The organism is Ramlibacter aurantiacus (genome assembly GCF_016722895.1).
Classification (GTDB): domain Bacteria; phylum Pseudomonadota; class Gammaproteobacteria; order Burkholderiales; family Burkholderiaceae_C; genus Ramlibacter; species Ramlibacter aurantiacus.
Window position 1 is genome coordinate 110566 of sequence record NZ_JAEQNA010000009.1, and the last position, 97302, is coordinate 207867.

80 protein-coding genes and 1 pseudogene (1 of these 81 only partly in view) are annotated in these 97302 nt (G+C 69.2%); 29 read left to right on the plus strand and 52 right to left on the minus strand.

The annotated features are described in order from the left end of the window. Positions 1-1096, plus strand: partial view of a fumarylacetoacetase gene (gene fahA / locus JI739_RS20510; RefSeq protein WP_201685866.1) — the 3' portion only. 215 nt of this gene lie to the left of the window's left edge; 1096 of the gene's 1311 nt are visible here — the last part of the coding sequence; the start codon falls outside the window, past its left edge; its stop codon occupies positions 1094-1096. A gap of 214 nt (positions 1097-1310) precedes the next feature. Next, positions 1311-2750, plus strand: a complete 1440-nt coding sequence (locus tag JI739_RS20515) for an NAD-dependent succinate-semialdehyde dehydrogenase (protein WP_201685867.1) — start codon at positions 1311-1313, stop codon at positions 2748-2750. Between the two features lie 214 nt (positions 2751-2964). On the opposite strand, the gene JI739_RS20520 is transcribed toward JI739_RS20515, so the two are convergent. Beyond that, positions 2965-3975, minus strand: a complete 1011-nt coding sequence (locus JI739_RS20520) for a sodium-dependent bicarbonate transport family permease (RefSeq protein ID WP_201685868.1) — start codon at positions 3973-3975, stop codon at positions 2965-2967. Positions 3976-4060: 85 nt separating this feature from the next. Between JI739_RS20520 and JI739_RS20525 the strand changes: the two genes are divergently transcribed. After that, on the plus strand, positions 4061-4969 hold the full coding sequence (locus JI739_RS20525) for a LysR family transcriptional regulator (RefSeq protein ID WP_201685869.1): 909 nt from the start codon (positions 4061-4063) through the stop codon (positions 4967-4969). A gap of 228 nt (positions 4970-5197) precedes the next feature. Continuing rightward, on the plus strand, positions 5198-5392 hold the full coding sequence (locus JI739_RS20530) for a hypothetical protein (protein ID WP_201685870.1): 195 nt from the start codon (positions 5198-5200) through the stop codon (positions 5390-5392). A 12-nt stretch (positions 5393-5404) separates the two neighbouring features. Here the strand turns inward: JI739_RS20530 and JI739_RS20535 are convergent, their stop codons facing one another. The 10 genes from JI739_RS20535 to gspG are packed head-to-tail and all read right to left on the minus strand — an operon-like array spanning position 5405 to position 14789. After that, positions 5405-6796 carry a GspE/PulE family protein gene (locus JI739_RS20535; RefSeq protein WP_201685871.1) on the minus strand — a complete coding sequence of 464 codons (1392 nt, stop codon included), beginning with the start codon at positions 6794-6796 and terminating at the stop codon, positions 5405-5407. 9 nt (positions 6797-6805) lie between these two features. Continuing rightward, positions 6806-9277, minus strand: a complete 2472-nt coding sequence (gene gspD / locus JI739_RS20540) for a type II secretion system secretin GspD (RefSeq protein WP_201685872.1) — start codon at positions 9275-9277, stop codon at positions 6806-6808. A gap of 4 nt (positions 9278-9281) precedes the next feature. Next, a complete protein-coding gene (gspN, locus tag JI739_RS20545) occupies positions 9282-10088 on the minus strand; it encodes a type II secretion system protein N (protein WP_201685873.1) in 807 nt (268 codons plus the stop codon). A 17-nt stretch (positions 10089-10105) separates the two neighbouring features. After that, a complete protein-coding gene (locus JI739_RS20550) occupies positions 10106-10612 on the minus strand; it encodes a type II secretion system protein M (protein WP_201685874.1) in 507 nt (168 codons plus the stop codon). After that, the gene (gene gspL, locus JI739_RS20555) at positions 10609-11814 is read right to left on the minus strand and encodes a type II secretion system protein GspL (RefSeq protein ID WP_201685875.1); all 1206 of its coding nucleotides are present in this window, start codon (positions 11812-11814) and stop codon (positions 10609-10611) included. Before gspL ends, JI739_RS20550 begins: the two co-directional genes overlap by 4 nt. Positions 11815-11872: 58 nt before the next feature. Then, positions 11873-12835, minus strand: a complete 963-nt coding sequence (gspK, locus tag JI739_RS20560) for a type II secretion system minor pseudopilin GspK (RefSeq protein ID WP_354003775.1) — start codon at positions 12833-12835, stop codon at positions 11873-11875. Then, on the minus strand, positions 12832-13551 hold the full coding sequence (locus tag JI739_RS20565) for a PulJ/GspJ family protein (RefSeq protein ID WP_201685876.1): 720 nt from the start codon (positions 13549-13551) through the stop codon (positions 12832-12834). Before JI739_RS20565 ends, gspK begins: the two co-directional genes overlap by 4 nt. Further along, complete coding sequence (gene gspI, locus JI739_RS20570) at positions 13551-13907, minus strand: type II secretion system minor pseudopilin GspI (protein ID WP_201685877.1); 357 nt, start codon at positions 13905-13907, stop codon at positions 13551-13553. The genes JI739_RS20565 and gspI overlap by 1 nt, the downstream gene beginning before the upstream one ends. Then, complete coding sequence (locus tag JI739_RS20575; RefSeq protein WP_354003776.1) at positions 13904-14407, minus strand: prepilin-type N-terminal cleavage/methylation domain-containing protein; 504 nt, start codon at positions 14405-14407, stop codon at positions 13904-13906. The genes gspI and JI739_RS20575 overlap by 4 nt, the downstream gene beginning before the upstream one ends. Continuing rightward, positions 14355-14789, minus strand: a complete 435-nt coding sequence (gene gspG, locus JI739_RS20580) for a type II secretion system major pseudopilin GspG (protein ID WP_201685950.1) — start codon at positions 14787-14789, stop codon at positions 14355-14357. Before gspG ends, JI739_RS20575 begins: the two co-directional genes overlap by 53 nt. A gap of 42 nt (positions 14790-14831) precedes the next feature. Here gspG and JI739_RS20585 point away from each other — a divergent pair, with 42 nt between their 5' ends. Beyond that, positions 14832-15302: a general secretion pathway protein C gene (locus JI739_RS20585; protein WP_201685879.1), complete on the plus strand. Its 471-nt coding sequence runs from the start codon at positions 14832-14834 to the stop codon at positions 15300-15302. Positions 15303-15309: 7 nt separating this feature from the next. On the opposite strand, the gene ilvA is transcribed toward JI739_RS20585, so the two are convergent. Next, entirely contained in the window at positions 15310-16854 is a 1545-nt protein-coding gene (gene ilvA, locus JI739_RS20590) for a threonine ammonia-lyase, biosynthetic (RefSeq protein WP_201685880.1), read from the minus strand. Positions 16855-17102: 248 nt separating this feature from the next. Between ilvA and JI739_RS20595 the strand changes: the two genes are divergently transcribed. Beyond that, the gene (locus JI739_RS20595) at positions 17103-17552 is read left to right on the plus strand and encodes an OsmC family protein (RefSeq protein ID WP_201685951.1); all 450 of its coding nucleotides are present in this window, start codon (positions 17103-17105) and stop codon (positions 17550-17552) included. A 3-nt stretch (positions 17553-17555) separates the two neighbouring features. On the opposite strand, the gene coq7 is transcribed toward JI739_RS20595, so the two are convergent. Next, positions 17556-18173 (minus strand): 2-polyprenyl-3-methyl-6-methoxy-1,4-benzoquinone monooxygenase, encoded by a 618-nt coding sequence (gene coq7, locus JI739_RS20600; RefSeq protein ID WP_201685881.1) that lies wholly within the window; start codon positions 18171-18173, stop codon positions 17556-17558. A 244-nt stretch (positions 18174-18417) separates the two neighbouring features. Here coq7 and JI739_RS20605 point away from each other — a divergent pair, with 244 nt between their 5' ends. From JI739_RS20605 to JI739_RS20615, 3 genes are all read left to right on the plus strand, one after another. Next, a complete protein-coding gene (locus JI739_RS20605; RefSeq protein WP_201685882.1) occupies positions 18418-19509 on the plus strand; it encodes a porin in 1092 nt (363 codons plus the stop codon). 123 nt (positions 19510-19632) lie between these two features. Further along, complete coding sequence (locus tag JI739_RS20610) at positions 19633-20412, plus strand: DUF3047 domain-containing protein (RefSeq protein ID WP_201685883.1); 780 nt, start codon at positions 19633-19635, stop codon at positions 20410-20412. Positions 20413-20651: 239 nt separating this feature from the next. Beyond that, complete coding sequence (locus JI739_RS20615) at positions 20652-21887, plus strand: M20 aminoacylase family protein (protein ID WP_201685884.1); 1236 nt, start codon at positions 20652-20654, stop codon at positions 21885-21887. A 36-nt stretch (positions 21888-21923) separates the two neighbouring features. Here the strand turns inward: JI739_RS20615 and JI739_RS20620 are convergent. Together JI739_RS20620 and zwf are read right to left on the minus strand one after the other, a co-directional pair. Beyond that, positions 21924-22148 (minus strand): annotated as a pseudogene (locus tag JI739_RS20620) (MurR/RpiR family transcriptional regulator); the annotation flags it as partial. 21 nt (positions 22149-22169) lie between these two features. Further along, positions 22170-23636, minus strand: a complete 1467-nt coding sequence (gene zwf / locus JI739_RS20625) for a glucose-6-phosphate dehydrogenase (protein ID WP_201685886.1) — start codon at positions 23634-23636, stop codon at positions 22170-22172. 164 nt (positions 23637-23800) lie between these two features. On the opposite strand from zwf, the gene tal reads away from it, so the two are divergent. Genes tal through JI739_RS20640 form a run of 3 tightly spaced genes read left to right on the plus strand, consistent with a single transcriptional unit; the run spans position 23801 to position 26694 of the window. Continuing rightward, on the plus strand, positions 23801-24748 hold the full coding sequence (tal, locus tag JI739_RS20630; RefSeq protein WP_201685887.1) for a transaldolase: 948 nt from the start codon (positions 23801-23803) through the stop codon (positions 24746-24748). Between the two features lies 1 nt (position 24749). Then, complete coding sequence (pgi, locus tag JI739_RS20635) at positions 24750-26339, plus strand: glucose-6-phosphate isomerase (protein ID WP_201685888.1); 1590 nt, start codon at positions 24750-24752, stop codon at positions 26337-26339. Positions 26340-26373: 34 nt separating this feature from the next. Beyond that, a complete protein-coding gene (locus JI739_RS20640; RefSeq protein ID WP_201685889.1) occupies positions 26374-26694 on the plus strand; it encodes a DUF805 domain-containing protein in 321 nt (106 codons plus the stop codon). A gap of 93 nt (positions 26695-26787) precedes the next feature. On the opposite strand, the gene groL is transcribed toward JI739_RS20640, so the two are convergent. Together groL and groES are read right to left on the minus strand one after the other, a co-directional pair. Next, positions 26788-28431 (minus strand): chaperonin GroEL, encoded by a 1644-nt coding sequence (gene groL / locus JI739_RS20645; protein ID WP_201685890.1) that lies wholly within the window; start codon positions 28429-28431, stop codon positions 26788-26790. A gap of 34 nt (positions 28432-28465) precedes the next feature. Then, positions 28466-28756, minus strand: coding sequence for a co-chaperone GroES (groES, locus tag JI739_RS20650; RefSeq protein WP_201685891.1), 291 nt, complete (start codon positions 28754-28756; stop codon positions 28466-28468). Positions 28757-29024: 268 nt separating this feature from the next. Between groES and nrtS the strand changes: the two genes are divergently transcribed. The 5 genes from nrtS to JI739_RS20675 all read left to right on the plus strand — a co-directional run bounded on the left by nrtS (position 29025) and on the right by JI739_RS20675 (position 35372). Beyond that, positions 29025-29303 carry a nitrate/nitrite transporter NrtS gene (nrtS, locus tag JI739_RS20655; protein WP_201685892.1) on the plus strand — a complete coding sequence of 93 codons (279 nt, stop codon included), beginning with the start codon at positions 29025-29027 and terminating at the stop codon, positions 29301-29303. Positions 29304-29307: 4 nt separating this feature from the next. Beyond that, the gene (locus JI739_RS20660) at positions 29308-32532 is read left to right on the plus strand and encodes a 4Fe-4S dicluster domain-containing protein (RefSeq protein ID WP_201685893.1); all 3225 of its coding nucleotides are present in this window, start codon (positions 29308-29310) and stop codon (positions 32530-32532) included. Positions 32533-32604: 72 nt separating this feature from the next. Further along, complete coding sequence (locus JI739_RS20665) at positions 32605-33579, plus strand: Bug family tripartite tricarboxylate transporter substrate binding protein (RefSeq protein ID WP_201685894.1); 975 nt, start codon at positions 32605-32607, stop codon at positions 33577-33579. A 19-nt stretch (positions 33580-33598) separates the two neighbouring features. Then, positions 33599-34513 carry a LysR family transcriptional regulator gene (locus JI739_RS20670; protein ID WP_201685895.1) on the plus strand — a complete coding sequence of 305 codons (915 nt, stop codon included), beginning with the start codon at positions 33599-33601 and terminating at the stop codon, positions 34511-34513. A gap of 46 nt (positions 34514-34559) precedes the next feature. After that, positions 34560-35372: a glutathione S-transferase family protein gene (locus JI739_RS20675; RefSeq protein WP_201685896.1), complete on the plus strand. Its 813-nt coding sequence runs from the start codon at positions 34560-34562 to the stop codon at positions 35370-35372. Here the strand turns inward: JI739_RS20675 and JI739_RS20680 are convergent. The 4 genes from JI739_RS20680 to JI739_RS20695 all read right to left on the minus strand — a co-directional run bounded on the left by JI739_RS20680 (position 35362) and on the right by JI739_RS20695 (position 39659). Next, positions 35362-36258 carry a 5'-nucleotidase gene (locus JI739_RS20680; protein ID WP_201685897.1) on the minus strand — a complete coding sequence of 299 codons (897 nt, stop codon included), beginning with the start codon at positions 36256-36258 and terminating at the stop codon, positions 35362-35364. The genes JI739_RS20675 and JI739_RS20680 overlap by 11 nt on opposite strands. Continuing rightward, complete coding sequence (gspF, locus tag JI739_RS20685) at positions 36258-37481, minus strand: type II secretion system inner membrane protein GspF (protein ID WP_201685898.1); 1224 nt, start codon at positions 37479-37481, stop codon at positions 36258-36260. Before gspF ends, JI739_RS20680 begins: the two co-directional genes overlap by 1 nt. A gap of 65 nt (positions 37482-37546) precedes the next feature. Continuing rightward, positions 37547-39160, minus strand: a complete 1614-nt coding sequence (locus JI739_RS20690) for an AMP-binding protein (protein ID WP_201685899.1) — start codon at positions 39158-39160, stop codon at positions 37547-37549. A gap of 19 nt (positions 39161-39179) precedes the next feature. After that, the gene (locus tag JI739_RS20695) at positions 39180-39659 is read right to left on the minus strand and encodes a MarR family winged helix-turn-helix transcriptional regulator (protein ID WP_201685900.1); all 480 of its coding nucleotides are present in this window, start codon (positions 39657-39659) and stop codon (positions 39180-39182) included. 134 nt (positions 39660-39793) lie between these two features. Between JI739_RS20695 and JI739_RS20700 the strand changes: the two genes are divergently transcribed. Together JI739_RS20700 and JI739_RS20705 are read left to right on the plus strand one after the other, a co-directional pair. Next, positions 39794-41059, plus strand: coding sequence for a class I SAM-dependent methyltransferase (locus JI739_RS20700; RefSeq protein WP_201685901.1), 1266 nt, complete (start codon positions 39794-39796; stop codon positions 41057-41059). A 4-nt stretch (positions 41060-41063) separates the two neighbouring features. Then, positions 41064-41387 (plus strand): DUF1840 domain-containing protein, encoded by a 324-nt coding sequence (locus JI739_RS20705; protein ID WP_201685902.1) that lies wholly within the window; start codon positions 41064-41066, stop codon positions 41385-41387. 72 nt (positions 41388-41459) lie between these two features. On the opposite strand, the gene JI739_RS20710 is transcribed toward JI739_RS20705, so the two are convergent. Both JI739_RS20710 and JI739_RS20715 read right to left on the minus strand, forming a co-directional pair. Further along, the gene (locus tag JI739_RS20710; protein WP_201685903.1) at positions 41460-42446 is read right to left on the minus strand and encodes a tripartite tricarboxylate transporter substrate-binding protein; all 987 of its coding nucleotides are present in this window, start codon (positions 42444-42446) and stop codon (positions 41460-41462) included. Positions 42447-42531: 85 nt separating this feature from the next. After that, positions 42532-43302, minus strand: a complete 771-nt coding sequence (locus JI739_RS20715; protein ID WP_201685904.1) for a hypothetical protein — start codon at positions 43300-43302, stop codon at positions 42532-42534. Positions 43303-43439: 137 nt separating this feature from the next. Between JI739_RS20715 and JI739_RS20720 the strand changes: the two genes are divergently transcribed. Then, the gene (locus tag JI739_RS20720) at positions 43440-44210 is read left to right on the plus strand and encodes a pseudouridine synthase (RefSeq protein WP_201685905.1); all 771 of its coding nucleotides are present in this window, start codon (positions 43440-43442) and stop codon (positions 44208-44210) included. A 19-nt stretch (positions 44211-44229) separates the two neighbouring features. Here the strand turns inward: JI739_RS20720 and JI739_RS20725 are convergent, their stop codons facing one another. Beyond that, positions 44230-44556 (minus strand): hypothetical protein, encoded by a 327-nt coding sequence (locus JI739_RS20725; protein WP_201685906.1) that lies wholly within the window; start codon positions 44554-44556, stop codon positions 44230-44232. A 135-nt stretch (positions 44557-44691) separates the two neighbouring features. Here JI739_RS20725 and htpG point away from each other — a divergent pair, with 135 nt between their 5' ends. Both htpG and JI739_RS20735 read left to right on the plus strand, forming a co-directional pair. Further along, positions 44692-46614, plus strand: a complete 1923-nt coding sequence (gene htpG, locus JI739_RS20730; RefSeq protein ID WP_201685907.1) for a molecular chaperone HtpG — start codon at positions 44692-44694, stop codon at positions 46612-46614. Positions 46615-46684: 70 nt separating this feature from the next. Next, positions 46685-47083: a hypothetical protein gene (locus JI739_RS20735; RefSeq protein ID WP_201685908.1), complete on the plus strand. Its 399-nt coding sequence runs from the start codon at positions 46685-46687 to the stop codon at positions 47081-47083. Between the two features lie 10 nt (positions 47084-47093). Here the strand turns inward: JI739_RS20735 and JI739_RS20740 are convergent, their stop codons facing one another. The 4 genes from JI739_RS20740 to JI739_RS20755 form a co-directional block, all read right to left on the minus strand. Then, positions 47094-48107, minus strand: coding sequence for a serine/threonine protein kinase (locus JI739_RS20740; protein WP_201685909.1), 1014 nt, complete (start codon positions 48105-48107; stop codon positions 47094-47096). A 37-nt stretch (positions 48108-48144) separates the two neighbouring features. Further along, positions 48145-48561 carry an organic hydroperoxide resistance protein gene (locus JI739_RS20745; RefSeq protein ID WP_201685910.1) on the minus strand — a complete coding sequence of 139 codons (417 nt, stop codon included), beginning with the start codon at positions 48559-48561 and terminating at the stop codon, positions 48145-48147. A 91-nt stretch (positions 48562-48652) separates the two neighbouring features. Further along, entirely contained in the window at positions 48653-49456 is an 804-nt protein-coding gene (locus JI739_RS20750) for an ABC transporter permease (RefSeq protein ID WP_201685911.1), read from the minus strand. Positions 49457-49554: 98 nt separating this feature from the next. Beyond that, a complete protein-coding gene (locus JI739_RS20755) occupies positions 49555-50484 on the minus strand; it encodes an ATP-binding cassette domain-containing protein (RefSeq protein WP_201685912.1) in 930 nt (309 codons plus the stop codon). An 86-nt stretch (positions 50485-50570) separates the two neighbouring features. On the opposite strand from JI739_RS20755, the gene asd reads away from it, so the two are divergent. Then, a complete protein-coding gene (gene asd / locus JI739_RS20760; protein ID WP_201685913.1) occupies positions 50571-51419 on the plus strand; it encodes an archaetidylserine decarboxylase in 849 nt (282 codons plus the stop codon). 6 nt (positions 51420-51425) lie between these two features. Here asd and JI739_RS20765 read toward each other — a convergent pair whose 3' ends face one another. Further along, positions 51426-52925: an AMP nucleosidase gene (locus JI739_RS20765; RefSeq protein ID WP_201685914.1), complete on the minus strand. Its 1500-nt coding sequence runs from the start codon at positions 52923-52925 to the stop codon at positions 51426-51428. A 229-nt stretch (positions 52926-53154) separates the two neighbouring features. Here JI739_RS20765 and JI739_RS20770 point away from each other — a divergent pair, with 229 nt between their 5' ends. The 4 genes from JI739_RS20770 (at position 53155) to JI739_RS20785 (ending at position 55981) form a co-directional block, all read left to right on the plus strand. Next, on the plus strand, positions 53155-53370 hold the full coding sequence (locus tag JI739_RS20770; RefSeq protein ID WP_201685915.1) for a hypothetical protein: 216 nt from the start codon (positions 53155-53157) through the stop codon (positions 53368-53370). 148 nt (positions 53371-53518) lie between these two features. Then, entirely contained in the window at positions 53519-54322 is an 804-nt protein-coding gene (locus JI739_RS20775; RefSeq protein WP_201685952.1) for an MlaE family ABC transporter permease, read from the plus strand. Between the two features lie 4 nt (positions 54323-54326). After that, a complete protein-coding gene (locus JI739_RS20780) occupies positions 54327-55304 on the plus strand; it encodes an MlaD family protein (protein ID WP_201685916.1) in 978 nt (325 codons plus the stop codon). Further along, entirely contained in the window at positions 55301-55981 is a 681-nt protein-coding gene (locus JI739_RS20785) for a hypothetical protein (protein WP_201685917.1), read from the plus strand. Before JI739_RS20780 ends, JI739_RS20785 begins: the two co-directional genes overlap by 4 nt. Here the strand turns inward: JI739_RS20785 and JI739_RS20790 are convergent. From JI739_RS20790 to JI739_RS20830, 9 genes are all read right to left on the minus strand, one after another. After that, positions 55956-56570 (minus strand): alpha-ketoglutarate-dependent dioxygenase AlkB, encoded by a 615-nt coding sequence (locus JI739_RS20790; RefSeq protein ID WP_201685918.1) that lies wholly within the window; start codon positions 56568-56570, stop codon positions 55956-55958. The genes JI739_RS20785 and JI739_RS20790 overlap by 26 nt on opposite strands. 122 nt (positions 56571-56692) lie before the next feature. After that, positions 56693-57292 carry a histone H1-like DNA-binding protein gene (locus tag JI739_RS20795; protein ID WP_201685919.1) on the minus strand — a complete coding sequence of 200 codons (600 nt, stop codon included), beginning with the start codon at positions 57290-57292 and terminating at the stop codon, positions 56693-56695. A 265-nt stretch (positions 57293-57557) separates the two neighbouring features. Further along, positions 57558-58781 carry a ribonucleotide-diphosphate reductase subunit beta gene (locus JI739_RS20800; RefSeq protein WP_201685920.1) on the minus strand — a complete coding sequence of 408 codons (1224 nt, stop codon included), beginning with the start codon at positions 58779-58781 and terminating at the stop codon, positions 57558-57560. Positions 58782-59002: 221 nt separating this feature from the next. Beyond that, the gene (locus JI739_RS20805) at positions 59003-61906 is read right to left on the minus strand and encodes a ribonucleoside-diphosphate reductase subunit alpha (RefSeq protein ID WP_201685921.1); all 2904 of its coding nucleotides are present in this window, start codon (positions 61904-61906) and stop codon (positions 59003-59005) included. A 223-nt stretch (positions 61907-62129) separates the two neighbouring features. Beyond that, the gene (gene ampD / locus JI739_RS20810) at positions 62130-62717 is read right to left on the minus strand and encodes a 1,6-anhydro-N-acetylmuramyl-L-alanine amidase AmpD (protein WP_201685922.1); all 588 of its coding nucleotides are present in this window, start codon (positions 62715-62717) and stop codon (positions 62130-62132) included. Next, entirely contained in the window at positions 62701-64125 is a 1425-nt protein-coding gene (locus JI739_RS20815) for a sigma-54-dependent transcriptional regulator (protein WP_201685923.1), read from the minus strand. Before JI739_RS20815 ends, ampD begins: the two co-directional genes overlap by 17 nt. Next, on the minus strand, positions 64125-65849 hold the full coding sequence (locus JI739_RS20820; RefSeq protein ID WP_201685924.1) for a sensor histidine kinase: 1725 nt from the start codon (positions 65847-65849) through the stop codon (positions 64125-64127). The genes JI739_RS20815 and JI739_RS20820 overlap by 1 nt, the downstream gene beginning before the upstream one ends. Before the next feature lies 1 nt (position 65850). Beyond that, a complete protein-coding gene (locus tag JI739_RS20825; protein ID WP_201685925.1) occupies positions 65851-66102 on the minus strand; it encodes a PP0621 family protein in 252 nt (83 codons plus the stop codon). Then, complete coding sequence (locus tag JI739_RS20830; RefSeq protein WP_201685926.1) at positions 66099-66887, minus strand: cytochrome C assembly family protein; 789 nt, start codon at positions 66885-66887, stop codon at positions 66099-66101. The genes JI739_RS20825 and JI739_RS20830 overlap by 4 nt, the downstream gene beginning before the upstream one ends. Positions 66888-66955: 68 nt before the next feature. On the opposite strand from JI739_RS20830, the gene ffh reads away from it, so the two are divergent. Continuing rightward, positions 66956-68317 carry a signal recognition particle protein gene (gene ffh, locus JI739_RS20835; RefSeq protein ID WP_201685927.1) on the plus strand — a complete coding sequence of 454 codons (1362 nt, stop codon included), beginning with the start codon at positions 66956-66958 and terminating at the stop codon, positions 68315-68317. A gap of 51 nt (positions 68318-68368) precedes the next feature. Here ffh and mdoH read toward each other — a convergent pair whose 3' ends face one another. The 11 genes from mdoH to JI739_RS20890 form a co-directional block, all read right to left on the minus strand. Next, entirely contained in the window at positions 68369-70393 is a 2025-nt protein-coding gene (mdoH, locus tag JI739_RS20840) for a glucans biosynthesis glucosyltransferase MdoH (RefSeq protein ID WP_201685928.1), read from the minus strand. Then, entirely contained in the window at positions 70357-71895 is a 1539-nt protein-coding gene (locus tag JI739_RS20845) for a glucan biosynthesis protein G (RefSeq protein WP_201685929.1), read from the minus strand. The genes mdoH and JI739_RS20845 overlap by 37 nt, the downstream gene beginning before the upstream one ends. Positions 71896-72156: 261 nt before the next feature. Further along, the gene (locus tag JI739_RS20850) at positions 72157-73569 is read right to left on the minus strand and encodes a sigma 54-interacting transcriptional regulator (RefSeq protein WP_201685930.1); all 1413 of its coding nucleotides are present in this window, start codon (positions 73567-73569) and stop codon (positions 72157-72159) included. 111 nt (positions 73570-73680) lie between these two features. Next, entirely contained in the window at positions 73681-74385 is a 705-nt protein-coding gene (locus JI739_RS20855) for a hypothetical protein (RefSeq protein ID WP_201685931.1), read from the minus strand. Next, positions 74375-75841: a sensor histidine kinase gene (locus JI739_RS20860; RefSeq protein WP_435531628.1), complete on the minus strand. Its 1467-nt coding sequence runs from the start codon at positions 75839-75841 to the stop codon at positions 74375-74377. The genes JI739_RS20855 and JI739_RS20860 overlap by 11 nt, the downstream gene beginning before the upstream one ends. Then, the gene (gene miaB / locus JI739_RS20865; RefSeq protein WP_201685932.1) at positions 75842-77182 is read right to left on the minus strand and encodes a tRNA (N6-isopentenyl adenosine(37)-C2)-methylthiotransferase MiaB; all 1341 of its coding nucleotides are present in this window, start codon (positions 77180-77182) and stop codon (positions 75842-75844) included. A gap of 13 nt (positions 77183-77195) precedes the next feature. Then, positions 77196-77594, minus strand: coding sequence for a hypothetical protein (locus JI739_RS20870; protein WP_201685933.1), 399 nt, complete (start codon positions 77592-77594; stop codon positions 77196-77198). 91 nt (positions 77595-77685) lie between these two features. Continuing rightward, a complete protein-coding gene (locus JI739_RS20875) occupies positions 77686-85248 on the minus strand; it encodes a VCBS domain-containing protein (protein ID WP_201685934.1) in 7563 nt (2520 codons plus the stop codon). A 151-nt stretch (positions 85249-85399) separates the two neighbouring features. Next, positions 85400-86749 carry an HlyD family type I secretion periplasmic adaptor subunit gene (locus JI739_RS20880; protein WP_201685935.1) on the minus strand — a complete coding sequence of 450 codons (1350 nt, stop codon included), beginning with the start codon at positions 86747-86749 and terminating at the stop codon, positions 85400-85402. Further along, positions 86746-88476, minus strand: a complete 1731-nt coding sequence (locus tag JI739_RS20885) for a type I secretion system permease/ATPase (RefSeq protein ID WP_201685936.1) — start codon at positions 88474-88476, stop codon at positions 86746-86748. The genes JI739_RS20880 and JI739_RS20885 overlap by 4 nt, the downstream gene beginning before the upstream one ends. 176 nt (positions 88477-88652) lie before the next feature. After that, positions 88653-88949 carry a PQ-loop domain-containing transporter gene (locus JI739_RS20890; protein ID WP_201685937.1) on the minus strand — a complete coding sequence of 99 codons (297 nt, stop codon included), beginning with the start codon at positions 88947-88949 and terminating at the stop codon, positions 88653-88655. An 85-nt stretch (positions 88950-89034) separates the two neighbouring features. On the opposite strand from JI739_RS20890, the gene JI739_RS20895 reads away from it, so the two are divergent. Then, entirely contained in the window at positions 89035-90567 is a 1533-nt protein-coding gene (locus JI739_RS20895; protein ID WP_201685938.1) for an ABC transporter permease/substrate-binding protein, read from the plus strand. A gap of 6 nt (positions 90568-90573) precedes the next feature. Here JI739_RS20895 and JI739_RS20900 read toward each other — a convergent pair whose 3' ends face one another. The 3 genes from JI739_RS20900 to JI739_RS20910 form a co-directional block, all read right to left on the minus strand. Continuing rightward, a complete protein-coding gene (locus JI739_RS20900) occupies positions 90574-91914 on the minus strand; it encodes an HlyD family type I secretion periplasmic adaptor subunit (protein WP_236589929.1) in 1341 nt (446 codons plus the stop codon). After that, the gene (locus tag JI739_RS20905; RefSeq protein ID WP_201685939.1) at positions 91911-93632 is read right to left on the minus strand and encodes a type I secretion system permease/ATPase; all 1722 of its coding nucleotides are present in this window, start codon (positions 93630-93632) and stop codon (positions 91911-91913) included. The genes JI739_RS20900 and JI739_RS20905 overlap by 4 nt, the downstream gene beginning before the upstream one ends. A 96-nt stretch (positions 93633-93728) precedes the next feature. Continuing rightward, a partial coding sequence (locus tag JI739_RS20910; RefSeq protein ID WP_201685940.1) for a beta strand repeat-containing protein occupies positions 93729-97302 on the minus strand: 3574 nt, incomplete at its 5' end.

Genomic DNA, 97302 nt, shown 5'->3' on the forward strand with positions numbered 1-97302 from the left:
CGAGGCGATCCGTGCTGCCGCGCAGGACAAGCTCAACGCGCTGATGGCGCTGGGCCCCGACGCGTGGAGCGCGCTGCGGCTGGCGCTGTCGCGTGCGCTGCGCGAAGGCTCTGCCCAGCAGGGCGCGCTGCAGGCCTGCCTGGTGCCCCTGCAGGAGGCCGAATACGACGTGCCGGCGCGCATCGGCGACTACACCGACTTCTACACCTCGGTGCACCACGCCACGAACATCGGCAAACAGTTCCGCCCCGACAACCCGCTGCTGCCCAACTACAAGTGGGTGCCGATCGGCTATCACGGCCGCGCCTCCAGCATCGTCACCTCGGGCCAGGCCTTCCGGCGCCCGATGGGCCAGACCCTGGCGCCCGGTGCCGCGCAGCCCCAGCTGACCCCCAGCAAGCGGCTGGACATCGAGCTGGAGCTGGGTGTGTTCATCGGGCCCGCCAACGCGATCGGGGAGCCCATCGCGATCGAGCAAGCCGAGGCCCACGTGTTCGGCATCGTGCTGCTCAACGACTGGTCGGCCCGCGACATCCAGGCCTGGGAGTACCAGCCGCTCGGCCCTTTCCTGTCCAAGAACTTCGCCAGCACCATCTCGCCCTGGGTGGTGACGCTGGAGGCGCTGGCACCCTACCGCGTGCCCTTCTCGCGCGCCGAAGGCGACCCGCAGCCGCTGCCTTACCTGGACTCGGCGGACAACCGCCAGGCCGGATCGCTGGACATCCAGCTCGAGGTGCTGCTGCAGACCGCGCGCATGCGCGAAACGGGCCAGGCGCCGGCCTCGATCTGCCGCACCAGCTACCGCCACGCGTATTGGACGGTGGCCCAGATGGTGGCCCACCACACGGTGAACGGCTGCAACCTGCAGCCGGGCGACCTGCTGGGCAGCGGCACGCTCTCGGGCCCCACGCTGGACCAGGCCGGAGCGCTGATCGAGCTCACCGAAGGCGGCAAGAAGCCGCTGCAACTGCCCGGCGGCGACAGCCGCGCCTTCCTGGAGGACGGTGACACCGTGATCCTGCGCGGGTGGTGCGAGAAGCCCGGGGCCGCACGCATCGGCTTCGGTGATTGCACGGGCACGGTGTTGGCGAACTAGGTCCCCCCCGAAACGGCCTTCGGCCGCTCCCCCCCCCAGGGGGCGCAACCAGCGGCCCGGCAAAGCCGGTTCCGCGGTAGCCGCTGGGGCGCCCTGCCGCTGCGCGGCGGGTCGACCTGCCGAATGTCCCGCTGGAAAGTCTGACCTGGCAACTGCTTTTGCACATCCCCTACCATCCACTGTTGCTCCCCTTCTTCCCCTACGAGACACGCGCATGACCTATCCCAACACTCAACTCTTCATCAACGGCCAATGGCTGGATGCGGCGGATGGCCGCACGCTGGCCGTCATGAACCCGGCGACCGGCGCCGAGATCGGCCGCGTCGCCCATGCCAGCAAGGTCGACCTCGACCGTGCGCTCGAAGCGGCGCAGAAGGGCTTCGAGACCTGGCGCGACATGACCGCCGCCGAGCGCAGCAAGATCATGCGCAAGGCCGCCGGCTTCATGCGAGAGCGGGCCGAGACGATCGGCCGCATGCTGACCCAGGAGCAGGGCAAGCCGCTGGTCGAGGCCAAGGGTGAGGCCGCCTCGGCGGCGGACATCATCGAGTGGTTCGCCGAGGAAGGCTTCCGCGTCTACGGGCGCATCGTGCCCTCGCGCCACAACCTCTCCATCCGCCAGATGGTGGTCAAGGATCCGGTGGGCGTGGTGGCCGCGTTCACGCCCTGGAACTTCCCGATCAACCAGGTGGTGCGCAAGGTGGCCGCGGCGCTGGCCGCGGGCTGCTCGATGATCGTCAAGGCGCCCGAGGAAACGCCCGCTGGCCCGGCCGCGCTGATCCAGGCCTTCGCCGACGCAGGCCTGCCGCCCGGCGTGCTGGGGCTGGTCTACGGCAACCCGGCCGAGATCTCCAGCTACCTGATCCCGCACCCGATCGTGCGCAAGATCACCTTCACGGGCTCGACCCCCGTGGGCAAGCAGCTGGCCGCGATGGCCGGCCAGCACATGAAGCGCGTGACCATGGAGCTGGGCGGCCACGCCCCGGTCATCGTCTGCGAGGACGCGGACATCGGCCTGGCGATCAAGTCGGCTGCCGCCGCCAAGTTCCGCAACGCGGGCCAGGTCTGCATCTCGCCCACCCGCTTCCTCGTGCACGAGGCCATTCGGGAAGAATTCGCCCAGGCCTTCGCCAAGCACGCGCAGGGCCTGCGGGTCGGCGATGGCCTGGCCGAGGGCACGCAGATGGGCCCCTTGGCCAACCCGCGCCGGCTCACCGCCATGGCCGAGATGACCCAGGATGCGGTCGAGCGCGGCGCCACGGTGCTGGCTGGTGGCGAGCGCCTGGGTAACGAGGGCAACTTCTGGAAACCGACCATCCTGGCCGACGTGCCACTGGATGCCAAGGTGTTCAACGACGAACCCTTCGGCCCGCTGGCCGCGATCCGCAGCTTCAGCAAGCTGGAGGACGCGATCGCCGAGTCGAACCGACTGCCCTATGGCCTGGCCGGCTATGCCTTCACCCGCTCGCTGAAGAACGCCGACCTGCTGGGGCGGCGCGTGGAGGTGGGCATGCTGTACGTGAACATGCCGGCGCTGCCGACGGCCGAGGTGCCTTTTGGTGGCATCAAGGATTCGGGGTATGGGTCTGAAGGCGGACCCGAGGCGGTGGATGCTTACCTGAACGTGCGCGCCGTTTGCGTCATGAACGTTTGATCGACGCTTTGTCGTTGTTTTCGTAGCGGTCGTTGCAGGCCGGGATTTCGTCCCGGCGGGCGAGTCCCTTTCAAGAAAGTTTGCTCACTTTGCTTCGCAAAATGAGCAAACCCCCGCTCACGCGAACCCCGCCGCCCTGCGCTCCTCGGCGCAGCCACAGGGGATCATTTCCACGAGCCATCGCTGCGCTCGGCCTCGTTTTCCCACGCTTCGGCTAGAGCACCGTGCGCGCAGCCCAGGTGTAGAGCGGGATGCCGACCATCAGGTTGAGGGGGAAGGTCACACCCAGCGACAGCCCGAAGTAGAGCGAGGGGTTGGCCTCGGGGATGGCGTTGCGCAGCACCGCCGGCACCACGATGTAGGAGGCGCTGGCCGAGAGGACCATCAGCAGGGCCGCGTCGCCTGCCGGCATGCCCACCAGGGCCGCCAGCAGCAGGGCGAGGCTGGCGTGCACCAGCGGGGCCAGCACGGCGTACGCCAGCAGCACGGGCGAGCTTTGCCGGGCCGAGCCGAAGTGGCGCGCCACCAGCAGGCCCATGTCCAGCAGGAAGAAGGCCAGCATGCCCTTGAACAGGTCGCCCGCGAAGGGCTGCATCACCGCCTTGCCGGCGTCTCCGCTGAAATAGCCGATGGCCATGGCGCCGAGCAGCAGCAGCTGCGCGCCGTCGGTGAAGGACTCGTGCAGGATCTTGCCGATGGGCGTCGACGCGTGGCCGCCGCCCCATCCCGCCAGTGAGGCGGCGCCGGTGCCCGGGAGCACGTGGGCCGTGGCGGCCTGCCGCTGCCGCAGCGAGTTGGCGACCAGCACCGCGAAGATGACCGCGGGCGACTCCATCACCACCATCGCCGCCGCCATGTGCCCGCCGGGCGCCAGGCCCTGCGACTCCAGGGACTGCATGGCGGTCACGAAGGTGACCGCGCTGACCGAACCGTAGGAGGCCGCGATGGCCGCAGCGTCGAAGCGGCCGACGTGTCGGCGCAGGAACGCATAGCCGAGCATGGGCACCAGGGCGGCCATGGTCAGGGCCGCCAGCAGGCTCACGGCCACCGTGGCGCTGAAGCCGGAGCTGGACAGCGCGAAGCCGCCCTTGAGGCCCAGGGCCATCAGCAGGTAGAGGGACAGGAATTTCGCGATCGGCTGCGGGATCTCCAGGTTGGAGCGCAGCGCACCGGCGGTCACGCCCAGGATGAAGAAGAGCAGGGCGGGATCGAGCAGGTTGTTCATCGGTTCTCCAGGTGCGGCCAATGCTAGGCCGCGGCGGCCCGTTCGTAAAATCGATTCTCCAGACGATATCCATAGAGAAAACTTGATGAATATCACTTTCCGGCAGTTGCGGCTGTTCCTGGCGCTGGCCGAAACCGGCAGCGTCGGCGGGGCCGCGCGGACCTTGCACGTGACGCAGCCCACCGCGTCCATGCAGCTGCGCGAGATCACGCAGGCGTTCGGCATGCCCCTGTACGAGGTGGTCTCGCGGCGTGTCCACCTCACCGAGGCGGGGCGCGAGCTGGCCCGGTCGGCGCGCGCGATCGCCGCCGAATGGGATGCCCTGGAGCAGCGCATCGACGGCCTCAAGGGGCTGACCCGCGGCCGCCTGCGCGTGGCGCTGGTGAGCACCGCGAAGTACTTCGTGCCTCGCCTGCTGGGCAGCTTCTGCGCCCGCCATCCGCAGATCGACATTTCGCTCGAGGTGCTCAATCGCGACGGCGTGGTGGCCCGCCTGCGCGAGAACCTGGACGACTTGTACGTGATGTCGCAGCCGCCGCCCGACATCGACCTGGAGGACCAGGTCTTCATGCCCAATCCGCTGCTGCTGATCGCGCCCGCGCGCCACCGGCTGGCCCGGCAACCAGGCATCGGGCTGCGCGACCTCGCGGGCGAGCGCTTCATCCTGCGCGAGCCGGGTTCGGGCACGCGGATGGCGGTCGACGCCTGCTTCGCCCGCGAGCGCTTCTCGCCCGCCTTGCGGCTGGAGCTGGGCAGCAGCGAGGCCATCCTGGAAGCGGTCGCCGGCGGGTTGGGCGTGGCCGTGTTGTCGACCCACGCCGTGCAGGGCCGCACCGGTGCGCGCCAGGTCGCGGTACTGGACGTCAAGGGCTTCCCGCTCGCGTCGCAGTGGCACGTGGTCTATCCGCGTGGCAAGAAGCTGTCGCCGATCGCCGAGGTGTTCCACGCCCACCTGATGCAGGCATCGACCCGCGGATGGCGAGGCCACCGCTGAGTTGCCCCCAGCGCCTGTGCCCCAGGCTGTGGACAACACGTGGACACGCGTCCGGAGGGCCCGTGGCGACGGGGCTCCCGAACCTCATGCGTAAGAAACAGGCAGTGCCGGAGGCGGGGCGGTGCGGGCGGCCTGTCGGCCCCGGCCGACAGGCCGAGGCGGTCGCAGCCGGGCCGCGCAGCCGGCGATGCGAGGGACCATGGGGCTTTCGAACACAGAGCCGCGGCCATGACCGAGTCGACCCGAGCCCAACCGTCGGAGGTGCCCACGCCCGAGCCGGTGCCGCCCACGACGGACCAGCCCATCGTGCCCAACGAACCACCCGCGCCGGACAAGCCGCAGGTGCCCCCCAGCGAGGGAACGAAGCCGCCGCCGCCCATCAAGTTGCCGGGGCAGCCGCACGCGCCGGAGCGCGTGTCGTGACCCGGGGGATGATCAGTCGCGCGTGACGCGCAGCAGCTCTTCGCGCGAGGTGATGCCCTCGCGCACCAGCCGCTCGCCGTCATCGCGCATCAGGCGCATCCCGCCGGCCAGGGCCGCGTCGCGGATCTCGGATTCGGCCGCGCGGTTGTGGATCAGGGCGCGGATGCTCTCGTCGGCCACCATCAGCTCGAAGACGCCGGTGCGGCCCTGGTAGCCGGTCTGGCCGCAGGTGCTGCAGCCGCGGCCGCCGCAGGTGGCGCACAGCTTGCGCACCAGCCGCTGCGCCAGCACGCCGAGCAGGGACGAGCTGAGGAGGAAGGGCTCGACGCCCATGTCGGTCAGGCGGGTGACGGCGCTCACCGCGTCATTGGTGTGCAGCGTGGCCAGCACGAGGTGCCCGGTCAGCGAGGCCTGGATGGCGATCTGCGCGGTTTCGTAGTCGCGGATCTCGCCGATCATGATGACGTCGGGGTCCTGGCGCAGGATGGCCCGCAGTGCCTTGGCGAAGTCGAGGTCGATCTTGGCGTTGACCTGGGTCTGTCCCACCCCGGGCAACTCGTACTCGATGGGGTCTTCCACCGTCATGATGTTGCTGGCCTCGGCGTCGAGCCGCGACAGCGCCGCGTAGAGCGTGGTGGTCTTGCCCGAGCCGGTCGGGCCGGTCACCAGGATGATGCCGTGCGGCTGCGCCACCAGGTTCAGGAAGCGCGAGAGCGTGTCGCCGGTCATGCCCACCGATTCGAGGCTGAGCTTGCTTTCGGTCTTGTCCAGCAGCCGCAGCACCGCGCGTTCGCCGTGCGCGCTGGGCAGCGTGGAGACCCGCACGTCGACCGCGCGGGTGCCGATGCGCAGGCTGATGCGGCCGTCCTGCGGCAGGCGTTTTTCGGCGATGTCCAGCTCGGACATGATCTTCAGGCGGGAGATGAGCGCCGCGTGCAGCGCCCGGTTGGGCTGCACCACCTCGCGCAGCGTGCCGTCGACCCGGAAGCGCACCGAGGAATGGCGCTCGTAGGGCTCGATGTGGATGTCGCTGGCGCCGTCGCGAGCGGCCTGCGTGAGCAGGGCATTGAGCATGCGGATGATGGGCGCGTCGTCGCTGGTCTCCAGCAGGTCCTCGACCGCCGGCAGCTCCTGCATCATGCGCGAGAGGTCGGCGTCGTTCTCGACTTCGCTGACCACGAGCGCGGCGCTGGACTCGCCCTGCGAGTAGGCGGCGCTGATGCGCTGCGCCAGGGCCTGCGGATCGACCTGCTGCAGGGCGCGCACGCGGAACTTGCGCATGACCTCGCTCCAGGCGCTGCCCGAAGGCGGGCCCGCATGCAGGAGCGTGAGCGTGTCACCGTCGTCCTCGATCAGCAGCTGGCTGCCGCGGGCGAAGGCGTAGGGCAGGGGATAGCGGGGCATGGCGTGGCCTTACTGCGCCGCCGGCAAGGGCGTGCCCGGAACCATGGGGACGGTGACCGGTGCGGTGGTCGCGGGCGCGGCGGCAGGAGCTTGACCGCCCATCGCCTCCGGAGTTCCCGCCGCGGGCGGGACCACCGCGGGCCGCATGGCCGAGGCCGGGATGACCACCACGCCCGGCTGGACCGCGCCGGAGCGGGTGTGCACGGCGTCCGGTTGCGACGGGGCCGAGGGCGTGGCCGGGATGAAGGGCCGCGGCGGCGCGCCGGGTGCCTCGATCACGGCGGGTGGCATGACGGGCGATCCGCCGATGGGCAGCACCGGGCTGGGGCTGGGCTGCATGGACTGCTGGTTCATGCGCATCAACTCGTAGCGGTCGAGCGAAATGCTCACCGTGCTGCTGTGGTCGCGCAGGACCACCGGCCGCAGGAACACCATCAGGTTGGTCTTGCGCCGGCTGCGCGATTCGCTCTTGAACAGGCGCCCCAGCACCGGCACGTCGCCCACGCCGGGGATCTTCTCGACGTTGTTGGCGTACTCGTCCTGCAGCAGGCCCCCCAGCACGACGATGCCGCCGTCGTCCACCACCACGTTGGACTCGATGGAGCGCTTGTTGGTGATGAGGCCGGTGGCGGAGTTGATGGAGCCCGGCTGGACGCTGGAGACCTCCTGGTAGATCTGCATCTTCACCGTGCCGTTCTCGCTGATCTGCGGCCGCACCCGCAGGGTCAGGCCGACGTCCTTGCGTTCGATGGTCTGGAACGGGTTGACGGCGCCGCCCGCGCCGGTGCCGGCGTTGGTGAACTGGCCGGTGACGAAGGGCACGTTCTGGCCGATGACGATGCGCGCCTCCTCGTTGTCCAGCGTGAGCAGGTTGGGCGTGGACAGCACGTTGCCCTCGGCATTGGATTCGAGGAAACGGGCGAGCGCGGCCAGCACGTAGCGGCCGTCGATGTTGCGAACCAGCCCGAGGTTGAGGCCCGGCGCGGGCAAGGTGGCGCCGGCGGCCACGCCGGTCTGCAGGCCGATGATGTTGGACCCGCCCACGGTGTAGTTGGTGCCGAGCACGCCGACCAGGCTGTTGCTGATGTTGCCCAGGATGTTCTGCCACTGCACGCCGAACTCGGCCGCCTTGTCGGCATTGACCTCGGCGATCAGGCTTTCCACGTAGACCTGCGCCCGGCGCTGGTCGAGCTGGTCGATCACGGCGCGCAATTGCCGGTAGATCGGCTCGGGCGCGGTGATGATCAACGCATTGCTGGCTGGATCGGCCTGGATCTGACCGCCGGTCACGGGCGGCGCGACCTGCTGCAGGGCGGCCGTGGCCTGGGCGCCGAGTCCGCTGGTGGTTCCGGTGGCGGCAGGCGCGACGCTGGCCTGCTGCAGGGCCGCGGACGCGCCACCCTGGGGGGCGCCGGCGATGGGTGCGCCGCCGGGGCCGGTCTGCAGCCCGGTGGAAGGCATGCCGGCCAGCGCCGCGCGCAGGATCACCGCCAGCCGGGCCGCCTCGGCATTGCGCAGGTAGACGACATGGATGTTGCCCGAGCCGGCGTCGCCGGTGGACTGGTCCAGCCGCTGCACGACGCTGCGCACCAGGTTCATGCGCGCGGGATTGGCGGCCCGCACGATCAGCGAGTTGCTGCGCGGCTCGGCCAGCACCACGGTGCCGGTGCTGGCCGCCGCGCCGGCGGCCACGGGCGGGGCGCCGGGCACGGTGGGGCCGCCGCCGACGCCGGCGTCGAGCAGCCGCTGCACCACCGGCGCCACGTCGCTGGCGGCGGCGTATTGCAGCGGGATGACTTCGACGTCGGTGGAAGCGGGCAGGTCGAGCGCGGCGACGATGCGGCTCAGGCGCTGCAGGTTGTCGGCGTAGTCGGTGATGATCAGGGAGTTGGTCCCCGGGTTCACGTTGATCGTGTTGTTCGGGCTGATCAGGGGCCGCAGCACCGGGACCAGGTTGTTCGCGTTCTCGTAGTTGAGCCGGAAGATCTGCGTGACGATCTGGTTGCCGGCCGGCGGCTGGCCCACGGCCACGGGCGCAGCCTGCAGCTTGGCATCGGCCTCGGGCACCACTTTGAGCAGCCCGGCCGACTCGACGACCGTGAAGCCGGACAGCCGCAAGGCCGCCAGGAATTGGTTGTAGGCCCGCTGCGGGCTCACCGCCTGCTCGGTGGACAGCGAAATGGTGCCGCGCACGCGCGGGTCGACCACGATGTTGCGTCCGAGGATGGCGGCCATGGTGCGAGCCACCGCTTCGATCTCGGCGTTGTTGAAGTTCAGCGTGACCGGCTCGGTGGCCGGTCCCGGCCGCCGGGGCTGGGCCGGCCTGGCCTGTGCGGGCGGCTGCGCCGCTGCGGGCGCAGGGCCGGCCGCGGCGGGCTGCTCGGGGACGGATGGCTGGCCCTGTGCGGCGACCGGCGGGCCGACCGTGGCCAGCAGGGCGAGCACGGCGGCGGAGATGAGGGCGGGGCGCGTTGTGGACATGACTTCAGCCTATGGTGATGACGGAGCGCGATCCCTGGCGCCGACCGATGATGTTGAGGAGGTTGGCCAGGGCGGCTTCGCGTTCGGGTGCGGCGCTGGCTTCGCCGTTGAATCGCAGGCGCGAGCCCACCCAGTTGCCGGTGCCGCTGAGCTGCAGGCTGCTGTCGGGCAGCGTGGACAGTCGCAGCGAGGGTGCGGGGCCGCCGATCAGGCTGAGCTGGTAGCTGCCCATCGGCCGCAGCGTGGTGAGGCGCGAGCCCAGTCGCATGGCGGCCAGGTCGGCCCGGCCGTCCATCTGCACGCGGCCATCGGTCCAGCTCACCGCCAGGTCTTGCGTGCTCAGCCGCAGGTCGCCTTCGAGGTCGAGCGTGTTCCAGGGCGTGCCCAGGCCGACCAGCAGGCTGGCCGGCCACTGGCTGGGGGCGCCATTGGTCACGCGCACGGCGGCGCCGCCCCAGCGGGGGCTGAGCGCCAGGGCGATGGGTTCGGTGGTGCAGCAGGCCGAAGCCACGCGCAGGCCGAAGCCTCCCGGCGCCGGGGTGAGCCGCCACTCCAGCCGGGTGGGCAGAGCCGCGGCGTCGCGGCTGCCGCTGCCCCCGGTGAGGACCATGCGGGCCGAGCCGTTCCAGATCGTGCCGCGGGCGTTCTCCAGCAGCAGCCGGCCGCTGGTGGCGTTGGCCACGGCGGCGGCCGCCCAGCGGGCCGGGGCGAACAGGAGCACGGCCAGCAGCAGCCCCAGGGCGGCGCCGAGCACCGCCCAGGTCCACGGGGGAGCGGCGGTCGGGACGGCGGCGGAGAGTGGGCGGGCCATCGGTGGTGCAAGTCCGGTCAGCTGCGCGGCGGCAGGGTCAGCACCACGGTGCCTTCCCAGGCCCCGGCCGGGTTGCGGTTGAGCCGGGCTTGCGCCGGCAGGGCGCCGGCGTTCAGGCGCGATTGACTGAGCCAGCGCGCGAGCGCTTCGCCGGTGACGCCGGTGAGCGTGACGGTGGCGCGGTCGGCGGCAATGTTCAGGCGGGCGGCGGTGCCCAGCTGGCCCTGGGTGGCGGCTTCGAGTGCGCGCACGGCTTCGTCATGGCCCTTGCGCGGCTGCGACTTCATGGCCTCGGCCTGCGCCTGCAGGGTGCGCATGCGCAGCAGCTGCGCGTCCAGCGCCTGGTGCCGGCCAGGTGCGCTGCCGAGCGTGGCGATGGCCGGCCCCACCGCCAGCCACCAGACCAGCGCCGCCAGCACCACCAGCGCGGCGATCGCCAGCAGCTTCTGCTCGCGGGCCGGCAGGGTGCGCCAGCGCTGGCCCGCCTGGGCCAGGGGATTCCGGGCTTGCGAGGCGGCGTTCATGGACGGGCCTCCGGCGCGATCACCAGCACATCACCGTTCAGCTGCGCCACCAGGCCCTGGCTGCGCAGCGCCGGCTGGGCATCGCGCACCTGGGCTTCGGTGAGCCCCAGGCCGGCCACCCGCAGTTCGGTGCCGGTGTAATCGATCGAGCTGGCGGTGCGCTCCCCGGACAGTCCGGCCAGCACGGTCAGCAGGGTTTCCAGGTCGCGGTCGGAGCTGGCGCCGGTGGCCTGGCGCAGGCTGGCGAGCTCGCGTTCCATCTGGACGGGTGCGTCGACCACCACCCGCACCTGCGGGAATGTCCGGGTGAGGGTGGCGCGCACCTCGTCCTGCTTGGCCTGCAGCAGGGCCCTTTCGCGCCAGGCCCAGGCGTTGACGCCCACCAGGTTGGCGAGAACCAGCAAGGCGGCGCCCCATCGGGCCGGCCGCCACTGACGGGCACGCAAGACCTCGCCAAGCAGGCTGGAGACCTTTTTCATGGCCCGGGTCCGGCCCGAGCTGGCGAGCTCGAACTGGGCCAGGTCCCAGCGGGACTGCGCCGCCTGCAGCCAGCGTTGGGGCGCCGACTGCAGCACCACCGGGCGCTGCAGCAGCTGTTCGGCCTGGGCCGCCAGCGCAGGCTCGGCGAAGCACGGCGCGTCTTCGGGCAAGGCTGGCAGAAGGCTGGTGGCGCCCGGGGACAGGGGCAGCATCAGCACGCCTTCAGGCCCATGCGCGATCAGCTGCGCCTGTTCGGGTTCGCCGATGAGATGCAACCCACCGGGGGTTTCGGGCGCGACTTCGGGAACCACCCGGTTGGCCGGGCGCCCGGCGCTTTCGAGTGCCTGCAGGGCGTTGCGCAGCCAGGTGCGCTGGCACACGGCCACCCAGACCGGCGCGCCGGCGCGAGCGTCGGGCTGCACGGCGAAGTGCACCTGGTCGACGTCGTCGAGCAGCTGGTCCTCCAGCAGGCCCTCCAGCACCGAACGCAAGCGAGCCGACGCGGGCTGCACGCCCCGGGGCAGGTCGGCGCGGTGCCAGGACAGGGCGTGGGCGGGGGCGATGGCGACGACCTCGGCGCCGGCGCCACTGGGCGCAGGCAGCAAGGCCGCCGTGGTGGTGGCCTGGGCGGCGACGCTGCGGCCGTCGGGCGAGAGCACGTAGGCGAACTCGCTGTGGGCCGAGGCGGGCTCCAGCGGGAGCAGGACGTAGAGAGAGCTCATGGGATTCGGGCCATTTTAGGGACGGCTCGGTCGCTGCTGGGGCCAGCCCGGTGCCGCATCAGCGACCCGAGCCGCTGCCGGCGGCGACCACGCTGCGCTCGCGCTGCAGCGCGCGGACGTTCAGCCCGTCGCGCTGGATGAGGGAGCGCTCTTCGACGACGCTGTCGTCCAGCCGCAGTCGGCCGCGGACTTCGAAAAAACGGGTGGCCACGCCGGCCATGCCGCCAGCCAGCCCCTGGTCACGCCCGCCCAGGACCCGCGAGGCGTCCGCGAGGGTGCGGAAAGGGCGGGACTCGCGGGCGGCGACCAGGGCCTGGGCCTGGGACAGGTCGATTCCGCCGACCGCGGCGTAGATGACGCTGGCGCTGGCAGTGTTGAGATTGACCGGCGTGCGTGCCGGCAGCACCGCGACGTGCGGCTGCAGGGCCTCGACCGTCTCCGGCGCCAGGCCCAGCCAGCGGAGCTGGCGCGCGTTGAGCGGCATCAGCGGAGCCGTGGAGGAGCCCCCATCGGTGCCGATCTCGGACGCCTGGCGCAGGTTCTCCGCGAGCAGGGTGAGCTCGGATTCAGGCAGCCCCAGCGTTTCGAACAGCCGGCGGAAGGCGCGCAAGCCGCTTTCGGACACGCGCCCGGCCTCGACCAGGTTGTAGATGTTCAGGCGGGCCTGCAGGTCGACGATTTCGCCGGACAGGAACACGTTGTCGACGTCGGTGCCGGCGGTGCCCACGTCGCGATCAGCCGCCAGGAAGGTGGACAGGCGGGCTTCCTGCAAAGGCACCGCCCACGGTTCGGCCAGGTGGTCGGCGCCGCCTGAGCGGGCGTCCTCGCGCAGGATGAGGCGGGCCCAGTCGAGCGCGCCGGTCAGGATCCAGCTGGCCTGCGTGCGGGCGCGTTCGGCGGTTTCGATCTCGACGCTGCGCCATTGCTGCCACAGGCCGGCCGCGGCCAGGGTCGCCACCAGGGCGACGGTGATCATGGCCATGAGCAGGGCGGCCCCGCCCTGGGTGCGAGCGGGGTTCACGACGGCCGCCCTCCGCTGGCGGACGTGCCGGCCCAGTCGACCGTCAGCACGCCGGCCAAAGGATGCCCGGCGGGTATCGACAGCACCAGCCGCACACCGTCGGGCAGTGCGGCCGTGGCGCGACCCCTGGCAGGCGGCTGGCCGGCGGCCGGTTGTTGCGGCGGCTGCGCGGGCGGGTTGTTGGCCGCGTCGCTCGACTGCGGGTTGGTCCAGGCACCGCCACGATGGAAGAACAGTTGCCACTCGACCAGCGGCAGGACCGCCACCTCGCGCGCGCGCTCGTCCACGCCCGGGCTTTCGGACCACACGTCGGCCCGGCGCCAGGCTTCCTCCACCTCGCCACGGGTGCGCAGTGGTGGTGATTGCCAACGCAGCCAGGTGCCCTGGCCATCGACGACGCGGCGGGCCCAGGCGACGACCAACACCCCTTCGCCACCGCCCAGGGGGTGCCGGCGGGTGAGTCGAAGCACGCGGCCGTTCCAGGTGAGGGCGTCGAGCTGGGGCTGCTGGACGATGGCGTCCAGGTCGGCCTGCCACTGGGCCAGGCCGACCTGCAGCGCCAGCACCTCGTCGGCGCGTTCCTGGGTGATGGTCTGGGTGCGCACCATGCCGTCCAGTCCGCGCCAGCCCAGCAGGGCCACCAGCGACATCACGAACAGCGCCACCAGCAGCTCCACCAGGGTGAAGCCTCGGTCGGCGGGGATCGAACGTCGCATCAGTAGCGCCCCACGACGGTCGAGAGCCGCAACAAGGCTTGCCCGCCCTGTCGCACGTGCGCGTCCACGCGCAGGAAGTTGGGGTTGGGCGTGGTGGCGACCGCCAGCACCACCTCGAAGCGCTGATGCGCCTGTTCGCAGGTGCTGGTGCTTTCGCCGACCCCGGGCATCTGGCGCGCGAGCCGCACCCGGCTGAGCTCGTTTTCCGCGCAGATCTGCGCCAGCAGCATGTCGGACTGGCGCAGGGCGTTGCGGGTCAGCGCCTCGGTGGACTGCAGCCCTGCAACCAGGGCAATGGCGACGATGGCCAAGGCAACCAGCACCTCGACCAGCGTGAAGCCGCGCGGGCGCGTCATGGCGCGCCCTCGGTGACGATGCGGAACGGTCGCACGCCGCCGGTGGCGACGCGGACACTGCGCTCGGGCGCGGTGGTGGACACCAGCACGACCTCTTGCGGGCCGATGATCGGCTCCGGACCGAGCACCAACCGGGGCGAGCCGGCCACCGCCACGGTGTCGCTCAACCAATTCTGGGGCAGCGTGCCGGGCATGGCTCCCTGGAACTCGAAGCCGGTCTCGGTGGGCTGCCACAGCACCGGCCGGCCGGTGGATCGCGACTGGGCCCGGGCCGATTCGAAGAGGGCTGCCAGCCGCAATCCTTCGCGCTCGAGCTGGGTGGCGGCTGAGTCTCGAATCGCGAAGGACACGCCCGCGGTGCCGATGGCGATGATCGCCAGGACCACCAGCAGTTCGATCATGGTGAAGCCGCGCGCCAGCAGGCGGGCGCGACTGCTGAGGGCTGGGCTACTGCCAGCTGCCGATGTCGGCATTGACGCCTTCACCGCCGGGCTGCCCATCGGCGCCCAGCGACATCACGTCGATCTCACCCTTCACGCCGGGGTTGAGGTACTGGTAGGGCCGGCCCCACGGATCGGAGGGCAGCTTTTCCAGGTAGGACTTCCAGTTGGGCGGTACAGGCTGCGTGGTCGGGCGTTGCACCAGCGCCTGCAGGCCCTGGTCGGCCGTGGGGTAGCGCTGGTTGTCCAGGCGGTAGAGCTTGAGCGCCTGCATCAGGTTGTTGACGTCGGTGCGCGCGGCCGTCACGCGGGCGTCGTCGGCCCGGTCGAGGACGTTGGGCACGATGAGCGCGGCGAGGACGCCGATGATCACCAGCACCACCATGAGTTCGATCAGGGTGAAGCCGGCCGCGCGGCGGAGTCGTTTGCCGAGAGACTTCATGTAGGGGAATGAGAACAAGTTGCGGTCAATGATAATCGCGCGATGGCCAGCACCCTCCCGTTTGGCGGACCCCGGCCCCGCTGGGCCGTCCGCATCACCACCCTCCTGGTGTGGGCGCTGGCCTTGTTCAGCGCCGCCTACTGGATCCTGCGCTTCATGGGCACACCGACCGGCGTGGCCAGTGCGCCGCCGGCCCTGCGCAGCCCCCCGCCCGCCAACGCCGATGCCGTCGCGCGCCTGCTAGGCGGTGGACCCGCCAACACCGCGTCCACAGCCGCGGCGCCCGACCTGGCCGGCCGTTTCGTGCTGACCGGCGTGGTGGCCGACCGGCGGGGCGGCGGTGCCGCGCTGATCGCGGTCGACGGGCGGCCGCCCCGGCCGTTCCTGGTGGGGGGGCAGGTGACCGAAGGGCTGATCGTGCAGGCGGTGGAAGGTCGCCGCGTGATGCTCGGCGCCTCGAGGGGCGGGCCACACGACCTGGTGCTGGAACTGCCGGCGCCCGCGTCGCCTTGACGGTTCTTCAGCCGCCGAGGAAAAGGCGGTAGACCGGGTTGTCGGTCTCGTCGACATAGGGATAGCCAAGCGTCTCCAGGAAGTTCTTGAACGCCTGGTGATCGGCCTGCGGCACCTGCATGCCCACCAGGATGCGGCCGTAGTCGGCCCCCTGGTTGCGGTAGTGGAACAAGGTGATGTTCCAGCCAGGCCGCATGTGCGAGAGAAACTTCAGCAGGGCACCGGGCCGTTCGGGGAACACGAAGCGCAGCAGGCGTTCGTCGCGGGCCAGGGTGGAGTGGCCGCCGACCATGTGCCGGACGTGCTCCTTGGCCAGCTCGTCGTGGGTGAGGTCGAGCGCCTTGAAGCCCTGCCGGGTGAAGTTGTTCGCAATCCGGCCGGACTCGCCCTTGCCATGGGTGGTGAGGCCGACAAACACGTGCGCTTCGGCCGTGTCGCTGATGCGGTAGTTGAACTCCGTCACGTTGCGCATGCCACCGGGCAGGCCGCCGATGGTTTCGCAGAAGCGCTTGAAGCTGCCGCGTTCTTCGGGAATCGTCACTGCGAGCAGGGCTTCGCGTTCTTCACCGACCTCGGCCCGCTCGGCGACGAAGCGCAGGCGATCGAAGTTCATGTTGGCGCCGCACAGGATGGCGGCGTAGGTCTGGCCGCGCGTCTTGTGCTCGGACACGTATTGCTTGATGGCGGCCACGGCCATGGCGCCGGCCGGCTCCACGATGCTGCGGGTGTCGACGAAGACGTCCTTGATGGCGGCGCAGACGGCGTCGGTGTCCACGGAGATGTAGCCGTCGACCAGATCGCCGGCGACACGGAATGTCTCTTCGCCCACCAGCTTCACGGCCGTGCCGTCGGAGAACAGCCCGACATCGGAAAGGGTGACGCGCTTCTTCGCGTTGACCGACTGCAGCATGGCGTCGGAGTCGTTCATCTGCACGCCGATCACCTTGATCTCGGGGCGCAGGGCCTTGATGTAGCTGGCCACCCCGGCGATCAGGCCCCCGCCTCCGATGGCCACGAACACGGCATCGAGCGGGCCCTGGTGCTGGCGCAGGATCTCCATGGCGATGGTGCCCTGGCCGGCGATGACGTCGGGGTCGTCGAAAGGATGGACGAAGGTCAATCCCTGCGCCTGCTCGAGCTCCATGGCGTGCGCGTGGGCATCGGAATAGCTGTCGCCATGCAGGACGACCTCGCCGCCCAGGGCCTTGACGGCGTCCACCTTGAGTTGCGGCGTGGTCACCGGCATCACGATCACGGCGCGCGAGCCCAGGCGGTGTGCGGACAGGGCCACACCCTGCGCATGGTTGCCGGCCGAGGCGCAGATCACACCCCGCTCGAGCTGCTCTTGCGTGAGGTGTGCCATCTTGTTGTAGGCGCCACGCAGCTTGAAGCTGAAGACCGGTTGCTGGTCCTCGCGCTTCAGGAGGATCTTGTTGTGCAGCCGACGGGAGAGATTGCGGGCCGGCTCCAGTGCCGACTCGACGGCCACGTCGTACACGCGGGCCGTGAGGATCTTCTTCAAGTAGTCGGCCGGCTGCAGGTGCTTCTTCATGAGGCGGCAATCATATGCGTGCGTCTCCAGCCTCCTGGCGCCACGTCCGGTCCAGAAAAAAGCCCCCGGCCCTTGCGAGCCGGAGGCTAAATCCACCAACGAGAGGTGGAGGAGACAATCGGTGCACAACGCGTCGTTATGCTTGGAGGCGAGTATACGCGACCGACTTGTTGCGACGCAGCAAGCAAGTGTGCATGAAGCAACAGTTTGGCAATGCGGCGCCGGCCGCCGATCGAGGAGTTAACACAATGGAATGCACGGTGAGCTGGACCGGCGCCACGGGCGCACGGTCAGGGATGGGGTTCCTGGCCGAAACGGGCAGCGGGCATGTACTGATGATGGACGGAGCCCCCGATGCCGGCAAGCCGGAGCAAGGTGGCCAGAACCTTGCTCCGCGCCCCATGGAAACGGTATTGGCCGGCACCGGGGGCTGCGCCGCCTATGACGTGGTGCTGATCCTGCGGCGTGGCCGGCACGACGTGCGCGGATGCACGGTCAAGCTCGAGGCCGACCGGGCCGGCTCGGATCCCAAGGTGTTCACCAAGCTTCATATGCACTTCAAGGTTGCCGGCAAGAACATGCCGGCGTCGGCGGTGGAGCGCGCCGTTGCATTGAGTCATGAGAAGTACTGCTCGGCCAGCGCCATGCTGGCCAAGACCGCGGAGATCACCACCAGTTTCGAGGTGGTGGAGGCATGAGGGTCAGATATGGTGGGCCGTGGTGGTCATCACCTTGGCCGCCAGTCGCATCAGCCCTTTGACGGGCGCGGGCAGTTCAGCCGCACCGGCCTTGAAGGCCGCAGCCGCATGCGCGGCTTCATCGACCTTCATTTGCTGCACGACGGCCCGCGACGCCTGGTCTTCGGGCGCTAGCCGCTCCAGGTGGCCGTCGAGGTGCGCTTCGACCTGGCGTTCGGTCTCGACGACGAACCCCAGGCTGATACGGTCGCCGAAGCGGCCAGCGAGCAGCCCGAAGCCGAACGCGCCGGCGTACCAGAGGGGGTTCAGCAAGGAGGGACGGCCGCCAAGCTCATCGATGCGCGTGCGTGTCCAGGCGAGATGGTCGGTCTCCTCGCGTGCCGCTGCCTCGAAGTGCCGGCGCAGCGCCGGGTCGCGGGTTGCCAGGGCTTGCGCGGTGTACAGCGCCTGGGCGCAGACCTCACCCACATGATTGACCCGCATCAGCGCCGCAGCTTCGGATTGCTGCTGCGACGTGAGCCGTCCGTCGCCCAACTCGGCGCCCGGGTAGGTTCGGGTGGCTGGCGACTTGGCGAAGAGCGTGCGCAGCGCGCCGTCGGCGGCGTTCAACAGGCGATCCATGGCGGCAGTGTAGGGCCGCCGATAAGCTTCCGAGGCATCCCAGATGCCCGGCCATGTTCTCGCTTCCTGTTGTCCGACTGCAACGGAACACGCTTCGACGGGCTAAATACTTTGCGCGGCTCAGATCGGTTCTGGTGCAATAGCCCCAGCTTCCGAAAAGGAGGTTGGCCCGGGGTCCGGCATGAGCATCGATGCCTGCAGTTCCGCGAGACCGGCGCCCTTGTTTAACCTTGGAGAAACTTGCATGAAAAAGACTCTCGTCGCGATGGCCGTGATGGCTGCCGCCGGTGCTGCTTCGGCCCAATCTTCCGTCACCATGTTCGGTATCGTCGACGTGACCGTGCAATACGGCACCGGTGACAGCAACCGCCTGAGCATCCAGCCCAACGGTCACTCGGCCAGCCGCCTCGGCATCCGTGGCGTGGAAGACCTCGGTGGTGGCCTGAGCGCCAACTTCTGGCTGGAAGCCGGCATCGAGCCCGACACCGGTGTCGGCCAGCCGAGCAACGTCAACAACCAGGCCAACCCCACCCCCCTGACCGCTGGTCTCCAGGGCATCATGTTCAACCGTCGTTCCACCATCGGCCTGGCCGGTGGCTTCGGTGAAATCCGCCTGGGCCGTGACTACATGGGCCACTTCTGGGCGCACACCGCCTACGACCCGATGGGTGCCAACGGCGTCGGTGCCAGCCTGGCCTTCGTGAACCACATCGCTGCCTGGCCGACCGCCACCCGCGCGTCCAACAGCATCCACTACCTGCTGCCCGCCAACATCGGCGGCTTCTATGGCCAAGTGGGCTATCACCTGGGTGACAACCTGCGCAACGGCGCCGCCACCGAAGACGACGGCAACGGCTACAGCGCCCGCCTCGGCTACGCCGCAGGTCCGTTCGACGTGTCCGCCGCCTTCGGCCGTGCAGACTACGCGTCCACCGCCACCACCGGCGACGTGACCACCTGGAACGTCGGCGGCAGCTGGAACTTCGGCGTGGCCAAGGCCTCCGCCATGTACAGCCGCACCGAGATCGACTCCCTGGCCGCCACGGCGACCCGTGAGCTGAACTCCTGGGTGGCTGGCGTGAACGTGCCGGTCGGCACCGGCGAAATCCGCGCCGCCTACTCGCAGTCCGAGTTCACCCTGGGCACCGGCGCCGAGCCGCGCAGCCGCAAGGTCGCGCTGGGCTACGTCCACAACCTGTCCAAGCGCACCGCCGTGTACACCTCGGTCGCTCACCTGCGCAACAACGGTGGCGCCTCTGCCGCTCTGGGTCGCGCCACCGTCAGCGCCAATGGCAAGTCCAGCGGCGTCGACATCGGCGTTCGCCACGCCTTCTGATCGACAGGCCGGTATCCGCCGGCTTGAAGATGAAGAAACTTGAAAGCCGCCTTCGGGCGGCTTTTTTTCATGTGTAGGGAGCCACGAAGCCACCGCCCCGAGTTGGCTGCATCTTTGAATCTCATGAGCCGTGACTGGAAACTGATCGCCGTGCCTTTGATAGCCGCCTTGGTGGGCGGCTGCGCGACCACTCCACCAGGAGTCGAGATCGGTCGCAGTCCCTGGGCCGAAGAATCTCGTCTGGCGGGCGCTGCCGTCGAGCCGCGCGGTCCTTGGCACCACCAGGCGTTTCCGGGAAAGAAGCGCACGACATTCAGCTACGCGCGCAAGGATGGGCGCCATGCGGTTCGGGCACAGTCCGCTGCCTCCGCGAGTGCGCTGCGCCAGCGGCTTCATGTGCCACCGCACGCGCTTGGCCAATTGCGCTTTTCCTGGTGGGTGCCGGCCTTGATCGAGCAGGCGGACATGCGCCTGCGCGATGCCGATGATTCGCCGGTGCGGGTGGTATTGGTGTTCGAGGGCGATCGTTCACGTTTGTCGCCGCGCAACGCCATGCTGTCGGAGTTGGCGCAGGCCGTCACGGGTGAGCCGCTGCCCTACGCGACCCTGATGTACGTGTGGAGCAACCAGCGGCCAGTCGGCGACGTGATTGTCAATCCGCGCACGGACCGCATCCGCAAGCTGGTCGTGCAGTCCGGAGGGGACAAGCTCAAGCATTGGCTGGACTACGAGCGCGACATCCGCTCCGACTTCGAGCGTGTGTTCGGCGAACCGCCTGGGGCCTTGGTCGGCCTCGGTCTGATGACCGACAGCGACAACACGGGCGCTCACACACAGGCCTGGTACGGCCCCGTGAAGCTCAGCACGTCCCGAGGAACGGAGGCTGAGGGCGGCACTTTCTAAGGGTGGTTCGGCCGCATGTCCGCCGTTCTGGAATGCTGCCTCGCCAGGGCGGACTTGAACGCTTCATCCCCCGTCTCGCGCGTGCTCTGCTAGCATGATTTCGCATTGCTTGAACTGCTCATGCTCGTCTTCATTTCGCGTGGCACGCGGCGAACCAGCCGCTCCCCTCGACCTCTCGGAATCCGGCGGCCGCCGAGCGCCGTAGCGGCCGCGCCAATCCATGGCCAAGGATCGCGTCCATGATGCCAGTCGCCGCCCCTCGCCTGAAGGCGAACGGCCGAGCCTTCGCGCACATCGCCCAGTACCACCCGGAGCTCACGGCCCTGCGGCGTGACCTGCACGCCCATCCGGAGCTGGGTTTCGAAGAGATCTATACCGCCGCGCGTGTGGTCGAAGCCTTGCGGGTGATCGGCGTGGACGAGATCCACACCGGCATTGGAAAGACGGGCGTCGTCGGCGTGATCCACGGCCGTGGCGCGGGGCGCCGGATGATCGGCCTGCGCGCCGACATGGACGCCCTCACCATGTCGGAGAGCAACGACTTTCCCTGGAGGTCCACGCGGCCCGGGATGATGCATGGTTGCGGTCATGACGGGCATACGGCCATGTTGATCGGTGCCGCCCGTTACCTCGCCGAGACACGGCAGTTCGACGGCAGCGCCGTCCTCATCTTCCAGCCAGGTGAAGAGGGACTGGCCGGGGCCCGCGCCATGGTGCAGGACGGGTTGTTCGACCGTTTCCCCGTCGAGGCCGTGTTCGCCATGCACAACTGGCCGGCGCTCAAGCCGGGGATGGTCGGCACGAACCCGGGCGCGATGATGGCGGCGGCAGACCGTGTGACCATCGAGATCACGGGCAAGGGAGGCCACGGCGCCCATCCGTATCTCGCCGTCGATCCCGTGCTGGTGGCGGCCCACATCATTACCGCAGCACAGAGCATCATCTCGCGCAACGTCAGGCCCACGGACGGCGCGGTGGTCAGCCTCTGTGCGATGCAGGCGGGCGATCTGCATGCCATGAGCGTGATCCCGAACCGGGCCACCCTCGTGGGCACCGTGCGCAGCTTTCGACCCAATGTGCAGGACCTGCTGGAGCGTCGCCTGACCGAGCTGTGCAGCGCTGTCGCGCTGGGCTTCGGAGCCACGGCCGTCGTGAACTACGAGCGGATCTACCCGGCGACCGTGAACACCCCGGACCAGGCCCTGTTCGCCTGCGAGGTCGCCGAGGCGGTGGTCGGTCCCGACAACGTGCTGCGCGACCTCGAGCCCAGCCTCGGGTCGGAAGACTTCTCGTTCATGCTGCAGGTCAAGCCGGGTGCGTACCTGCGCCTCGGCCAGGGTGGTGAAGGCAGCTGCATGCTGCACAACAACCGCTATGACTTCAATGACGAGATCCTGCCCCTGGGCGCCGCCCTGCATGCCAGCCTGGTCGAACAAGCCCTGCCGCTGGCGCCGGCCCTGCCGCACGGTGCATGAGCCCGCACCAGATCGTCAGCGCGGCGTCGTCTCGTGTCCGCGTGCCAGCTCGCTGGCCAGCCTCGACTTGAAGTCGGACAGGCCGTCATAGCCGAGGGTCCGGCAAAAGCGCACCACCGTGGGCCGACTCACCCGGGCCCGCGCGGCGAGTTCGCCGACCGGCAGCCGTGCGAAGTCCGCCGGCTCCTGCAGCACCAGCTGGCCGACGCGCCGTTCAGCGGGAGGCAGGGTGGCAAGACTTTTCTGGATCCGATCGAGCACCGTGACGCTCCTTCGCGGCCATCAACATTCCTCGCTCCAGCAGAAGCCGTCACGCGCGATCATCGCGCTCGACGCGCTGGGTCCCCAGGTGCCGGCGGCATAGGGACGCAGCCCGTTGGCATCACGGCTCCAGTGATGCAGGAGCGGTTCCACCCAACGCCAGGCCTCCTCCTGCTCGTCACTGCGTACGAAGAGGTTCAGCCGCCCGTCGATCACGTCCAGCAACAGGCGCTCGTAGGCGCCCACGCGCTCGGAGCCGAACCGCTGCGTGAAGTCGAGGTTCAGGTGTACCGGCGCCAGCACCGGGATCGGACTGCGAGCCGCGTGGCGGCTGTTCTCCGCCTGCGCCAGCAGATGCAGCTCGAGTCCATCGCGTGGTTGCAGGTTGATCACCAGCTTGTTGGCCGCGCCGACGGGCACGGCGTAGATCGGGTGGGGCGTTTGCCGGAAGTTCACCACGATGTGCGCGTCGCGCGCCGCCAGGCGCTTGCCGGTGCGGATGTAGAAGGGCACCCCCGCCCAGCGCCAGTTGGCGATCTCCGCACGCAGGGCGACGAAAGTCTCGGTGCGGCTCTCGGGCGACACCCCGGGTTCTTCGCGGTAGCTGCGAACCGGCTCGCCGCCGATGCGGCCGCCGGCGTACTGCCCACGGATCGCATGTTGGTCCATGGCCGGCGGCGTCCAGCGCTTGAGCGACCGCAGCACCTTGAGCTTCTCGTCACGAATTGCATCGGCATGCGCATCGATCGGCGGCTCCATCGCCAACGCGCACAGCAGCTGCAAGGCATGGTTTTGCACCATGTCGCGCAGCGCGCCGGTGTTGTCGTAGAACGCACCGCGCTTCTCGACCCCGAGGTCCTCGGCAATGGTGATCTGGATATTGGCGATGTGCTCGCGGCGCCAGAGCGGCTCGAACAGCGCATTGCCGAATCGCAGGGCGAACAGGTTCTGAACCGAGGGCTTGCCCAGGTAATGGTCGATGCGAAAGATCTGCCGCTCGTCCAGCGCCGAACGCACGGCCCGGTTGATCGCCCGGTTGGATTCGAGGTCATGCCCCAGCGGCTTCTCCAGCACCAGTCGGATCCGTGGCGTGTTCAGCCCGGCGGCGGCCAGCTGCTCACAGACGGCTGTGAAGAGGTTCGGGGCGGTGGCCAGGTACATCACGACGGTATCGGCCTGCCGCTCGTGCAGCAGCTGTTGCAGCCGCTCGTAATCCTGCGGCCGCGACAGGTCCATTCGCAGGTAGTGCAGCAGCGATGCGAAACGGTCGAACTCCTCGGCACGGGGTCGCTTGGACAACTCGACCTGATCGAACCGGCTGCGAATGAGGTTGCGGTACGCCTCGTCACTCAGGTCATCGCGCGCCACGCCGACGATGCGCCCGTCCGCTGGCAGGTTGCCGTGGCGGAACGCCTGGAACAGGGCTGGCATCAGCTTGCGCCATGCCAGGTCGCCCGTGCCGCCAAAGAGGACGAGATCGAAGCTCATGCGTCGGATGTTAGGGGGAAGTGAAGCCTTGCCTGCACGCACCAGGGCGGTCCGCAGCAGCGAGAGAGGGTAAACGCGGGCGGTCGACGCGCGTGTGGGATGAGGCCTGATTCGGCACAGCCCGGGCGGCCCGGGCCGTGGCGTGCCTTGTGATAATGAACCGCATGAACCAACTCGAGGCCCTCAAGCAGTTCACCACCGTGGTCGCCGACACCGGCGACTTCCGCCAGCTGGCCCAATTCCAGCCGCGCGACGCCACCACCAACCCGTCGCTCATCCTGAAGGCGGTCCAGAAGCCGGACTACGCACCGCTCATGCAGCAGACCGTGGAGCGACACCGCAGCGCCGAGCTCGACGAGATCATGGACCGCCTGCTGGTGCGCTTCGGCACCGAAATCCTGGGGATCATCCCCGGGCGGGTGTCCACCGAAGTCGATGCCCGCCTGAGCTTCGACACCTCCGCGACGATCGCCCGGGCCGAACGCATCATGCGGCTGTACCGGGCCGAAGGTATTTCGCCCGACCGGGTCCTGATCAAGGTCGCCGCCACCTGGGAGGGCATCCAGGCGGCGGCCCGGCTGGAGCAGCAGGGCATTCGCACCAACCTCACGCTGCTCTTCTCCTTTTGCCAGGCCGTGGCGTGCGGGCAGGCGCGGGTGCAGCTGATCTCGCCTTTCGTTGGCCGCATCTACGACTGGTACAAGAAGTCCGCCGGCGGCCAGTGGGACGAGGCGGCCCGCGCAGGTGCCAATGATCCCGGGGTGCGTTCGGTGCGCCAGATCTATCAGCACTACAAGCACTTCGGGATTCCGACCGAGGTGATGGGCGCGAGCTTCCGCAACACCGGCCAGATCCTGGCGCTCGCCGGCTGCGACCTGCTCACCATCAGTCCGGAACTGTTGGCCGAGCTGGCCGCCAGCAACGCGCCGGTGCAGCGCGCACTCGACCCGGCTCACGCCGCCGGCCTGGACTTGCCGGCCGTGAGCTACGACGAGCCGTCCTTCCGCTACGCGTTGAACGAAGATGCGATGGCCACCGACAAGCTGGCCGAGGGCATCCGCGCCTTCGCGGCCGACGCCATCAAGCTCGAGCAACTCCTCAAGGCCGTCTGACATGGCGTTCGACCCCACCCGCTTCACGCGCTGCGACCGCGCCCCGGCCTGGCAGGCACTCCAGGTCCACTACCAGTCCATCGGCCGCGGCTTCGACCTGCGCCAGGCATTCGCAGGCGATCCCCGACGGGTCGAGGCGCTGGCCATCGATGCCCCGCACGTGCTGGGCGACCTGTCCAAGAACCTGATCGATGCGCAAGCGCGCCGCCTGCTGCTCGACCTGGCCCAGCAGTGCGACCTCGCCGGACAGCGCGACGCCCTGTTCGGCGGCGAAGCGATCAACGGCACCGAAGGGCGGCAGGTCATGCACTGGCTGCTGCGCTACCCCGCCCGTGGGGCAGCCTGGCGCCCCGCCGGCATCGAGCGGCTGCAGAGTGAACTCGACGAGGTCCACCACACGCTCGACGCCATGCTCGCCTTCGCCGAGCAGGTGCGCGCCGATGCCGCGATTACCGATATCGTCAACATCGGCATCGGCGGCTCCGACCTCGGCCCGCAGATGGCGGTGCTGGCGCTGGACGCCTACGCGCAGCCGCAGCGGCGGCTGCATTTCGTCTCGAACATCGACGGCCACGAACTCCAGGGCGTCCTGCGCGGCCTGAAGGCCGAAAACACGCTGTTCCTCGTCGCCTCCAAGACCTTCACCACGCTGGAGACCATGACCAACGCCCGCTCCGCGCGTGACTGGTTCGCGGCACAGGGCGGGCAGGATGTGGCCCGGCATTTCGCCGCGCTCACCACCAACGTGGCGGCAGCGCGCGAGTTCGGCATCACCACGACCTTCGGGTTCTGGGACTGGGTGGGCGGGCGCTACTCGCTGTGGTCGGCCATCGGCCTGCCCATTGCCGTTGCCATCGGCGCCGACCGTTTTCGCGAGCTGCTGGCCGGCGCCCACGCGATGGACGCCCACTTCGCCAGCGCACCGCTTGAGCGCAACCTCCCGCTGCAACTGGCCCTGCTGGACGTCTGGTACCGCGACTTCCACGGCTTCGGTTCGCGCAGCATCGCCCCCTACCACAGCGGACTGCGCCGGCTGCCGGCGTACCTGCAGCAGTTGGAGATGGAAAGCAACGGCAAGCGGGTGGACCGGCACGGCGAGCCCGTGCCTTTCGACACCTCGCCCGTGCTCTGGGGCGAACCCGGCACCAACGGCCAGCACGCCTATTTCCAGATGCTGCACCAGGGCACCGAGGTGGTTCCGGTGGAATTCATCGCAGTCCGCGAGGCGGCTCACCAGCTGCCGGGGCACCACACCCAGTTGCTGGCGAACGTGCTGGCGCAGGCGCAGGCGCTGATGCTCGGCAAGTCGGACGCGGGTGGCCACCGCCATTTCCCGGGTAACCGTCCGAGCACCTTCCTGCTGCTGGACCGCCTCGACCCGTCCAGCCTGGGCGCCCTGATCGCGATGCAGGAGCACCGGGTCTTCAGCAGCGGCGCGTTGTGGGGAATCAACAGCTTCGACCAGTGGGGGGTCGAACTGGGCAAAGTCCTGGCCAAGGACCTGGCACCCCGGCTGGAGAGTGGCGATGTCGAGGGGCTCGATGCGTCCACCGCGGGCCTGATCCAGCGGCTTCGGCGCGGCAACGGCTGACTATGATCGTGGCTCCTCCGCGAGCCCCTCTGCCATGAACCTCGTCCAGTCGGTCAAGACCTGCCTCCAGCAATACGCCACCTTCACCGGGCGCGCCGGTCGCCCCGAGTTCTGGTGGTTCATGTTGTTCTGCTTCCTGGTCTCGATCGCGTCATCGGTGCTCGGCGAGAAAGCCAACGTCCTGGCCACGCTCGTCCTGCTCCTGCCCGCGATCGCCGTCACGGCGCGGCGCCTGCACGACATCGACAAGAGCGGCTGGTGGCAACTGGTGAGCCTGGTGCCCTTCGTCGGCTGGCTGATCGTCCTGTACTGGTACGTGCAGCCGACCCAGCCGCAGGCCAATCGCTTCGGCTGACCGGCGCGCGCCCATGAAAAAAGGCCGGATCGCTCCGGCCTTTTTTCATGAGCCACCCGGACCTTGCAAGCGAGGTCCGGGTAAGCGGCGGACTTACATGTCCATGCCGCCCATGCCACCCATGCCGCCCATGCCGGCCGGGGCCGCCGCGGATTCCTTCTTCGGCGCCTCGGCCACCATGGCTTCGGTGGTCAGCATCAGGGACGCCACCGATGCGGCGTTCTGCAGCGCGGTGCGGGTCACCTTGGTCGGATCCAGGATGCCCATCTCGATCATGTCGCCGTAGGTGTCATTGGCGGCGTTGAAGCCGTAGTTGCCCTTGCCACCCAGCACGGCGTTGACCACCACGCTCGGCTCGCCACCGGCGTTGGCGACGATCCGGCGCAGCGGCGACTCGACGGCCTTGAGCACCAGCTTGATGCCGGCGTCCTGGTCGGGGTTGTCACCGCGCAGCTCGCCCAGGCCCTGGCGGGCACGCAGCAGGGCCACGCCGCCACCGGCCACGATGCCTTCTTCAACGGCAGCGCGGGTGGCGTGCAGCGCGTCTTCCACGCGGGCCTTCTTCTCCTTCATCTCGACTTCGGTGGCGGCACCGACCTTGATGACGGCCACGCCGCCGGCCAGCTTGGCCACGCGCTCCTGGAGCTTCTCGCGGTCGTAGTCGGAGGTGGCTTCCTCGATCTGCACGCGGATCTGCTTGACGCGGGCTTCGATGTCGCCCGCGGCACCGGCGCCGTCGATGAGGGTGGTGTTCTCCTTGCCCACTTCGATGCGCTTGGCCTGGCCCAGGTCGGCCAGCGTCACCTTCTCGAGCGTCAGGCCCACTTCCTCGGCGATGACCTTGCCGCCGGTCAGGATGGCGATGTCTTCCAGCATGGCCTTGCGACGGTCGCCGAAGCCCGGAGCCTTGACGGCCACCACTTTCAGGATGCCGCGGATGGTGTTGACCACCAGGGTCGCCAGGGCTTCGCCTTCAACTTCCTCGGCGACGATGAGCAGCGGCCGGCCGGCCTTGGCCACCTGCTCCAGCGTGGGCAGCAGGTCGCGGATGTTGCTGATCTTCTTGTCGAACAGCAGCACGAACGGGTTCTCGAGGATCGCCGACTGCTTCTCGGGGTTGTTGATGAAGTACGGGCTCAGGTAGCCGCGGTCGAACTGCATGCCCTCGACGACGTCCAGCTCGTTGTTCAGGCTCTTGCCGTCTTCAACCGTGATCACGCCTTCCTTGCCGACCTTGTCCATGGCGTCGGCAATGATCTTGCCGATGGACTCGTCGCTGTTGGCAGAGATGGAGCCGACTTGCGCGATCTCCTTGGAGGTGGTGGTGGGCTTGGTCGCGGCCTTGAGCTGCTCGACCAGCGAGGTCACGGCCTTGTCGATGCCGCGCTTGAGGTCCATCGGGTTCATGCCGGCGGCCACGTACTTCATGCCTTCGCGGACGATGGCCTGGGCCAGCACGGTGGCGGTGGTGGTGCCGTCGCCGGCGTTGTCGCTGGTCTTGGAAGCGACTTCCTTGACCATCTGCGCGCCCATGTTCTGCAGCTTGTCCTCGAGCTCGATTTCCTTGGCCACGGACACACCGTCCTTGGTCACGGTGGGGGCGCCGAAGGAGCGCTCGAGCACCACGTTGCGGCCCTTGGGGCCCAGGGTGACACCCACGGCTTCGGCCAGGATGTTCACGCCTTCGATCATGCGGTGACGGGCGTCATCGCCAAAAATCACGTCTTTTGCTGCCATGTTGGACTCCGGAATTCAGTTGAACAGGGTGGGCTTACTTCTCGATGACCGCGAAGAGGTCGTCTTCCTTCATGACGAGCAGTTCCTTGCCATCGACCTTGACGGTCTGCCCGCTGTACTTGCCGAACAGCACGAGGTCGCCCACCTTGACGCCCATGGGGACCAGGTCACCCTTGTCGTTCTTGCGGCCGGGGCCGACGGCCAGCACTTTGCCTTGGTCAGGCTTTTCGGCGGCGTTGTCGGGGATGACGATGCCCGAGGCGGTCTTGGTTTCGTTTTCGAGGCGCTCGACGATCACACGATCGTGCAGGGGACGAAGGCTCATTGGATCTCCTAATCTTCAGGTGAGGAGGTGACATCAAAAAGCGCTAACCTCGGTCAGCGCTTCGTGGCTACCCTGAGGTGGTGTTAGCACTCGACCTCAGTGAGTGCTAATCATAGACGCAATCCGCCGGCTTTCAAGCCCCTGAATTTGGCGCGCCCTTCGGGATCGATCGCCTGGAGCGATCACATGGCGTCCCAGGCGCTTCCGGCATCGGCGCGCCTGCCGTTAACCTCCCGGGCTTCCCGATCGGCACTGAGCAGCAACGCCCATGGAGACCCCCCTTTCTACCCTGCCCGTCCGGCGCCTCTGGAGAGGTGGGCCCGACCGGTCGGCCGCGTTGACGGCGCTCAAGGTCAGTGCGGTCGTGGGCACCGTCCTCAACCTGATCAACCAGGGCGGCCATGTGGTCGCGGGAGGTGCCGTCTCCTGGCCGCACGCTGTCCTGAACTACCTCGTCCCCTTCTGCGTGTCGTTGTACTCCGGGTGGCGCAGCCAGCGCCGCCGGGCCGAGACGCTCCCTGCCGCCACCGCCAGCCGGCCTGATTGAACCCATGCGCATCTTTTCCTACCGTGACCGTCCGGTCCACCTCGGACCGTATCCCCTCGAACGCTTGACCCGGCAGGCGGCCATGCCGTCGCTTGACGGCCTGCCGCCGATGCAGCCGCTGAGTTTCCAGGCCGAAGACCCTGAATCGCTGTCCCATGCCATGGCGCGCTACATGGCCATGTTCGACCTGGTGCGCGACGGCGTGGTCAACCCGCAGCCCGGCGAAGTGCCGGCCGATCGCACCGATCGCGCCAACCACCTCAAGGCCGCGGGCTACTACTACGACGCGACCATGATGGCCGTCGCCGCGCTGCCGCCGCAGGCCATCCTCGCGCAGCCGATCCGCAATCCGCGCACCGTCGAACTCGCGAGCGAACTCGAACGCACGCAGCCCAAGAGCTTCGCCGCCGGCATGGACATGATCCTGGCCGACGTGCTGGAGTCCGCCCGCCTGCAGCCCGGACCGGTCGACCACCACGGCCATGCGATCGTCATCGCCATCGAGTACCCGCGCGATCCGGCGCCTGGCGAACCCGGCACCGACTGGATCGTCGGCACCCAGGCGCAACGCGCGGCGCTGCTGGGCGCGCAGACGGCCGTCCTGCTGTCCACCTATCTGCGCATGCTGGGCTTTTCCGCGCGCGCCCACACCGCCACCTGCAGCGATGTCGACCTGGGCAAGCTCGCCGTCGCCGCCGGCCTGGCCCACGAAGATGGCAGCAACCCCTACCTCGGCAAGCGCTATGGCCTCGCCGCCGTGACCACCAGCCTCGAGATGGAAGCCGACCAGCCGCTCGCGCCCGCATCTGTGCAACGACGCTGGGATTCGCACGGGCCGGCCTGGCTGCTCGGCAAGGGCACGCTCAAGAACGCCTTCAACCGCGAGGCCTACGCCAAGCGCGAGTTCCGGCAGGGCGCCTATCCGTTCGAGACCCTCAAGCGCCGCGAGGAGCCCACCACATTCATCGACCACGAGCGGGTGCCGCGTTTTCCCAAGCGCGCCGACTTCTTCGCCCGCGCGCTGTTCGGCGACCTCGGCAAGGACGTGCAGGAAAACGCGAAGAACGCGTTCTATGTGATGAAGAGCCCCATCGGCGCGTGCGCGCGCCGCGCGCTCGGGGCCCTGCTGCTGCTGCAATTCGGCGAGGCACGCGGGCCGGTCTCGCCCAGCACCGCCGACCCGCAGCGCAACGCCGACAACCTCAAGGCCGCGTCGTACTACCTGGGCATGGACGCCGTCGGCCTGTGCGCGATCCCCGAGTGGGCCTACTACTCGCACGATGCCGGCGGCAACCCCATGCCGGCCTACCACCGCAACGCCGTCAACCTGCTGCTGGACCAGGGCCACGAGACCATGGAAGGCTGCAGCGGCGACGACTGGATTTCCGTCGCGCAGAGCATGCGTGCCTACCTGCGTTTTTCCATGCTGGGCGGCGTGATCGCCGAGCAGGTGCGGCGCCTGGGCTATTCGGCCCGGGTGCATTCGGTGGTGGACGGTGACGTGCTGCAACCACCGCTGCTGCTGCTGTCGGGCCTGGGCGAGGTCAGTCGCATCGGCGAGGTGATCCTCAACCCATTCCTCGGCCCGCGCCTCAAGAGCGGCACCGTGAGCACCGACCTGCCCATGGCCTTCGACAAGCCGATCGACTTCGGGCTGCAGCGCTTTTGCGAAAGCTGCAACAAGTGCGCGCGCGAGTGCCCGTCGGGAGCGATCACGGCGGGTCCCAAGGTCATGTACAACGGCTACGAGATCTGGAAGAGCGACGCCGAGAAGTGCGCGCGCTACCGCATCAACAACAGCGCCGGCGGCATGTGCGGCCGCTGCATGAAGACCTGTCCCTGGAACCTCGAAGGCCTGTTCGCCGAAAGCGGGGTGCGCTGGGTCGCCATGCATTTCCCGGCCAGCGCGGGCCTGCTGGCGCGCCTGGACGACGCACTCGACCGCGGCACCATCAATCCGGTCAAGAAGTGGTGGTGGGACATCGAGCTCGACCGCGCCAGCGGCCGTTACGTGCAGGCGGCCAAGACCAACCACCGCGGCCTGAACAAGCAGCTCAAGCTGCGCCACGAGGACCAGACCCTGGCCGTGTACCCGGCCGACAAGATGCCGCCGCCCTATCCGGTGGTGCATCCGGTCAACCGCGAGGAGGGCATCGAGCGCTACCGGTCGCTGCTCACGCCCGAGGCCTACAGGCAGCGGCTGCGCGAGGGCCGCACCGATGGACTGGCGCCCGCGTTCCGAATGCCCGAGGGCGAGCCGCCGGTGTTCCCGGTGGTGCTCAAGCGGCGCGAGGAAATGGCCGAGGGGCTGGCGCGATACGAGTTCACCGCGCCCGACGGCGCCGAGCTGCCGGCTTTCGAGGCGGGCGCGCACATCGACGTGGTGATCGCCCCCGAGTACCAGCGCGCCTACAGCCTCGCCGGCGATCCGGCCGACCGCAGCCGCTACGTGCTGGGCGTGCTGCGCGAGCCGCCGGACCAGGGCGGCCGCGGCGGGTCGGCGTTGATGCACCGGGCCTTCAAGGAGGGGCGGCGCGTCTTCGTCTCGCGCCCGGCCAACCATTTCCCGCTGCAGGAGGAGGCGAGCGTCTCGCTGCTTTTCGCCGGCGGCATCGGGGTCACGCCCATGCTGGCGATGGCGCACCGGCTGCACGCGCTGGGCAAGCCCTTCGTCTTCCACTACAGCGCGGCCAGCCGCACCACCGCCGGGTTCCTGAAGGACCTGGCCGAGGCGCCCTGGCACGACCGCGTGCACTACCACTTCAAGGACGAGGGCCAGCGCGCCGACCTGATGGCGCTGATCCCGGACTACCCGGCCGGGGCCCACCTCTACACCTGCGGGGCCGCCCGCTACATGGACGGCGTCTTCGAAGCCGCGGCCGCGCACGGCTGGCCCGAGGAGGCCCTGCACCGCGAGTACTTCGCCGTGCCCGAGCAGCCGCCCGCGCCGCGCCTGCCCTTCATGCTGCGGCTCACGCGGTCGGACCGGGTGGTGCCGGTGGCGGCCGATCGCAGCGCCGCCGATGCGCTGATCGAGGTCGGCATCCCGGTGGACATGAAGTGCTCGGACGGCATCTGCGGTGTGTGCGCCGTCGGCTTCGACGCGGCCGCTTCCTGCGAGGTCGACCATCGCGACTTCGTCTTGAGCAACAAGGAGCGCCAGGGCCGCATCGTCCTGTGCTGCTCGCGCGCCAAGGACGCCGACGGGGAGATCGCCATCGCGATGTGAGCGGGCTTTTCCGGAGGGTGGGCGGACAGTCCGTGTGCTCGAATCACAACCCACCAGAACAAGGAGACATCCATGAACCTGAACCGACGCCGGGCGATCGCCGGCATGCTCGCCGCACCCGTGCTGCCCCTGGCGCCGCTCGCCGCACGGGCCCAGGCATACCCCGAGCGGACGATCCGCATCGTCATCCCCTTCCCGGGCGGCTTCACCGACACGCTGGCGCGCATGGTCGGCCAGAAGATGTCCGAGAGCATGGGACAGCCCGTGGTGGTCGAACAAAAGCCCGGCGGCAGTGGCCAGATCGGCGCCGCCGAAGTGCTGCGGGCGCCGGCCGACGGCTACACCGTGTTCATGAACCACATCGGCACCGATGCGGTCAACCCGCACATCTTCCGCAAGCTCAGTTACGACCCGCAGAAGGACTTCATGCCGGTCGCCGAACTGGCCCGCACACCGAACCTGCTGGTGGTCAGTCCCGAGCTGCCGGTGCGTGACGTGGCCGGCCTGATCCAGCTGGCCAAGGCCCGGCCCGAACCGCTGTTCTTCGGCTCGCCCGGCAACGGCACCTCCGGCCACCTGGCCGGCGAGCTGTTCAAGAGCCGCTCGGGCCTTCGCCTGACGCATGTGCCCTACAAGGGCGCCACCGAGGTGGTGCAGGACCTGGCCACCGGCCGCGTGCACATGATGTTCGACACCCTCGCCCAGGGCGGGCAGCTGGCCCGCTCGGGCAAGGTGCGGGCGCTGGCGGTCACCAGCCGCGAACGGCACCCCAGCTTCCCCGACATTCCCACGCTCGCCGACTCCGGCTTCCCTGGCTGGGAGACCGGGCCGTGGTTCGGCATGGTGGTCAAGGCCGGCACCCCCGCCCCCGTGGTCGCCCGGCTGCAGCAGGAGGCCTCCAAGGCCGTGCGCGCCGTCGGCGACCGCTTGTTGTCGATGGGCGTGTTCCCGATCGGCAGCACGCCCGAGCAGTACGCCGCCATGATGCAGGGCGAGTCCCAGCGCTGGGGCAAGCTGGTGCAGGACATCGGCCTGAAGGTCGACTGATCGGCGCGGTTCCGCTGGCGTGACGCTGCAGCAGCTTCGCACCCTCATCGCCATCGTCCGCTTCGGCAGCCTGCGCGGCGCCGCGCGCGAACTGGGGGTGTCGCAGGCCGGGCTCACCACCAGCCTGCAATCGCTGGAGGAAAGCCTGCAGGCCCGGCTGGTCGAGCGCACGCCGCAGGGTGTGTGCCTGACGGAGGTCGGGCGCCAGGTGTACGAGCGCGCCGTGCTGATCGAAAGGCAGGCGGCCCAGCTCGTGCAGGAGGCCGAGCAGGCACGTGACAGCGCCATCGCCACCCTGTCGGTGGGCCTGGGGCCGACACCCACGGCCTTGCTGCTGCACCGGGTCGTCCCCGACTTCCATGCGCGATTCCCGCAGGTGCGCCTGAAGTTGCAGGGCGGCGTCTACGAGGCCATGGAGTCGGCGCTGGAGCAGGGCGCGATCGAGCTGGCGGTGACCGCCATCCCGGCGGAGGGGCTGGGGGCCGGACTGGTCGGCGTGCCGCTCTACCGCAGCGACCTGGTGGTGATCGCGCGCGAGGGCCATCCGCTGCTGGCGGCGCGTTCCATCCAGCAGCTGGTCGGCGCCGAGTGGGTGCTGATGGGCGCCCCCGGCCGGCCCGGCGGCAGCATCGGCCGCTACCACGCCGACCAGGGGCTGGCGGCCCCCCGCATCGCGGCCACCTGCGATTCGCTGACCCAGCTGGCGGCGCTGGTACGAGGCACCGATTGGCTCGCGATGGTGCCCGCCGTGCTGATGCACGGCAGCCTGCTCGGCGCGGGTCTCAAGGTTTTGCGGTTGCGCGAGGCGTCACCGCGCTACGACATCTGCGTCGTGCACCGGCGCGAGCCGCCGCTCTCAGCGATCGCCCAAGCCTTCGCGGCCATGTGCCAGTCGTGCGCGCGGGCCCTCTCGCTGTCCAGCCGCGTGCCCTGAGCACCCTGCACGCGGCGCGGGGGCTGCGGCCTATGATGGAACGGCCATGGACACCACCGCCGAGTTCACCGTCTATCACATCCCGGTCTGCCCCTTCTCGCAGCGCCTCGAGATCCTGCTCGCGCTCAAGGAAGCGCGCTCGAAAGTGCGCTTCGAGGTGGTCGACATCACCCAGCCCCGGCCGCCTGAGCTGCTGGCCAAGTCGCGCGGCAGCACGGCGCTCCCCATCATGGAGCTGCCCGGCGGGCGCATCCTCAAGGAAAGCCTGGTGCTGATGCAGTTCATCGAGGACCTCTGGCCCGACCCTGCGGTGGCCCAGCGCGACCCCTACCGCCGCGCCGTCGAGAACATGCTCGTGCGCCTCGAGGGCGACTTCGCCAACGCCGGCTACGCCTTCGTCATGAACCAGGACCCGCAGCGCCGCGAGCCGTTGCGCCAGCGCATGCTGGAGCAGTTCGCGCGGATCGACGAGTTCCTGGTGGCGCAGGCCCCGCGGACCACCTACCTGTTCGAAAACTTCGGCTGGGCCGAGGCCGTGTTCACGCCCCTGTTCATGCGCTTCTGGTTCCTCGAGTACTACGAGGAGTTCGACCTGCCGGCCGACGCCCGCTTCGACCGCGTGCGCGACTGGCGCGAGGCCTGCCTGCGGCATCCGGCGGCGCAACAGGTCAGCCGCGAGGAAATCATCAAGCTCTACTACGACTACGCCAAGGGCGCGGGCAACGGTGCGTTGCTGCCCGGGCGGGAGCGTTCATCGTTCGTCTTCGAGCCGCACTGGAGCGATCGTCCCTGGCCGCCGCGCGACAAGTGGAGCCGCAGCGCCAGCGACGCCGAACTCGGCCTGTCCCTCAGCGATTGACGATGCCCGCCGCCACGTGGCCCGCGGGCACGTGGCGGGCCGCGTGCATCACATGGCCGGTCTGGTCGTCGAAGAAGAAGTCGGGCTCGAACTCGCGCAGGAACTCGCCCTTGGGCAGGCCGCCCAGGAACATGGCCTCGTCCACCTGGATCCGCCAGTTCATCAGGGTACGGATCGCCCGCTCGTGCGCGGGTGCGCTGCGGGCCGTGACCAGCGCCGTGCGGATCTTCATGGCCGGCGTGCCGGCCAGCTGCAGCCGGTGCAGCGCCACCAGGAGGGGCTTGAACGGGCCTTCCGGCAGGGGCTGCGTCGCCTTGCTCAGTTCGTGCTGCTGGAAGGCGTCGAGCCCCTGCGACTGGAACACCTGCTCGGCCTCGTCCGAGAACAGCACGGCGTCGCCGTCGAAAGCGATGCGGACCTCGTCCGGGTAGTTGTTGCCGGCCAGCACCGATTCGGTGAGCACCCGCGCCGCCGGGAAGCCGGCATTCAGCGCCTCGCGCACGTCCTCGGCATTGGCCGAGAGGAACAGGTGCGCGCCCAGGGGCCGCAGGTAGCGGAAGGGCGGTCGTCCCTGCGTGAACACCCCGCGCTCGAGCTTGATCTGGTTGGCGTGGCCCGAGCGGAAGATGCGCATGCCCGACACCGGGTCGTTGCGTGACAGGATCACCACCGCCACCCGCTGCGCCCCCGCATCGTTGAAGGCCAGCAGCTTCTTGATCAATGAAAACGCGATGCCCGGGCGCGCCGGCAGCTCCAGTCGCTGCAGCTGCAGCGCCATGTAGGCACCGGGGTCGCCGCTCTCGAAGATGCGGTTCTCCTCCTCGAAGTCGAACAGCGCACGCGACGAGATCGCCACCACCAGCTTGTCCTGCAGGCTCGCTCCCATCACCGAACCCACTGGTTCAACTGGATGATGGGCATCAGCACCGCCAGCACGATCAGCATGACCACCAGGCCCATGCCCACGATCAGCAGCGGCTCCAGGATGGTCGCCATCTGCATCGCGCGGCGCTGCACCTCGGTGCCCAGCTGCACGGCAGCGCGCTGCAGCATCACCGGCAGCTGGCCGGTCTGTTCGCCCAGGCGGGCGAACATGGACAACAGACCCGGGAAGCGCTTCTTCTGCGCCAGGGCCGAGGCCAGCGGCGCGCCTTCACGCACCAGCACCAGGGCGTCCATCGCATCGGCCCGCATGGCCCGGTTGTTGAGCGTCTCGCCGGCTGCCTGCAGGGCCTTCAGGATGGGCACGCCCGCGCCGGCCAGCATGGCCAGGGTGCTGGCGAAGCGCGCGGCGTTGTAGCCTCGTGCCAGGCGCCCGACCAGCGGCAGCGTGAGCCAGCTGGCGTCGAAGCGTTCGCGAAAGCCGGGGTTGCGCAGCGCCAGCCGCAGCGCCACTGCAGCGGCCACCAGGATCCCGAGCATCAGCCAGCCATATTCACGCACCCCGGCGCTCACGCTCAGCATGGCCGAGGTGAGGAAGGGCAGCGCGCGCTTGGTGCCGGCGAACACGTTGGCGACCTGCGGCACCACGTAGCTCACCAGGAAGATCACGATCACGATGGCCACCAGCGTGACGATGGCCGGGTACAGCGCCGCGCCGATCAACTTCGCCTTGAGGGCCTGGCGGTTTTCCAGGTCGTCGGCCAGCCGTTCCAGCACCGTGCCGAGCTGGCCGCTCTGCTCGCCGGCGCCGACCACCGCCACGTACACGTCGGAGAACTCGCGCGGAAACTGCGCGAGCGCCTTGCCGAAGGGCGAACCGGCATTGACCTCGGCCCGCAGCGCCGCCACCAGGCCACGCATGCGCTCGTCGTCGGCCTCGTCGGCCAGGGCGGTGAGGGCGCGCTCGATGGTCAGGCCGGAGGACACCAGTCCGGCCAGCTGCCGCGTCCAGACGGTGAGGGTGGTGGCGGTGAACACCGGTCGCGTCATCCAGCGCGCGGCCAGGCCGGCGCGGGGGTCGTTGCCGCCCTGTACCGGCGTCACCTGGATCGGCACCAGCGCCTGCGCCCGCAGCAGGCTGCGCGCGGCCTTCACGGTGTCGGCCTCCATCACGCCTTTGCGGGTCGCGCCCTGGCTGTCGAGGGCTTCGAAGGAATAGGCAGGCATGGGGGAATTATCCAGGGGTCGAGGGTTCGGGGGCTGGGGCTTCTAACCCCCCCCCAACTCAGCCCCTAGACGTCCTGCCGCAGCTTGAACCGTTGCAACTTCCCCGTCTCGGTGCGCGGCAGGCTGGCGACGAAATCGATCTCGCGCGGGTACTTGTACGGGGCGATGCTGGCCTTCACGTGGTCCTGCAGGGCCTTGACCAGGGCCGCGTCACCGACGTGGCCGGCGCGCAGCACGCAGAAGGCCTTGACGACCATGCCGCGCTCGTCGTCGGGCTTGCCGATCACGCCGCATTCGGCCACGGCGGGATGCCGCAGCAGCACGTCCTCGACCTCGGGGCCGGCGATGTTGTAGCCGGCGCTGATGATCATGTCGTCGGCCCGGGCCTGGTAGAAGAAGTAGCCGTCGGCGTCCTGCATGAAGGCATCGCCGGGATAGTTCCAGCCCTGCTTCACGTAGTTGGCCTGGCGGGGATCGTCGAGGTAGCGGCAGCCGGTGGGGCCAATCACCGCCAGCTTGCCGACCTCGCCGCGCGGCAGCTCGCGGCCCTCATCGTCCACCACCTTGGCCTGGTAGCCGGGCACCACCTGTCCGATGGCGCCGCGCCGCACCTGCTCGGGCGCCGAAGAAATGAAGATGTGGAACATCTCGGTGGCGCCGATGCCGTCGGTCATCTCGATGCCGCTGGCCTCCTTCCATAACTGCCGGGTGGCGTCGGGCAGCCCTTCGCCCGCACTGACGCAGATGCGCAGCCGGCCTACGCCGTGCTCGCGCGCGAACGGAGCCATCTGCCGGTAGAAGGTGGGGGCCGTGTAGCAGATGGTGGCCCCCACCTCGCCGATCTGCCGCACCATGTTTTCGGGCGTGTAGGGCCCTTGCGGGAAGTACACCGAGGCGCCGGCCCACATCGGGAAGACCAGCAGCCCACCCAGCCCGAAGGTGAAGGCCAGCGGGGGCGAGCCGATCACGATGTCGTCGGGGGTGGCGCGCAGCACGTGCCGGGGCCAGCATTCGCACGCGGCCAGCACGTCGCGGTGCGAATGCGCCGCGGCTTTCGGCTGGCCGGTGGTGCCGGAGGTGAAGGCCAGCAGGGCGATGTCGTCGGCATCGGTCGGGCAGGCGGTGAAGCCTCCTGGCTTTGCGGCCGCACGCACGGCGAGCGAGCCCGGCTCGGTGGGCGCGTTGAAGGAAACCACCGTCTGCAGCATGGGCCGCGTGCGACGCGCTTCCTCCAGTTCGTCCAGCAGGTGGATGTCGCACAAGGCCGCGCAGGGCTGGGCCTTGTCGATGATGTCTCCAAGCTCGCGTGCACGCAGCAGCGGCATGGTCGCCACGGCCACCAGCCCGGCCTTCACCACGGCCAGCCACGCCAGGGCCATCCCGATCGAGTTGCCGCCGCGCAGCAGCACGCGATTGCCAGGCGCCAGGCCGAGGTCTTCGACCAGCACCCGGGCGATGCGGTCGACACGCTCGCGCACCTCGCCATAGCTCAGCACGATGCGCGGCGAGCGCAGCAGCGGCCGGTCGGCGAAACCCTTGGCCGCGGCCTTGTCCAGCAACTCCTCCACCAGGTTGAGGCGCGGCGGGAAGGCCAGTTCGGGCGCATCGTAGAGACGCTGCGGACACTGCCCGGGCGGCGGCAGGCGGTCGTGGACGAAGCGGTCGGTGTGGGCAGTCATCGGCGGGTCTCCCTATCGGTCAGGCCTGCGGCGCGTCGAGTGCGGCGCGCGCGTCGTCCTTCACTTTGCCAAGCAGGCGGTACAGCGTGGCGATTTCCTTGTCGCTCAAACTGGCAAAAGCCGAGACGATCCAGCTTTCGTGCTCGCGCGCCATCTCGTGGAACAGCTTGCGTCCTCGCGGCGTGAGGCGCACCCGCCAGGCGCGCCGATCGCCGGCCACGTCCACCCGATCCACCAGGCCTTCGGCGGCAAGCTGGTCGGTGATGCCGGTCACGTTGCCTCCGGTGACCATCATGCGGCGCGACAACTCGTTCATCTTCAGGCCCTCGGGGGCACGTTCGAGCTGCGCCATGAGATCGAACCGGGGCAGGGTCGTCGCGAACTGTTCGCGCAAGCGCGAACGCACGTCCTTTTCGACCAGCTGGGTGCAGGTCAGCAGCCGTAGCCACAGGCGCAAGGCCTCGGGATGTTCGCTGTGCGCGCGCGCTTCCATGTCCATGCGCAGTCCTCAAAATGCCTGAATTGTTGAAGTCTAAACAAATTTGACCCGAACAGTCGATCCGTTGCGAATGGGCGGCCGTCCTACAGCCGAGCCATTGACGGTGCACCAGACGCGTGGCAAGAATCGGCTTCATGGAAGCTCTTGCACGCAAGATCGCGCCGCGCCTGGAGGGCGCGCCCGTCCGGGTAGCTCTTCGGCTGCCCGGTGGTGCTCAAGTCGGCCATGCCGACCCGGATGTGAGGCTGACCTTCTCGGACTGGTCGAGCATCGCCACCCTGGGTGCCGGGCAGATCGGCAAGGTGGCCGAGGACATCGTCGAGGGTCGCGTGCAGTTCGAAGGCAGCATGCGCGACCTGATGCTGGCCGCGGCCCATCTGCTCCCGGGCACCCCGGTGGCGAGCGACACCAGCTGGTGGACCCAGGTCTTGCGCCGCACCCGTTCGCTGGTCTCGCACACGCCCCAGCGCGACGCCGCGCAGATCCAGTTCCATTACGACGTCTCCGATGATTTCTATGCGCTGTGGCTGGACCCGCGCCGCGTGTACTCCTGCGCCTATTTCCGCACGCCCGACGCGTCGCTGCCCGAAGCGCAAGAAGCCAAGCTCGACCACATTTGCCGCAAGCTGATGCTGCGCGAGGGCGAGCGTTTCCTCGACATCGGTGCCGGCTGGGGTGGCCTGCTGCTCTGGGCCGCCGAGAACTATGGTGTGCAGGCGCACGGCATCACGCTCTCGCGCAACCAGCACGCGTACGTCAGCCGGCTCATCGAGCAGAAGAAGCTCCAGGGACGCGTGCGCATGGAGCTGCGCGACTACCGCGAGCTCGATGAGTCGCACGGCTACGACAAGATCGCCTCGGTCGGCATGTTCGAGCACGTGGGCCAGGTGAACATGGGCGTGTACTTCGGCAAGATCTTGCGCCTGCTCAAGCCCGGTGGCCTGGTGATGAACCACGGCATCACGGCGGGCGGCATCGAGCCGGGACAGCTGGGCGCCGGCATGGGGGAGTTCATCGAGAAGTACATCTTCCCGGGTGGCGAACTGCTGCACGTGAGCCATGTGTTGCGCGAGCTGTCGCTCTCCAGCCTGGAGATGCTCGACACCGAGAACCTGCGGCCGCATTACGCGCGCACCCTGTGGGCCTGGTCCGATGCGCTCGAAGCGCAGCTGAAGGACGCGGAGCAGGTGCTCAAGGCCAGCAGCGGCGACGAGCAGCGGGGACAGAAGATCCTGCGGGCCTACCGCCTCTACCTGGCCGGCTGTGCCATGACTTTCGAGCGCGGCTGGATCTCCTTGCACCAGATCCTCGCCGCGCGGCCCGACGCCGACTTGAACACCGGATCCCTGCGCGGCGCCCAATCCACGTACCCGTTCAACCGCGAGTACATGTACCGTTGAGGGCATGTTGTACAAATTCAAATCCAAAGCGGCGGGCGACCTGATCATGCTGGAGCCCAACGGCCGGCGCGTGCTCGAAATCATCGGCAAGGATCCGGCACCCACCGGCATCATCCAGCCGCACGAGATGGGGCCGGCGGTGATGGCGATCGAGCGTGCCATCCAGGACGAGGAGGCCCGGCAGAAGGCCGCCATCGAGGAGGCCCGCGCCAGCGGCGAGCCCGAGCCCAAGTTCGAAGCCATCGGCCTGCGGCAGCGCGCCGTGCCCTTCATCGACATGCTGCGCCGCTGCGAAAAAGCCGGCCGCGAGATCGTCTGGGGCGTCTAGCCACGGCGGTGCAACCAAGAAAAAGCCGCCTCGAGGGCGGCTTTTCCATGAGGGTGCGATGCCCGCGCGACGTCAGTCCGCGTAGACCCCGGCCTTTTTGATGATCGGGCTCCACTTGGCGATTTCCTCGGCCACGAAGCGCTTGTGCTCGGCCGGCTCCATGCGCTTGTCGGTGACCACCACGGCGCCCAGGCCTTCCTGCTTTTTGATGAAGTCCGAGTCCTTCAGCGCGCCCTTCAGCGCTTCATTGAGCTTGCGCTGAACGTCGGCCGGCGTTCCCTTGGGCGCGTACAGGCCGTGGAAGATGGTGACCTGGAAGTCCTTCAGGCCGGACTCCTGCATGGTCGGCAGGTCCTTCAGCGCGGGCGGCGACAGGCGCTTGGCGGTGGTGACCGCGAAGGCCTTGACCTTCTTGCCCTCGATCTGCGACGTGGTGTTGGTGGTCTGGTCGCACAGCAGGTCGATCTGGCCGCCGATCAAGTCAGTGATGGCCGGCGCGGTGCCTTTGTAGGGAACCGTGGTCATCTCCACGCCGACGGCTTCCTGGAACAGCAGCCCGCACAGGTGCGATGCCGAGCCCACGCCCGCATTGCCCAGGTTGATCTTGCCTTTGTTCTGCGAAATCCAGGCCTGCAGTTCCTTCATGTTGTTGGCCGGCAGGTTGGGGCGGGCGATCAGGGTCATGGGCACGTCGTTGACCATGCCCAGGTACTCGAAGTCGCTTTCGACCTTGAAGGGGATGTTGCGCACCAGTGACGGCATGGTCGCCATGCCGATGTGGTGCAGCAGGAGCGTGTGGCCGTCGTTGTTGGCCTTGGCGACCTTGTTGGCGCCGATCGAGCCGCCCGCGCCGGCCGCGTTCTCGACCACGACGGTGGTGCCCAGGGTCTTGCGCATGGCTTCAGCCAGGTCGCGAGCCACCCGGTCGGTGGGGCCGCCGGCCACGAACGGCACGACCAGGGTGACGGGGCGGTCCTTGACCGGGAAGTTGGTTTGCGCGCTGGCGCCGAACGCGACCGCAGCCGCAAGGGGGATGAGTGCCGTGATGAACTTTCTCATGGGGTCTCCAGTACTTTGAGGGGCGGAATCCTAGCGGCTGCCATCGTCTTCGTGCATGCCGCTAACACCTATACCTTGACCTAGCTCATGTGTCAGGCGCGTGAGCTGGCGCTTCGCCGGACTCGCCGGGCGCCAGTACCCGGCGAAAGGTCCAGCCGAAGGCGGCGACGGCGCTGCTGGTCAGTGCCAGGCTCCTGGCCCGGCTGGGCGGAGGCGGGCCGCGCATCGCCAGTGCGCCGGTGCACTGGCCCAGCAGTGCAAGCGGCAGCAGGCCGTTGGCACGGCCGATGCCGGTGCGAAAACCGTCCGGGTTGGAGGCGCGCGTCGCCTCGGCGGAGACCGGCGTGGTCCGCGAGGCCTGGGCGACGGCCTCGGTCGCCGCGCCGGCCAGTCCGGTGGCGGCCAGCGACAGCCCCAGCGTCACGGCCGCGCCGGCGGGCGTGGTGGCGGGGAACGCCGGCAGCCTCAGCCCGTGGTAGCCGGCGTTGACCGTGAAGAAGATGAGCGAAGGAACGGCATCGTGAGCCAGCGAGGGCTGCTGGGGCGGGGTGGCGCGCACGCCGCTCCATTCGCGCAGCGCGTGTTCGGTCAATCCGCTCGTGAATCCGGCCATTGGCAGCGCGAATCCGGCGAGCACCTTGGCGTGCGGCGGGCCGGCGGCCCGCAGCCAGTTGGCCAGGGCGAAGCTGCTGCCGAACCAGGTGCCCACCGACAGGGCGCCGATGGCCGCATTGCCGGCGATGCGCGTCCCGGGTCCTTGCGTGCCCGCGCCGCGCACGTCTTTCCTGGGCTGTCGCGTGCCCCCGGAAGTTTTCGACAAGGGCGGCGGCGCTGGTGTGCTTGGGCTGGTGTTCACGGTCGAAGGGCCTGGAAGCCTGGCGTTGTACAGGCGCGCGAATGTAGCGGCCGTTTAAGCGGAAAGACCTAGGGTTTGCCGCATGCGAAAGGTGTGGGCTCGCCGCGTCGATAATCGCCGCCCCACCCGCTGCACCGATGTCCGACACCCACGCTCCCACCACCCGGCTGAACAAGCGCATGGCCGAACTCGGGTTGTGCTCGCGTCGTGAAGCGGACGAGTGGATCGCGCGCGGATGGGTTCGGGTGGACGGACGCGTCGCCGGCATCGGCGTGCAGGTAGCGCCCGGCGCCCGGATCGACATCGATCCGGCAGCGCGCGGGCACCAGCAGGAGCAGGTCACCATCCTGCTGCACAAGCCGGTGGGCTATGTCAGTGGGCAGGCCGAGGACGGCTACCAACCCGCGGCCGCGTTGGTCCAGGCGCGCTCGCACTGGCGCGGTGATGCCTCCCGGCAGCGGTTCTCGCCCGGGCAACTGCGCGGCCTGGCACCCGCGGGCCGGCTGGACATCGACTCCACCGGCCTGCTGGTGCTCACGCAAGACGGCCGGGTGGCCCGTCGCCTGATCGGGGAGGACTCCACCGTCGAGAAGGAGTACCTGGTGCGCGTGGCCTGGGGCGAGGCCACCGTGGGCGTGCAGCCGCTCGTGCCACCGGCCGCGCTGGCGAAGCTGCGCCACGGGCTCAGCCTCGATGGTCGGCCGCTGAAGCCCGCCCGGGTCGATTGGCAGAACCCTGAGCAATTGCGCTTCGTGCTGACCGAAGGCCGCAAGCGCCAGATCCGCCGCATGTGCGAGTTGGTCGGATTGAAGGTCATGGGCCTCAAGCGCGTGCGCATCGGCGCGGTGACGCTGGGCCAGTTGCCGCTGGGGCAATGGCGCTACCTGGGGCCGGACGAGCGGTTCTGAGAAGCACGGCGGCGGAGTTTCAGCTCGGCCCGCACCACAGATCGCCCGCATCGAACAGCACCTCGGATTGAACAGGCACGGTCAGCTCGAACCGGCAACGGAGTCCGCCATCCTCCGATTGCCCGGCGTGCCGGCCCGGCGGCACGCCTTCCAGGTACAGCTCGCCGTGCAGGCCGGTCTCCGCTTGCAGCTCCCGTCCGCTGATCCGCAGCCGAACCCGGGCCCGCGGCATCGCCTGCCCGGACCCCATCAGCCGTGCGGCCAGGGCCCGCACGGGACGGGCTTCGAAGTCGACCACCACGCCTGATCGTTCCGCCAGCGACACGCGCCGCTGCAGCCGGCCCACCGTGTAGCAGGATCAGGTGCGACAGGCGGGCCGCGACCCGTGCCGCAGGCCAGTCGCTGCGCGGCCGTCAGGGAACTTGAAACTTCACCGACCGCCCCACAATTGCCAGCGGTTTCCCGCTACAGACGCCAAGAAATGAGCCAAAAACAGACCATGAACTTCCAGGCCGAGGTGGCCCAGCTGCTTCACCTCGTGACCCACTCGCTTTACTCGAACAAGGAAATCTTCCTGCGCGAGCTGGTTTCCAACGCGTCCGACGCCTGCGACAAGCTGCGCTTCGAGGCGCTGGAGAACGGGGCGTTGTACGAAGACCGGCCCAACCTCGAGGTGCGGGTGGGCTTCGACAAGGATGCGCGCACGTTGACGATTACCGACAACGGCATCGGCATGTCGCGCCAGGAGGCCATCGACCACCTGGGCACCATCGCCAAGAGCGGCACGCGCGACTTCCTCGACAAGCTGTCGGGCGAGCAGAAGTCGTCGGCCACCGAGCAGGGACAGCTGATCGGCCAATTCGGCGTGGGCTTCTATTCGGGCTTCATCGTGGCCGACCGCATCACGGTCGAGTCGCGTCGCGCCGGTCTTGCGCCGGAGCAGGGCGTGCGCTGGATCAGCGACGGCACCGGCAACTTCGAGGTCGAGGACATCACCCGCGCCGAGCGCGGAACCAGCGTCATCCTGCACCTGCGCGAAGACGCGGCCGACTATCTCTCGACCTGGAAGCTCAAGTCCATCATCGCCAAGTACTCCGACCACATCTCGCTGCCCATCCTGATGCGCAAGGAAGAGTGGAAGGAGGGCGAGGACAACCAGGGCGGCGAGATGGTGCTCACCGACGAGTGGGAAACCGTCAACAAGGCCAGCGCGCTCTGGAGCCGGCCCAAGAAGGACGTCACCACCGAGCAGTACCAGGAGTTCTACAAGCAGATCAGCCACGACTGGGAGCCGCCCCTGGCCTGGTCGCACAACCGCGTCGAAGGCGCCAGCGAGTACACCCAGCTGCTCTACATCCCCTCCCACGCGCCGGTCGATTTGTGGAATCGCGAGAAGCGCGGTGGCGTCAAGCTGTACGTCAAGCGCGTCTTCATCATGGACGACGCCGAGGCCCTGATGCCGGTCTACCTGCGCTTCGTCAAGGGCGTCATCGACTCGGCCGACCTGCCGCTGAACGTGAGCCGCGAGCTGCTGCAGGAAAGCCGCGACGTGCGCACCATCCGCGAAGGTTCCACCAAGCGCGTGCTGTCCATGCTGGAAGAACTGGCCCGCCTCGAGAAGGACGAAGCGGCCTCGGACGACGAGCGCGCCAAGTACGCCAGGTTCTGGACCGAATTCGGCGCGGTGCTCAAGGAAGGCCTGGGCGAGGACACCGCCAACCGCGACCGCCTGGCCAAGCTGCTGCGCTTCGCGTCCTCGCAATCCGACCTGCCCACCGTCTCGCTGGCCGACTACAAGGCACGCATGAAGGAAGGCCAGGAGGCCATCTACTACATCACCGCCGACACGCTGGCCGCGGCCCGCAACAGCCCGCAGCTCGAGGTGTTCCGCACCAAGGGTATCGAGGTGCTGCTGATGACCGACCGGGTGGACGAGTGGGCCTTGAACTTCCTCACCGAGTTCGACGGCACGCCGATGCAGTCGGTGGCCAAGGGCGCGTTCGATGCCTCCAAGCTGCAGGACGAGTCCGAGAAGAAGGCGGCCGAGGAAGCGGCCGAGTCGTTCAAGCCGGTGCTGGAGAAGCTCAAGCTGGCGCTGAAGGATCGGGCCGAGGACGTGCGCGTGACCAGCCGCCTGGTCGATTCACCGGCCTGCCTGGTGGCGCACGATGGTGGCATGAGCCTGCAGCTGGCGCGCATGCTCCGGCAGGCGGGCCAGAAGCTGCCCGACACGAAACCGGTGCTCGAAGTGAACCCGGCGCATCCGCTGGTGAAAAAGCTCGACGGATCGGTGCACTTCGACGACTTGGCGCACATCCTGTTCGACCAGGCGCTGCTGGCCGAGGGCGGCCTGCCGGAAGACCCGGCGGCCTACGTCAAGCGGGTGAACGCGTTGCTGGTGTGAGGGCCGCGACGCACCGCATCTCGATTCGCGGTCCCGTCCCACAGCGGGCCGCCGCTAGCATGTGCGGGTGATGTTGCGCTGCGCCACGCTTGTTCGAGCCCGGCCCGTTGCCCGCGTGATCGGCGCGGGTGCCGTGCTGGCGTTGCTGCTGGGTTGTGCCTCCGGCGGCGTCGGCTTCGGGGTGGGGGTGCCGGTCGGCCCCGTCTCCCTCGGCGTGGGGCTGGGTTCTGGAGGGGTGTCCGCCGGCGTGGGCACCGGCGCCGGGCCATTCGGCGTGGGCGTGGGCGTCGATTCGGGAGGACGCGTGGTCGGCGGTGCCGGGGTCGGCGGTTCGGTGCCGATCGGCGGCGGTCCCGCGCGCGCCGGTGTCGGCATCGGCGCCGGCACCGTGCTGCACGAGCCGCAGCCGCGCGCGGCGCAGCCCGTTGTCGAGCCTGCGGTGGTCGCGCCTTCGCCGCCGCGTCGTTAGCGCCTGGCGATCAGGCCACCATCGGGGCTTCCTGCATCGCCTCGAGCTGGTCTTCCAGCATCTGCACCTGACCCTGCCAATAGTCGCTGCTGCCGAACCACGGGAAGGCGGCCGGAAACGCGGGGTCGTCCCATCGGCGCGCCAGCCAGGCGCTGTAGTGGATCAGCCGCAGGGTCCGCAGCGGTTCGATGAGGGCCAGTTCGCGCCGGTCGAATTCGCGCATCTGCTCATAGCCGTCGAGCACCGCGCCCAGTTGTTGCTGCCGCTGCCTGCGCTCGCCGGACAGCAGCATCCAGAGGTCCTGGACCGCCGGCGCGGTGCGGGCGTCGTCCAGGTCGACGAAGTGCGGGCCTGCATCGGGCGTCCAGAGGATGTTGCCGGGGTGGCAGTCGCCGTGCACCCGCAGCTGGGCGATGCCGGTGCCCGGGGCGCCTGCGAGCGCCGGTGCCAGCTCGGCGATGGCCTGCAGCGCCTCGTCGCAGCGCTGTTGCCAGCGGCCTTGCACGTCCAGCGGAACGGCGTCGTGCGACAGCAGCCAGTCGCGCGAGGCGGTGCCGAACCCCTGCAGGTCGAGCGCCGGTCGATCCGAGAAAGGTCGGGTCGCGCCGACGACGTGGATGCGCGCCAGGAAGCGGCCGATCCATTCGAGCACCTCCAGGTCCTCCAGCTCCGGTTGCCGGCCGCCGCGGCGCGGGCTGACGCTGAAGGCAAATCCAGCGTGCTGGTGGCGCATGCGTCCCGCCAGCACCAGCGGCGCGACCACGGGCACCTCGGCAGCCGCCAGTTCGGCGGCGAACGCGTGCTCTTCGTCGATGGCGGCGTCGCTCCAGCGGCCGGGCCGGTAGAACTTGGCGACCACCTGCGCATGGCCTTGCCAGGACTCTTCCAACGGCAGCTGGTAGACCCGGTTTTCGTACGAGCTCAACGCGGTGATGCGGCCGTCGCCGTGCAGGCCGATGGCGGCCAGCGCATCGAGCACCACGTCGGGCGTGAGCTCGTCATAAGGATGGGTGGATGGCGACATGCCCGCATTCTCAGGGCGCCAACCCCCGCCGCCTGAATCAGGCCGGCGTGATGGTCACGTCGACATTGCCGCGGGTGGCGTTGGAGTAGGGGCAGACCTGGTGCGCAGCGTCCAGCAGCTTCTGCGCCGCGTCGCGGTCCACGCCCGGCAGGCTCACCCGCATGCGCACCGCGATGCCGTAGGCATTGGGGATGGTGCCGAGGTCGACTTCGGCGTCGATGGCCGTATCGGCCGGCAGGGTGACGCCAACCTTCGGCGCCACGGCTTTCATGGCACCGAGGAAGCACGCCGAGTAGCCGGCCGCGAAGAGTTGCTCGGGGTTGGTGCCGGCACCGGAACCGCTGGGCGGGGACAGGCGCACGTCGAGCTTGCCGTCGTCCGTGCGCGAGGCGCCGTCGCGGCCGCCGGTGGTGTGGGCCTTGGCGGTGTAGAGGACTTTTTCGAGCTGGGTCATGGGAAGGCTGGTCTTTGGGTTGCAGGAAAGGATCCGGTCGACGATCGGGTCCAGGGGCGCAGTGTGGCCAAAAAACCGGAGGCCGGGTGGCTCAGCTGCGAAAGCGCCGGCGCGTGAGCACCAGCGCCGCGATGAAGCCGGCCACCGTGTAGGCCAGCAGCACCGACAGGTGCCGCACCGGGTGCTCGGGCCAGCGGTCCAGGAACATCGGCCGCACCAGCTCGACCGCGTTCGTCAAGGGCAGCCAGTCGGACGCCACCCGCAGGGGCCCGGGCAACTGATCGCGCGGAAAGAACACGCCCGACAGGAACATCATGGGCGTGAGGAACAGGGTGAAGTAGTAGGTGAAGAAGTCGTAGCCGCGCGCCAGGGCGTTGAAGATCAGCGCGATGCACGAGAAGGTGATGCCCGCGCCCATCAGCACCACCCAGGCCACCAGGAGCTTGGGGCTGTGGCTGATGCCCAGCGCCAGCATGACCAGCAGGATGGCCGAGACGGTGAAGATGGCCTTGTAGGCCGCCCACAGCATCTCGGCCATGACCACGTTGTCCAGCGAGATGGGCGCGTTCATGATGCCGTCCCAGGTGCGCTGCACGTGCATGCGCGAGAAGGCCGAGTACAGCGCCTCGAACGAGGCGGCGTTCATCGCGCTCATGCAGATCGAGCCGCTGGCCAGGAACACGATGTAGGGCACCGGCTGGCCCTCGAACTGCACCTGCCCCACCAAGGCCCCCATGCCGTAGCCGAAGGCCAGCAGCCACATCAGCGGCTCGGCGATGTTGCCCACCAGGCTGGGCAGGGCGAGCTTGCGCCAGACCAGCAGGTTGCGCAGGAACACCGGCCACCAGCGCAGGGACAGGTCGGGGAAGCGCCAGAGACCAAGGGGAAACATCATCGAACTCCGTGTCTGCTCGGGGGCCTCCGCGGAACCGGCGTGGCCGAGCCCCCTGGAGGGGGATTCAGGGGGCTCGGCCTCCGGCCGCTTCGGGGGGGTTATGCATCCTCACGAATCTGGCGGCCGGTCAGCTTGAGGAACAGGTCCTCCAGGTTGGCCGGACGGTGCAGGGTGCGCAGCCCCGGCTGGTCGGCCAGTGCCGCGAGCAGTCGGTGCGCATCCTGGGTGTAGAAGAAGAGGGTTTCGCCGCTGACCTCGACGCGTTGCGCCAAAGACTTCAGCGGCGAGTCGATCAGCCGCAGCGCGCCGTTGCCATAGGCCTCCACCACCTGGGGTTCGAGGTGCTGGGCGATGAGGTCGCGCGGCGCCCCCTCGGCGATTTTGCGGCCGTGGTCCAGCACCAGCAGGCGTGAACACAGCCGCTCGGCCTCGTCCATGAAATGGGTGGTCAGCAGGATCGACTTGCCTTGCTGCAGCAACAGTTGCAGGCGCTCCCACATCAGGTGCCGGGCTTGCGGGTCGAGCCCCGTGGTGGGCTCATCGAGCATCAGCAGGCGCGGGTCGTTGATGAGGGCCCGGGCCAGGCTGAGACGCCGGCGCATGCCGCCGGACAGCTCGACCGGGCGCGCGCTGGCCTTGTGCGAGAGCGCGGCGAATTCGAGCAGGCGCGGAATGCGCTCGCGGATGAGAGCCTCGGGCAGGCGGAAGTAGCGCCCGTAGACCAGCAGGTTTTCCGCGCAGCTGAAGTCCGGGTCCAGTGAATCGAACTGGCTCACCACGCCGAGTTGGCTCTTGATCGCCCGCGCATCGGCCGGCATCGACAGGCCCAGGGCGCTGATCGTTCCCTCGTCGGGCGCGGACAGGCCCAGGCACATGCGGATGGTGGTGGTCTTGCCGGCGCCGTTGGGGCCGATCACGCCCAGGCATTCACCGGGCTGGATCTGGAACGACAGTTCTCGCACCACGGTCGTCGTGCCATAGCGCTTGGTCAGTCGGTGCGCCTCGAAGAGCGGTGCCTGGGCTTGCATGAGCGGGCTATTGTGACGCGGGGGGCGCCCGGTCGCGGGTGCGCTCGCCGCCCCTGCCTCGCGGGCCCGAACGTAGAATCCGCCGCGTGTTCCCGCCCCTGTCGATCCAGCGCCAATACCTCCTGCCCAAGCGCCTGCTGACGCAGTTCGCCGGCACCGTGGCGGGTCTGCATGGCGGCGCCTTCACGCACGCCCTGATCCGCCGATTCGTCGCCACCTATGGCGTGAACATGGCCGAGGCCGCCGACCCGCGCATCGAAAGCTACGCCAGCTTCAACGAGTTCTTCACCCGGCCGCTGCGCGCGGGGGTGCGGCCGATCGCCGAGACCGACTTTGTCTGCCCGGTCGACGCGGCCATCAGCCAGTTCGGCCCGATCGAGCACGACCAGATCTTCCAGGCCAAGGGCCACAGCTATTCCACCACCGCGCTGCTCGCCGGTGACCACGAGCTGGCCGCTCGTTTCGACCACGGGCACTTCGCCACGCTGTACCTCGCGCCCAAGGACTACCACCGCATCCACATGCCCTGCGACGGCCGGCTCGTGAAGATGGCCTACGTGCCAGGCGACCTGTTCTCGGTCAATCCGGTCACCGCGCGCCACGTGCCAGGGCTGTTCGCGCGCAACGAGCGCGTGGTGTGCGTGTTCGACACAGCGCACGGTCCGTTCGTGAATGTGCTGGTCGGCGCCACCATCGTGGGCAGCATGGCCACCACCTGGCACGGCGTGGTCAACCCGCCGCGCACGCGCGAGGTGCGGGTCTGGCGCTACGACGATCAGCAGATCGTCCTGCGCAAGGGCCAGGAGATGGGCCGGTTCCTGCTCGGCTCCACGGTCGTGATGCTGTTCCCCCAGAACGTGATCACCTTCCAGCCCGACTGGGCAGCGAGCCGCCCCGTTCGCCTGGGAGAGCCCATGGGCACGGCCGCTCGCTGAACCGACCTACTGGAACGCCACTTCGTCGAAGCTGCGCAGCTTGCGACTGTGCAGCCGCTGCGAGCCGCCTTCGCGCAGCACCTCGATGGCACGCATCCCGATGCGCAGGTGCTGGTCGACCCGCTCGCGATAGAACTGGTTGGCCATGCCAGGCAGCTTGATCTCGCCGTGCAGCGGCTTGTCGCTCACGCACAGCAAGGTGCCGTAGGGCACGCGGAAGCGGAAGCCATTGGCCGCGATGGTGGCGCTTTCCATGTCCAGCGCGACGGCGCGGCTCTGGCTGAAGCGCCTCTGGGCGCGATTGCCCGCCAGCAGTTCCCAGTTGCGGTTGTCCGTGCTGGCCACGGTGCCGGTGCGCATGATCCGCTTGAGGTCCGCGCCCTTGGCGCCGGTCACGTCCGCCACCGCACGCTCGAGTGCCACCTGGATTTCGGCCAGGGCGGGGATCGGCACCCACAGCGGCAGGTCCTCGTCGAGCACGTGGTCCTCGCGCACATACGCGTGGGCCAGCACGTAGTCGCCGAGTTGCTGGCTGGTGCGAAGGCCCGCGCAGTGGCCCAGCATCATCCAGGCGTGCGGACGCAGCACCGCGATGTGGTCGGTGATGGTCTTGGCATTCGCCGGTCCCACGCCGATGTTGACCATGGTGATGCCGCCATGCCCCGGACGCAGCAGGTGGTAGGCCGGCATCTGCGGCAGCCGCGGCGGCGCCACGCCGGGCAGGGCGGGACCGGTCGTGTCGGGCGGCAGGCCGGCCCGCGTGGTCACCATGTTGCCGGGTTCGACGAAGGCGGTGTATTCGCCCTGCGGGTCCTGCATGGCTTCATGGCCCAGGCGGACGAACTCGTCGATGTAGAACTGGTAGTTGGTGAACAGCACGAAGTTCTGGAACCACTCGGGCGCGGTGCCGGTGTAGTGGCGCAGCCGGTGCAGCGAATAGTCGACGCGCGCCGCGGTGAAGAGGGACAGCGGCCGCGCATCGTCCGGTCCGGGCTCCCAGGTGCCGTTGGCGATGCCGTCGTCCATGGCTTCCAGGTCGGGCAGGTCGAACAGCTCTCGCATCAGGCTGCGGCGCTCGGGCGGCATGGTGCCCTCGATGTAGTCGTTCTCCGCGAACGAGAAGTGCACCGGGATCGGCTGGTTGCTGGTGCCCACCTCCAGTTCGACCCCATGGTTTTGCTGCAGCAATCGGAACTGCTCGAGGTAGTAGCTGGCGTACAGGTCGGGCCGGGTGAGCGTGGTCTCGTAGCAGCCCACGCCATCGACGAAGCCATAGGACAGCCCCAGGTTCTCAAGCACCTGCTGGCGCACGGTGCTTTCCACGTGGACCCGCACGTAGGGATAGCAGGCGCGCACGCGCCCCGGCCATGACTCGCCGGCGATGAAGCGGTGGACGGCATCGCGCAGGTGAGCGATCTGCGCCGAATACACCTCGCGCACCTGGGTCAGGGCAGCCTCGGGATCGCGGTGGCGGGAGGGGGCGACAGGGGGTGGCGTGTGCGGCATGGACCTATTTTGCCCACTCGCGCGCAGTGCGAAATTGGCCTCTCACATGCTGGGGGTGCGTCCTACACGGCGTTACGAATGAGCCTGACGTTACAAACAAGCAGGCATCGGCGACATTCTTTCCACGGTTTTGCAGGCAACTGCAGTCGTGCAGGTCACAACTCAAACGAACTTCAAGGAGTCCCCAAGAATGGAAAACGCTCTCACGGCCAACAATCCCTTTGCCCTGATGACCGATCCCGCCGGTGTGCGGCAGGTGATCGAAAAATCGGAGCAATTGAGCAAACTGAGCCAGCGTCAGTGCCATCCGCTGGACCGGGCCGTGATCCGCAGCGCCAGTGCCGAATTGGCCGCCTTCGATTCGAAGATCGACCGCACCACCATCTACCTGCCGCCCGAAGAAGACAAGCAGATCACCCGCCCTTACCGGCACGCGGTGAACTGATTTCGCGTCGGCGAGGCCGTCCGTCCGTCCACCATTCCAAGAACCGCCGCGACGACCTCGCGGCGGTTTTGTTTTGGGCCGCTCGCGTGTCTGGCGAAGCGCCCCGCACCGAGGCCGCCGGGCCATGGCTCGCCGCTATCATGCGGCGATGCTGAGCGCCGATACCTGGGTCCGCCTCGCCGGTCGAGCCGGACGTGCGCCATTCGGCTGGGTCGCCGGTTGGGGGCGCCTCGTCTGGCTGGGGGCGGTGCTGATCGTGCTGGCCCTGTCGCCTTCGAGCTGGCGGCCGCGGGCGCGCAGCGCGCTCGCCCACCATGTCTATACCGACACCGCCCCTGTCCTGCCCGGCTTCACCGCCTTGAGCGCGCTGCTCACGCTGGTGATCACGCGCATCGTCGTGGTCACCGCCCAGAGCTACGGGCTGTCGCAGTACGCGCTCGAGATGGTGGTGCGCGTGCTGGTGCTGGAACTGATCCCGCTGGGCGCCGCGCTGGTGGTGGCGCTGCGCTGCACCATCCCGAACGGCGCAGCCATGGCCACCATGCGGCAGGCGGGCCACTTCGACCGCCTGCGCGCGCACGGGGTCGAGCCCCTGACGCAGGAAGCCGTGCCCCGGCTGGTGGCGGGCGTGTTCTCCACCATCACGCTGGCTGCGTTGAGCAGCTTCGTGGGAACGGTGCTGGCTTACCTCGCGGTGTATGGGCTGACCGAAGCCGGGCTGCCCGCGTACAGCCGCATGTTCGGCCGGGTGTTCGACGGCACGGTGTCGCTGATCTTCGTGCTCAAGACGCTGGCGTTCAGCCTCGCGGTCTCCGTCATTCCGATCGCCTCGGGCCTGCGTGACAAGGAAGTGAAGGGCTCGCGCGAGAGTGCGGCGCTCCAGGGACTGGTGCGGATGTTCGCCGTGTTGCTGGTGCTCGAGGCGGTGTCGCTGGTCGGCAATTACTACTGAATCCATGGCTTCCCCCGACGACCCCATCGCCCCCGTCGCCGAACCGTCGAACCCGGGCGTGCGGCACCTGGCGATGAAGGCGCGCCTGCTGCTGCTGTTCACGGTGCTGCTGATCGCGGCGTCGACGGCCTATGTGCTGTATGCGCGCGGCGCATTCGAGGCCACGCAGACCCTGGTGCTGACCACCGACGACTCCGAGGGAGTGGTCGCCGGCATGGACATGACCTTCTCCGGCTTTCCGATCGGCCGTGTCCGGCGCGTGGAGCTGGGGCCGAACGCCGAGGTCCGCATCATCATCGACGTGGCCGAGAAGGATGCCCACTGGCTGCGCACCAGCAGCGTGTTCACCCTGGTGCGTGGCCTGGTCGGGGGGACCGCCATCAAGGCCTACACCGGCATGTTGACCGATCCGCCCCTGCCGGATGGTGCCGTTCGCCCGGTCCTGCGGGGCGATGCGACGGCTGAATTGCCACGGGTGCTCTCGAGCGCGCGCGAGGTCGTCGAGAACCTGGCGGCGCTGACGCGACCCGATGCCGAACTGCCCGGGCTGCTGGCCAATGTGCGCGGGACCACCGAGCGCCTGAACCGTCAGGGCGCGCTGCGCGTGTTGTTCGGCAACGAGGCCGAGGCGCGCCAGGTGGTGCAGGCACTGGAACGCACCAATGCCCTGCTGTCGCGCGTGGACCAGCTCGCCGGCAAGGCCGATGCGCAGGTGTTCGGCGACTCGGGCCTGGTGAGCGAGTTGCGCGGCACCGTCGGGCAATTGCAGGGCCTGCTGGTCGATACCCGCGCCAGCCTGCGCAAGGTCGACGCGGTCTTGGGCGAGGTGCAGGGCATCGCCGGCAACGTGCGCGGCGCCACCGGCGACCTGGACCAGCTGCGCGGCGAGGTCGAGGCCAACCTGCGCAAGATCGACGGCCTGGTCAACGACATCAATCGCCGCTGGCCCTTCGCCCGCGACCGGGAGGTGAAGTTGCCATGACGGCCCGTGCCACGAGCGCCCGGCCGCGGCGCCTGCCGGCGGTGCTGCTGGCTGTCCTGGTCGCCAGCTGCGCAAGCGGCAAACCACCCACGGCCGCCTGGCAGATGGACGCGTCGAGCGCGCTGGAGCGTTTCCGGCAGGCCTACCTCACGGGCGCCGACCGATGGGCCGCGGCCGAGTTCCGACAGGCGCGGGAGGCGTTGGCGTCGACCGGCGATGCCACGCAGGTGGCGCGTGCCGAGCTGACCCGCTGTGCACTGCAAGTCGCCGCCTTGCAGTTCGATCCGTGCGCCGGGTTCGAGCCCTTGCGCGCGGATGCCGGTGCGCCCGAGCAGGCCTACGCAACCTACCTGACCGGCGCACCGCTGGGGCCGCAGGCCGGTTTGCTGCCGCCGCAGCATCGTGCCGCGGCCAGCTCGGCCACGCCGGCGATTCAAGACATCCAGGATCCGCTGGCGCGCCTTGTCGCGGCCGGTGTTGCGGTGCGTGGCGGCCGCGCCGGCCCCGAGGTGGTCCGGGCTGCGGTGGACACGGCTTCCGAACGGGGCTGGCGCCGGCCTTTGCTCGCCTGGCTCGGCTTACAGGCCCGACAGGCCGATCTCGCCGGCGACGAGCAGCTGGCGCAGCAGGTGCGCCGGCGCATCGACCTGGTCAGCGGGAGCGCGAAGCCGCGCTAGTGCCCTGCCGCCGTGTGCGGAAGGTGATCGAGTAGCGCAGCTCGGGCGTGGGCATGATCCGGTGCTGCCAGGCCCAGCGTCCCGGTCCGTGCAGCAGGTAGATTGAGCGCGGGGCCAGGCGCAGGCGCAGGTCGGGCGATGGCCTGCCGCCGGCGGGCGGCGGGTATAGCCGCAGGCGCATCGTGGCGGTGCCGAGCAACGAGACGCCGACGATGTCTTCGAATTCGGGCACGTCGCGGTGCCAGCCGAGCGGAGTGCCCGGCGAATACTCGGCCACCAGCGCATCGGCGAATTCGACCGGCGCATGCTGCGCCCATCGGGCGATCCGGTCGCGCAAGGGCAGCAGCCATTCAGGGATGGGCTCGCGCGTGCGCAGCCGGCCGTCGGTGAAATCGTAGGCGCTGCCGAACGAGGCCACGCGGCGCTGTGCCTGCCAGCCCTTGTAATCCATCGCCTGCAGCGGCAAGCGGGACAGGTGCTCCAGCAGCTCTTGCTCGTCGGCAGCGCTCAGGAAAGCGCTCTGGTAACGCATGCCCTCGGGCAGGGGCGTCTCTTCGCCGCCGAAGAGATCGAGTTCCAGGTCCTGCATGCCCGCAGTGTGGCCACTTTCGCCGGCTCGCGGGTATCAGGCGATTTCGCACCTTCCATGAAAAACGCCGCGGTGCACCGCGGCGTTGATGGGACGGGACGCAAAGCGCCCCGCTCCGGTTCTCAGGGCTTGCTGGCCGTCGGGAAGGGCCAGGCGGCCTGCGGGTTCAGCGTCGTCTGCGCAGCAGGCGCAGATGGTGCCGGGCTCGCAGCGGGTGCAGCGGCCGCAGGGGCAGCGGGTGCTTTCGCAGCTTTCTTGGCAGCAGGCTTCTTGGCTGCCTTCTTCGCTGCGGGCTTGGCCGCGGTGGTCTTCTTGGCCGCCGTCGCCTTCTTCGCCGCCGTCGCCTTCTTGGCCGGTGCAGCTTTCTTCGCGGTCGCGGCCTTCTTCGCGGGGGCCTTCTTCGCCGCCGTGGTCTTCTTGGCTGCGGTGGCCTTCTTCGCCGGAGCGGCCTTCTTGGCCGGGGCCGCCTTCTTGGCCGTCATCTTCTTCGCCGGCGCAGCCTTTTTGGCCGGTGCGGCCTTCTTGGCCGGTGCCGTCTTCTTGGCGGTCACTTTCTTGGCGGTTGCGGCCTTCTTGGCCGGCGCAGCCTTCTTCGCGGTTGCAGCCTTCTTCGCCGGTGCGGCCTTCTTGGCTGCGGTGGCCTTCTTCGCCGGTGCTTTCTTGGCGGCCGTCGTCTTCTTGGCCGCGGCCTTCTTGGCGGCCGGTTTCTTTGCAGTTGCCATTTACATTCTCCTGTTCAAGTTGATCAACATCAACGAAAGAAGCGCTTCATGTCCCCCCGGGGAGACGTCGAAGCGATTCATGCGGATGGGCCCGGGCCCATCCGCATGAACACCATGTCCCGCACCGACAGCCGGCTTCTCTGGCCGGCTTTGCAAGGCAGTGACGGACCGGCTGCACGTGGGCGGCAGCTCGGATCGGTCGGTCACGTTCTCAATCGTCGTTGCGGGCGAAACTCACCTCATCTTCTAAAAATCGCAGTTGCCTTCAATCCCAGGAAAGAGCGCCACCCGACTGGTATTCAATGACGCGGGTTTCAAAGAAGTTGCGCTCTTTCTTCAGGTCGATCATTTCACTCATCCAGGGGAAGGGGTTCTCTTCGTTCGGGAAGAGGGCTTCCAGTCCGATCTGCGTGGCGCGCCGGTTGGCGATATAGCGCAGGTAGCCCTTGAACATGGATGCATTGAGGCCCAGCACGCCACGTGGCATGGTGTCCTCGGCATAGCGGTATTCGAGCTCGACCGCCTTCAGGAACAGGGCCTTGATCTCGGCCTTGAATTCGGCGGTCCAGAGGTGAGGGTTCTCAAGCTTCAGCTGGTTGATCAGGTCGATGCCGAAATTGCAGTGCATCGACTCGTCACGCAGGATGTACTGGTACTGCTCGGCGGCACCCGTCATCTTGTTCTGCCGGCCGAGCGCCAGGATCTGGGTGAAGCCGACATAGAAGAACAGGCCTTCCATCAGGCAGGCGAAGACGATCAGGCTCTTGAGCAGGGTCTGGTCGGTCTCGGGCGTGCCGGTGTGGAAGTTGGGATCCATGATCGCGTCGATGAACGGGATCAGGAACTGGTCCTTGTCGCGGATGGACTGAACCTCGTGATACGCGTTGAAGATCTCGCTCTCGTCCAGGCCCAGCGACTCGACGATGTACTGGTACGCGTGGGTGTGGATGGCTTCCTCGAAAGCCTGGCGCAGCAGGAACTGGCGGCACTCGGGCGCGGTGATGTGCCGGTAGGTGCCCAGCACGATGTTGTTGGCGGCCAGCGAATCGGCGGTGACGAAGAAGCCCAGGTTGCGCTTGATGATGCGGCGCTCGTCCTCGGTCAGCCCGTTGGGGTCTTTCCAGGTCGCGATGTCGCGCGTCATGTTCACTTCCTGCGGCATCCAGTGATTGGCGCAGGTGGCGAGGTACTTCTCCCAAGCCCACTTGTACTTGAACGGCACGAGCTGGTTGACGTCGGTCTGGCCGTTGATGATCCGCTTGTCGGCGGCGACCACGCGACGCGTGCTCTGCGACTGCGCCGAGACTGCCGCAGCGGTGGCGATGGGCGCGATCGCGGCCTGTGAAGGCTGCGTGAACGGCGTCGGCTGGATGGCCGGTGCCAGCTGCATGTCGCCAAAAGAAAGAGCCGCCTCGCGGCTGCCGTTTTGCAGGCTGCCAAGGCGGCTGGCTGGCGGTGTGGGCTTGACGTCGTCGTCCCAGGTCAACATATGTTTTCCAATGCTCTCATTATGAGAGCAGCGATGTGAAACTTCCAACACGGTGTTCGCATCGCTGCTCGATTGTGTTGCTCAATTGCGTCGAGGATCTGTCGGAGAACTCCGACAACTCGACGATCCGAATCGAAACACGCGCGCGATCTCGCATCGGATTGATCGCAAGGCAGGTGGCCCGGCTTGCATCGCGCGAGATCGGCGCCGTGATGCCTCGATTACTGGCAGGCCTCGCAGCCCGGGTCGTCGATTGCGCAGAACTTGATGTCGGTGGCCGGAGTGGCGTCCATCTGGGCGCGTGCGGCTGCCGCCGCGGCATCGAGTGCGCTCATGGCCGCGGCTTGCGGCTCACCCGAGGACACCGCGTTCAGGCGGCCCGAGGTCACGGTGGACTTCTCGGTATGCGTCGCGCTGATGGTGCGCAGGTAATAGGTGGTCTTCAGGCCGCGCAGCCAGGCCAGCTTGTAGGTGTCATCGAGCTTCTTGCCCGAGACGCCGGCCATGTAGATGTTCAGCGACTGCGCCTGGTCGATCCACTTCTGGCGGCGCGCGGCGGCCTCCACCAGGTAGCTCGGCTCGATTTCGAAGGCGGTGGCGTACAGCGCCTTCACCTCCTGCGGCACCCGGTCGATCGGCCGCAGCGAGCCGTCGAAATGCTTGAGGTCCATGACCATCACGTCATCCCACAGGCCCAGCCGCTTGAGGTCGCGAACCAGGTAGTGGTTGATCACGGTGAACTCGCCCGACAGGTTGGACTTGACCGACAGGTTGCCGAAGCACGGCTCGATCGATGCGTCCACGCCGACGATGTTGGAGATGGTGGCCGTGGGCGCGATGGCGATGCAATTGGAGTTGCGCATGCCGTCCTGGGCGATCTTGCGGCGCAGCGCATCCCAATCCAGCGAGGCCGAGCGGTCCACCTCGACGTAGCCGCCGCGTGCCTGGGCGAGCAGGTCCAGCGTGTCGGGCGGCAGCACACCCTTGTCCCACAGCGATCCCCGGTAGCTGGAGTAGCGGCCGCGCTCGCGCGCGAGTTCGGTCGAGGCCCAGTAGGCGTGGTAGCAGACGGCTTCCATGGAGCGGTCGGCGAACTCGATGGCCTCGGCCGATGCATACGGGATGCGCAGTTCGTACAGCGCGTCCTGGAAGGCCATGATGCCCAGCCCGACCGGCCGGTGGCGCAGGTTGGAGTCGCGCGCCTTCTTGACCGCGTAGTAGTTGATGTCGATCACGTTGTCGAGCATGCGCATGGCCGTGCCGATGGTGCGCTTGAGCTTGTCGTGGTCGATGGCGCCGTCCTTCAGGTGCTGGCGCAGGTTGATCGAGCCCAGGTTGCAGACGGCGGTTTCGGTGTCGCTGGTGTTGAGCGTGATTTCGGTGCACAGGTTGGACGAGTGCACGACTCCCACGTGCTGCTGGGGCGAGCGCACGTTGCAGGCATCCTTGAAGGTGATCCAGGGATGGCCGGTCTCGAACAGCATCGTGAGCATCTTGCGCCACAGGTCCGCGGCCGGGACGGTCTTGCTGGGCCGGATCTCGCCGCGACGGGCCTTGTCCTCGTAGGCCACGTAGGCCTTCTCGAACTCGGCGCCGAAGAGGTCGTGCAGGTCCGGGACGGACGAGGGCGAGAACAGGGTCCACTCGCCCTTCTCGATCACGCGTCGCATGAACAGGTCGGGGATCCAGTTGGCCGTGTTCATGTCGTGGGTGCGCCGGCGGTCGTCGCCCGTGTTCTTGCGCAGCTCCAGGAACTCCTCGATGTCCAGGTGCCAGGTCTCGAGGTAGGTGCAGACGGCGCCCTTGCGCTTGCCACCCTGGTTGACGGCGACCGCCGTGTCGTTGACCACCTTCAGGAAGGGCACCACGCCCTGCGACTCGCCGTTGGTGCCCTTGATGTGGCTGCCCAGCGCGCGCACCCGCGTCCAGTCATTGCCCAGCCCGCCGGCGAACTTGGACAGCAGGGCGTTTTCCTTGATCGATTCGTAGATGCCGTCGAGGTCGTCCGGCACCGTGGTCAGGTAGCAGGACGACAGCTGCGAGCGCAGCGTGCCGCTGTTGAACAGGGTCGGCGTGGACGACATGAAGTCGAAGCTCGACAGCACTTCGTAGAACTCGATCGCGCGCGCTTCGCGGTCGATCTCGTTGAGCGCCAAGCCCATGGCCACCCGCATGAAGAAGGCCTGCGGCAGCTCGATGCGGCTCTTGCGCACGTGCAGGAAATAGCGGTCGTACAGCGTTTGCAGGCCCAGGTAGTCGAACTGCTGGTCCCGCTCGGCCTTCAGCGCGGCACCCAGGCGCTTGAGGTCGTACTGCAGCAGCTCGGGGTTGAGCAGCTCGTTGTCCACGCCTTTCTTGATGAAGGTGGGAAAGTAGTCGGCGTAGCTGGCGGCCATTTCGGCCGGCGTGATGTCACGGGCGAGCACCTCCTTGAAGATGGTGTGCAGCAGCAGCCGCGCGGTGACGTAGGTGTAGTCGGGATCCTTCTCGATCAGCGTGCGGGCGGCGAGGATGGAGGCCTTGTAGACCTCGTCGATGGGCACGCCGTCGTACAGGTTGCGCAGCGTCTCGGCCACGATGGGTTCGGGCTTGACGTCGGCGCCGAGGTTGGCGCAGGCCGCATGAATCAGCTCTTTCAGCTGGTTCACGTCGAGCGGGATGCGCTCGCCGCCGTCGGTCACGTGCAGCTGCGGCTGGGCCGGCTGCAGCGGCTCGCCCTGGCGGGCCCGCTCCTGGGAGCGGCGTTCGCGATACAGCACGTAGGCACGCGCGATCTCGTGATGGCCGCCGCGCATGAGGCCGAGTTCGACCTGGTCCTGCACGTCCTCGATGTGGAAGGTGCCACCGCCCGGACGCGAGCGCATCAGCGCGCGCACCACGGCCTGGGTCAGGCTTTCCACCGTCTCGCGCACGCTGGCCGAGGCCGCGCCCTGGGTGCCATGCACGGCCAGGAAGGCCTTCATCATGGCAATGGCGATCTTGTTCGGCTCGAAGGGCACCACCGCGCCGTTGCGGCGGATGATCTGGTAGTGGGTCAGGGGATGGCCGGTGCCGGCGGACGCGCTCGGCTGGGCGGCGGACGTGGCGGGCTGGTAGGCGGCGGGGGTGTTCAGGACAGTCTGCATGTTTCCTCTTCTTGGTGACTTCTCACTCACTGCGGGAACCTGGTGAGGGGAGATTGCGGCCGTTCAAGCCGGGGCTCGCCACAGGTGCGGAGCCACTATATCTAGTGCCTATGGATGTGGCAAGACACTAGCAGTGGTGTTTCCGCGATGACGACAAATTACTATCTTGCGCGCTTGGAGAGGCTGTGCCAGGGGCAGGGTCTGGCAAAAAGCGGGGGGATTTTCAGGCCGCGAAGAAGCTGGCCGGCCAGGCCAGGGACTGCCGCAGTCGCGGCCAGTCGAAGCCCGGCCCCGGGTCGCATTTGCGCCCGGGTGCGACGTGCTCGTGGCCGGCCACGTAGCGGATCGGATAGCGCTGGGCCAAGGCGGGCAGGAGGGCTTGCAGGGCTTCGTACTGCGCATCCTCGAACACGTCGCCTTCCAGGCCTTCCAGCTCGATGCCGATCGAATCGTCGTTGCAGTTCGACCGCCCCCGCCAGGCCGAGGCGCCGGCGTGCCAGGCCCGCTGGTCGCAGTCGACGAACTGCCACAGCTCGCCGGTGCGGCGCACGTAGAAGTGGGCCGATACCTGCAGGCCGCGGATGCCCTGGTAGTACGGATGCGCGTCCCAATCGAGCGTGTTGCAGAACAACTGCTGAACGGCATCGGTGCCGTACTGGCCCGGGGGCAGGCTGATGGAATGCAGCAGGACCAAATCCACCTGGGCACCGTCGGGGCGGCAGCCGAAATTGGGCGAGTCGAGGCGGCGGGCGAAGCCGTACCAGCCGCCGCGCCAGAGGGCGGCGGCCCGGGGGTCAGCCGCGTGACTCATGCGGCTGCTCTCCTGGGAGCGTAATCGCCAGCCGGTCGATGCGGTAGCGGATCTGGCGCAGCGTCATGCCCAGCCGCTGCGCGGCGGCGGTGCGGTTATAGCCGCACTCGGCCAGGGTCCGCGCCAGGATCTCGCGTTCGCGATCGTCCAGCCAGGCTTGCAGGTCGTCGGGGATGAACAGCGGTTGCGACGCCAGCGGGGCATCGCTCGACGGTGTCGAGGCATCGCCGGGGGCGAAGTCCACCTGCAGCGCATCGCCGTCGTTCAAGGCGACGGCGCGGTGCAGCAGGTTCTCGAGTTCGCGCACGTTGCCCGGCAGCGGCAGCAACTGCAGCTGTTGCACCACCTCGGCGGAGAGGTGCGGTGCTGGCATGCCGTTTTCCTGGGCGATGCGCGCCAGCAGGGCCTCGCACAGTTGGGGCAGGTCTTCGCGCCGATCGCGCAGCGGCGGCACCGGGATCTCGATGACGTTGAGCCGGTAGAAAAGGTCCTGCCGGAATCGGTTGGCCTGCACCTCGGCCACCAGGTCCTTGTGGGTCGCGCTGACGATGCGCACGTCGACCGGGTCCTCCTGGATCGATCCGATCGGGCGCACCCGCCGCTCCTGGATGGCGCGCAGCAGCTTGGACTGCATGGCCAGCGGCAGGTCGCCGATCTCGTCGAGGAACAGCGTGCCGCCCTGGGCCGCCTGGAAGTAGCCTTCGCGGTCGTGCGTGGAACCGGTGTAGGAGCCTTTGCGGGCGCCGAAGAACTCGGCCTCCAGCAGCGCCTCCGGAATCGCCCCGCAGTTCACGGCGACGAAAGGCCCCGCGGCCCGGTGGCTGCAGTCGTGGATCGCGCGGGCGACCAGTTCCTTGCCGGTGCCGGACTCGCCGCGCACCAGCACCGGCGCCATGCTGCGCGCGACCTTGGTGATGCGTTCCTTCACCTGCTGGATGGGGCGCGAGTCGCCCACCAGCTTCTGCAGCGCCGTGGCCGGCGCTTCGGGGGCGAGCACCAGTCGCGGCGAGTTCCTCGGCGGGCGGCTGCCCGCGTCCTGGACCGCCGAGGCGACCACCGCCCGGAACTGCTTCAGGTCGACCGGCTTGGTGAGGTAGTCGAAGGCGCCCGCCTTCAAGGCATCGACCGCGTTCTCGGCCGATCCGTAGGCGGTCATCACGACGACGCGTTCCGCGCGTTGCTGGGCGGCCAGCGCGTGCAGCAACTCCAGCCCCAGCCCGTCGGGCAGGCGCATGTCGGAGATCACCACGTCGAACCGGTGCGCCGCCAGCAGCTGGCGCGCCTGCCCCAGGTCGGCGGCCGAGTCGATGCGGTAGCCCTCGCGCAGCAGGGTCAGCTCGTAAAGCGTGCGCAGGTCCGGCTCGTCATCGACGACGAGGATCCGGGGGGAGGCGGGCGCGGCGGACATCAGGCGCGGATTCTGGCAGCGGACGGCTCGCCGTCCGCAGGGCTGGTGCCTACGAGGTTGAGATGGATCAGGAAATTGTTGCCCTCGCGTGGCGCGCCGAGTGGTGCGGGCGTACGCCCGTATCCGATGCGGGCGCCATGCCGCTCGCACAGCTGGCGGCAGATGTACAGGCCCAAGCCGCTGGAGCGGCTTTCGGAGGAGAAGAAGGGTTCGAACAGGTGCTGCTGCACCGTGGATTCGAGCGGTGGTCCATCGCTCCAGACCGCCACGTTGAGCTGGTCCCCCGAGACCGACGTGGCCACCTGGATGGAGTCGGGCTGCGTGCCGGCGTAGCGCGCGGCGTTGTCCAGCAGGTTCACCAGGACCCGTCGCAAATGGTCGGGTTCGAAGGCGCACAGCGCGCCGGGCGCCTGCAGGCTGGTTCGCAGGCGGTCGGCGTTGGCGCTCTGGCGCGCCCAGTCCGGACAGATGCCGGCCAGCGCGAGGTCCAGTGGCAAGGCCGCGGCGCGCGGGGTCAGCGGATGCTTGACCCGCGCCACGTCGAGCACGTCGTCGACGATCTGGGCGAGCCGCTGCACGTTCTGCTGCACCAGCGCGCTGAGCTGGCGCTGCGTGGGATCGGTGAGCTCCTCGTCGAGCAGGGCATTGGCCTGCCCGATGGCGGTGAGCGGGTTGCGGATCTCGTGCGCCACGGCCGCCGACATGCGGCCCATGGCCGCGAGCTTTTCGGTGCGCAACCGGGCCTCGAGCTCGCGCAGGTCCTCCAGGAAGATCACGCACAGCTGGGCGCCATCGCCGTCGTCGCCGTCGGCGCCGGCTTCGGCGGTGTCGCCGGCCACGCGCGTGCGGACCATCACCGGGCGCTGGGGTTCGTCGGCGGTGCCGATGGTGACCTCGGCCATCAGGTGCGCCCGTCCTTCGATGGTGCGCCGCGCCAGCTCGAGCAGCGTGAGCCAGCCGCTGCGTTCCGACAGCCGAAAGCCGGCGGTGCCGCTCTCGTGTCCCAGCAGGGCCGCGGCCGTGGGGTTGCACGCGCGCACCAGCCCGTGCTCGTCCACCACCAGGATGCCCGCGGCGAGGGTCTCGATCACCAGTTCGTTCACATGGGCCTGCAGCCGGGCGGCGTCGCGGCTGCGGCGCGCGGATTCTTCCTCGCGTTCGAGGCGGCCCGCCAGGTGCTGGGCGAGCAGGGCCAGCGCGAAATACCCCAGCCCGGTAAGGCCGGCCTGCAGGTAGGTGGGCGTCATCTCGAAGGACAGCACCAGCGTTCGCGCCGACGCTTCGGCCAGCAGCAGCAGCGTCACCCCCGCGGCGGTGCCCAGGGCCAGCCGGCTGGATCCGAGCACCGAGGCCATGAGCACCGGCAGGGCCAGCAGCGGCCCATAGCTGGCGCCGCCCGCCTGCAGCAGGTCGAGCGCGGCGATGACCGCGAGATCGACCCCGATGATGAAGACCCAGCGCGGCCCCACCTGCCGGCGCGCCGGCTGCGGCATCAGCCGCGCGGCCACGGTGGCCAGCAGGTACAGCACGCAGATGCCCAGCACCCAGCGCGAATCCGGGTGCAGTGGTTGCTGCCCCCCCATCAGCATCCCGAGCAGCAGGAGCAGGACTGCAGCCACCACCACCCGGGCGGTGGCGAAGCCGCGCCAGAGCCGCGCGAACGCCGGGTCCTGGGGGACGTGGGGCAGCGCGTCCCAGGGGGCTACCGAAACCGGCCCGGCCATCTCAGGTCGCGTCCTTGCGCAGGTGCTCCGCGCAGCAATAGAAACGGTTGCCCCCCGGAGCCGGCAGCGCCTCGGCGCGCGGCAGGTGCACCGAGCAGACGGCGCAGCGCACCATCTCCTGCGGGGCGGCCACCGCGCGTGGCGCGGCGGCGGGCGGTGGCGCCGATGACGCGCCCGTGCGTTCGTTCCGTCGCTCGTGCCGCCACAGCAGGTACACCAGGAACAGGACCGCGAACAGGACCAGGTACTTCATGTGCGCCCCAGCATCACTTCGAGCACGAAGCGCGAGCCGACATACGCCAGCAGCAGCAGGAGCGAGCCCCCATACAGCATGCGCACGGCGCGCCGGCCGCGCCAGCCGAAGAACCAGCGGCCGGCCAGCAGCACCGCGAACGCGCACCAGGCCAGCACCGAGAACAGCGTCTTGTGGTTCCAGTGCCAGCCCGTGCCGGCGCTGCTGTCACCGAACACGATGCCCGCGAGCAAGGTGGCCGACAGCAGCACGAAGCCGCCGCCGACGAAGCGGAAGGTCAGGCGCTCCAGGGTCAGCAGCGGCACGCCTGCGTGGGGATCGGAGCCCTGCCGGATCTGGTGTTCGGCCCGCATCATGAGCCAGGCGTGCACCACGGCGGCGGCGAACAGCCCGTAGGAGGCGATGCCCAGCGCCCAGTGCAGGGCGAGCCACGGGGAGCTGGAAACATGGAGTTCGGTGCCTGGAAAGAGTGCCGCCAGCACCACCGCCGCCGACCCCAGCCCCGCCAGTGCCCAGCGGGCTTGCAGCTGCGGCAGGAGCTGGCGTTCGACCGCGTAGACGGTCAGCACCAGCCAGGCGGTCATGGACAGGGCCGGTGCGAAGCCGAAGCGCGGAGGATCGCCCAGCAGCGACCAGGCCAGCACCAGCGCGTGCAGCACCCAGGCCGCGATCAGCGCCAGCCTCGAGCCGCGGGCGCTCAGGGGCGCCGCCGCAGGCACCGCGTAGGCGATGGCCGCGGCCAGGGCGAGGGCCGCCCCCAGGGGAGAGGCGCTGGGTAAAATCATGGTCCCGCAGTTTAGTGCCTGCCTTCGCCTCCCCTCGAAGCGCTGCGGCACCTCCTCCACATCCCCCCATGGCCTCCGCACTCTCCGAGAAACTTTCCCGCTTGGTCAAGGAAATGCGTGGCCAGGCCCGCATCACCGAAAGCAACGTCCAGGACATGCTGCGCGAAGTTCGCATGGCACTGCTCGAGGCCGACGTCGCGCTGCCCGTGGTGCGTGACTTCATCGCCCGGGTGAAGGACAAGGCGCTGGGCCAGGAGGTGGTCGGTTCCCTCAATCCGGGCCAGGCAATGGTGGGCATCGTCAACCGCGAATTGGTGGCCACCATGGGCCAGGGGGTCAGCGACCTCGACCTGGCGGTGCAGCCGCCGGCCGTGATCCTGATGGCGGGCCTTCAGGGCGCGGGCAAGACCACCACCACCGCCAAACTGGCCAAGCACCTGATCGACAAGCGCAAGAAGAAGGTGCTCACCGTCTCGGGCGACGTGTACCGGCCGGCCGCCATCGAGCAGCTTCGCACCGTGACCGGCCAGGCCGGTGGCGAATGGTTTCCCAGCTCGCCCGACCAGCAGCCGCTGGACATCGCGCGCAACGCGTTGGATCACGCGAGGCGACACCACTTCGACGTGCTGATCGTCGACACCGCCGGCCGGCTGGCGGTGGACGAAGCCATGATGCGAGAGATCCGCGAGCTGCATGCGGCGGTCAAGCCGGTCGAGACGCTGTTCGTCGTCGACGCCATGCAGGGCCAGGACGCGGTCAACACCGCCAAGGCCTTCAAGGAAGCGCTGCCGCTCACCGGCATCGTGCTGACCAAGATGGACGGCGACTCGCGCGGCGGCGCGGCCCTGTCGGTGCGGCAGATCACCGGCGCGCCGATCAAGTTCGCCGGCGTCTCCGAGAAGATCGACGGCCTGGAGGTGTTCGACGCCGAGCGCCACGCGGGCCGCATCCTCGGCATGGGCGACATCGTGGCCCTGGTCGAACAGGTGCAATCCGGCGTGGACATGCAGGCCGCCCAGAAGCTCGCGGCCAAGGTCAAGAGCGGCGAGGGGTTCGACCTGAACGACTTCCTCATGCAGATCCGCCAGATGAAGAAGATGGGCGGGCTGTCCGAGCTCATGGACAAGCTGCCGGCCCAGATGCAGGCCAAGGCCGGCCAGGTCGACATGGACAAGGCCGAGCGCGACATCCGCCGCAAGGAAGGAATCATCTGCAGCATGACGCCGCTGGAGCGGCGCAAGCCCGACCTGATCAAGGCCACCCGCAAGCGCCGCATCGCGGCCGGCGCCGGCGTTCAGGTGCAGGAGGTCAACCGTCTGCTCAACGAGTTCGACCAGATGCAGACCATGATGAAGAAGATGAAGGGCGGCGGCCTGATGAAGATGATGAAGCGGATGGGGGGAATGAAGGGCCTGGGGCCCAGGGGCTAGGGGCCAGGGGAATACCGGTTCCCCCCCTGACCCCTGCGTCTGGCGCTGCGCTCAGCGCAGCGCCAGACGCAACGCATGGTGCCTCGCGCGGCGCAGCACGAAGGGCGAACGCGACTCCTCCGGGATCAGCAGCCAGCCGGCAGCGCGCATGCGCTCACCCAGGCTCAGGTGGCTGGTCATCACCGTCAACGGCACGGCCAGCAGCAGCGGCAGGCTCACCGGCAACACCGCCACCAGGGCTGCGGGCTCGACCCAGGCGAGCACCGCGGCCAGGCCCAGCAGCACGCTGGTGAAAGGCGCCAGACGGGCGGCGGCGTCATTCCAGGACACACCGGTCGCTTCCCGGGGCGGCGACTTCCAGTCGAGCTTGATGCCGGTCAGCGCCACCGCCACGAAGAGGGAGTGACCCATCATCCGGATCGGCGCCTGCAGCATGGCCAGCGCGGTCTCCAGCAGGGCGCTGCGCACCAGGCCCAGGGCGCCGCCGAAGGCTTGCTGCTCACCCCGGATCAACACCGCTGCCACGCCCAGCACGCGCGGCAGCATCAGCATGCACAACGTCCATGCCCACAGCACCATCAGCTGCGACGGCACCGCATCCCATTCCGGCGCGATGTGCGCCCCGGCCATCCACAGCGCGGTGCCCAGCGTCATGAACGCCAGCCACAGCGGTGCAGACAGGTAGGACATCGCGCCCACCAGGAACATGCCGCGGTGCACGCGGTCGATGCCGGGCTCGGCCATCAGCCGGGCGTTCTGCAGGTTGCCCTGGCACCAGCGGCGGTCGCGCTGCAGCTCGGACAGGAGGTCTGGCGGCTGCTGCTCGTAGCTTCCGGCCAGGTCCGACACCAGCCAGACCTGGTAGCCGGCCCGGCGCATCAGCGCGGCCTCGACGAAGTCGTGCGACATGACCGGGCCGGCCAGGCCGCCCGTGCCGGGAATCGGTGCCAGCGCGCAGTGGGCCATGAACGGAGCGATGCGGATGATCGCGTTGTGGCCCCAGTAGTGCGAGGCGCCCAGCTGCCAGAACTGCATGCCCAGCGTGAACAGCCTGCCGGTCACGCGCGAGGCGAATTGCTGCGCGCGGGCGTGGAGGGTGGCGTGGCCCACGGCCTGCGTGGCCGTCTGGATGATGCCGGCCTGCGGGTGCGCTTCCATCAGCTTGGCCAGGGTCACGATGCAGTCGCCGCTCATCACGCTGTCGGCGTCGAGCACGACCATGTAGCGGTAGTCGCGGCCCCAGCGGCGGCAGAAGTCGGCCACGTTGCCGGCCTTGCGGTGCGTACGGCGCTGGCGGCGGCGGTAGTAGACCTCCACCTGCGGCTGCTCAGGGCGCGCGGACAGCGCCTCGCGCAGTTGCTCCCAGGCGGTGCGCTCGCTGGCAGCCAGCGCGTCATCGGCGGTGTCCGACAGCACGAAGACGTCGAATTGGCGCGCATGCCCGGTCGCCGCCACCGATTCGCAGGTGGCACGCAGGCCGGCGAACACCGTGGCCACGTCCTCGTTGCAGATCGGCATGACGATGGCGGTGCGCGCATCGTCGCCCAGCGTGTGGTGCTGCACCGACCTGGCCGACACCGAGTGCTCGTCACCCCGCAGCGTCACCCAGAACCCCATCAGCGCGGTGACGAAACCGGTCACCACCCAGGTGGACAGCACCGCGAACAGCGCGATCTGTCCGTAGCGCAGCCATTCGTTCGCGTAGTCGGGCTGGGCACCGACGAACAGTGCCGTGGCCACCGTGGCACTCAACACCGTGAACAGCGCGAACACGCCGCGGCGCCGGGCGGCGGCGTCCTCCCAGGCACTGCGGGCCCGGGCCGGTCGAGCCGGCCGCGGCGACAGCAGCTGGTTGGCCAGCGACAGCAGCGAGGTGCCGATGCTGTTCCAGAACCCGCGCCAGGGCCGCTGCGGCATGGAGCCGCGGTGGATGGGGGGGGCGGTCACCGAGTTCGGGTGACGTTCCGCGCGAAACCGGCTGCGGCCGGCGGGGGCCACGCGCAGCTCGGAACCGCCGCTATCGCCTTCGGCCCACTGCTTCAGCGGGCGGCGTCGGGAAGAATGATGTGCGTCCATGTTTCGGTCAGGCTGTCGTTGCCGTGTTGAAGAAAGGCGCGCAGCTCGATGGGCTGCGCGGGGTCGATGGCTCGCACCCGCAGCTGCATGCGCCAGGTGCGGGTGGCGGGGTTGAAATAGGCGTTCTGCTCTTCGATGAGGCCGTTGGCGTCGGCGCTGGCGACGGGGCGGACCGGCGCCTCGGGTCCGAGGGCGGCCAGGCTGGGGCCGGTGAAGTCCACCAGGAACTGGGTCTGGCCGGCCACCGCTGCCGCATCGCGCACGTAGCCGAAGCCCTGGCGCGACTGCACGGCCCAGCCGCTGGGCGGACGCTGCTGGTCGTCGCCCTGCCAGCTCAGCTCGTACGCCAGGTCCAGCGGTTCGCCCGGGGCCGGCAGGCGCTCGGGCACCCAGTAGGCGACCACGTTGTCATGGGTCTCGTCCGGGATGGGCAGTTGCACCAGCTCCACCCGGCCTGGGCCCCAGTCGCCCAGCGGGCGGACCCAGGCCGACGGGCGGCGCTCGTAGCGAGCCTCCACGTCCTCGTAATTGGCGAACTGGCGGTCACGCTGCATCAGCCCGAAGCCGCGCAGGCCGTCGACCTGGAAGGAGTTCACCAGCACCGACTTCGGGTGGACCAGCGGGCGCCAGAGCCATTCGCCGCCCGTGGTGGCGACCATCAGGCCATCCGAGTCGTGCACCTCCGGGCGGAAGTCGCGGGCACGGGGCTGGTTCTCGCCGAAGAGGTACATGCTGGTCAGCGGCGCGATGCCCAGGGTGGCCACCGGCGGCACGCCTTGGCGCAGGAAGACCCGGGCCCGCACCTGCAGGGCGGTGGAGGAGCCCGGCTGGAGCACGAAGCGGTAGGCGCCGGTCGCGCGCGGCGATTCAAGCAGCGCATGGATCACCAGTTCCTTGGCGCCGGGCGCCGGGCGCTCCAGCCAGAACTCGGAGAAGCGCGGAAATTCCTCGCCCGATCCGCCCACGGTGTCCAGCGCCAGCCCGCGTGCCGACAGGCCGTATTGCTGGCCCGCGCCGAGCGCGCGGAAGTAGCTCGCGCCCAGGAAGACGACCAGCTCGTCCTTGTAGGCGTCGTTGTTCAGGGGGTAGTGCACGCGGAAGCCGGCGAAGCCCAGGTCGCCCCAGCTGTCGGGGTCGACCGCGTTGCGGCCGTAGTCGAAATCAGTGCGCAGATAGGGCAGGTGACGCACGGTGCCGTCAGGGGCGACCTCGTTCACCAAAACCGGCTGCGGCGCGTACTTGCCCAGGTGGAAGAACATGGCCTCGAACGGTGATCCGGCATCGCGCCAGAGGGCCCGGGCAGGGCGGAAGCGGATATCGCGCAGCCCGTCGTAGTCGAGCGCTGCGAGGGTGGGGGGAAGCTGGGAGGAGGGCTCGACGTAGGGCGCCGCGGCCCGCTCACGAGCGATGCGGGTGAGCTCGTCGAAGTGGAAGGCCTGGGCGAACGCCGCCGGCACGAACAGCGCCAGGGAAGCCAGGAGGAAGACACGCCAGATCCACATGGCGGGCTTCAGTGCAAACCCTATGCCAGCCGACTTTCTCTTTGCGAATCAATGACTTAGCTTGGTTCCGACGGCCGATGCCGGAATGAGGCCGCTGGCGGGGGCTCAACCCCCCCCCAAAGCGTCGCTGCCCGGCGACAGGCCGCGCTTGAAACGGTTGTGCTGGGTCGGCGCAACGAGGCGCGGCCGTATCGCCGTCGGCCGCTCGGAACGCGCCTGACAGAGGGGCCGTCCGCCTCGGCAGGAGGCGCCCGGGCAGCCTCACTCGTCGTCGTCGCCGCCTTGTCGCTGTTCGGCGACAGGGCCGGCGGGCCCGGCGACACCCTCTACCTTGAACAAGCCCGGCGTGAGCTCGTTCTTCTGCAGCAGCCGGTAGAACTCGGTGCGGTTGCGCCCGGCCAGGCGGGCGGCGTCGGCCACGTTGCCGTCGGTCAGCTTGAGCAGGCCCACCAGGTACTCGCGCTCGAAACGCTCCTTGGCTTCGGCGTAGGTCAGCACTTCCACGCCAGGCACGCGCAGGGCCCGTTGCACCAGTGCCAGGGGCACCAGCGGGGTGGTGGACAAGGCGCACACCTGCTCGACCACGTTGAAGAGTTGCCGCACGTTGCCGGGCCAGGCCGCGGCGGTCAGGGCCTTCATCGCCTCGGGCGCGAAGCCCGACAGGCGCCGGTGGTACTTGGCTGCCAGCTTGTGCAGGAAATGATTGGCCAGCAAGGGAATGTCTTCGCGCCGCTGGGCCAGGGTGGGCAGCGACAGCGTGACCACGTTCAGTCGCCAGTACAGGTCCTCGCGGAACTGGCCGCTGGCCATCGCGGCCTCCAGGTCGCGGTGCGTCGCCGAGACGATGCGCACGTCCACCGAAATCGACTGGCTGGACCCCACCGGCCGCACGGCGCGCTCTTGCAGCACCCGCAGCAGCTTGACCTGCAGGGCCGGCGGCATGTCGCCGATTTCGTCGAGCAGCAGCGTGCCGCCGTCGGCCGCCTGGAACAGGCCCTTGTGGTTGGCCACGGCGTCGGTGAAGGCGCCTTTCACGTGGCCGAACAATTCGGACTCGAGCAGGGCTTCGGGGATGGCGCCGCAGTTCACCGCCACGAAGGGCTTTTTCGCGCGCGGGCTGGCCCGGTGGATGGCGCGGGCCAGCATCTCCTTGCCGGTGCCGCTGTCGCCGCGCAGCAGCACCGACGCATCGGAGCCAGCCACCAGCCGGGCCTCGGCCAGCAACTCGGCCAAGCGGCTGGAGCGGCTGATGATTTCGCTGCGCCAGGCCTCGTCGCTGGGCCCGGCCGCCGGCGCCGGGGCTGCCACGGCCAGGGCCTGCTCCACCTTCTCCAGCAGTTCGCGCGGCTCATAGGGCTTGGTCAGGTACCCGAACACGCCGCGCGCCGTGGCGTTCACCGCGTCGGGAATGGTGCCGTGCGCGGTGAGCAGGATCACGGGCAGCGACGGATGCCGCTGGTGGATCTCGTCGAACAAGGCCATGCCGTCGCGCCCGGGCAGCCGCACATCGCTGAGCACGACCTGCGGCCGCTCCACCGCGAGCTGGCTCAGCGCGGCCTCGGCCGAAGGCACGGCACTGACGTGGTAGCCAGCGGCCGACAGCCGCATGGACAACAGGCGCAGCAGGTCGGGGTCGTCGTCGACCAGCAGGATGCGGGCTTTGGGTGAACTCATCTCAGTTCTTCACGATGCTGCGGCGCGCGCGGGCCACGGCGGAACCGGCTTGGCCGGGCCGCTGGTGGCGCCCCTTGAGGAAAGGCGACCAAGGCGCTTCGGGGTGGACGTTCATCTCACCGGACGGGAGGGCATGCTGCGCTCCAGCGCGCGCAGAGCTTCGAGCCGCTCGCTGAGTTGGTCGGAGCGGCGCTGGCTCTCGCGCAGCTGCTGCGCCTGCCGCTCCAGTTGCTCTTCCAGCCGCTGCTGCTGCGCGTGCTGGACCAGCAGCAGCCGCGCCAGCGCACGCAGGCCACGAGCTTCCACACTGTCGTTGGCCAGCACCGCCTGCAGCAGCGTCTGCACGCGCGGCGAGTCGGCCGGCTGCTGGCCCTGCTTCAGCGCCAGGGCCAGCAGCAGCTGGTTCAAGGGCGTGGCCGGCGTGGCGGCCAGGCGGGTGATCTCGGCCGACAGCTCCGCGGCGCCGATCCCGCGCAGCCGCTCCGCCTGTTCGAGCGCGATGAGCACCGGTGACGGCGGCGCCGCCGCGGGCTGTCCGGGCGCGGGCGGTGCCACGGGGGCGGCGGCGGCCGGCGCGGGCGCCGGGGCCACGTCCCTCACCCGGGCCGGCGTGGGCGGCGTCTCCACGGAGACGTTGGTCGATGGCGCAGGCTCGGGCGCTCGCGAGGGTGAGGGCGCAGGCGAGGGCCGGGTCGGTAGGGCGCAGGCGGCAACCAGCGCGGTCAACACGAGGAGGGCCGGCAGGCGCAGCCGCGAGCGGCCGGGCCGGCCGCCGCTCGCCAGGGGGGAGAGCCGATGGGCTTGCTCAGCTTGCATGGGGAAGTTCGATCCGGAAGTGCGCGCCGGGCATTCCTTCATCGAGAAGGGTGACCTGGCCGCCGTGGGCCGCAATGTACTCCTGCACGATGGACAGGCCGATGCCCGTGCCGCGCACCGCGTCCTGCGGCTGGCGCTCGCCCCGGTAGAAGGGCTCGAAGATGCGTTCCCGGTCTTCGGCGGCGACGCCGGCGCCCTGGTCGCTGATGTCGATGCGCGCGCGTCCTTCATGCGTCGACAGTGCCAGGCGCACGGCGCCGCCTTCGGGCGAGAAGCGGATGGCGTTGGACAGCAGGTTGGCCACGGCGGTGCCCAGCTTGTCGGCGTCGACCTGGGCCCACACGGGCCTGCCTTCCACCTCCACGCGCAGGCCGCCGCCCTGCCACTGCAGCCGCTGCGCCTCCACCTGTTCGTGCAGCAGGGCCAGCAGGTCCACCCGCTGACGGCGCAGCTGGCGGGCCTCGAAGGCCGCGGCATTGAAATTGAGCAGCGCCTCGATCTGCCCCTGCAGCACCATGGTGTTGTGGCGCAGGATGCGCGCGACTTCCTTCTGGTCGGGCGTGAGCTCGCCGGTCACGCCTTCTTCCAGCAGCGACACGCCTTCGCGCAGCGCCGCCAGCGGGGTCTTCAGCTCGTGCGAGATGTGGCGCAGGAAGCGCGCCTTGTCGGCGTCCAGCTCGGTGAGCCGCAGCCGCAGCCACTCGAGCTGCTGGCTCAGGCGCCGCACGTCGGCCGGTCCGCGGATGTCGATGCGGCGATCGAGCCGGTTTTCGCCCAGGTCCACCACGGCCTTCTCCAGCCGCTTGAAGGGCCGCGCCAGCCACACGCCCAGCGCCACCGCCAGCACCGCCGCCAGCACGATGGCCAGCACCACCTGCTGCATCAGGCGTGAGCGGCTGGCGGCCAGGCTCTCGCGCAGCGCCCGGTCCCGCTTTTCGATGTCGTCCTGCACGACGCGCGCGATCCGGCTGTTGACCGAATCCAGGTCGCGGAACTCCAGCGCCACGCGCCGTTCGCGATCCAGGGCGGTGTCGGGCGGTCCCTGCAGCAGCACCGCCACGTCGTGCAGCTGCTTTTGCCAGCGGTCCAGGTGGGGCTGCGCCACCTCGGCGCGGCGCAGGCGCTGCAGGCTGGCCTGTGCCTGCTGCAGCTCCTCGCGGAAACGCGCCATCAGCACCGGGTCGTTGAAGATCAGCCCCTGGCGCGCGGCGCGTTCCATCGCCAGCGAACGGGCGGTGACGTTCTGCGAGCTGGAGGTCAGGTCCAGCGCCCGTGCCGCCTCGTCGCTGCTCTGCGCCATCAGCTGCTCAAGGATCATCACGGCCCGCACCGCCGCCGCGCCCAGCAGCAGCCCGATGGCCAGGAAGGCCACCAGCAGCAACTGGCGGAACGAGGCGAGCTGGGCCCAGCGCAGGCGCGAGCGCCCCCCCCGCCGGCGATCGCGGCGCGTGGCCACTCAGGCGGCCGCGCTCTCGCGCACCAACACCTCGCCGCGCAGCGAGTGCGGCAGGGCCTGGGTGATGGTCACGTCGACCATCTGGCCCACCAGCCGGGTCGATCCCGCGAAGTTCACGATGCGGTTGCACGCCGTGCGCCCCATCAGCTCCTGCGCGTTCTTGCGCGAGGGGCCTTCCACCAGGATGCGCTGCACCGTGCCCACGCGGCTGGCGCTGATGCGCCGCACGTTGGTTTCCAGCAGGGCCTGCAATTGCTGCAGCCGCGCCAGCTTCACGGCCTGCGGCGTGCCATCTTGCAGTTGCGCGGCGGGCGTGCCGGGCCGGGCGCTGAACACGAAGCTGAAGCTCGCGTCGTAGCCCACGTCTTCCACCAGCTTCATCAGCCGGGCGAAGTCGTCCTCGGTCTCGCCGGGAAAGCCCACGATGAAGTCACTCGACAGCGACAGATCGGGCCGGATGGCGCGCAGCTTGCGCACCGTGCTCTTGTATTCCAGCACCGTGTAGCCGCGCTTCATGGCCATCAGGATGCGGTCGCTGCCGTGCTGCACGGGCAGGTGCAGGTGGCTCACCAGCTGGGGCACGCGGGCGTACACGTCGATCAGCCGCTGCGTGAACTCGTTGGGGTGGCTGGTGGTGTAGCGGATGCGCTCGATGCCCGGGATCCCGGCCACGTACTCGATCAGCAGCGCGAAGTCGGCGATCTCGCCGCCGTCTCCCATGGGGCCCCGGTAAGCATTCACGTTCTGCCCCAGCAGCGTCACCTCTTTCACGCCCTGTTCGGCCAGCCCGGCCACTTCGGTCAGCACGTCCTCGAAGGGGCGCGACACCTCTTCGCCGCGGGTGTAGGGCACCACGCAGTAGCTGCAGTACTTGCTGCAGCCTTCCATGATGCTCACGAAGGCGCTGGCGCCGTCCACCCGGGCGGGCGGCAGGTGGTCGAACTTCTCGATCTCGGGAAAGCTGATGTCCACCTGCGGCCGCTGCTGCCGCTCGCGCTGCGCCAGCATCTGCGGCAGCCGGTGCAGGGTCTGCGGGCCGAACACCAGGTCGACATAGGGCGCGCGCTCGATGATGGCGGCGCCCTCCTGGCTGGCCACGCAGCCGCCCACGCCGATCATCACGCCCTTGGCCTTGAGGTGCTTCACGCGCCCCAGGTCGGAGAACACCTTCTCCTGCGCCTTCTCGCGCACCGAGCAGGTGTTGAACAAAATCAGGTCGGCCTGCTCGACGTCTTGCGTGGGCTCGTAGCCCTCGGCCGCCTTCATCACGTCGGCCATCTTGTCCGAGTCGTACTCGTTCATCTGGCAGCCGAAGGTCTTGATGAATACCTTCTTGGTCATGGCGGGCCCCCGGTCAGCGGCGACCGCCGAACACGCGGGCCAGCAGCTCCTGGAACTGCCGTGCCGACTCGGCGTCGGCGGCCGGACCTTTGCCGCCCAGGCGCGCGTACTCGGCCTCGGTCAGCAGCCACACCTCATGCACCAGCCCCATGCCGTCGCGGCGGAACACCACCGGGTGCTCCTGGCCGGCCAGGCTGGCCGACAGCACCAGCAGGTTGCGGGTGTCGCGGATGCGGGCGCCCGGCGACAGCCGCGCCGGCTGGCCGTCGAGCAGGGCATCGGGTGGCAAGGTGATGGCGAGGCGGCCGGGCTGCACGTCGCGCGGCGCCTCGCGGGTGACGGTCTGGGAGAACGCGGCGCCGGCAGCCAGGCTGAGCGTGGTGGCGGCGATGAGAGCGGTCCAGCGGTTCATGGGGTAGATCCAGAGGCTGAAGGAGAAGATGGAAAAGCGAAGGCCCCGCGCGGACGCAGGGCCTTCGACGGCGGGAGGCGTAGTTTAGAGCCTAGACCTCGGGTCCTCCTCCCCCGCCGGTGGTGCCGGTGACCAGGATCGTCAGCGCGTCGATCGTCGTGCCGTCCAGGGTCTGGAGGGTGTCGAACTGATCCTGCAGCGACTCGCCGACGGGCGGAGGGGCGACGTGTTCGTACAGCTGGTAGGTCCAGTTGCCGTCGGTCCAGACGCTCAGGGAGCCGTACACGCCAAGGAGCGGATCTTCGCCCGTGCGCGCAAGCCCGCTTTCCCCCTCGTCGGGATCGGACACGAAGAAGACGCCTTGGACCGTCGGCGGGGGCATGCCTTCGGCGTAGCTCACGGTTCTTACGAAGCGGCCCGTGACCGTGGGCAGGTCGTTGGTGCCGGTGACCGTGACGGTGATGTCCTGCAAACTGCCATCCGCGCCCTGGAGGGTCAGCACGTCCTGCCGCGTCACGCCTTCGCCCAGCAACTGGGCTGCCGCGTTGTCCAGCAGGTAGATCCATTGACCCGTGCTGGCGTCCAGGTGCAGGCTTCCCCATTCGCCACCCGTGCCCAGGTACTCCCAGGCGCCCGCTTCCACCGTGCCCGCCGCCACCCCGGCGCCGTCTTCCACCACCTGGTTGCCACCGGCCAGCAGGATGTTCTCGGCGGTGAGCACGGTACCTGGCGCGAAGCGGGCCAGTACGGTCGGCTGGCTGGTGTCGCCCATCGCGGGCATGTACATCAAGGTGCCGGTTCCGTCGTCCAGCTGGCTGAACTGCAGGTGGGGCCCATCCACGAAGGACACGGCATCCAGGCCGCGAAACGCCGACGCGTGCAGGTGTCCATCCTCTCCGGCCGCGAGGGCGAACGTCGCCGGATCGATCACCACCTTGTCGCTGGCGGCATCGAAGTCGCTCACGACCTGAAGACCGCCATTCGAGCCGAGCCACAGCAGGTCGGTGCCCGCCCCCAGCCGGATGGTGTTCCAGCCGGACCCGCCGTCCACCAGAAAGACCGAGTTCGCATCGCCGCCATGGGTGGACAGCTGGTCGTCACCCGCCCCTCCTGCCAGGATGCCGCCGCCGGTGCCGCCCAGCAATCGGTCGTCGCCACCGCCCCCCGACAGCACGCCGGTTCCGGTCGAGCCGACCAGCGTGTCACGGCCCCCGTTGCCGCGAAGCTGAACCGCCCCCGGCCCGGCCACCAGCGTGTCGGCGCCAGCCGAGCCGTCCAACACCAAGGCTGGGTTTGCTGTTGGCTCCGCAATCACCCATTGGAAGAACTCTGTCGTCGCGCCCGCGTTCCCCCACAGGAAGTCGCTGCCCAGCACGACGGTGCCTTCACTGAGCAGCGGCACCACGGCATCCTCACCGAGAGGCCAGTCCGTCCACTCGTCCAGGTCGTAGCCGGTGGCGGCCACCCCGGCGGGGTCGATGATCACGGTGACCGTATGCGCCGTGCCATCCACGGCAAACACCACGAAAGGCAGCTCGGAGACTTCGGTGGCTGCGCCGGGTTCTTCCGCGGCCGCGGCGTAGGACCAGGCGCCGGTGGCGTCGATGGTGAACGGGCCTTCGGTGATCGGCTGGAAGGCCACCGGCTTGCCGGTGGACCAGTCGATGGCACGAAGCTGTCCATTGACCTGCAGGAGCGCCGGGTTCTCGAAGTCGCTGGCGACCGCACGATCGACGCCGAGGATGGACGTCTGTTCGGCCAGCCGGATGAAGTCCGCGGACACCAGGCTCGTCGAGTCGAAGACCGCCAGGACCGTCGGTATCCGCAGCGGGTCGAACTCCCCGTCAGGCGTCGCTGCCGCTGCCGGTACGTAGCTCAGCTGGGTTTCGCCGTTCTCCAGGGTCGTCAGCTGCAGGTGGGCGAAGGTCGGCGCCTGGTCAGGGTCGGTCACGATCCGCAGAAGGTCGAGCGTCCCATCCGGCCCACGGGGGCCCAGGTCGATCCCGTCGATGTCGATCAGCACGAGGTCCCTGCCGCTGCCGAAGTTGCTCACCCTCTGCAAGCCGTCGAGCGTGCTGATGCGCAGGGTGTCGTTGCCGTCTCCCAACTGGATGGTGTTGGCGCCGGCCCCGCCATCGACGGTGGTGGCAGCCCCCCCTCTGTCGCCGCCCCTGGCCCCCCAGGTGGAGATCCAGTCGTCGCCGGCGCCGCCGTCCAGCAGGCCCCCTCCGCTGCCGCCGAACAGCCGGTCATTGCCGTCGCCGCCAAGGAGGAAAACTGGCCGGCTGGACCCGATCAGCACGTCGTCACCCGCGCCGCCGCGAAACTCGGCATGGGCGGGCCCGGCAATCAGCGTGTCGTTCCCCGCGGAGCCGGCCACCAGCAGGAGCGGTGGGGCGAGCGAGTTGGCGACGACCATCTGTTCGAACTCTCCGCGGGACACGCCCGCCCGCTGAGTCCAGAGCATGTCCGCGCTCAGGACGATGTTGGTGGGACCGCTCGCCTGCAGCGCCTGGTGGTCGACCAAGGGCCAGCCTTGATGTTCGTAGAGCACGTAGCCGCTCCCCCCTGCAGGCTCGGCTTCGATGATCACCGTCACTGTATGCGCGGTACCGTCCGTCGCGAACACGTCGAAGGACAGCGTGGTCACATCGGCATGGTTCGCCGCGCCGTCGCGGAACGACCAGGCGCCGCTGGCGTCGATGGTGAACGGGCCTTCGGTGATCGGCCGGAAAGCCACCGGCTTGCCGGTGGTCCAGTCGATGGCGTGAAGCTGCCCGCTCACCTGCACGACGTCGGGTTCCTTGAACTCGGTGGCCACTGCGATGTCCACGCCGACGATGGACGCGCGCGGCAAGGTCGAGCCGGCGCTCGCGTGCACGGTGACGGTGATCTCCAGCGGGTCCGGGCCGGCGGGGGAGCGCAGGACCAGCCGCTCGGTGATCACCTCGCCGGGTGCCAGGTCGGCCAAGGCCGGCGCATCCGCATCCAGGATGTAGAGCCAGCGGCCGGTGGCGGCATCGAAGTCGAAGTGGCCCACCGCGCCAGCGAACACGGGAAGCTCGCGTTCACCCAAAGGCAAGTCGACGCGCCATTCCCCCGCCGCCACCATCCCGCCGGTGACGGGCGCGCCGTCGCCGAACACGTCGCCTTGCGTGCCGCTCGCGAACCGCACATGGGCCGCGGCCAGGTCCGTGGGCGTGGTGAACTCGACCAGGGCCACCGGAGCGCGGCCGTCGTCGCCGGCCGCGGGCACATAGAACAAGGTGTCGTGGCCGGTGCCGGTGTCCCGGGTGAACAGCAGGTAGGCGGTGTCCGGGGCGGCGGCGGTGCCGATCACCAGCGGCAGCGCGCCAATGGCCTCGGCATCGATCAGGATGAAATCGCGCGCCGGGTCGAAGTCGTGGACGACCTGCTTGCCGTCCAAGGTGCCGACCCACAGCGTGTCCGATCCGCTGCCCAGGCGCAGGACGTTGTCGCCCGCGCCGCCGTCCAGCGCGTACACCGCGCTGCCGGAGCTGTCGCGTGTGGAGATCAGGTCGGAGCCGGCGCCGCCGTCCAGCAGGCCGCGTCCGGAGCCGCCGAACAGGAAGTCATCACCGTCCTCGCCGTGCAGCGAAACCGAGCGGCCGGCACCGGCGCTCAGCAGGTCACTGCCGGCGCCGCCCCAGGCGCTGGTCGCGCCGCGGCCGGCCACCAGCGTGTCGTCACCGGCGCCGCCGCCCAGCCAGTCGACGCTTTCGCCGCCGCGCAGCACGTCGTTGCCGTCACCGCCGTCGAGCAGATTGACTTGCGCGCCGCCGACCAGGGTGTCGTCGCCGGTGCCGCCCCGCGCGCGGAGATCACCGGAGCCTCCTTCGACGTAGTCGTTGTCAGCGTCGCCGGTGAATCGGACGGGGTATGGGCCATGGTCCGCGAGCAGCAGGACGTCCGCGCCGGGGCCACCTTCGTAGGCGTAAGTTTCACCGTCGTACCCGCCGATCAGCCCCGGCACGCCGTCGAGGTCGATGGTGACGGTGATCACATGCTCGGTGCCGTTGACGGTGCGCACCACGAACTGGGCCTGCTCCACACGGCCGGCCTGGAACAGCGCCGCGGGCTGCAAGTACGTCCAGGCTCCGGTCGCGTTGATGCTGAAGCCGTCTTGCTCCGCCGCGACGAAGGCGACGCGCTCGCCGCTGGCGAGATCGACGGCTTCGAGTTGACCCTTGTGTGCGACCTGCGGCTCGATATCGGGGTTGCCGTCCCTGGGCTGCGTGAGATAGCGGTAGTCGTCGCCGAAGACCCGCTCGGTCGTGCCTCGCGGCAGGACGTTCACCGTGACGGTCATCGAGGCGTCGCCGTCGGCGGAGGTGATGGTGAGCGTGTCCTGCCGCGCCTCGGTCGGGTCGGCATCGGGGCGCAGCCGGTAGCTCCAGTCGCCGGTCAGCTGATCGAAGGTGAAGGTGCCGAAGGTGGCCTCGGCCTCCTCGGGCAGGAAGCGCAGCCCACTCGGTTCGGCATCGACGTTCAGGGTCTGCAGGGTGCCGCGCAGCACGTGGGCACTGCCGGCGTTGATCACGTAGTCGGTCTGGCCATCCATGGCCGTGTCCCGGCCATGGATGGTGATGGCTATGCTGATCGGCTCCTGGCCCGCGCGTTGGACGATCAGCCGGTCCACGTAGGACTCCCCGGCGCGCAGCGCATCCACGGCGGGCGATTCGTTGTCCAGCACGTACAGCCACTTGCCGGTCTTCGAGTCGAACTGGAACTCGCCGTACGCCGTGACCAGCGGCGACAGCGCCTGCCAGGATTCCGTTCCCTGCGCCAGCTGGCCCGCGGCGACCGGGGCGTGGTTCTCGTACAGCGTGGCGTGGTCGGTGCCGGACACCAGCACCCGGTCCAGGTTGGGCGCGGCGTCGAAGAGCGCCACGGTGTGAACCGTGCCGTCCCGGTCCACGTAGTTCAAGGTCCAGGAGACGCCATCCGCCCCGTCTCGAGATGCCAGGCTCAGGTGCGGCCCTTCAGGCGCGTCCCCCGTGGTGACCCAGCGGCCGGGGTCCAGGTGGCCGTCGGCGTCCAGCAGGCCGGTGAAGATCGAGGTGTCGACCAGGATGAAGTCTTCGGTCGAATCGAAGCCGCGCACATCGTTCAGCCCGTCGAGGTCGCGCAGCAGGATGGCCTGGCAGTGGTCGCCCAGCTGCAGGACGTCGTGGCCCGGGCCGCCGTCCATGACCGTGAAGCGCGGCCCCTGGTCGCTGGGGAAACCCCCCCGAAACATGCCCCAAGCGGGACTTCCGACGATCAGCTGGTCGTCGCCCCTGCCACCCAGAAGCAGGTCGGTGCCGCGCTCGGAGCTTCTCAGCCGGTCATCTCCGTCACCGCCATGCAGCACGTCGCTGCCCGCGCCGCCAGACAGAAGGTCGTTGCCATCGCCGCCGAAGAGAACGTCCCGGCCCTCGCCGCCCAACAGCGTGTCGTTGCCCCGGCCGCCGAACAGGACGTCCTGGCCGCTGTCGCCGTCGAGCAAGTCGTCATCGTCGCCCCCGAACAGCCGGTCGTCTCCCTCGTCGCCATAAAGAGAGTCGTTTCCCGCGCCGCCGAACAACCGGTCATTGCCTTCTCCGCCGACCAGCCCGTCGGGTCCGCTCTCGCCGTACATCAGGTCGTCACCCGTGCCACCGTCGAGATATTCATGAGTGACGCCGCTGTCGCCGGCATCCAGCCGGTCGTCACCGTCAGCGCCGATGAGCCAGTCTGCGCCGCTCGTCCCCAACAGGTGGTCGTTTCCGGCGCCGCCGTCCAGGGGCGCCCAGCCACTCCCGTCTCCCAGGGCGGCCACGAGAAAGTCGGCGCCGGCCGTGGCCTGGGTGTCGGGCACGCGCCCGACGTCCACTGTCACCACATGGCTGAGTCCGCTGGGCGTGTGAACCGTGAACGAGTCGGTGAAGGTGCGGCCGTCGTCCGGGCGGGTGTAGGTCCAGAAACCATCCTGGTCCACGGTGAACGTGCCGCCTTCCTGGGTATCGACCGGCCGGACGCCAAGAAAGCCGACCCAGTTGCCCTCGGCGTCGTAGGCCTCGAGCTGCCCGCTGCTGACGAACAGGCTGGTCTCGCCCTCGAGCGTGCCGCTGTCGTCGAACAGGCGCGCCCCGTCCAGCGGGTTCGGCGTCTGCAGCAGCGCCACGCCGTGGTCCTTGCCGGTGATGCCATTCCACGCGGGGCGGACCACCGTGATCGACAGCACCTGTTCGTCCTGCTCGCTGCCATCGCTGGCGCGCACCACGTAGTTCAAGAGGATCGCCTGCCCTTCCGCCAGGAAGGAGAACGCGTCGGAGCCGATGGCGCTGAAGGTCCAGTTCACCGGCTGGGGCGTGGGGCTGCCGGTGGTGCCGGTGTAGTTCACCTGCATCAGCGCGGCGAGCTGCTCGCGCTGCTCGCAGGAGAGCGTGGCGCCGATGATCTGATCCAGCTCGACGGAAACGGCGACATTCGCGCTATCGGCATCGAGCAGGCTCAGCTGGCCCTGCGCCACCCAGGGATCGGACGAGCCGAGCCGCACGGTCTGGGAAGGTTCACCGTGAACGACGGACAGCACGGGCGCGTCGTTGGTGGCCAGGATGAACACGGTCACCACCGCAGTGCTTTCGGCGCCGTGACGGTCACGCACGACGTACGAGAACGGGATCGCCACCCTGTTGCCTTCGGCAAGCTGGTCGAGCGCGGTGCCCGGTGTGAAAACCAGGCGATTCCCGACCATGGAGACCGTGCCCCAGCCCTCTGCGGGTTGCGTGACCGAGACCAGTTCCAGCGGGTCACCATCCGGGTCGCGGTCATTGGCCAGCACGTCGATGGTGAGCGGCTGGTTTTCATCTCCAGCGACTCCATCGAGCATGGCCACCGGCGCATCGTTGGTGCCCACCATGCCGACCGTCACCGTTGCGCTGGATTCGGCGCCCTGGCTGTCGCGCACGGTGTAGGTCACCTCGACCTTCGCCTGCCCGCCCAGGGGCAGGTGGTCGAAGTCCGTGCCCGGATCGAACACCAGCTGGTTGTCGACGATGGTGACGGAGCCCTGGCCCGCCGGGCAGCTGGCCTGCACGACCTGCAGCGGGCCGCCTTCCGGATCGAAGTCGTTGGCCAGCACGGCGATGGTGAGGACGTCGTTCTCGTTTCCGGAGGCGTCGTCGTCGTGGGCCACGGGGGGCTGGTTGGTCTGCGGGTCCTGGCCGGTCAGCGTGAAGCTCACCACGTTCCAGTCGTCGGGCTTGCCGTCGGCGTCCCTGCGGGTGGCGTAGGCGAAGGAGATCCTGATCTCCTGCCCGGCCTGCAATTCGGCCACGCTGCTCACGCCCAGGCGTTGCAGCGAAATGGTGAGGTCCAGGTCGACCGTGTGGTCGGCGTTGATGCGGACCATGCCGATGACCAAGCCGTCGGCGCCGAGCAGTTCCTGCCACCGGTCCACCTTGTCGGCCTTGACCAGTTGCGCGGCGGTGGCCGTGTCGGTGGTCATCACCGAGCCGACCGAGTAGAGGTCTGCGGAGCCATCGGTGACCACGTCCAGCGTGACGATGTTGCCCTCGAGCAGGCCGCTTTCGAGCAACGCCGCCTCGTCGAACAGGTAGGCCTGCTGGTCCGGGGTCCCTTTCAGGAAGGTGCTGGTTGACGTGGTCATGTGAGTTCCTCTGGGGCGCCAAGCCCCCAACAGGCAAGCGCGATGGTTGGCGCCGGCCCCGCGGCGCGCGGTGCCGGTGTGGCCGCTTCAACTTCAGTGAAGCGGCCGGTGCTGTTCGTTTTCGTGACTCCCTGGCCTCGACGCGTGCTGCTCAGCGCTCCCGCCCCGCCCGGTCCAGAAGCAGCGTCAGCGGCTCGGCCAGGTACTGCAGGGCGGTGCGCTCGGCTCCCCGCAGCTGCACGTCGGCGGGCATGCCGGCTTGCAGCGTCAAGGAGCCTGCGTCTTTCAGCGAGGCGGCGTCCGCCTCGACGTGCACGATGTAGAAGGGCCGTCCGTCCTGCCGATCGAGCTGGCGGTCGGCCGCGATGTAGACCACGCGGCCTTCCACCAGCGGCGTGGTGAGGGGATGGAAGGCGGTGAACCGGATGTGCGCGAGCTGGCCGGGGCGCACGCGCTCGATGTCGGCCGGGTCGATGCGCGCCTCGACCAGCAGGCGCGGATCGGCCGGCACGATGTCGGCGATGGGCTCGCGCGGCGGAATCACGCCGCCCGGGGTGGTGAAGCGCAGGTTGAGCACCGTGCCGCTGGCCGGGGCGGTGATGACCTGGCGCTGGGCGGCGTCTTCCGACTTGCGCATCTCCTGCTCGATCTCGGCCAGCCGCGCGTTGGCCACCTTGAGCTGGTCGCCGGCCTGCTGGCGGTACTCGCCCTGCAGCGACTGCATGCGCAATTCGGTGTCCACCAGGCGCTGCTCGGCCCGGGCCGACTCGGCCTGCCGTTCCTCCAGCCGCACGCGCTGGTCGGCCAGCGAGGCTTCGAGCTGCGAGATGCGGGTGCCGGAGATGAAGCCCTGGTCCACCAGCGACTGGTTGCGCCGCAGCTCGTCGCTCTGGTGGCGCAAGGATTCGTGCGACTGCACCACCTGGCCGCGCAGGTGCTCCAGCTCCTGGGCGATCTTGGCGCGCTGGGTCTGCAGCAGGTTCACCTGGTTGGTCAGCGTGTCGCGCCGGGCGCCGAAGAGGTCTCGCTCGCGGGCGATTTGCGCGGCCAGCCGCTCGTCATCGCGGCCGGCCGCGATCAGCTCCGGGGAAAACGCCAGGGCGGCCGCGCCGGTCTGTTCGGCTTCGAGCCGGGCGATGCCGGCGCGTTCGATCAGCACGCGCAGCGCGAGCCGGTTGCGGTCGGCATCCACCCGCACGTCGCCCAGGGTCAGCAGCGGGTCGCCAGCCTGCACCCGCTGCCCGTCGCGCACCAGCACCTCGCGCACCGGGCCGCCGTCCAGGTGCTGCACCGGCACGCGGTCCAGGTCCACCTTGACATGCCCGGGCGCCACCACCGCCGAGGCGAGCGGCGCCAGCGCCAGCCATGCCACCAGCGGCACCATCCCCAGCAGCAGGGCCGCCATGCCGCGCCGGGATACGCGCCTGGCCTCCTGCAGGTGCGGCTGCACGAAGGGGTCGACGCCGGCGCCGGCGCCGGGCAGGGAGACAGCCCTGTTCATGAACGCACCTCCATGGCCGGCCGCTCGCCGGTGGCGACCGTCGGCATCGCGACGATGTTGTGGCCCGGGGAGGGGCGGGCCTGCGCCTGCATGGCCTTGAGCACTTCGGCCACCGGGCCGAAGTGCTGCGGCCGGCCGGCTTCGATCACCAGCAGCTTGTCCATGTGCTGCAGCAGGCTGGTACGGTGCGTGACCACCACGGTGGTCACCTGGCCGCGCAGTTCCTTCAGGGCTTCGGCCAGCGCCATCTCGCCGCCGCCATCGAGGTTGGAGTTGGGCTCGTCGAGCAGCAGCAGCCGCGGCCGGCCGTACAGGGCGCGGGCCAGGCCGATGCGCTGGCGCTGTCCGGGGGAGATGAGGGCCGATTGCGGGTCGATGGGGGTGTCGTAGCCCAGCGGCAGCCCCTGGATCATCTCGTGCACGCGCGCCCGTTGCGCGGCGGCGACCACCGCCTGAGGATCCACCGGGCCCAGCCGGGCGATGTTCTCGGCCACGGTGCCGGGGAACAGCTCCACGTCCTGCGGCAGGTAGCCCAGCCAGGGGCCGAGCTGCTCGCGCGGCCATTGGGCCAGGTCGGCGCCATCGAGCCGCACCGTGCCGGCGGTGGGGCGCCACACGCCGGACAGCAGGCGCAGCAGCGTGCTCTTGCCGGCGCCACTGGGGCCGATGATGGCCAGGGCCTCACCGGCTTCCAGGGCCAGCGAGACGCCGGCCAGCAGCAAGCGTTCTTCACTTGGCGCGCGGAACACCAGCTGGTTGGCCAGCAGCTTGCCGCTGGGCTCGGGCAGCGGCATGGGCGTGGGCGTGGTGGCGGATTTGGTCACCAGCTCGGCCAGCCGGGCCAGGGCGGCACGGCCTTCGGCCAGGAGCTTCCAATTGGCCACCACCTGCTCCACCGGCGCGAGCGCGCGTCCGAGCAGGATGGTGCAGGCGATGGTCACGCCGGGCGAAGCCAGGTTGTGGATCACCAGCCAGGCGCCCACGGCCAGCATGCCCACCTGCACCACCTGCCGGAAGGTGCGGGTGAGGGCGGCCATGGTGGTGATGCGGCGCGAGCTGCCGACGTGCAGGCCGCCGGCCTGGCTGGTCTTCTCGCGCCAGCGGGCGATCAGCGAATCGGTCATGCCCAGGGTGTGCACGACGTCGGCATGGGCCAGGGACGTTTCCAGGTAGCGCGTGGCGCCGGCGGTGGCGCGCTGCAGCGCCTCGATGTGGCGCCGCGTGACCAGGTCGTTGGCCACCGCCAACGCCAACATCAGGAGCGCCGCCGCCAGGGCCGTGATGCCGAGCCAGGGGTGGGCCATCCAGATCAGCGCCACGAAGACCACCAGCCAGGGGGCGTCGAAGACCGCCAGCAGCGCCGGCGTGGCGAACAGCTGGCGCAAGCTGTTGACATCGCGCAGCGCCTCGACCGACCCCCTGCCGGACTGCCGCGCTCCCTGCGCCACCATCAGCCGGGTCACCACCGGCGACAGCGACTCCCCGACCACCTGCCCGGCCACCGCCTGCAGGCGCGAGCGCACCTGGTCGAACAGCGCCATCAGCACCAGCGCCACCCCCGCGCCGACCAACAGCATCCACAGCGTGTACCCGCTGCGGCTGACCAGCACCCGGTCGAACACCTGCAGCATGAACAGGGCGGGTACCAGCAGCAGCAGGTTGACGGCGACCGAGAACCCGGCGATGTGCACGAGCGTGGGGCGGAGTAGCTGGAGCAGGTCTCGCATTCGGCACTTACCGGCTAAGGATTAACCAACCTGAATATTTGCTTACGAAATGTCTAGTTTGTACGGCAATAGAAGAGCTGCCACAACAAGCCGTCGCCACTTGGGCGTTGGTGGAAACCCCGACTCGACGGACCGGGCGCGGTCCGGGGGTTCAGGCGCCCGTCGGCGCCGGACCTTCAGCGATGCAACAGCACCCCGGCCACGACCGCCCCGTTGAGGAGGATCCAGCCGATGCACGCGACATAGATGGTCTTGTCCCGCTTGTGCAGGCCGTGCACGAACCAGAGGCAGGCCCCCGCGAGATAGGTACCCCAGGAGAGCAGCGACACGCCCGCGACCTGCTGGTCCACCCAGATGGTCCAGATCTGGGGCAGCGTCATCACCATGGTCGCGATCGACATGAAGGGCAGGATTTTCTCGACCGGGCTGGCGGCGGTGGGCGCAGCCGGCGAGGCGCCGGGACCGTGGTCCATGGGTTGCTCCTTCGGGGGGGGGGTGACGCGGCCGATGATGCGCCGGCCGGTCGCTTCGGCGGATACTGGCCGGCCCTTGCGCCCGATGATCTCCGCCACCTTCATCCTCGCACTCGCTTTGCTGGGCGCCGCCTCGCCTGCGCAGGCGGCCGACCCGGTCGTGGTCGGGTCCAAGCGCTTCACCGAGAGCTATGTGCTCGGCGAGATCGCGCGCCAGGTGCTGACCGACGCTGGCGTGCCCGCGGTGCATCGCCAGGGCCTGGGCAACACCGCCGTGATGGAGCAGGCGCTGGCGAGCGGCGCCATCCAGGTCTACCCCGAGTACACCGGCACCATCGTCCGGGAAATCCTCAAGCAGCCCGGTGCCGAAGCCGCCGCGCCCTCCGTGGCGCAGATCAACCGCTGGCTGGCCCCGCGCGGCTTGAAGGCGGCGGTGCCGCTGGGCTTCAACAACAGCTACGCCCTGGCCATGCGCGAGGACGATGCGCAGCGCCTGGGGATCGCCACGCTGTCCGACCTGGCCAAGTCGGATGCATCCCTGCGTTTCGGCTTGTCGCACGAGTTCCTGGCCCGCGCGGACGGCTGGAACGCCTTGAAGGCCGCGTACGGATTGCCCTTCGCGCCGGGCAGCGGCCTGGACCACGGCCTGGCTTACCAGGCCCTGCAGCGTGGGCAGGTCGACGTGGTCGACGCCTACACCACCGACGCCCAGATCCAGCGCCTGGGGCTGCGCGTGCTGCGCGACGACCGCGGCTTCTTCCCCCGCTATGACGCCCTGCTTCTGATGCGTGCCGAGCTCGACGAACGGCCGCTGGTCGCGGCGCTTGCCGGGCGGATCGACGAACAGGCGATGCGGGCGATGAACGCCGAGGTGGAGATCGACGGCCGGACCTTCGATGCCGTGGCGCGCGACTTCGTCCAACGCATCGGCGGGCGCGCGAGTGCAGCCGGTGCCGCGGCCGCGGCACCGGCTGCACGCAGTGCCGGCTTCATCGACCGCCTGCTGGCCCCGGACCTGGGCCGCTTGCTGCGCGAGCACCTCATCCTGGTCCTGGCATCGGTGGCCATCGCCATGGCCGTCGGCATTCCCATGGGCGTGCTGGCTTACCGGCAGCCGCGCTGGAGCGCCGCGCTCATGGCCCTGGTGGGCATGCTGCAGACCATCCCCTCGCTGGCGCTGCTCACGTTCCTGATCGTGCTGGTGGGCGGCATCGGCTTCTTGCCGGCGCTGCTCGCGCTCTCCATCTATGCCTTGCTGCCCATCGTGCGCAACACCCACACCGGCCTGGCCACGCTGCCGCCGGGCATGCGGCTGGCGGGCTCGGCGCTCGGACTGCGCAGCGCCCAGGTGCTGCGCAGCATCGAGCTGCCGCTGGCGGCGCCCACCATCTTCGCGGGCATCAAGACCGCCGCGGTGCTGAACGTGGGCGTGGCCACGGTGGCCACCTTCATCGGCGCGGGCGGCCTGGGAGAGCGCATCGTGGCCGGGCTGGCGGTGAACGACACCGGGTTGATGCTGGCCGGCGCGGTGCCCGCGGCCGTGCTGGCGCTGCTTACGCAGTGGCTGTTCGATGCGCTGGAGTGGCTGCTGTTGCGAACCCGCCGACCCGCCAGGTAAGGCGCCTCAGCGTTCGCGCCCGGCCCTGCGCAGGACCATGGTGATCGGCTCCACCAGGTACTGCAGCGGCGTGCGCTCCTCGCCCTGGATGAACACCTCGGCCGGCATGCCGGCCTGCAGCGTGATGGTGCCCGCGGCCTTCAGCGAAGCCGCGTCGGCCTCGACCAGCACCACGTAGTAGGGCTGCTGCGTCTCGCGCTGCACCAGCCGGTCGGCCGAGACGTAGAACACCTTGCCGTCGACCATGGGCGTGGTGAGCGGGTTGAAAGCGCTGAAGCGGATGTGCGCGCCCTGGCCCTGCTGCACGCGGCTGATGTCCTCGGGGCGGATCTGCGCCTCCACCACCAGGCGCGGGTCGGCCGGCACGATGTCGGCGATGGGCTCGCGCGGGCTCACCACGCTGCCGGGGCTGGTGTAGCGCAGGTTCATCACCTCGCCGGCCGCGGGCGCCACGATCACCTGGCGCTGCGAGGCGTCGGTGGACTTGCGCAGCTCCTGCTGGATCTCCGACAGCCGCACCATCGCCACCTTGAGCTGGTCGCTGGCCTGCTGGCGGTACTCGCTCTCGAGCGCCTTGATGCGCAACTCGGCGTCGACCATGCGCTGGTCGGCGCGGGCCAGCTCGGAGCGGCGCTCTTCCAGCTTGACGCCGTAGTCGGCCACGCCCGCCTCCAGTTGCGCGATGCGGGTGTCGGCGATGAAGCCTTCCTTGAGCAGCTGCCGGTTGCGATCGAGCTCGAAGCGCTGGTGCTTGAGCGAGTTCTGCGCCTGTTCGATCTGCGCCTTGAGCGACACCACTTCCTGCGCGATCTTCTCGCGCTGCGAACGCAGCAGCGTGGTCTGGCCGTGCAGGGCGTCGCGGCGGGCCTGGAACAGTGAACGCTCCTTCACCAGCTGCTCGGCCAGCCGCGAATCGGCGGCGGCGGCCTGCACCAGCTCGTCGGGGAACACCAGCCGGGCGGCACCCGTCTGCTCGGCCTCGAAGCGGATGGCACCAGCTCGCTCGGCCTGCAGCCGGTAGCCCAGGCGGTTGACGTCGGCGTCCACCGCCACGTCGCCCAGCACCAACAGGGGCTCGCCTTGCGCCACGCGCTGTCCGTCGCGCACCTTCACCTCGCGCACGATGCCGCCTTCGGCGTGCTGCACGGGGCGGCGGTCCAGGTCCACCTTGACGTGGGCCTGGGCCACCACGGCCGACGACAGCGGCGCCAGCGCCAGCCAGGCGCCGATGGGCACCACCGCCGCCACCAGCACCAGCAGCCCGGTGCGGATCAGGCGGCGCGATTCGGCCAGGTGGCCTTGCACGTTGCCGGCGGCCGGCATCAAGGGTGGGGCGAGCGCATTCATGCCGAGGCCTTTTCAATCACGGGCACGGCCACCGGCATCGGCATCACGCTGGCGCCGGACACCTGCGACTTGCCCTGCAGCGCCTTCATCACCTCGGCCACCGTGCCGTAGTGCTGCGCCTTGCCGGCTTCGATCACCAGCATCTTGTCCACGTGCTGCACCAGGGCGCTGCGGTGCGTGACCACCACCACCGTGACCTGCCCGCGCAGCGCCTTCAGCGCTTCGGCCAGAGCGGCTTCGCCGGCGCCGTCGAGGTTGGAATTGGGCTCGTCCAGCACCAGCAGCTTGGGGTCGCCGTAGAGCGCGCGGGCCAGCGCGATGCGCTGGCGCTGGCCCGGCGACAGCAGGGCCGAAGCGGGGTCGATCATCGTGTCGTAGCCCTGGGGCAGCGACTGGATCATCTCGTGCACGCGGGCGCGCTGCGCCGCCTGCACCACCTTCGCCGGATCAGGCAGCCCCAGGCGGGCGATGTTGTCGGCCACCGTGCCGGCGAACAGCTCCACGTCCTGCGGCACATAGCCCAGCCAGGGGCCGATCTGTTCGCGTGGCCACTGCGACAGGTCGAACCCGTCCAGCCGCACCACGCCCGCGGTGGGCTGCCAGATGCCGGTGAGCAGACGCAGCAAGGTGCTCTTGCCGGCGCCGCTGGGGCCCACGATGGCCAGCGACTCACCGGGTTCCAGCTGCAGCGACACGCCGGCCAGCAGGATGCGTTCGCCCACCGGCGCGCGGAACGCCAGCTGCTGCGCGAGCAGCTGCCCACGCGGCGCCGGCAGCTCCATGCGCGGCTCCTGCGCGGCGGCGGCGCCCAGCAACTCGGAGAGGCGCCGGAAGGCGGCGCGCGCCTCGGCCAGGATCTTCCAGCTGCCCACCAGCTGCTCCACCGGCGCCAGGGCGCGGCCCAGCAGGATGGTGCAGGCGATGGTCACGCCCGGCGAGGCCTGGTTGGAGATCACCAGCCACGCGCCCACGGCCAGCATGCCCACCTGCACCGCCTGCCGCAGCGTGCGTGTCAGGGCGGCCATTCCCACGCTCTTGCGGGCGGTGGGTGACTGCAGGGCCGCGACCTCGGCGTTCTTTTGCTGCCAGCGCGCGAGCAGCGCGTCCGTCATGCCCAGGGTCTGCACCACCTCGGCATTGGCCAGCGAGGTTTCCAGGTAGCGCGTGGCCCCGGCAGATGCGCGCTGCAGCGCCTCGATGTCCTTGCGGGTGATCCAGTCGTTGACGATGGTCAGCACCCCCATCAGCGCCGCCGCGCCCAGCGCCGTCATGCCCAGATAGGGATGGGCCATCCAGATGATGGCCACGTAGACGAACAGCCAGGGCGCATCGAACACCGCCAGCAGTCCCTGCGCCGAGAACGCCGAGCGCAGCGACTGCACGTCGCGCAGGCTTTCGCCGGTGCTGCGGCCGCCGGTCAGCCGCGCGCCCTGCGCCACCGCCAGCCGGGTCACCACTGGCGCCAATGAGTCGGCGATCACGTTGCCGGCCACGCCCTGCAGGCGGGCGCGGATGTAGTCGAGCGACATCATCAGCAGCAGGCCCAAAGCGGCGCCCAGCGCCAGCACCAGCAGCGTGTCGGTGCTGCGCGAGACCAGCACCCGGTCGAACACCTGCAGCATGAAGATGGCCGGCACCAGCATCAGCAGGTTGATGAAAAAGGAAAAGCCCGCGACGGAGATCAGCGGGCGTTTCAGGAGTTGGAGCAGGGGCTTCATACGAAGGGGCGAGCATCCGTAGCTCAGCGCTTATGGTCAAGCATACGAAAGCACGCAGGTGTGAACGATTCCGGGGCCGCGGCCCCGGAGCGTGCATCAAGCCAACGGATAGGCGTTGATGTGCGGTGTGAGCGTCGTGAGGTCGATGCCCGTGACGCCCTGCAGCAACACCAGGTCCTCGAAGGCCTGGCCGGTGCCGGTGGCGTCGACGCTGACCAGCGTGCCGCCCTCGGTGGCCTGCACCTGCAGGTACTGAGACAGGTCATCGCCGGCGTTCCAGCCGGCCAGCAGGCCGCCCAGGGCCAGCATGTCGCCGCTATCGCCGAGGGTGAAGTCGGTGATGGTGTCGACCGCGCCGCCGAAGTCGCCCGCGCGCCAGACGAAGGTATCGCTGCCCTCGCCGCCGGTGAGGAAGTCCGCGCCCTTGCCGCCGACCAGGAGGTCATCGCCAGCCGTGCCCGCCAGCACGTCGTCGCCCGCGCTGCCCAGCACGGTGCCGTTGTCGGCGGCGGTGCTGGTGATGCGGGCCACGCCATCGGCGCCGACCACGACCTGGAAGTCGCCCTGGGCGTAGCGGCCCACGATGGCGAACTGCGCGGAGCTGCCGCCGTCGCTCACGGTGAGCGTGCCGCCCGCACCGGACAAGCCGGCGGCGTAGCTCACCTGCGTGGCGCCGGTGAACAGCACGCCCGGAAGGGCGATCGAATCGCCCGCGTCCATGCCGGTGATGGTGCCGGTGAACGCACCCGGCTGGCCGAGCGCCAGGGCGCCCGTGCCGCCCTGCGCGAAGTCCACGTCGGCATCGGATGCGCCGCCGAAGGTGAGCTGCGAGCCATCACCCACCAGCGCACTGCCGTGCCCGGTGGTGGCGCTGGCCACCACCAGGCCGGCGCCGCCCAGGGCCGCGAACAGGCCGGTGTTCACCACCACGTTGGAGCCGGTGTCGATCACCAGCGCGTGCTGCGTGCCGGTGGCGGCGATGGTGCCGGCGTTCACCAGCGTCATCTGCCCGCCGCCGATCTGGCCGGCCCCGGAGATGGTGTTGTCCACGTTGGTCAACGTCACCTCGGACACGCTGCCGGCGATGGCGTTGCCGTCGCTGTCGGACAGGGTCAAGTCGCCGCCACCCTGCAGCGTGACACCGTGCTGCATCATCTGCAGCAGCGTGTAGGCGCCTTCGGATTCGAGGCTGATGGTGCCGGTGTTGTTGACGATGCCCGAGAAGGGAAGCATCGAACCGTCGCCCAGTGTCATCGTGCCGGTGTTGTTCAGCACGGGCACGTCATCGAAGCTGAAGTTGGCCGCGGTGAGTTGCGCCGCGCTCACCCCGAGGATGGTGACGGTCATGCCGGCGCCGAAGGAGATGAGGGCGTTGCCGTTGCCGTCGTCGGTGAGGTGCGCCTGCAGCTCTTCGAAGCTCGTGGCCCCGAAGGCGATGAGGTTGACCTTGTCGGCTGCGGCGTCGAAGTGGTGGATGACGTGGGCGCCGATGGGGTTGGCGATGACGAAGGTGTCCGCGGCGGAGGAGCCGGAAAGATGGTCGTCGCCGGACCAGCCGAAGATGGGGGAGCCGGGGGGGAAGGCTTCGATGTTGTTGGCGATGGATGCGGTGGCGGAACTGCCATCGGCTGTCGTCCACTGCACCGTCATGTTGAAAAGCAGTGCGCCGGCGAACGTCACGGGCGAGGTGATCGTCAATGCGCTCGGGTCGGCCGTTCGCATCACCCAGGAGCCGTCCTCAAGTCTTGCTCCTTCGCTGAACGACCAACCTTCGGGAACGTTCTCCACCCTCACGTGCACGATGCCGCCATCGGTCGACAGCGGGTTCTCGAGTCCCAGGTTGATCGGTTCACCGGCGATCCCTACCGGCTTCGGCCCATCACGCCGAACTTCCACACTGCCGCCGCCGCCTGGGTTCGTCGCCGTGTCCGTATAGGACCCGCCGGCGACGGTCACGGTCATCGGGTTGTTGCCATTCGCAGTGCGAATGAACTGCATGGTGTAGGTATCGCCGTCGACCTGCGTAAACGAACCAGGGACCTTGGTTCCAGCCGTGACCGAGATGTCGCTCTCCGCAAATCCCGCCACCGTCTCGCTGAATTGGAAGGTAACCGTGATAGTCCCGTTCTCGGGAGCATTCCCCGGACTTGCCGTCAACGTCACAGTTGGCGGCGTCGTGTCGCCATTCGCAACACCGGTGATGGTCCACTGCACCGAAGCTGCCGTCGTCGCGATTCCATCGGACACACCGTAGTTCACGGTCACTGTGGCGGTTTGTCCGTTTCCAAGGCTCTGGTATCCAGGGTGACTCGGGTCCAGCGAGAAGGTCCCGTTCCCCGCGTTGTAGGTGACGCCTGCCGGCAGAGTTCCCGGCACATTGACCACCGTCAACGTCGTGCCCGCATCCACGTCGGTAGCCCTCGCCAGCGCGTTGAGCGTCGAGACGGCAGAACCTTCGGCTACGGTCGCGGTGACGGCGCCAGACACCGCGGGGGCGTCGTTGGTACCGGTAACGGTCCAGGTTGCAGAGGCGGCGGTGGTGGCGGTGCCGTCCGAAATGCCGTAGTTGACAGTGACGGTGGTGGTCACGCCGGCGGGCAGGCTTTGGAAGGCGGCGTTGGCGGGGTCGAGCGTGAAGCTCTGTGTGGCGGCGCTGTAGCTGACCCCGGCAGGGAGCGTGCCGGGTACGTTCACCACGTTCAGGGTGGCGCCGGCATCGACGTCGCTGGCATTGGCGCGTGCATCGAGCGTCACGGTGGAGCCGTCCTCGGTGGCCGTGCCGGTCACGGCGCCCGATACCTTGGGGGCGTCGTTGGTGCCGGTGACGGTGACGGTCACGGTCTGGCTGGTGGTGCCGCCCTTGCCGTCGCTCACGTTGATGGTGAACACCTCGTCATGGCTCTCGCCGGCAGCCAGGGACTGCACGGCCGAGGCGGTGCCGTTGGTGCCGTTGGCCAGGGTGTAGGTCCAGTCGCCGTTGGCGGAGTTGACCGAGAGGCTGCCGTAGGCGCCGGCGGTCGCCGCGGCGGTGTAGGTCAGCACGTCGCCGTTGTCGATGTCGCTGGCGTCGACCGAGCCGCTGACGCTCAGGGTGGTGTCTTCCTGGACCGAGCCGCTCTGTGCGGAGCTGGTGATCGTCGGCGCGTCGTTGGTGCCGGTGATGGTCACGGAGACAGTGCGCTCCACCGCTCCGCCATTGCCGTCGCTGAGGGTGAAGGTGAAGGTCTCGACCTTGGGCTGGCCGGCGGCCAGGTACTCGACGGCCGAGGCTGGGACGCTGTAGTTCCAGGTGACCACGCCGCCGGTGCCGTTGCCCGTCGTGTCGGTGGTGACGCTGGCGGTGAGGGTGCCCAGGGCGCCCGAGCTGGCGGTGACGGCGCTCACGCTATGGACGTCAGTCAGGTCGACGTCGCTGAACGAGATCGTGCCGGAGTCGGTGAGGTTGCTAGCAGGTGTGACCAGTTCCGTCACGGCGCCGGTCACATCTTCAGCAGCGACGATGGGGCCGTCGTTGGTACCCGTGATCGTGACCGAGACGGTGCGTTCGACCGTGCCGCCATTGCCGTCGGAGATCGTGAAGGTGAAGGTCTCGACCTTGGGCTGGCCGGCGGCCAGGTACTCGACGGCCGAGGCTGGGACGCTGTAGTTCCAGGTGACCACGCCGCCGGTG

Bases quoted from the DNA above. Each gene is read 5' to 3' on its own strand.
- JI739_RS20710 (WP_201685903.1), bottom strand. From the start codon at position 42,446: ATGAGAAAGTTCATCACGGCACTCATCCCCCTTGCGGCTGCGGTCGCG.
- JI739_RS20700 (WP_201685901.1), top strand. From the start codon at position 39,794: ATGGAAGCTCTTGCACGCAAGATCGCGCCGCGCCTGGAGGGCGCGCCC.
- JI739_RS20895 (WP_201685938.1), top strand. From the start codon at position 89,035: ATGATCTCCGCCACCTTCATCCTCGCACTCGCTTTGCTGGGCGCCGCC.
- JI739_RS20800 (WP_201685920.1), bottom strand. From the start codon at position 58,781: ATGTTGACCTGGGACGACGACGTCAAGCCCACACCGCCAGCCAGCCGC.
- miaB (WP_201685932.1), bottom strand. From the start codon at position 77,182: ATGACCAAGAAGGTATTCATCAAGACCTTCGGCTGCCAGATGAACGAG.
- JI739_RS20530 (WP_201685870.1), top strand. From the start codon at position 5,198: ATGACCGAGTCGACCCGAGCCCAACCGTCGGAGGTGCCCACGCCCGAG.
- JI739_RS20605 (WP_201685882.1), top strand. From the start codon at position 18,418: ATGAAAAAGACTCTCGTCGCGATGGCCGTGATGGCTGCCGCCGGTGCT.
- JI739_RS20855 (WP_201685931.1), bottom strand. From the start codon at position 74,385: ATGCAAGCTGAGCAAGCCCATCGGCTCTCCCCCCTGGCGAGCGGCGGC.
- JI739_RS20780 (WP_201685916.1), top strand. From the start codon at position 54,327: ATGGCTTCCCCCGACGACCCCATCGCCCCCGTCGCCGAACCGTCGAAC.
- ffh (WP_201685927.1), top strand. From the start codon at position 66,956: ATGGCCTCCGCACTCTCCGAGAAACTTTCCCGCTTGGTCAAGGAAATG.
- coq7 (WP_201685881.1), bottom strand. From the start codon at position 18,173: ATGGATCGCCTGTTGAACGCCGCCGACGGCGCGCTGCGCACGCTCTTC.
- JI739_RS20735 (WP_201685908.1), top strand. From the start codon at position 46,685: ATGTTGCGCTGCGCCACGCTTGTTCGAGCCCGGCCCGTTGCCCGCGTG.
- gspL (WP_201685875.1), bottom strand. From the start codon at position 11,814: ATGAGCTCTCTCTACGTCCTGCTCCCGCTGGAGCCCGCCTCGGCCCAC.
- JI739_RS20720 (WP_201685905.1), top strand. From the start codon at position 43,440: ATGTCCGACACCCACGCTCCCACCACCCGGCTGAACAAGCGCATGGCC.
- mdoH (WP_201685928.1), bottom strand. From the start codon at position 70,393: ATGGACGCACATCATTCTTCCCGACGCCGCCCGCTGAAGCAGTGGGCC.
- gspF (WP_201685898.1), bottom strand. From the start codon at position 37,481: ATGCCTGCCTATTCCTTCGAAGCCCTCGACAGCCAGGGCGCGACCCGC.
- JI739_RS20825 (WP_201685925.1), bottom strand. From the start codon at position 66,102: ATGAAGTACCTGGTCCTGTTCGCGGTCCTGTTCCTGGTGTACCTGCTG.
- JI739_RS20695 (WP_201685900.1), bottom strand. From the start codon at position 39,659: ATGGACATGGAAGCGCGCGCGCACAGCGAACATCCCGAGGCCTTGCGC.
- JI739_RS20740 (WP_201685909.1), bottom strand. From the start codon at position 48,107: ATGTCGCCATCCACCCATCCTTATGACGAGCTCACGCCCGACGTGGTG.
- JI739_RS20805 (WP_201685921.1), bottom strand. From the start codon at position 61,906: ATGCAGACTGTCCTGAACACCCCCGCCGCCTACCAGCCCGCCACGTCC.
- JI739_RS20765 (WP_201685914.1), bottom strand. From the start codon at position 52,925: ATGCCGCACACGCCACCCCCTGTCGCCCCCTCCCGCCACCGCGATCCC.
- JI739_RS20905 (WP_201685939.1), bottom strand. From the start codon at position 93,632: ATGAAGCCCCTGCTCCAACTCCTGAAACGCCCGCTGATCTCCGTCGCG.
- JI739_RS20795 (WP_201685919.1), bottom strand. From the start codon at position 57,292: ATGGCAACTGCAAAGAAACCGGCCGCCAAGAAGGCCGCGGCCAAGAAG.
- gspG (WP_201685950.1), bottom strand. From the start codon at position 14,789: ATGAAGTCTCTCGGCAAACGACTCCGCCGCGCGGCCGGCTTCACCCTG.
- JI739_RS20595 (WP_201685951.1), top strand. From the start codon at position 17,103: ATGGAATGCACGGTGAGCTGGACCGGCGCCACGGGCGCACGGTCAGGG.
- groES (WP_201685891.1), bottom strand. From the start codon at position 28,756: ATGAGCCTTCGTCCCCTGCACGATCGTGTGATCGTCGAGCGCCTCGAA.
- nrtS (WP_201685892.1), top strand. From the start codon at position 29,025: ATGGAGACCCCCCTTTCTACCCTGCCCGTCCGGCGCCTCTGGAGAGGT.
- JI739_RS20750 (WP_201685911.1), bottom strand. From the start codon at position 49,456: ATGATGTTTCCCCTTGGTCTCTGGCGCTTCCCCGACCTGTCCCTGCGC.
- JI739_RS20850 (WP_201685930.1), bottom strand. From the start codon at position 73,569: ATGAGTTCACCCAAAGCCCGCATCCTGCTGGTCGACGACGACCCCGAC.
- JI739_RS20815 (WP_201685923.1), bottom strand. From the start codon at position 64,125: ATGTCCGCCGCGCCCGCCTCCCCCCGGATCCTCGTCGTCGATGACGAG.
- JI739_RS20830 (WP_201685926.1), bottom strand. From the start codon at position 66,887: ATGATTTTACCCAGCGCCTCTCCCCTGGGGGCGGCCCTCGCCCTGGCC.
- JI739_RS20585 (WP_201685879.1), top strand. From the start codon at position 14,832: ATGGCCAGCACCCTCCCGTTTGGCGGACCCCGGCCCCGCTGGGCCGTC.
- JI739_RS20550 (WP_201685874.1), bottom strand. From the start codon at position 10,612: ATGAACGCCGCCTCGCAAGCCCGGAATCCCCTGGCCCAGGCGGGCCAG.
- JI739_RS20515 (WP_201685867.1), top strand. From the start codon at position 1,311: ATGACCTATCCCAACACTCAACTCTTCATCAACGGCCAATGGCTGGAT.
- JI739_RS20885 (WP_201685936.1), bottom strand. From the start codon at position 88,476: ATGCGAGACCTGCTCCAGCTACTCCGCCCCACGCTCGTGCACATCGCC.
- JI739_RS20775 (WP_201685952.1), top strand. From the start codon at position 53,519: ATGCTGAGCGCCGATACCTGGGTCCGCCTCGCCGGTCGAGCCGGACGT.
- gspN (WP_201685873.1), bottom strand. From the start codon at position 10,088: ATGGCCCGCCCACTCTCCGCCGCCGTCCCGACCGCCGCTCCCCCGTGG.
- pgi (WP_201685888.1), top strand. From the start codon at position 24,750: ATGGCGTTCGACCCCACCCGCTTCACGCGCTGCGACCGCGCCCCGGCC.
- JI739_RS20615 (WP_201685884.1), top strand. From the start codon at position 20,652: ATGATGCCAGTCGCCGCCCCTCGCCTGAAGGCGAACGGCCGAGCCTTC.
- JI739_RS20870 (WP_201685933.1), bottom strand. From the start codon at position 77,594: ATGAACCGCTGGACCGCTCTCATCGCCGCCACCACGCTCAGCCTGGCT.
- ampD (WP_201685922.1), bottom strand. From the start codon at position 62,717: ATGAGTCACGCGGCTGACCCCCGGGCCGCCGCCCTCTGGCGCGGCGGC.
- JI739_RS20785 (WP_201685917.1), top strand. From the start codon at position 55,301: ATGACGGCCCGTGCCACGAGCGCCCGGCCGCGGCGCCTGCCGGCGGTG.
- htpG (WP_201685907.1), top strand. From the start codon at position 44,692: ATGAGCCAAAAACAGACCATGAACTTCCAGGCCGAGGTGGCCCAGCTG.
- JI739_RS20675 (WP_201685896.1), top strand. From the start codon at position 34,560: ATGGACACCACCGCCGAGTTCACCGTCTATCACATCCCGGTCTGCCCC.
- ilvA (WP_201685880.1), bottom strand. From the start codon at position 16,854: ATGAAGAAGCACCTGCAGCCGGCCGACTACTTGAAGAAGATCCTCACG.
- JI739_RS20900 (WP_236589929.1), bottom strand. From the start codon at position 91,914: ATGAATGCGCTCGCCCCACCCTTGATGCCGGCCGCCGGCAACGTGCAA.
- JI739_RS20755 (WP_201685912.1), bottom strand. From the start codon at position 50,484: ATGCAAGCCCAGGCACCGCTCTTCGAGGCGCACCGACTGACCAAGCGC.
- JI739_RS20790 (WP_201685918.1), bottom strand. From the start codon at position 56,570: ATGCAGGACCTGGAACTCGATCTCTTCGGCGGCGAAGAGACGCCCCTG.
- JI739_RS20880 (WP_201685935.1), bottom strand. From the start codon at position 86,749: ATGAACAGGGCTGTCTCCCTGCCCGGCGCCGGCGCCGGCGTCGACCCC.
- JI739_RS20770 (WP_201685915.1), top strand. From the start codon at position 53,155: ATGACCGATCCCGCCGGTGTGCGGCAGGTGATCGAAAAATCGGAGCAA.
- JI739_RS20705 (WP_201685902.1), top strand. From the start codon at position 41,064: ATGTTGTACAAATTCAAATCCAAAGCGGCGGGCGACCTGATCATGCTG.
- JI739_RS20665 (WP_201685894.1), top strand. From the start codon at position 32,605: ATGAACCTGAACCGACGCCGGGCGATCGCCGGCATGCTCGCCGCACCC.
- JI739_RS20565 (WP_201685876.1), bottom strand. From the start codon at position 13,551: ATGCGACGTTCGATCCCCGCCGACCGAGGCTTCACCCTGGTGGAGCTG.
- gspI (WP_201685877.1), bottom strand. From the start codon at position 13,907: ATGACGCGCCCGCGCGGCTTCACGCTGGTCGAGGTGCTGGTTGCCTTG.
- JI739_RS20875 (WP_201685934.1), bottom strand. From the start codon at position 85,248: ATGACCACGTCAACCAGCACCTTCCTGAAAGGGACCCCGGACCAGCAG.
- JI739_RS20660 (WP_201685893.1), top strand. From the start codon at position 29,308: ATGCGCATCTTTTCCTACCGTGACCGTCCGGTCCACCTCGGACCGTAT.
- JI739_RS20690 (WP_201685899.1), bottom strand. From the start codon at position 39,160: ATGACTGCCCACACCGACCGCTTCGTCCACGACCGCCTGCCGCCGCCC.
- tal (WP_201685887.1), top strand. From the start codon at position 23,801: ATGAACCAACTCGAGGCCCTCAAGCAGTTCACCACCGTGGTCGCCGAC.
- JI739_RS20890 (WP_201685937.1), bottom strand. From the start codon at position 88,949: ATGGACCACGGTCCCGGCGCCTCGCCGGCTGCGCCCACCGCCGCCAGC.
- JI739_RS20575 (WP_354003776.1), bottom strand. From the start codon at position 14,407: ATGGGCAGCCCGGCGGTGAAGGCGTCAATGCCGACATCGGCAGCTGGC.
- JI739_RS20640 (WP_201685889.1), top strand. From the start codon at position 26,374: ATGAACCTCGTCCAGTCGGTCAAGACCTGCCTCCAGCAATACGCCACC.
- JI739_RS20820 (WP_201685924.1), bottom strand. From the start codon at position 65,849: ATGGCCGGGCCGGTTTCGGTAGCCCCCTGGGACGCGCTGCCCCACGTC.
- JI739_RS20535 (WP_201685871.1), bottom strand. From the start codon at position 6,796: ATGCCCCGCTATCCCCTGCCCTACGCCTTCGCCCGCGGCAGCCAGCTG.
- JI739_RS20680 (WP_201685897.1), bottom strand. From the start codon at position 36,258: ATGGGAGCGAGCCTGCAGGACAAGCTGGTGGTGGCGATCTCGTCGCGT.
- JI739_RS20520 (WP_201685868.1), bottom strand. From the start codon at position 3,975: ATGAACAACCTGCTCGATCCCGCCCTGCTCTTCTTCATCCTGGGCGTG.
- JI739_RS20525 (WP_201685869.1), top strand. From the start codon at position 4,061: ATGAATATCACTTTCCGGCAGTTGCGGCTGTTCCTGGCGCTGGCCGAA.
- JI739_RS20610 (WP_201685883.1), top strand. From the start codon at position 19,633: ATGAGCCGTGACTGGAAACTGATCGCCGTGCCTTTGATAGCCGCCTTG.
- JI739_RS20845 (WP_201685929.1), bottom strand. From the start codon at position 71,895: ATGTGGATCTGGCGTGTCTTCCTCCTGGCTTCCCTGGCGCTGTTCGTG.
- gspD (WP_201685872.1), bottom strand. From the start codon at position 9,277: ATGTCCACAACGCGCCCCGCCCTCATCTCCGCCGCCGTGCTCGCCCTG.
- groL (WP_201685890.1), bottom strand. From the start codon at position 28,431: ATGGCAGCAAAAGACGTGATTTTTGGCGATGACGCCCGTCACCGCATG.
- zwf (WP_201685886.1), bottom strand. From the start codon at position 23,636: ATGAGCTTCGATCTCGTCCTCTTTGGCGGCACGGGCGACCTGGCATGG.
- JI739_RS20745 (WP_201685910.1), bottom strand. From the start codon at position 48,561: ATGACCCAGCTCGAAAAAGTCCTCTACACCGCCAAGGCCCACACCACC.